General features: G+C 39.1%; 96 protein-coding genes, 1 tRNA gene and 1 pseudogene (1 of these 98 cut by a window edge). 55 read left to right on the top strand and 43 right to left on the bottom strand.

All coding sequences use genetic code 11. The annotated features are described in order from the left end of the window. On the bottom strand, positions 1–1,424 hold the start of the coding sequence (locus FDK13_RS08040; RefSeq protein WP_137339473.1) for a DEAD/DEAH box helicase. The gene continues 1,972 nt to the left of window position 1, outside the view; the window shows 1,424 of its 3,396 coding nt (coding positions 1–1,424); the start codon lies at positions 1,422–1,424; its stop codon lies off the left edge, out of view. 262 nt (positions 1,425–1,686) lie between these two features. On the opposite strand from FDK13_RS08040, the gene FDK13_RS08035 reads away from it, so the two are divergent. The 3 genes from FDK13_RS08035 (at position 1,687) to FDK13_RS08025 (ending at position 4,321) form a co-directional block, all read left to right on the top strand. Beyond that, complete coding sequence (locus FDK13_RS08035; protein WP_229215953.1) at positions 1,687–2,463, top strand: DUF481 domain-containing protein; 777 nt, start codon at positions 1,687–1,689, stop codon at positions 2,461–2,463. 185 nt (positions 2,464–2,648) lie between these two features. Then, entirely contained in the window at positions 2,649–3,419 is a 771-nt protein-coding gene (locus FDK13_RS08030) for a hypothetical protein (RefSeq protein WP_137339471.1), read from the top strand. A gap of 2 nt (positions 3,420–3,421) precedes the next feature. Then, positions 3,422–4,321, top strand: coding sequence for a cyanophycinase (locus FDK13_RS08025; protein ID WP_137339470.1), 900 nt, complete (start codon positions 3,422–3,424; stop codon positions 4,319–4,321). 20 nt (positions 4,322–4,341) lie between these two features. On the opposite strand, the gene FDK13_RS08020 is transcribed toward FDK13_RS08025, so the two are convergent. Then, positions 4,342–4,773: a transposase gene (locus FDK13_RS08020; protein ID WP_137339469.1), complete on the bottom strand. Its 432-nt coding sequence runs from the start codon at positions 4,771–4,773 to the stop codon at positions 4,342–4,344. 175 nt (positions 4,774–4,948) lie between these two features. Here FDK13_RS08020 and FDK13_RS08015 point away from each other — a divergent pair, with 175 nt between their 5' ends. From FDK13_RS08015 to FDK13_RS36390, 5 genes are all read left to right on the top strand, one after another. Beyond that, entirely contained in the window at positions 4,949–5,842 is an 894-nt protein-coding gene (locus FDK13_RS08015) for a DUF1684 domain-containing protein (protein ID WP_137339468.1), read from the top strand. 151 nt (positions 5,843–5,993) lie between these two features. Next, a complete protein-coding gene (locus FDK13_RS08010) occupies positions 5,994–7,157 on the top strand; it encodes a glycoside hydrolase family 18 protein (protein WP_229215952.1) in 1,164 nt (387 codons plus the stop codon). 17 nt (positions 7,158–7,174) lie between these two features. Next, the gene (locus tag FDK13_RS08005) at positions 7,175–7,957 is read left to right on the top strand and encodes a ThuA domain-containing protein (protein ID WP_137339467.1); all 783 of its coding nucleotides are present in this window, start codon (positions 7,175–7,177) and stop codon (positions 7,955–7,957) included. A gap of 125 nt (positions 7,958–8,082) precedes the next feature. Next, positions 8,083–11,073: a glycosyl hydrolase family 28-related protein gene (locus FDK13_RS08000; protein ID WP_220417337.1), complete on the top strand. Its 2,991-nt coding sequence runs from the start codon at positions 8,083–8,085 to the stop codon at positions 11,071–11,073. A gap of 80 nt (positions 11,074–11,153) precedes the next feature. Continuing rightward, positions 11,154–11,444 (top strand): hypothetical protein, encoded by a 291-nt coding sequence (locus FDK13_RS36390; RefSeq protein WP_262711810.1) that lies wholly within the window; start codon positions 11,154–11,156, stop codon positions 11,442–11,444. Positions 11,445–11,500: 56 nt separating this feature from the next. Here FDK13_RS36390 and FDK13_RS07990 read toward each other — a convergent pair whose 3' ends face one another. Further along, on the bottom strand, positions 11,501–11,770 hold the full coding sequence (locus tag FDK13_RS07990) for a hypothetical protein (RefSeq protein ID WP_137339466.1): 270 nt from the start codon (positions 11,768–11,770) through the stop codon (positions 11,501–11,503). Positions 11,771–12,186: 416 nt separating this feature from the next. Between FDK13_RS07990 and FDK13_RS07985 the strand changes: the two genes are divergently transcribed. Next, positions 12,187–12,696 (top strand): DUF892 family protein, encoded by a 510-nt coding sequence (locus tag FDK13_RS07985; RefSeq protein WP_170982744.1) that lies wholly within the window; start codon positions 12,187–12,189, stop codon positions 12,694–12,696. A gap of 36 nt (positions 12,697–12,732) precedes the next feature. On the opposite strand, the gene FDK13_RS07980 is transcribed toward FDK13_RS07985, so the two are convergent. The 4 genes from FDK13_RS07980 to FDK13_RS07965 form a co-directional block, all read right to left on the bottom strand. Beyond that, positions 12,733–14,004 (bottom strand): replication-associated recombination protein A, encoded by a 1,272-nt coding sequence (locus FDK13_RS07980; RefSeq protein ID WP_137339693.1) that lies wholly within the window; start codon positions 14,002–14,004, stop codon positions 12,733–12,735. Between the two features lie 191 nt (positions 14,005–14,195). Continuing rightward, positions 14,196–14,777 (bottom strand): RNA polymerase sigma factor, encoded by a 582-nt coding sequence (locus FDK13_RS07975; protein WP_137339464.1) that lies wholly within the window; start codon positions 14,775–14,777, stop codon positions 14,196–14,198. A 156-nt stretch (positions 14,778–14,933) separates the two neighbouring features. Next, positions 14,934–16,568: an adenine deaminase gene (gene ade, locus FDK13_RS07970; RefSeq protein ID WP_137339463.1), complete on the bottom strand. Its 1,635-nt coding sequence runs from the start codon at positions 16,566–16,568 to the stop codon at positions 14,934–14,936. A 328-nt stretch (positions 16,569–16,896) separates the two neighbouring features. After that, positions 16,897–17,778, bottom strand: a complete 882-nt coding sequence (locus tag FDK13_RS07965; protein WP_137339462.1) for an AraC family transcriptional regulator — start codon at positions 17,776–17,778, stop codon at positions 16,897–16,899. Between the two features lie 329 nt (positions 17,779–18,107). Between FDK13_RS07965 and FDK13_RS07960 the strand changes: the two genes are divergently transcribed. The 7 genes from FDK13_RS07960 (at position 18,108) to FDK13_RS07930 (ending at position 24,782) form a co-directional block, all read left to right on the top strand. Next, entirely contained in the window at positions 18,108–19,760 is a 1,653-nt protein-coding gene (locus tag FDK13_RS07960; protein ID WP_137339461.1) for a UxaA family hydrolase, read from the top strand. Positions 19,761–20,009: 249 nt separating this feature from the next. Continuing rightward, the gene (locus FDK13_RS07955; RefSeq protein ID WP_137339460.1) at positions 20,010–20,783 is read left to right on the top strand and encodes an SDR family NAD(P)-dependent oxidoreductase; all 774 of its coding nucleotides are present in this window, start codon (positions 20,010–20,012) and stop codon (positions 20,781–20,783) included. Positions 20,784–20,924: 141 nt separating this feature from the next. Continuing rightward, positions 20,925–21,788 carry a fumarylacetoacetate hydrolase family protein gene (locus FDK13_RS07950; RefSeq protein ID WP_137339459.1) on the top strand — a complete coding sequence of 288 codons (864 nt, stop codon included), beginning with the start codon at positions 20,925–20,927 and terminating at the stop codon, positions 21,786–21,788. Positions 21,789–21,854: 66 nt separating this feature from the next. Further along, a complete protein-coding gene (locus tag FDK13_RS07945) occupies positions 21,855–22,682 on the top strand; it encodes an amidohydrolase family protein (protein ID WP_137339458.1) in 828 nt (275 codons plus the stop codon). Between the two features lie 15 nt (positions 22,683–22,697). Then, positions 22,698–23,030: an L-rhamnose mutarotase gene (locus tag FDK13_RS07940; RefSeq protein WP_137339457.1), complete on the top strand. Its 333-nt coding sequence runs from the start codon at positions 22,698–22,700 to the stop codon at positions 23,028–23,030. Positions 23,031–23,215: 185 nt separating this feature from the next. After that, on the top strand, positions 23,216–23,998 hold the full coding sequence (locus FDK13_RS07935; protein ID WP_229215951.1) for an endonuclease/exonuclease/phosphatase family protein: 783 nt from the start codon (positions 23,216–23,218) through the stop codon (positions 23,996–23,998). A gap of 4 nt (positions 23,999–24,002) precedes the next feature. Next, the gene (locus tag FDK13_RS07930) at positions 24,003–24,782 is read left to right on the top strand and encodes a (Fe-S)-binding protein (protein ID WP_137339456.1); all 780 of its coding nucleotides are present in this window, start codon (positions 24,003–24,005) and stop codon (positions 24,780–24,782) included. 55 nt (positions 24,783–24,837) lie between these two features. Here the strand turns inward: FDK13_RS07930 and FDK13_RS07925 are convergent, their stop codons facing one another. Beyond that, on the bottom strand, positions 24,838–25,233 hold the full coding sequence (locus FDK13_RS07925) for a hypothetical protein (RefSeq protein ID WP_137339455.1): 396 nt from the start codon (positions 25,231–25,233) through the stop codon (positions 24,838–24,840). Between the two features lie 243 nt (positions 25,234–25,476). Here FDK13_RS07925 and FDK13_RS07920 point away from each other — a divergent pair, with 243 nt between their 5' ends. From FDK13_RS07920 to odhB, 8 genes are all read left to right on the top strand, one after another. Then, positions 25,477–26,850 (top strand): lactate utilization protein B, encoded by a 1,374-nt coding sequence (locus FDK13_RS07920; RefSeq protein ID WP_137339454.1) that lies wholly within the window; start codon positions 25,477–25,479, stop codon positions 26,848–26,850. 18 nt (positions 26,851–26,868) lie between these two features. Then, a complete protein-coding gene (locus FDK13_RS07915) occupies positions 26,869–27,453 on the top strand; it encodes a LutC/YkgG family protein (RefSeq protein ID WP_137339453.1) in 585 nt (194 codons plus the stop codon). A gap of 143 nt (positions 27,454–27,596) precedes the next feature. Then, on the top strand, positions 27,597–28,301 hold the full coding sequence (gene cmk / locus FDK13_RS07910) for a (d)CMP kinase (RefSeq protein ID WP_137339452.1): 705 nt from the start codon (positions 27,597–27,599) through the stop codon (positions 28,299–28,301). Between the two features lie 6 nt (positions 28,302–28,307). Further along, positions 28,308–29,384: an NAD(P)/FAD-dependent oxidoreductase gene (locus FDK13_RS07905; protein ID WP_137339451.1), complete on the top strand. Its 1,077-nt coding sequence runs from the start codon at positions 28,308–28,310 to the stop codon at positions 29,382–29,384. Between the two features lie 16 nt (positions 29,385–29,400). Continuing rightward, a complete protein-coding gene (locus FDK13_RS07900) occupies positions 29,401–32,616 on the top strand; it encodes a hypothetical protein (RefSeq protein WP_137339450.1) in 3,216 nt (1,071 codons plus the stop codon). Positions 32,617–32,722: 106 nt separating this feature from the next. Further along, positions 32,723–33,655, top strand: a complete 933-nt coding sequence (locus FDK13_RS07895) for a PorP/SprF family type IX secretion system membrane protein (protein ID WP_137339449.1) — start codon at positions 32,723–32,725, stop codon at positions 33,653–33,655. A gap of 112 nt (positions 33,656–33,767) precedes the next feature. Beyond that, positions 33,768–36,530 carry a 2-oxoglutarate dehydrogenase E1 component gene (locus FDK13_RS07890; protein WP_137339448.1) on the top strand — a complete coding sequence of 921 codons (2,763 nt, stop codon included), beginning with the start codon at positions 33,768–33,770 and terminating at the stop codon, positions 36,528–36,530. A 51-nt stretch (positions 36,531–36,581) separates the two neighbouring features. Then, entirely contained in the window at positions 36,582–38,150 is a 1,569-nt protein-coding gene (gene odhB / locus FDK13_RS07885; protein WP_137339447.1) for a 2-oxoglutarate dehydrogenase complex dihydrolipoyllysine-residue succinyltransferase, read from the top strand. An 81-nt stretch (positions 38,151–38,231) separates the two neighbouring features. On the opposite strand, the gene FDK13_RS07880 is transcribed toward odhB, so the two are convergent. Together FDK13_RS07880 and dtd are read right to left on the bottom strand one after the other, a co-directional pair. Further along, positions 38,232–38,558, bottom strand: coding sequence for a nucleotide pyrophosphohydrolase (locus FDK13_RS07880; protein ID WP_137339446.1), 327 nt, complete (start codon positions 38,556–38,558; stop codon positions 38,232–38,234). A gap of 12 nt (positions 38,559–38,570) precedes the next feature. Beyond that, positions 38,571–39,023, bottom strand: coding sequence for a D-aminoacyl-tRNA deacylase (gene dtd, locus FDK13_RS07875; RefSeq protein WP_137339445.1), 453 nt, complete (start codon positions 39,021–39,023; stop codon positions 38,571–38,573). Between the two features lie 220 nt (positions 39,024–39,243). Here dtd and FDK13_RS07870 point away from each other — a divergent pair, with 220 nt between their 5' ends. Continuing rightward, on the top strand, positions 39,244–40,710 hold the full coding sequence (locus FDK13_RS07870) for an L-serine ammonia-lyase (protein WP_229215950.1): 1,467 nt from the start codon (positions 39,244–39,246) through the stop codon (positions 40,708–40,710). Positions 40,711–40,723: 13 nt separating this feature from the next. Here the strand turns inward: FDK13_RS07870 and mgtE are convergent, their stop codons facing one another. Beyond that, on the bottom strand, positions 40,724–42,076 hold the full coding sequence (gene mgtE / locus FDK13_RS07865; RefSeq protein WP_137339444.1) for a magnesium transporter: 1,353 nt from the start codon (positions 42,074–42,076) through the stop codon (positions 40,724–40,726). Positions 42,077–42,160: 84 nt separating this feature from the next. Continuing rightward, positions 42,161–42,976 (bottom strand): 16S rRNA (adenine(1518)-N(6)/adenine(1519)-N(6))-dimethyltransferase RsmA, encoded by an 816-nt coding sequence (gene rsmA, locus FDK13_RS07860; RefSeq protein WP_137339690.1) that lies wholly within the window; start codon positions 42,974–42,976, stop codon positions 42,161–42,163. Positions 42,977–43,063: 87 nt separating this feature from the next. On the opposite strand from rsmA, the gene FDK13_RS07855 reads away from it, so the two are divergent. Continuing rightward, positions 43,064–46,678 carry a PAS domain S-box protein gene (locus FDK13_RS07855; RefSeq protein ID WP_137339443.1) on the top strand — a complete coding sequence of 1,205 codons (3,615 nt, stop codon included), beginning with the start codon at positions 43,064–43,066 and terminating at the stop codon, positions 46,676–46,678. A gap of 91 nt (positions 46,679–46,769) precedes the next feature. On the opposite strand, the gene FDK13_RS07850 is transcribed toward FDK13_RS07855, so the two are convergent. Continuing rightward, a complete protein-coding gene (locus FDK13_RS07850) occupies positions 46,770–47,291 on the bottom strand; it encodes a DinB family protein (protein ID WP_137339442.1) in 522 nt (173 codons plus the stop codon). Positions 47,292–47,551: 260 nt separating this feature from the next. On the opposite strand from FDK13_RS07850, the gene FDK13_RS07845 reads away from it, so the two are divergent. Further along, entirely contained in the window at positions 47,552–50,440 is a 2,889-nt protein-coding gene (locus tag FDK13_RS07845; RefSeq protein ID WP_137339441.1) for an outer membrane beta-barrel protein, read from the top strand. A 99-nt stretch (positions 50,441–50,539) separates the two neighbouring features. Here the strand turns inward: FDK13_RS07845 and FDK13_RS07840 are convergent, their stop codons facing one another. From FDK13_RS07840 to FDK13_RS07825, 4 genes are all read right to left on the bottom strand, one after another. After that, entirely contained in the window at positions 50,540–51,196 is a 657-nt protein-coding gene (locus tag FDK13_RS07840; RefSeq protein ID WP_137339440.1) for a LysM peptidoglycan-binding domain-containing protein, read from the bottom strand. 61 nt (positions 51,197–51,257) lie between these two features. Further along, positions 51,258–51,749: a 5-(carboxyamino)imidazole ribonucleotide mutase gene (purE, locus tag FDK13_RS07835; protein WP_137339439.1), complete on the bottom strand. Its 492-nt coding sequence runs from the start codon at positions 51,747–51,749 to the stop codon at positions 51,258–51,260. 40 nt (positions 51,750–51,789) lie between these two features. Further along, the gene (locus FDK13_RS07830) at positions 51,790–52,938 is read right to left on the bottom strand and encodes a 5-(carboxyamino)imidazole ribonucleotide synthase (protein WP_137339438.1); all 1,149 of its coding nucleotides are present in this window, start codon (positions 52,936–52,938) and stop codon (positions 51,790–51,792) included. 104 nt (positions 52,939–53,042) lie between these two features. Further along, on the bottom strand, positions 53,043–55,103 hold the full coding sequence (locus FDK13_RS07825; RefSeq protein WP_137339437.1) for a BatA domain-containing protein: 2,061 nt from the start codon (positions 55,101–55,103) through the stop codon (positions 53,043–53,045). A gap of 307 nt (positions 55,104–55,410) precedes the next feature. Between FDK13_RS07825 and FDK13_RS07820 the strand changes: the two genes are divergently transcribed. From FDK13_RS07820 to FDK13_RS07795, 6 genes are all read left to right on the top strand, one after another. Next, complete coding sequence (locus FDK13_RS07820; RefSeq protein ID WP_137339436.1) at positions 55,411–55,965, top strand: YcxB family protein; 555 nt, start codon at positions 55,411–55,413, stop codon at positions 55,963–55,965. A 629-nt stretch (positions 55,966–56,594) separates the two neighbouring features. Then, on the top strand, positions 56,595–58,007 hold the full coding sequence (gene gnd / locus FDK13_RS07815) for an NADP-dependent phosphogluconate dehydrogenase (RefSeq protein WP_137339435.1): 1,413 nt from the start codon (positions 56,595–56,597) through the stop codon (positions 58,005–58,007). A gap of 12 nt (positions 58,008–58,019) precedes the next feature. Further along, entirely contained in the window at positions 58,020–59,525 is a 1,506-nt protein-coding gene (zwf, locus tag FDK13_RS07810; protein ID WP_137339434.1) for a glucose-6-phosphate dehydrogenase, read from the top strand. 11 nt (positions 59,526–59,536) lie between these two features. Further along, positions 59,537–60,265, top strand: a complete 729-nt coding sequence (gene pgl / locus FDK13_RS07805) for a 6-phosphogluconolactonase (RefSeq protein ID WP_137339433.1) — start codon at positions 59,537–59,539, stop codon at positions 60,263–60,265. A gap of 162 nt (positions 60,266–60,427) precedes the next feature. After that, positions 60,428–61,768 carry a sigma-54-dependent transcriptional regulator gene (locus tag FDK13_RS07800; protein WP_137339432.1) on the top strand — a complete coding sequence of 447 codons (1,341 nt, stop codon included), beginning with the start codon at positions 60,428–60,430 and terminating at the stop codon, positions 61,766–61,768. A 427-nt stretch (positions 61,769–62,195) separates the two neighbouring features. Beyond that, a complete protein-coding gene (locus FDK13_RS07795) occupies positions 62,196–62,831 on the top strand; it encodes a peroxiredoxin (RefSeq protein ID WP_137339431.1) in 636 nt (211 codons plus the stop codon). 85 nt (positions 62,832–62,916) lie between these two features. Here the strand turns inward: FDK13_RS07795 and FDK13_RS07790 are convergent, their stop codons facing one another. Then, positions 62,917–63,651, bottom strand: a complete 735-nt coding sequence (locus tag FDK13_RS07790; protein ID WP_137339430.1) for a DUF6962 family protein — start codon at positions 63,649–63,651, stop codon at positions 62,917–62,919. A gap of 331 nt (positions 63,652–63,982) precedes the next feature. On the opposite strand from FDK13_RS07790, the gene FDK13_RS07785 reads away from it, so the two are divergent. Beyond that, a complete protein-coding gene (locus FDK13_RS07785; protein ID WP_137339429.1) occupies positions 63,983–66,496 on the top strand; it encodes a TonB-dependent receptor in 2,514 nt (837 codons plus the stop codon). Between the two features lie 158 nt (positions 66,497–66,654). After that, a complete protein-coding gene (locus FDK13_RS07780; protein ID WP_137339428.1) occupies positions 66,655–67,356 on the top strand; it encodes an MCP four helix bundle domain-containing protein in 702 nt (233 codons plus the stop codon). A 76-nt stretch (positions 67,357–67,432) separates the two neighbouring features. Here the strand turns inward: FDK13_RS07780 and FDK13_RS07775 are convergent, their stop codons facing one another. Further along, positions 67,433–67,984, bottom strand: a complete 552-nt coding sequence (locus FDK13_RS07775; protein WP_137339427.1) for a hypothetical protein — start codon at positions 67,982–67,984, stop codon at positions 67,433–67,435. Positions 67,985–68,232: 248 nt separating this feature from the next. Between FDK13_RS07775 and htpG the strand changes: the two genes are divergently transcribed. Next, positions 68,233–70,071, top strand: coding sequence for a molecular chaperone HtpG (htpG, locus tag FDK13_RS07770; RefSeq protein ID WP_137339426.1), 1,839 nt, complete (start codon positions 68,233–68,235; stop codon positions 70,069–70,071). Between the two features lie 76 nt (positions 70,072–70,147). Here the strand turns inward: htpG and FDK13_RS07765 are convergent, their stop codons facing one another. From FDK13_RS07765 to rho, 4 genes are all read right to left on the bottom strand, one after another. Then, entirely contained in the window at positions 70,148–70,672 is a 525-nt protein-coding gene (locus FDK13_RS07765) for a helix-hairpin-helix domain-containing protein (RefSeq protein WP_137339425.1), read from the bottom strand. A 40-nt stretch (positions 70,673–70,712) separates the two neighbouring features. Continuing rightward, positions 70,713–71,222 (bottom strand): helix-hairpin-helix domain-containing protein, encoded by a 510-nt coding sequence (locus tag FDK13_RS07760; RefSeq protein ID WP_137339424.1) that lies wholly within the window; start codon positions 71,220–71,222, stop codon positions 70,713–70,715. A 28-nt stretch (positions 71,223–71,250) separates the two neighbouring features. Beyond that, positions 71,251–72,144 (bottom strand): OmpA family protein, encoded by an 894-nt coding sequence (locus FDK13_RS07755; RefSeq protein ID WP_137339423.1) that lies wholly within the window; start codon positions 72,142–72,144, stop codon positions 71,251–71,253. Between the two features lie 132 nt (positions 72,145–72,276). Continuing rightward, entirely contained in the window at positions 72,277–74,139 is a 1,863-nt protein-coding gene (gene rho / locus FDK13_RS07750) for a transcription termination factor Rho (protein ID WP_137339422.1), read from the bottom strand. A 419-nt stretch (positions 74,140–74,558) separates the two neighbouring features. Between rho and FDK13_RS07745 the strand changes: the two genes are divergently transcribed. The 3 genes from FDK13_RS07745 to lptC are packed head-to-tail and all read left to right on the top strand — an operon-like array spanning position 74,559 to position 77,203. Further along, entirely contained in the window at positions 74,559–75,323 is a 765-nt protein-coding gene (locus tag FDK13_RS07745) for a type III pantothenate kinase (protein WP_310588064.1), read from the top strand. Continuing rightward, a complete protein-coding gene (gene bamG / locus FDK13_RS07740; protein WP_229215949.1) occupies positions 75,307–76,602 on the top strand; it encodes a BamG family beta-barrel-assembly machinery protein in 1,296 nt (431 codons plus the stop codon). The genes FDK13_RS07745 and bamG overlap by 17 nt, the downstream gene beginning before the upstream one ends. A gap of 16 nt (positions 76,603–76,618) precedes the next feature. Continuing rightward, a complete protein-coding gene (lptC, locus tag FDK13_RS07735) occupies positions 76,619–77,203 on the top strand; it encodes an LPS export ABC transporter periplasmic protein LptC (protein ID WP_137339421.1) in 585 nt (194 codons plus the stop codon). Here the strand turns inward: lptC and FDK13_RS07730 are convergent. The 11 genes from FDK13_RS07730 to FDK13_RS07680 all read right to left on the bottom strand — a co-directional run bounded on the left by FDK13_RS07730 (position 77,200) and on the right by FDK13_RS07680 (position 86,913). Then, positions 77,200–77,613 (bottom strand): c-type cytochrome, encoded by a 414-nt coding sequence (locus FDK13_RS07730; RefSeq protein ID WP_137339420.1) that lies wholly within the window; start codon positions 77,611–77,613, stop codon positions 77,200–77,202. The genes lptC and FDK13_RS07730 overlap by 4 nt on opposite strands. A gap of 25 nt (positions 77,614–77,638) precedes the next feature. Further along, entirely contained in the window at positions 77,639–78,298 is a 660-nt protein-coding gene (locus FDK13_RS07725; RefSeq protein WP_137339419.1) for an SCO family protein, read from the bottom strand. A gap of 5 nt (positions 78,299–78,303) precedes the next feature. Continuing rightward, positions 78,304–78,735 (bottom strand): viral A-type inclusion protein, encoded by a 432-nt coding sequence (locus tag FDK13_RS07720; protein WP_137339418.1) that lies wholly within the window; start codon positions 78,733–78,735, stop codon positions 78,304–78,306. A gap of 34 nt (positions 78,736–78,769) precedes the next feature. Continuing rightward, positions 78,770–80,425 carry a DNA repair protein RecN gene (recN, locus tag FDK13_RS07715; RefSeq protein WP_137339417.1) on the bottom strand — a complete coding sequence of 552 codons (1,656 nt, stop codon included), beginning with the start codon at positions 80,423–80,425 and terminating at the stop codon, positions 78,770–78,772. A 178-nt stretch (positions 80,426–80,603) separates the two neighbouring features. Beyond that, positions 80,604–80,831 (bottom strand): hypothetical protein, encoded by a 228-nt coding sequence (locus FDK13_RS07710; RefSeq protein WP_137339416.1) that lies wholly within the window; start codon positions 80,829–80,831, stop codon positions 80,604–80,606. Between the two features lie 45 nt (positions 80,832–80,876). Then, complete coding sequence (porD, locus tag FDK13_RS07705; protein WP_229215948.1) at positions 80,877–81,797, bottom strand: type IX secretion system protein PorD; 921 nt, start codon at positions 81,795–81,797, stop codon at positions 80,877–80,879. Further along, a complete protein-coding gene (coaBC, locus tag FDK13_RS07700) occupies positions 81,794–82,999 on the bottom strand; it encodes a bifunctional phosphopantothenoylcysteine decarboxylase/phosphopantothenate--cysteine ligase CoaBC (RefSeq protein ID WP_137339687.1) in 1,206 nt (401 codons plus the stop codon). The genes porD and coaBC overlap by 4 nt, the downstream gene beginning before the upstream one ends. A 158-nt stretch (positions 83,000–83,157) precedes the next feature. Beyond that, the gene (locus tag FDK13_RS07695; RefSeq protein ID WP_137339414.1) at positions 83,158–83,469 is read right to left on the bottom strand and encodes a DNA-directed RNA polymerase subunit omega; all 312 of its coding nucleotides are present in this window, start codon (positions 83,467–83,469) and stop codon (positions 83,158–83,160) included. 56 nt (positions 83,470–83,525) lie between these two features. Beyond that, a complete protein-coding gene (locus FDK13_RS07690; RefSeq protein ID WP_137339413.1) occupies positions 83,526–84,449 on the bottom strand; it encodes an outer membrane protein assembly factor BamD in 924 nt (307 codons plus the stop codon). Positions 84,450–84,522: 73 nt separating this feature from the next. Then, positions 84,523–85,137, bottom strand: coding sequence for a T9SS type A sorting domain-containing protein (locus FDK13_RS07685; protein ID WP_137339412.1), 615 nt, complete (start codon positions 85,135–85,137; stop codon positions 84,523–84,525). 168 nt (positions 85,138–85,305) lie between these two features. Continuing rightward, a complete protein-coding gene (locus FDK13_RS07680) occupies positions 85,306–86,913 on the bottom strand; it encodes an OstA-like protein (RefSeq protein ID WP_137339411.1) in 1,608 nt (535 codons plus the stop codon). Between the two features lie 117 nt (positions 86,914–87,030). Here FDK13_RS07680 and tilS point away from each other — a divergent pair, with 117 nt between their 5' ends. The 6 genes from tilS (at position 87,031) to FDK13_RS07650 (ending at position 92,803) form a co-directional block, all read left to right on the top strand. After that, positions 87,031–88,374, top strand: coding sequence for a tRNA lysidine(34) synthetase TilS (gene tilS / locus FDK13_RS07675; RefSeq protein ID WP_137339410.1), 1,344 nt, complete (start codon positions 87,031–87,033; stop codon positions 88,372–88,374). 215 nt (positions 88,375–88,589) lie between these two features. Then, positions 88,590–88,677 (top strand) — tRNA-Ser (locus FDK13_RS07670). 248 nt (positions 88,678–88,925) lie between these two features. Next, complete coding sequence (locus FDK13_RS07665; protein ID WP_137339409.1) at positions 88,926–90,140, top strand: site-specific integrase; 1,215 nt, start codon at positions 88,926–88,928, stop codon at positions 90,138–90,140. A gap of 156 nt (positions 90,141–90,296) precedes the next feature. Beyond that, positions 90,297–90,755 carry a hypothetical protein gene (locus tag FDK13_RS07660; RefSeq protein WP_137339408.1) on the top strand — a complete coding sequence of 153 codons (459 nt, stop codon included), beginning with the start codon at positions 90,297–90,299 and terminating at the stop codon, positions 90,753–90,755. Continuing rightward, positions 90,745–91,263 (top strand): hypothetical protein, encoded by a 519-nt coding sequence (locus FDK13_RS07655; RefSeq protein WP_137339407.1) that lies wholly within the window; start codon positions 90,745–90,747, stop codon positions 91,261–91,263. Before FDK13_RS07660 ends, FDK13_RS07655 begins: the two co-directional genes overlap by 11 nt. A gap of 319 nt (positions 91,264–91,582) precedes the next feature. After that, positions 91,583–92,803, top strand: coding sequence for a site-specific integrase (locus FDK13_RS07650; RefSeq protein ID WP_137339406.1), 1,221 nt, complete (start codon positions 91,583–91,585; stop codon positions 92,801–92,803). Positions 92,804–93,011: 208 nt separating this feature from the next. Here the strand turns inward: FDK13_RS07650 and FDK13_RS07645 are convergent. Then, positions 93,012–94,125 (bottom strand): annotated as a pseudogene (locus FDK13_RS07645) (IS3 family transposase). 242 nt (positions 94,126–94,367) lie between these two features. On the opposite strand from FDK13_RS07645, the gene FDK13_RS07640 reads away from it, so the two are divergent. The 7 genes from FDK13_RS07640 (at position 94,368) to FDK13_RS07610 (ending at position 102,092) form a co-directional block, all read left to right on the top strand. After that, positions 94,368–94,754: a hypothetical protein gene (locus FDK13_RS07640; RefSeq protein WP_137339405.1), complete on the top strand. Its 387-nt coding sequence runs from the start codon at positions 94,368–94,370 to the stop codon at positions 94,752–94,754. Positions 94,755–94,893: 139 nt separating this feature from the next. Continuing rightward, the gene (locus FDK13_RS07635) at positions 94,894–95,928 is read left to right on the top strand and encodes a hypothetical protein (protein ID WP_137339404.1); all 1,035 of its coding nucleotides are present in this window, start codon (positions 94,894–94,896) and stop codon (positions 95,926–95,928) included. Between the two features lie 55 nt (positions 95,929–95,983). Beyond that, positions 95,984–96,325: a hypothetical protein gene (locus tag FDK13_RS07630; RefSeq protein WP_137339403.1), complete on the top strand. Its 342-nt coding sequence runs from the start codon at positions 95,984–95,986 to the stop codon at positions 96,323–96,325. After that, a complete protein-coding gene (locus tag FDK13_RS07625; RefSeq protein ID WP_137339402.1) occupies positions 96,318–97,184 on the top strand; it encodes a hypothetical protein in 867 nt (288 codons plus the stop codon). The genes FDK13_RS07630 and FDK13_RS07625 overlap by 8 nt, the downstream gene beginning before the upstream one ends. Before the next feature lie 284 nt (positions 97,185–97,468). Continuing rightward, complete coding sequence (locus tag FDK13_RS07620; protein WP_137339401.1) at positions 97,469–98,257, top strand: sensor histidine kinase; 789 nt, start codon at positions 97,469–97,471, stop codon at positions 98,255–98,257. Between the two features lie 239 nt (positions 98,258–98,496). Further along, on the top strand, positions 98,497–99,834 hold the full coding sequence (locus FDK13_RS07615) for an IS5 family transposase (RefSeq protein ID WP_229215946.1): 1,338 nt from the start codon (positions 98,497–98,499) through the stop codon (positions 99,832–99,834). A 359-nt stretch (positions 99,835–100,193) separates the two neighbouring features. Continuing rightward, positions 100,194–102,092: a tetratricopeptide repeat-containing sensor histidine kinase gene (locus tag FDK13_RS07610; protein WP_170982742.1), complete on the top strand. Its 1,899-nt coding sequence runs from the start codon at positions 100,194–100,196 to the stop codon at positions 102,090–102,092. Here the strand turns inward: FDK13_RS07610 and FDK13_RS07605 are convergent. The 6 genes from FDK13_RS07605 to FDK13_RS07580 all read right to left on the bottom strand — a co-directional run bounded on the left by FDK13_RS07605 (position 102,067) and on the right by FDK13_RS07580 (position 108,489). Next, the gene (locus FDK13_RS07605) at positions 102,067–103,707 is read right to left on the bottom strand and encodes a T3SS effector HopA1 family protein (RefSeq protein ID WP_137339399.1); all 1,641 of its coding nucleotides are present in this window, start codon (positions 103,705–103,707) and stop codon (positions 102,067–102,069) included. The genes FDK13_RS07610 and FDK13_RS07605 overlap by 26 nt on opposite strands. Further along, a complete protein-coding gene (locus tag FDK13_RS07600; RefSeq protein WP_137339398.1) occupies positions 103,691–104,749 on the bottom strand; it encodes a phosphotransferase in 1,059 nt (352 codons plus the stop codon). Before FDK13_RS07600 ends, FDK13_RS07605 begins: the two co-directional genes overlap by 17 nt. Continuing rightward, positions 104,746–105,288, bottom strand: coding sequence for a hypothetical protein (locus tag FDK13_RS07595; protein WP_137339397.1), 543 nt, complete (start codon positions 105,286–105,288; stop codon positions 104,746–104,748). Before FDK13_RS07595 ends, FDK13_RS07600 begins: the two co-directional genes overlap by 4 nt. 543 nt (positions 105,289–105,831) lie before the next feature. Continuing rightward, positions 105,832–106,080 carry a CARDB domain-containing protein gene (locus FDK13_RS36570; RefSeq protein ID WP_137339686.1) on the bottom strand — a complete coding sequence of 83 codons (249 nt, stop codon included), beginning with the start codon at positions 106,078–106,080 and terminating at the stop codon, positions 105,832–105,834. A gap of 1,025 nt (positions 106,081–107,105) precedes the next feature. Continuing rightward, the gene (locus tag FDK13_RS07585; RefSeq protein ID WP_137339396.1) at positions 107,106–108,185 is read right to left on the bottom strand and encodes a hypothetical protein; all 1,080 of its coding nucleotides are present in this window, start codon (positions 108,183–108,185) and stop codon (positions 107,106–107,108) included. Continuing rightward, positions 108,178–108,489 carry a hypothetical protein gene (locus tag FDK13_RS07580; protein ID WP_137339395.1) on the bottom strand — a complete coding sequence of 104 codons (312 nt, stop codon included), beginning with the start codon at positions 108,487–108,489 and terminating at the stop codon, positions 108,178–108,180. The genes FDK13_RS07585 and FDK13_RS07580 overlap by 8 nt, the downstream gene beginning before the upstream one ends. Before the next feature lie 707 nt (positions 108,490–109,196). On the opposite strand from FDK13_RS07580, the gene FDK13_RS07575 reads away from it, so the two are divergent. The 3 genes from FDK13_RS07575 to FDK13_RS07565 are packed head-to-tail and all read left to right on the top strand — an operon-like array spanning position 109,197 to position 113,001. Next, positions 109,197–110,240, top strand: a complete 1,044-nt coding sequence (locus tag FDK13_RS07575) for a hypothetical protein (RefSeq protein WP_137339394.1) — start codon at positions 109,197–109,199, stop codon at positions 110,238–110,240. Continuing rightward, positions 110,237–111,232: a hypothetical protein gene (locus tag FDK13_RS07570; RefSeq protein WP_137339393.1), complete on the top strand. Its 996-nt coding sequence runs from the start codon at positions 110,237–110,239 to the stop codon at positions 111,230–111,232. The genes FDK13_RS07575 and FDK13_RS07570 overlap by 4 nt, the downstream gene beginning before the upstream one ends. After that, positions 111,232–113,001 (top strand): metallophosphoesterase family protein, encoded by a 1,770-nt coding sequence (locus FDK13_RS07565; RefSeq protein ID WP_137339392.1) that lies wholly within the window; start codon positions 111,232–111,234, stop codon positions 112,999–113,001. The genes FDK13_RS07570 and FDK13_RS07565 overlap by 1 nt, the downstream gene beginning before the upstream one ends. Before the next feature lie 277 nt (positions 113,002–113,278). On the opposite strand, the gene FDK13_RS07560 is transcribed toward FDK13_RS07565, so the two are convergent. After that, a complete protein-coding gene (locus FDK13_RS07560) occupies positions 113,279–114,148 on the bottom strand; it encodes a hypothetical protein (RefSeq protein ID WP_137339391.1) in 870 nt (289 codons plus the stop codon). Positions 114,149–114,237: 89 nt separating this feature from the next. Next, a complete protein-coding gene (locus FDK13_RS07555) occupies positions 114,238–114,876 on the bottom strand; it encodes a hypothetical protein (RefSeq protein WP_137339390.1) in 639 nt (212 codons plus the stop codon). Between the last annotated feature and the right edge of the window lie 467 nt (positions 114,877–115,343).

The following is a 115,343-nucleotide window of genomic DNA, read 5'->3' as shown; positions in this document are numbered from 1 at the left end:
TCAACGGTGAACGGTTTTCCTTTGCTATCGGTAGAATAAATTTGCTTTTTGGAAAGAACAGGAATTTCAATATTTCCGTAACGCATCACGGGTGTAATCAAAACGTAATTGTCCAGATCAGACAAATAAATCAGTTGTTGATTTTCTCTTTCAAAACCATTTTCCCGGAGCTGTGTTTGCGTGGCGGATTTCAGGTAAGCATAGGTAACGCGAATTTTGTCCTCTACTTTGGAAAGAATTGTATTTTGGAATTCGTCAAATTTGCTTTCATGAACCAGGATTTTATTATTGTTTTGCTTGAAAAAATCAATCACACGAAGCACGTCAGGGTTATCTACCAAATGCATCGTGTCATTGATCATGACGAAATAATTGTATCTGATTTTTAAAATCTCTAACGCAAACGGTCTTCCGTCCACAATAAGCTGTCCGGAAACTTCATGGAATTTATCCTTAACATCAACCAGTAAAGTGAGATCAACCGGCAAAGTGCGGATTTGAATGGGTATTAATGAAGCGGCAGAAATACTTTCTGACACTTTGGTATCGTGGTAAAATACATCCAGTTTGAGGGGATTTTTCACAAGTGATTTCAATCCGTCCATGTCCGAATCCGATTTTCCGGACCGGTACTGATTGTGAAATTTGGAAATTCCTGTATAAAACTTTAATTCCTCGGGATTTTCAAGTTTCCAGATCAGGTCAAGCGGATTAACCGGAGTCAGCGGATTTTTTAGTTTTCCTTCCTTCGTGGTTAAAGCTTCAAAAAGCTCTACATAAAAATGATCGTAATATTTATGCTGACCGAAAACAATTATCCGTTTTGAAACGTCTTTCGAATTCGCTTTTTTGGGTAAGACCGGATTTTGTTTTGGTATTAAATTGTCTTTTAAATACGCCTTAGTACTTTCATTAACAGCAAAAAGATGTTTTAATTTTGGTTTGATATCAACCGTTTTATTGGCGTATTCAAGTTGGAAATAGTCGTCAGGATTAGTTTCATTCTCTAATCCGTAATCTCTTGCTACCAGTTTTATTTGGGTGTATCTGAGGTAACTATCGAAGAAAATTCGTAAATCCCTGCGGTCCATTAAATTGTACAAAACCTGAACCATATGTTCACAAGGCGCTTTTTTTTCGGCACTGCATGGACAGGAAAGTTGAAGTGTTTTTTCTGTTTGTTTGACTGTAACAATCAATTGATCTGAAACACCGGAAGCGATCAGAAAGGTGGCAAAATCTACTTCAATAACTTTCGGCTGAATATCAAAAAAACCTCTTCTGCTGGTTTCAGTGAGGGAAGAACTGTACTTTAAAATGAAATTATGATCCAGTTCTGATACATTGAAATCTTCAAAAATGTAGTCATTTTTATGATGTTTTAATGCACTGATCCGCTCGCTTATGCCTGGTTTTTTCAGCATTCTGTTCTGAATTCTTGGGATTAATTAACTCCGGAAGTTTGATTCCGGACGGTGAAAATAACTTTATTTTAGAGAAATATGCTCACATTTCTGATTGTGATTGAATGGATATTTTCAATTCAAAAGAAGATTATCTACTAAATTATTAACGTCCGCTGTTGTCAGGGAACAATTTTTTTGAACTTTTGGCAATTGAATTTAGTGAAAATGACTTATGAAAAAAATAATTTTCCGCCTGTTTTCCAGCTTAACATTTTGTTTTTTGACTCTTTTTAGTACTTACACATTTGCTCAGCAAGCAATCCGGGATAGTTCGTCGGTTGTAGATTCTATAAAAACCATTTTACCTGATTCTCTGAAAAAAATGGAATTTTTAAAACTGGATACATTGACTTATCGGTTCATCGGCGATGGAAATTTTACACGAGGTAATGTAAACCGAAGCCTGATGGTTTTACGTGCAGAAATAATTGCAACCGGTCCGGTTATTTCCATTGCATCAAATCCACGATTTACTTATGGTAAACAAAATGGAATTCTGGCAGAAAGAGATTCTTATGTAGATTTATTTTTAGATGTTTTCAAGAAAAGAAAAACCTATGTTTTTGCTTTGGGTAACCTGGAAACCAGTAATTTGCGTGGAATTACACTTCGGGTATTGGCCGGTGCCGGGATTGGTTATCGCGTACTTAATTCAAGTAAAAACAGGTTGGTATTAACAAATGCCATTGTGCATGAATCTACCAATTTCAGAGAATTGCCAACAATCGGAATCCAGCGAAATTCTTTCCGGGTCAAGGGGAGACATTCGTTTGCAAAAGACCGTTTCAGGATTAATCATATCACTTATGTTCAGCCTGCCATCACAGATATTTCTAATTTAAGATGGAATACGGTTGTTTCCTTGGAATTTCCGGTTAATAAATGGGTAGTGCTCAGGACCAGCTTTGAGAATTCCTACGAAAGTGTTGTCGAGGCAGCGCGGAAGCGGGATGATTCACGCATTACCTTCGGTATTTCTATTGGAAACAAGCAGTAAAATCCTTCATTTTGGATTAAATAATTTGAATAGAATTCGACAAAATTCTATTCAGTATTTCAGTAAAAAGGGAAAGAATATGATATAAGACAGAAAGCGTTGCTGTAATGAGTAAACAAAAATGAAATGTGTATTTTTATCAGGACGCCACCTCAAAATACATCTTTTATCTACCTTACAGTAAAATGAAATCCAGTCGAATTTTTCTTTTTATCAGTCTGTCTCTGTTGTCTTTTTGTGGAATTGCTCAACCAACTAAATTGGTAATACGTGCCAAAGCGAAAGATGCCAAGTTTATTGGTACCGGCATTGGCGGTGCCTACGTTATCGTAAAAAATGAATTGACCGGAGAAATTCTCGCAAAAGGCCTGACAACAGGTGCTTCGGGAAACACGGATTTAATTCTAAAAACACCGCATAAAAGAAATGACCGTTTGACGGATGATAAGACTGCAAAGTTTGAAGCCTCGGTTAATATTCAGGAACCGACTTTTGTATCGGTTGAAGTGATAGCACCTGTCAATAGAAAAAGTTCTGCTATAAAAGCCAGCACGCAACTCTGGTTGATTCCCGGTAAAGATATTGATGAGGAAGGAATTGTGCTGGACATACCCGGTTTTATTCTGGATATTCTGGAACCGCAAACGCATAGAATTATGCTGTTGGAAAAGATGGCGGACAAAAAGGTGAAAATAAAAATTAATCTGACTATGCTTTGCGGCTGCGCTATAACCAAAGGCGGTGTCTGGGATTCTGAGCAGATTGAGGTGAAAGCGATAGTGAAAAAAGATGGCGTTAAATACAAAGACGTAGCGCTTGGAATAACTTCTGTTGATAATATTTTTGAAGGAATACTGGATATGAACGCGATCGGGATGTACGAAATCCAGGTTTATGGTTACGATAAGATTACAAAAAATACGGGCGTTGATAAAATTAATTTTGTAATTCAATAAGGATGAAAAACTACATTTACTTGTTCAGCTTTCTGCTGATTTTCTCAACGCAGTCTTTTTCTCAGTCGCCAATAACGATTAAGGAAACGCCTACAAGGCATGGCCCTGAAAAAGGATCTTTAATCATTATTGGGGGCGGCGGAGCAACACCGGAGATATGGAACAAATTCACAGAACTTGCCGGAGGAAAAGACAATGCCAGAATTGTGGTGATTACGGCTGCGGCCGGCGATTCAGGTTTCTATAAAACGGATGCAGTTGAACTTGTTAAAAAGGAAACCGGTATCAAAAATGTTACACTACTGCATACCAGCAGCCTAACAGAAGCAAACAGCGAAAAATTTATTGCACCGATCAAAGCGGCAACAGGCATTTATTTCGTTGGCGGCAGACAATGGAGAATCGCAGATTCTTATTTGAACACGCTTACTCATAAAGCCTTTCAGGAAGTTTTGGAACGTGGTGGTGTTATTTCCGGGACTTCTGCCGGAGCCAGTATTCAGGGATCCTTTCTGTGGAGAGGTGATACAAAAGGTGCTCATATTCTCATTGGCGATCATACGCAAGGACTTGGATTTTTGAAAAATTCAGCGATTGACCAGCACCTGATGCGCAGAAACCGGCAGTTCGATTTAATAGAATTTATTCGCCAGTCGCCGGAAATTATTGGTATTGGTTTGGACGAGGCAACGGCCATCGTAGTGCAAAAAGATATCTTTGAAGTTGTTGGAAGATCCTATGTTGCCGTTTATGATTACAATACGATCGTAACCAAAAGAGAAAGGAAATTCTCGGACGGGAACGGCCCGGAAACAAACTATCAGGGCCCCTTTTTTCTATTGAAACAAGGGCAAAAATATGATTTAAAGGAACGGAAAGTAATTCAGGAACCGGGGAAATAAGATCATTTCCCCCAAACCTTTTACTCTGCCTTTTGTAAAATAAAATTTTCATTTACTACCTCGATGAAATCGATCAAAATAGAATTTTGTTCGTTTGTTTTCAGGTAAAGCTTTATTTTTTTAAGGAAATCGTATAAAGGTTCGCTGTACTTGTGTCCTGTTTGCTGCTGAAATTCTTCGATTTTAAGGTCATTGCCTTTTTTGATCAATAAATGCAAAGCAATGAAAAAGTAGGAAACGGGCAATTTGCTTCCTTCCAGCAAAGTTCCACTCTGTAATGTGGTTCGAAACCTGCATTTTTTGCATTGAAATTGATGTTTAGAGGAAAGCCAATAGTGATCTTTACAGCCACATTTTTTGCAGACAACACCTTTTCTTAATCTATATTCTTTAAATGCCTCCGTGGCGAGGTCTTCACTTTTATATGCATCGATGAGATCTTTTGACAGCATAATTATTTTTAATCCGGTTATCACTATAATCCAAAAATACACACTTATTTCAAATAAAATATAAAGTCTATATAATTAATATACTATTAGAGTTTTTTCTGAAAATAAAAATCTTTTTACTTGCTCATTTCTAGTTTTTTATGTTCTTATATTTGAAAATAATACTCCTGATTATATGAATAATAAAGTAAAATTTCGGATTCCAAAAGTCCTTTCAATCCTCATTATTGTCTCTGGTTTATTTAGTTTCATAAGCGATACTGGTTATGAAAATGAAATAAAGGAATGGAGAAAACAGAGAATTAAAGAACTTAAATCGGAGCAAGGTTATCTTAACCTCGCCGGCCTGTTCTGGCTGGAAGAAGGTAGAAATACTTTTGGTAGTGATGGTATCAATAAATTTATTTTCCCTTCGGATAGGAGTCCGGCAAATTTGGGAGAATTTATTTTGGAAAATGGGGAGGTAACACTGATTGCAAAACCGGAAGCTGAGATTTACGCCAATAATCAGTTAGTTACCAAATTGATTATTTTTCCTTCAGATGAAGAAATTGTGCTTAAATATAAAACTTTAAGATGGTTTGTTATCAAACGCGGTGAAAAATATGCAATCCGTTTAAAAGATCTGGACAGTCCGTATCTCAAATATTTTAAAGGAATCGAAAGTTTCCCAATAACGGAACAATGGAAAGTAAAGGCAAAATTTGAACCGACAGTTGGTAGAAAAATTTCGATAATGGATGTTACCGGAAGACTTAGTGAGCAGGAATCTCCCGGCGTATTAGTTTTCAATATAAAAGGAAAAGAATATCGCCTGGATGCTTTGAGTGAAGGTGAGAGTTTTTTTATTCTTTTTGGTGATAAGACAAACAAGAACGAAACATACGGTGGCGGACGATTTGTTTATACCAATAAACCAGATGCAGATGGTTATGTTTCATTGGATTTCAACAAGGCGTATAATCCGCCTTGTGCCTTCACACCTTACGCCACTTGTCCTTTGCCTCCTAAACAAAACATGCTCGCTCTGACAGTTACTGCCGGGGAAAAGAATTATGGTCACCATTGAATTTGGATAACACTGGGCAAATACTGATTTGATATGTAAAACAACGGCAGATATTGTCGTTGTTTTTTCTTTAATTTAGGGTCTTCTTTTTTAGTTTCAATAAAACTAAAATCATTATTTTCTTTAAGTAATACATTCTAAACCCGTACAAATGAATTCTTTTTCTAAAAAATTTAACATCAAAAATGCTATGCTTTTTCTGGTGGCCGGTGCTTTTTTAAGTTTTGCAATCATTTCCTGCGATTCTAAAAAGAAAGAGGAAACAAAAGACTCCAGGCCCGTTGTTATCGGATACGTTGGTGGTTTCCACGGTCTGGTTGATACCGATAAAATTGATGTTAAAAAGCTGACGCATATCAATTATGCTTTTGTAAATATTGAAAACGGCCTGGCATTTCTTACCAATGAAAAAACAGATTCAACCAATTTCAGAAAGCTGAATTTGCTCAAAAAGATCAATCCGGATCTGAAAATATTGATTTCTATCGGTGGCTGGGCATGGAGCGGACGTTTTTCAGATGCGGTTCTGACGGATAGTTCAAGGGCTAAATTTGCCAAAAGTTCGGTTGATATCATCAAAAAATACAAACTGGATGGCGTTGATATTGACTGGGAATATCCAGCCATGCCGGGTGATTCAGGAAATGTTTATCGTCCTGAAGACAAGCAGAATTTTACTTTAATGTTTGAAGCGATCAGAAAAGAACTGGATATTTTTGAAAAGGAAGATGGACAGAAAAAACTTTTAACAACGGCAGTTGCCGGTTGGGAAGAATTTATTCCGCATTCGGAAATGGGCAAAGCGCAGGAATATCTGGATTATGTGAACCTTATGACCTATGATCTTTTTTCGGGGGATACGGTTGTCCATCATGCCGGTTTGTACCCGACAGATCGCTTCAAAGCAAACCGCTCCACAGATAATGGCGTCAAAGCATACCTGAAAGCAGGTGTTCCGGCAAGCAAAATTGTGGTTGGACTTCCGTTTTATGGCCGTGCATTTACTTTGGGGAAAGATTCCAAAACGGTACTGGGTGAGACCTCTGTTGCGAAGGAATACATTGACGGTTATACTTATATTAAGGACAGTCTGGTCAATAAAAAAGGTTATAAAGAATATCGCGATACTGTTGCCCATGCACCTTATCTGTACAATGAAAAGACCAGGGTTTTTATCGGATATGATGATGAGAAATCAGTGGCTGAGAAATGCAAGTACGTGCTTGACAATAAATTGGGAGGTGTAATGTTTTGGGAATACAATTCCGATCCCAAGGGTTATTTGCTAAATGAAATTGATAAATCTTTGAAATAAGTCTTATCGATTTTGTTATGAAAATTTCTTTAAAAATCGGGGTAACTATTTTCTTTTACATTCTAACAGTTTGTTTTGGTCTGAGTTCTAGTGCCCAATCAAAACCTGCCGTTTTCAAAGTGTTGGCTATTGCAGAAAATGGTGGTCATCATATTGACTATTCAAAAGCTGCGAAAATCTGGCTTGATAAGTTGGCAGCTGAGAACAATTTTGCAGTTGACTATATCCAGAATACAGAAAAAATCAATGATGAATTTCTTGCTGATTATCAGCTTTTTATCCAGTTGGACTTTCCGCCCTATGCCTGGACACCAACTGCTGCCGCTGCTTTTGAAAAATATATTAAAGAAGGAAAAGGTGGCTGGATTGGTTTTCATCACGCGACCTTACTGGGCGAATTTGACGGCTATCCGATGTGGAACTGGTTTCATGATTTTATAGGCGGTATCAGGTTTAAGAATTACATTTCCACTTTTGCTTCCGGCAAAGTAAATGTTGAAGACAGGAAACATCCGGTCATGAAAGGTGTCCCGACTTCCTTTATAGTCAAAACGGAAGAGTGGTATACCTACGATAAAAGTCCGAGGCCAAACGTCCATGTTATTGCGAGCGTGGACGAATCAACGTACATACCTGATTCAACGAAAGTCAAAATGGGGGATCACCCTGTGGTATGGACAAATCCGAAAATTGCAGCGAAAAACGTATATATCTTTATGGGACATTCGCCTGATTTATTTGAAAATGAAGCTTATACAAGGCTTTTCAAAAACGCAATTTTCTGGGCTGTCAAGAAATAAATATTCCTAATATTATTCAATCATTCACCCTTTTGTAAGCTGTTTTTATTGACAATGAAAACGTTTAAAAAGGGTGAATTTTTAGTTTCCAGTGATCTGGATTTTCCTAAATACCTTATCCAACCGTGAAGAATTTCATCCTAATCTGTATTTTGCTATCAGTACAAATTTCCGTTTACAGCCAATCGGCAGATAAGTTGAAGGCAAAAGCGACAGAAAATATTTCTTTCTATAAAATAAAACCTGAAGATCCTGAGGCGGTCTATTTCACTCCCGATCAATATAAAATCACGGCTGATGGAAAAACGGATGTTTCATATGCTTTGCAGGAAGCGATTAACATTCTTAAAACCATTCATAGTTTCGGTATTATTTTTATTCCCGAAGGCACCTATTTAATTAGTAAAACTATTTATGTTCCCACAGCTATAAAACTGATCGGTTATGGAAATAAACGTCCTTTGTTTGTTTTAGGCAAAAATACACCTGGATTTCAAACTGAAAATCCGGATGATAAAGGGAAAGCAAATTATATGTTCTGGTTTACTTCATCTATTAAAAAAGAAGGTGAACCGGTTCGCGACGCAGGCGCAAGTACTTTTTATAGCTCCATTTCGAATATTGATTTCAGGATTGAAGATGGAAATCCGTTTGCCGTTGCTTTAAGAACGCACTTTGCACAGCACAGTTTTATTGAACATGTTGATATTCAGATTGGTAATGGAAAAGCGGGGATTTTTGATGTGGGTAATGAAATGGAAGATGTCAGATTCTTTGGTGGAGAATATGGGATTTACACAACCAAACCATCTCCGGGCTGGCAGTTTATGATGGTTGATACTTATTTTGAGGGCCAGCGAAAAGCAGCCATTAAATCCAGGGAAGGCGGATTGACTATTGTCAGAATGACGGTAAAAAATGTTCCGACTGTGATTGAGGTCTATGAGAATTTTTATGAAAAGCTATTTATAGAAGACAGCCGGTTTGAAAACATTTCTGGTCCCGCACTGGTCATCAGCGATGAAAATAATGCTTACACGCAAATCAGTTTGCGCAATGTCCATTGTAGTAAAGTACCCGTGCTGGTTAGTCATTTGCATAGCAAAAATCAGGTTTCGGGAGAAGGAAATATATACAGAATTAAAAATTTTAATCATGGGTTACAAATTTCTGATTTGGGGAAAAAGCCTGAATTTGGAACCATACATGAATTTGAAATCTTAAAATCACTTCCAAATCTAACAAAAAAAGATATCCCTGATTTTCCTGATATGAAAAGTTGGGTGAACCTGAAATCACTTGGTGCAAAAGGAGATGGAATCACAGATGATACCAAAGCGATTCAGTCAGCGATTGACAAAAATCCAAATATTTATGTGCCCCAAGGTTGGTATAGGGTTACTGAAACGATTAAATTAAAACCTAATTCTGTTTTAATCGGATTAAGTCCAATTGCTACACAATTTATTTTGCGGGATAACACGGAAGCTTTTGGAAGCTTCGGCGGACCAAAAGCTTTGATTGAATCTTCCGAAGGCGGGTTTAATATTTTAACTGGAATTGGACTTTCTACCGGCGCTTTGAACCCCCGGGCCGTTGCGTGTAAATGGATGGCCAATGCAGATTCATATGTAAATGATGTAAAATTCCTGGGAGGACACGGTTCCATTGAGCGTCCCAATTCGATCTGGAATAAATCTTCTGCTTATAGCGACGAGCAGTCCGCGTGGGATAGCCAATACTGGAGTTTATGGATTACAAAAGGGGGAGGAGGGACTTTTAAGAATATCTGGTCGGCCGGCACCTTTGCTACATCCGGGGCTTATATTTCTAATACGTCGACGCCGGGCAGAATTTATGCGATGTCCGTTGAGCATCACGTTCGGAATGAAGTCAGGTTTAAAAATGTATCAAACTGGAAAGTTTATGCTTTGCAGCTTGAAGAAGAAAGTAAGGAAAGCTCAGATTGTCAGCCACTTGAAATCGAAAACTGCAAAAATCTGGTTTTTGCTAATTTGTACATGTTTCGAGTGATACGGGTTAATACACCGGCTGCTTATTCAATCAGAAGTTGGGGAAACAAAAACGTTGAATTTTTAAATGTCCATAATTACAGCCAGACAAAATATTCCAGCACGATTCCTTTGTATGATATTAATTCTAATTTGGAAGTGCGGCCGTGGGAGTTTAACCGGCTTTTTATAAGTGGTAATTTACCAAAGAAGAAGGTTGTTGCTGATTCAGTCGGGCAGGTGCGTCAGTTGGTAAATGGCTTCGAATTTGCTGACGGCATTTGCCATGATAGTAAGGGTAATGTTTATTTTAGTGAATCACGTATGCGGCGGATTTACAAATGGTCTGTGGAGTCAAAATCTCTTAGTCTTGTTGCAGATTTTCCCTGGGAACCACTTTCGCTAGCTTGTGATACGAAAGATAATTTGCTTGTCGTTTTCAAATATATACCGCGGCCAGGTTATCTGATTGATGGGAAACCGGAAGTTTTTCCGGTCATGCCGGATGCTGCCGGGACTTCATATAGCGGCTGGGGGAATTCAGGTTTTGGTACTTTGGTTTATTCCATGGATGCATTAAATCCAGAGGAAACAATTCAATTGTTGAAAAAAACGCCAATCGAGAATATTAAAAACATTCAGAAAACACTTAATCCATCAAATAGAAGAAGAGATTCTGGTGATTTTAACAAAGTCAGTACAAATCATTTCAAAGAAGCTTTTGTGGCCCCGGACGGTGTTACCATTATTCCGGTTGTTTACGATCTGGCAAGGTCTAATTCTTTGGTTGAAGGTTTTCCGGGGAAAGAAATTTATGCAACAGATGAATATATTAAGCGGACAGTAAAACTTCGTGTTGGTTCAGAAGGCTATTTGTCTGAGCCCGAAACCTTTACGGAAAAAGGTGAATTCTGCTCAGCGGTTGACAGCGATGGAAATGTGTATATAGCTGATGGTCAGATTTATATTTACAATAAAGATGGAAAACAAATTGGCGGAATAGAAGTGCCTGAAAGACCGGCGACTATGACTTTTGGCGGAGAAAAAATGAACACACTTTTCATCACGGGTCGGAACGCATTATATCAGGTCCGGATTAAATAATATGTGAAAAATGTAAAAGGGCATGGTTATTTTAAGGATTGCAATGAAGATATATCAGTGCATTCTTAAATTGAAATACCATGAAAAAGACATATAATCCGGCAGATGATTCAGCGGAAGAATCTGTTGTAAGTCAGGGACATCAATATCCTGATCCGTTAAGTCCGCCGGAAGCACCACCACTGGAACCACGACCGGAATATCCTGATCCGGAAATTCCCCAGGAAGCTCCGCCTTGGGAGAAAGAGCCCGAAACACCACCTGTTGTGCCAGAACCGGAGTTGCCTCCATATACGCCTGATGCGCCGGAAATCAGCCCGGAACCACTACCAGGACAAGAAGCAGATGAGCCTTTATTAGGATTTTCATAATAAAAAAATGGAGTGAAGCAATCCGCCTCACTCCATTTTTTATGAAGGAACTCAAATTAAAAAACAGGTACTTGTCCTTTGAAAATATGAGGATCTTTTGTAGCAGATGATTGGAATTTTTTTGTAACCAGATTTAAAAATTGATTGTCTCTGGCTTCTGCAGAATCATATTCCCAAATTCCTACTTTAATTTCATTGGAATAAAAAGTGATCAGGTATTTGATCAATCCTTCTTCTTTTGGCTCTTCCTGAGATCTTATAAAATAATCAACACGGTCAATATTGAAGGCGAAATTCTGGCCTTCGAGATGAAAAAAATTAGGCATAGCTATAAACTTTAAAATAAAATTGTAAAACGCGTAATTACTATATGCTATACCAATATTGTTCCTGAGAAATTAAAGAGAATTCCATAGGCGGTAATTTTATTATCATCTTCCCAAACGAATGTTTTGCAGGAAGTAATACACTAAAAGTACAGTGTTTTTTACTGGTATTTTTTATTAAATTTTATTCCTGACAGGACGTTGCAATGCGGGAGAAGGGTATTTTGGAACCTGTGGATATAATTTCCCTGGTGGGAAAATGTTTTTTTCTAAATAAGGAAGAATAAATAATGACTTTTTGCACTATTCTTCGTCAATATAAGTGAACAATATAAACGTCCAACCTCTGTTATTGAATAGTATTTTTTTTGTAGAATTGTAGTATTTATTGGATTGCATATTTTGTCATGTACTTTATGGACAAGAACTTAAAGAAAATAAAATATCAGGAACTGTTTCTATCTGAACTTAGAAATAGTTATTTTGGTGAAAAGAAACTGGAAGAATCCCTCCGGGAAATGGAAACCAAAGAGAATATGAAAAAGCTCGCCAAAGCACTCAAAAATATTTGGAAACAAACCGATGCGGATGTCAAAAGTCTGGAAAAGGCTTTTCCAAAACCAGAAGTTGCAGATAAACCACTTGAATCTAATAAAATTGATAGTGGGAAAATTGAGAGCAGTATAGTGGAACAGACTGAAAATGAGTCAGATGTTGTAAGGATTAAGAATCAGGTTTCCAAGCCACAGGATTTGGCAAGTTATCAGATTTTGACTTATGAAAATCTTATTGAACTGGTTGATGATCTGAATACGGAGCAAATTACCGAGATTTTAAAATCTGCATCGGGGCAGGAAACAAATAATCATCAATACTTAACCAGGCTTGCAGAAAAGCTTGTCAGAGAACGTGATTCGAGAGCTTAGGTTTTGATAATCAAGCCCTACCATCCACAATTTTTATCAATACTCATACCAGTCGGGCCACCATTGTTGTAATTTCCGGCGTATCTCCTCTTCGCGGGCATTAACACCAGGTTCGAAAAATTTCTTCCCTTTAAGATCATCCGGTAAAAAATTCTGTTTCGCGAAATTCCCCGGGAAGTCGTGCGAATATTTATATTCCTTTCCATAGCCAATTTGTTTCATCAGCTTGGTAGGAGCGTTGCGTAAATGAAGCGGAACGGGCAAGTGAGCTGTGTTTTTTGCCGCCTCGATGGCATCAGCAATAGCAAGATAACTTGCATTACTTTTCGGGGACGTGGCGAGATAAATCGCTACCTGCGACAAAATAATTCTACATTCCGGATATCCGATTACATTCACAGCCTGCATACAGGCATTTGCCATAATCATCGCAGTTGGATTGGCATTTCCAATATCTTCTGAAGCCATGATCAGCATTCTCCTGGCGATAAAGGAAGGATCTTCACCAGCCACAATCATTCGCGCCATCCAGTACACGGCGCCATTAGGGTCACTTCCGCGTAAAGATTTTATAAATGCCGAAATAATATCATAATGCTGTTCTCCGGACTTATCATAACGCGCAATATTTTGCTGGGCGACTTCGGTAACCCAGTCATCCGAAATTTCCATTTCTTCAACATCACCTTTCCCCAAAACGACCAGTTCCAAAAGATTAAGCAGTTTTCTGCCGTCGCCGCCAGAAAGTCTTAGTAAAGCATCATAAGATGTAAAAGTGATTTTCTTCTGTTTCAGCCATTCATCCTTTGTCAAAGCGCGCTCGATTAACGCTTTCAGCTCATCTTCTCCAAAGGCTTCAAGAATATAAACCTGGCAGCGGGAGAGTAGAGCGGAATTAATTTCAAAAGAGGGGTTTTCGGTAGTAGCGCCAATAAGCGTTACCTGGCCTTTTTCAACGGCACCAAGTAAGGCGTCCTGTTGATTTTTATTATACCGATGAATTTCGTCAATGAAAAGAATAGGAGGGAAAAGGCCCGAAGGTCGGGCCAAAACTTCTCTTAACTCTTTAACCCCCGAATTAATTGCGCTGAGATTATAAAATTGTCTTTTGGTAGCATCCGCAAGCATGAGTGCAAGCGTAGTTTTCCCCACACCGGGAGGTCCCCATAAAATCATCGATGGAATTGTATTTTGTAAAATAGCTCTTCGCAGAGATCCGTTTTTGCCCAGTAATTTTTCTTGTCCGATATAATCATCCAGTATACGAGGTCTTAATCTTTCGGCAAGCGGTGTGGCAATCGGTGATATCATGATTGAGAATAAAGTTTTTCAGTTTGTTGTATCAAGATAACAAATCTTGGCAATGAAGCATTCAATAATGTATTTGAAGTGTTTGTAAAATATTGATAATCAAAATTTTGTATTTATTGTTGAATTTAAAAAAGAAAAAAGCGTAACAAATGCTACGCTTTTTTCAACCAGGTATTAATATTTTCAGATCAGAAAGTAAGGCGATCCAATGTCATTTGTTTTTTAAGATTCCCCAACGCACCAAAAACCAGGTTATAAACGGATTGGATGTTAATTTTCATCAAATCTGCAATTTCGTGGTTATTCAGGTTCATGTAAAATTTCAAAAATATAGCTTCACGCTGGCGGCGGGGAAGTCCGTTGATCGCTACATTTAAATGTTGGTTGGTAGAATCAAATTCCTCCTCAGAAATCATATGGTTCTCATGAGACGGCGTGTGGATATGCCAGTATTCAACCGGGATATCTTCGTTGCTCGTATGCTTTTGCTGGGCGTTCAAATGGCGTACCAGTTTTCTCTTAATAGAGGCCATAAGATAAAACCGAACAGAAGTGGTATCACCCAATGTTGCCCGGTTCTTCCATAATTCCACAAACAAATCGTGAATGCAATCTTTAATCAGCGGCTTATCAATCGTAAACTGTGAGCAGTACTGATAAAGGATGTGAACGTACGAGCGATAAAGGCAGGCATAAGCGTTCTCGTCTCCTTTTCTGAACTGGTCCCAAAAACAAAGTTCTTCTTCTTGTTTGTAGCGTAAGTGAGCCATTGTAAGGTTAGGAATTTAATTGGGGTTAGGAATATAATTTAATAAGGGTCATTTTTACACTTGTAAATATATTTATAAAAAAACGTATTAAAAAAATATTTTCCAGAAAAAATTACATCTGATAGGTTTATCTTGCTATAATCCCCAATTAGTAACCTATTGTATAGATAAAGGTACAAATTCAAACTTTTCACCATCGAAAAGTCCGCGGTCGCTTAGTTTAATATAAGGAATTACTAATAAAGCCATAAAAGATAAAGTCATGTAAGGTGACATCAAAGTCGATTTCAACTGCGTTTTTACGAATTGATCCAGTTGCGTGTAAGAAGCTGCAACTTCGTATCCGTCCACATCAGACATAAGTCCTGCTATGGGTAATGCCAGCATATGTTTTTCTCCAAACCCAACTGCCGAAACTCCGCCTCTTGCTTCAACTAATAAATTGACTGCGTCACAAATGCTTTGATCATCACAGCCAACAACAATTATATTATGTGAATCGTGTGCTACGGTTGAAGCAATGGCTCCTTCTTTAATCCCAAAGTTCTTAATAAAGGCAACGGCTGGTACTGTATTTTGGTAACGGTTAACAACGGCGATTTTTAAAATATCATGATCAATATCCGATAGAATAAATTCGCCATCGGTTTTATAATTTTCAATCAACAATTGTGTAATCAATTGTCCCTCCAATGCTTCAATTACCCGGATTTTTGGACCTTCAGCAGAGGAAGCCGGAACAGCAAAATCAGCTGCTTCTTTAACAGTACAGTTGAATTGATTAATATGACTACTGCGTAAATCAGGAAGTAAGGATTTCCCATTTTCTGCAACCAGTTCTCCATTCAGATAGGTTTGAAGGATATTAAAATCAGTCATATTATCAATGACGATAAAATCGGCTGCGTCCTGTACACGGAGTAACCCGACTGGCAAATTATAATGAAGTACAGGATTAAGACAGGCAGCGGAAAGTATATTCCAGATATCGTGACCGAGCGCCAACGCGCGTTTTACCAATACATTGATATGTCCTTCTACCAGATTATCAGGATGTTTGTCGTCCGAACAGAACATGATCTTTTCCGGAAATTCTGCCAGTAATGGAATTAGTGCGTCAAAATTCCTCGCAGCACTTCCTTCTCGGATCAGGATTTTTACACCATATCCAATTTTCTCTTTTGCTTCGTCATAAGTGAAACATTCGTGATCAGTAGTCATGCCGGCTTCTGCATATTTTTTTGCGGCTTCACCACGAAGCCCGGGTGCGTGTCCGTCGATAGGCTTATTAAAATGTTTCGCCCAGTTTATTTTGGCAATCATGTCCGGATCGCCATTTAAAACACCAGGGAAATTCATGACTTCTGCCAGATAACCGATGTCGTCACTTGCTAGTAATTTTTTGACATCATCCGGATCGACAACAGCTCCTGCTGTTTCAAAAATCGTAGCAGGAACGCATGAAGGAGCACCGAAACAAAACTTAAACGGAACTCTTTTTCCATCTTCAATCATATATTCTACTCCCTGCACGCCCATTACATTGGCGATTTCATGCGGATCAGAAACGGTAGCCACGGTTCCATGTACTACCGAAAGTTTTGCAAATTGTGAAGGTGTTAACATAGAGCTTTCAACATGCACGTGCGCATCCACAAAGCCTGGCAGAATATATGGTAATGATGGGTTTTCTTTTCCTATTATATAGATCTTGGAAATGATTTTGTTTTCAATTGTAATCTCAGCTTCCTTAACTGATTTTTCAAATATATTGATAAGATTGGCTTTCATTGGTTGGTTTTAGCTGTTAGGCGATAGCGTTTGACTTTGGTTGCACAAGGTAGATATTATATTTAAAAGGAGATTTTAAGATGGAGGTTTTTGCTGATTGGGTTTATGAATCTTTATGGTTTTTAGAAACGTTTCTTACCCGTCGGACGGCGGAAAAAGCCGTCCGACGGGTGGCTCGAACCAGATTCTTCGAAACTTGACATCTTTTCAGATAGGTTGGTCAAGCCAGATTTTGTGAACGGGCGACCCGTCCGACGGTTTTTTCTACCGTCGGACGGGTAGGCAAACTATCAAGCTTCTTAAATTTTTTTTAGATAAAATCCATTAATCACAAAAGCACCGGACTCGCCCGATACCCCTTTTGATACTGCAACGGACTTTTCCCTGTATGGATTTTGAAGTATTTATTGAAATTGGCGAAGTTATTAAACCCGCTTTCATAGCAGATCTGGGCTACACTCAGTTTTCCGTCAATCAATAATTTACAGGTATGACCAATCCGCAGTTCAAGCAAAAACTGAGAATAAGTTTTACGGCTCCGACTCTTAAAATACCGGCAAAAGGAATGTGGACTGATACTGGCAACTTCTGCAATTTCTTCAATCGTTATTTTTCGCTGAAAATTATCAAGAGAATATTTATAAATCTGATTAATCCTGTCCGTATCATATTGATCATATTCTTCCTGATAATGACTGTTGGAAAGTAGTTTGATATCCTTGCTTTGCGCCAGTGTTTCCAGGATTTGGAGCAGAGAAATAACAGGATTTCCCTCTTTTTGATCAAGCAGATTTTGTAATAATGATTTTACCAGATGATTTTCAGGCCCGGATAATTTCATTCCATATTTTGCCTTATCCAGCAATTCGTTGATGGATTTATTTTCAGGCAGGTTTCTGAAAACTTCCCCAAACAATTCAGCAGAAAAATGTAAAACCGTTGCCTGGGCATATAATTTTGAATCTCCCTGGAAATATTTTTCATCACAACGCCAGTAATGCGGCAGATTTGAACCTATTAAAAGAAGATCCCCGCTTTGAAAATGCTGAATATTATCGCCTACAAACTGAGTTCCCGAGCCTTGTTCAATATGGACCAGTTCCATTTCAGGATGATAATGCCAGCGGTTATAGAAATATAGAACAACGTCTCTTCTAATGCTGAAAGATTGCTGCAAACCTTTGGGGACTTTCAGTAATTGTGGTTTCACAGTTATAATGTCATGATTTATACACTTATCATATACTTTATGCCAAAATTATTGAAAAATATGCTATAATAGTGAAACATGACCTTTTAATATTTCTATTCATTTGTATAAAAATTCAATAGAAAATATTGGTATTTTTATTTTAGATAACTTGATGTACTATTTCGGTCCTTTTGCAGTATATAATAATGATCGCTGCTTTTGGTAAACCGGGTAAAAGCTGATTATTTCGTCTGTGTAATTGTAGTCTGAAATATTCTTTTACATCATGTTATTTCAAATTCACCAATCATGAACTTTATTAATACATATTTTCTCTTGAGAGTACTATGGCGTCCAATCTTTTAAAAATTCACCCCTCTGATAATGTTATTGTAGCGTTGAGGGATTTACCAACCGGGGCAGAGGCAGAATGGAACGGGGTAAGTTATCGGCTGCCTTACGGCGTTTCTTCTAAACATAAATTTGTAACAGAAGATATAGAAACCGGCGGAGCAATTATTATGTACGGCGTTTTGGTAGGTCGCGCGAAGCAGCCGATCAAACGTGGCGAACCGATCACAACTTTTAATTTAAAACACGATTCTCAGGATTACAGCACTGCAAATCGTCAACCATATTTATATACCCAGCCAGATGTAAGCCGCTGGGAAGGTCGGACTTTTAAAGGTTATCATCGTGCAGATGGTCGTGTAGGGACATACAACTACTGGCTGGTGCTGCCGCTTGTTTTTTGTGAAAACAGAAACGTGCTGATCATGAAAGATGCTTTCGAGCGTGAACTTGGTTATGCACAGACCGATATGTACCGCGGACAGGTTGCAGAATTTTTAAAAGCGTATCAGTCTGGTGATATGTCAAAGATGCAAAATCTTGGAGGGTTTTCGGAGCCAACAAGAGAGCAGCAAACTAAAAATCGCCCTTTCCCGAATGTGGACGGAATTAAATTCCTGACACATGAAGGTGGCTGCGGCGGAACACGTACGGATGCGAACACACTTTGTGCGCTTTTTGCGGCTTATGCGGTCCATCCAAACGTAGCAGGAATTACGGTTTTAAGTTTAGGGTGCCAAAATTCCGAGTTGCAGACTTTGGAGGACGAGATCAAAAAACGGGACCCGAATTTTAACAAACCGTTTTATGCTTTTGAACACCAAAAAGGAACGGAATATTCGCTGGTTTCCGGGGCTATCAAGTCTACTTTTTTAGGTTTAACAGAAATGAACAAACAGGAACGTGAAGACGCTCCGTTGTCGAAACTTGCCGTTGGATTGAAATGCGGAGGTTCTGATGGCTTTTCAGGAATTTCGGCAAATCCGGTTTTAGGTCATTTATCTGATATTATTGTTGGGTTAGGCGGACAAACGCTTTTGGCCGAATTTCCTGAACTTAATGGCGTTGAGCAGGAATTGCTGAACCGTTGTGTAACCGAAGAAAAGGCAGCGAAATTTGAAAAATTAATGCGTGAATACGCAGGAAAAGCCGAAGCCGTAGGTTCAGCTTTCGCCTTCAATCCTTCGCCGGGAAATATTAAAGACGGCTTGATCACCGATGCGATTAAATCGGCCGGAGCTGCCAAAAAAGGTGGAAACGCTTATATTTCTGATGTTTTAAATTATACAGAAAGAGCAACTGTTCCAGGTCTGGCGTTGGTTTGTACACCAGGAAATGATGTGGAAGCGACTACTGGACAAACGGCTGCGGGAGCAAATATTATTTTATTTACAACCGGATTAGGAACGCCAACAGGTAACCCGATTTGCCCGGTTGCGAAAGTTGCAACCAATACAATTCTGGCTAACCGTATGCCTGATGTAATCGATTTTGATTGCGGACCGGTTGTTGACGGATCTCAGTCATTGGAAGAAAATGCGGATCATTTGCTGGAATATGTGATAAAAGTAGCCAGCGGGGAACTTACAAAAGCACAGCAATTGGGTCAGGATGACTTTATTCCTTGGAAAAGAGGTGTTTCCCTTTAATTGAGAAATTCTAACTTAGTGACAAATATTAACCCAAGGATTTATCCTTGGGATGGTGGACAGGGCAACCAATTCCTCGGGATTTATCCCGAAGTGTTTATATTAACTCAGGGATTTATCCTTGGGCAGTGAGATACTTCCTCCGCGGATCGGGATTTATCCCGGCGACAAGGATTAGTTTTCGAGTAAAGTTATTCATCAAAAGTCTTTTCAAACAGACTCTTGATCTTATATTAAATTGTAAAATACATGTTTGATTTAACTGGTAAAGTGGCATTGGTAACCGGTGGCGCAAGCGGAATCGGATTGGCAATATCCAAAACCTTTGCAAAACAGGGCGCACATGTCCATATTCTTGAACTAAATATTGATCTTGCCAATCAGGTTGTAGCGGATATTAAAAGCGAAGGAGGAAGCGCAGAAGCACATGCTATTGATATATCACAGCAGGCCGATGTTGTAAAAGTTATTGATGGAATTGCTGAAAAAGCGACAATCAATATTCTGGTAAACAACGCCGGAATAGCTCATGTTGGCAAGGCAGACAATACAGCCGAAACAGATTTTGACCGCGTTATCAATGTGAATGTAAAGGGCGTTTATAATTGCCTTTTCGCAACGATTCCACATTTGAAAAAAGCAGGTGGCGGAGTTATTTTGAACATGGCATCTATTGCAGCAACAGTAGGTATTCCTGATCGTTTTGCTTATTCAACTGCAAAAGGAGCTGTTTTTTCTATGACATTATCTGTTGCACGTGATTATCTGGCCGATGGAATTCGTTGCAACAGCGTTTCCCCGGCTCGTGTTCATACGCCTTTTGTGGATGGTTTTATTTCGAAAAATTACCCGGGACAAGAAGCTGAAATGTTTGAGAAACTGTCAAAAACCCAACCCATCGGACGTATGGCAAAACCTTCGGAAATAGGTGCACTGGCACTATACCTCTGCTCAGACGAAGCCTCATTCATCACAGGCTGTGATTACCTGATCGATGGAGGATTCGAAAAACTAAATAACTAATTATTTATAGGTTACACAGAGTGCCACAGAGTTAAAAAGAGGTACACAGAGTTTTATTTTATTGAGTAAATTTTTTTATAAAAACTCTGTGTACCTCCTTTTAAACTCCTATTTCCTCTGTGTAACAACAAAAAACACAATATGAAATTTTTCCGCTTTGGCGCATACGAACAAGAAAAACCTGGTGTAGCATTAACAAATGGCGAACTGCTTGATGTTTCTGCTTTTGGTGAAGATTATAATGAGAAATTTTTTGCGACGGATGGTTTGAACCGTCTTGCGGACTGGCTGACTACAAATTCAGAATCAGCGCCTCGCGTTGAAAAAGGGTTTCGCTTCGGTTCATGCATAGCGCGTCCTTCCAAAATTGTTTGTATTGGAATGAATTATGCAAAACATGCATATGAATCCGGTGCAACCGAGCTTCCAAAAGAGCCGATTGTATTTTTTAAATCTACTTCTGCTTTGGTTGGTCCAAATGATCAGGTCATTATTCCTCGTAATTCTGTGAAAACGGACTGGGAAGTTGAACTTGCAGTGATCATTGGTAAGAAAACGAGTTATGTTGAAGAAGCGGATGCTTTGAATTATGTAGCCGGATATGCTGTTCACAATGATTATTCAGAACGTGAATTTCAGTTAGAGCGCGGCGGACAATGGGTAAAAGGAAAAAGTAATGACACTTTCGCTCCAATCGGACCCTATTTTGTTCCATCTTCGGAAGTTGCCAATGCGAATGATCTTAATCTCTGGTTGTCATTAAACGGTAAGAAAATTCAGGATAGCACGACTTCCGATATGATTTTTCATGTACCGTTTTTAGTAAGTTATCTGAGCCAGTTTATGACTTTGCTTCCAGGTGATGTTATTTCAACAGGAACGCCGGCAGGTGTTGGTTTGGGTATGAAACCACCATTTTATTTGAAACCAGGTGACGTTGTAGAACTTGGAATTGAAGGTTTGGGCGAACAAAGACAAGAAGCAATTGCCTGGAAATCATTATAATTCAGCATTTTGAAATGAAGTTTTTATAAAAATTTCATTTCAAAATCTATCATCAAAATATAAAAAATGGTAATCGATTCGCATCAGCATTTTTGGGTTTATGACGAGGAAAGAGATTCCTGGATCACACCGGAAATGGAAAAAATACGCAAAAATTTCCTCCCGGCAGATTTGGAGCCTGTTTTAAAAACCAATGGCGTGGATGGCTGTGTGGTGGTTCAGGCGGATCAGTCTAATCAGGAAACAGAGTTTTTGCTGCAAATGGCTGAATCGAATGATTTTATCAAAGGAGTTGTAGGCTGGATTGATTTGCGTGCTGATAATTTATATGACCGTCTGGAAGTTTGTTCACAATTTGAAAAATTAAAAGGTTTTCGTCACGTGGTACAAGGCGAACGCGATGGTTTTTTGGAACAACCGGATTTTATTAAAGGTGTAAGACAGCTTACTGCTTTTAATTTTACTTACGATATTCTGGTTTATCCGACGCAACTGGAAGCCAGTTATATTTTCGCAAAAGAATTGCCAAATGTTCGTTTTGTATTGGATCACATTGCAAAACCTTATATCAAAAAAGGTGAAATCGAAGGTTGGGCAAAAGACATTAAGAAACTTGCTGAATTGCCAAACGTTTCCTGCAAAGTTTCCGGAATGGTAACGGAAGCGGACTGGTACAATTGGAAAAACGAAGATTTTACGCCTTATCTGGATATTGTTTTCGAAGCTTTTGGTGCAAATCGTATACTTTTTGGATCGGATTGGCCGGTTTGTCTGGTAGCAGCAGAATATGGAGCGATGAAAGATATTCTTGCGACTTACGTAGCAAAGTTGTCAAAAGACGAACAGAAGAAAATCTGGGGCGATAACGCAGTGAAATTTTATTCTCTTGATTAAAGAAATATAGTCGTAATGAAAAGATATTGTCTGGCGCTGGATTTGGTAAACGATGCTGAAATGATAGCGGAATACGAAGCACTTCATAAAGCAATCCGTCCTGAAATTGCCAAGAGCATTCTTGATTCCGGTATTACACAAATGGAAATTTTTCGGATTGAAAACCGTCTTTTCATGATCATGGAAACGGAAGATCATTTCAGTTTTGAGAGGAAAGATGCCATGGACGCTGCCAATCCGAAAGTACAGGAATGGGAGAAGTTTGTCTGGAAATATCAGCAGGCACTTCCCTCAGTAAAAGAGGGCGAAAAATGGATGTTGATGAATCAGATTTTTGCCTTGGTTTAAAATAAAAGCTTGAAAAATAGATTTAGCCGATTGAAAAGTAACTTTTAAAACTAGCAAACCACCAGCATACTCAGCAAAAGTCAGGGAAAACTTCTTACAAATTAACAAACGCAGATTATAATTTTTGACCTAATGGTTTTAAATTATGATTTGACAGGAGTCGTTTTACTTAGCTATTTGATAGATTGAAAAAGTTAGTACTGATTATCAGCTTAATATGTTTAACCATTACTTTGATTTCCTCACAGCCGCGTCGGCCGATCGAGATAAAAGTAATGAGTTTCAATGTTCGCCACGGTCTGGATTTGAACGACGAGTCAAATTTGATGGGGATATTGAAAATAATAAAGGAAAACTCACCTCAGTTAGTTGCCTTGCAGGCAGTAGATAGTTTAAAACATAACGGGAAAGTACAGTTTCAGTTGCGACAGCTGGCCATTCAGACTGGCATGTATTATGCCTATGGCGTTGCAGACAGTACGGAAAGTGGTTCTCAGGGAGTTGGATTGTTGTCAAAATGGCCTTTTGAAAAAACGCAGAAATTCATTTTGCCAATGACAAAAGGTTCGGATGCAAGGGTTTTGCAGTGCGGACTTATTCATCCGTCCAAAAATCTGACTTTCCGTTTTTGCAATGCACGTCTGGAGTATGCTTCGGTTGTCGACAGAGCCTTGCAGGCTGCTTTTGTAAATCAGATGCTGCAAGGTAGTATTCAGCCGGTTGTGATCGGGATGGATATGGGGGCGAGGCCAAACGAGCAGTCTTATTTTTCTTTCCGTAAAAAATGGCAGGATGCAGCGCGTGGATCGCAAATGGAAACCTGGAATGAAGGACTTCCCGGCGACAGGATGGATTATATTTTTGTATTAATGAATAATAAGGTAAGGGTGAAAAGATATAAGGTGATCAAAAATCACCCGGAAGTTTCGGATCACTACCCAATAATGGCCACCATTGAATTTTGGTAAACACATGGATTATTCTCATTTAAAAATCGGGCTTTTTATTCCCTGTTATGTCGATCAGTTTTATCCGCAGGTCGGAATTGCGACTTTGGAATTACTTGAAAAGTTGGGCTGCACGGTTGGTTTTCCAACAAACCAGACATGCTGCGGCCAGCCCATGGCAAACTCCGGATTTGAACATCTGACAAAAGATTGCAATCATCTTTTTTATGATTCATTCTCGGCCTTTGATTACGTCGTTGCACCTTCCGGAAGTTGTGTTTTGCATATCAAAGAGCATTTGAAGCTGGAAAATCGTGAGAATGATTCAAAGGTTATGCGTAAAAAGGTATATGAATTGGTTGAGTTTATAACTGACGTACTTAAAATTGATGAAATCGAAGCTGAGTTTCCACATCGTGTAGGTTTGCATCAGGGTTGTCACGGACAGCGCGGTTTGCATCTTTCACAAATGTCAGAATTGAATGCTGCACCTTATAATAAACCGGAAACACTTTTAAAAAAAGTAAATGGTTTAGAGCTCGTTGATTTGGATAGAAAAGACGAATGCTGCGGATTTGGCGGAACTTTCTGTGTGAGCGAGGAAGCAGTTTCTGTGAAAATGGGCAAGGATCGGGTTTCTGACCACATTCGTCATCATGCAGAATATATCACCGGATCTGATATGAGTTGCCTTTTACATCTGGAAGGGATTTTGAAAAGAAGAAATTCTCCGGTCCTGGTAAAACATATTGCCGAGATTTTGAACAGTACTGTAAAAAAACAAATACCGGTACCCAATCATTGAGCACCGGCATTTTACAAAGTTTTACGGAAATTAGAATCTGAGAAGAGTCAGTCGTTTAGTTTATTGAAGAAACGACGCGGCTCGTTTTAGTCAAGATATCAAACGTCTGTGAAGCCTTCTCTTTTCCGTCCGTAATTTCGAATGTATAAGTACCATCCAAAAGAGTCGAAAGGTCGAAATATTTCACATAGCTTGATTCAGGACGGTGACTTTCTGAAAAAAGAACATTTTTATCAGTATCAAGAATGCGTACGCTAACAAGATTTGATACCGGATTTATATAAGCTACTCTGAATTGCATTGGTTTAACTTGCAGAACTGTCAGTTTGGTTGAAGCTGACTCCGTTTTGTCTGAAGTTGCGATGGCGGTTTGAGCATTAGCTGTAAATGCTGAACCTGATATAAGCATACCAATCAAGGCAGCTGTGAAAAGAGTGTTTTTGGCTTTCATAAGGAGTGAAAATTAAATTGTGTCTAAAAAAAGTTAAATAAAACTTTGATCAGACTCTGTTGCCCCGATCAAAAAACTTTGTGATTCAAATGTATAACATATTGCAATACAATAAAATAGCTTTTTTGAGATTTTGTAAAAGTTGTTTATTAAATAATTTGCAAACTTGAAATAATACAATGAATGTGAAAAGTGCAATTCTTATTCTTTAGAAAATACTATTATCTAATTGTTAACAAAACCATGTCAAAAGCTGTAATTGAACATGCCGACGCGGCGGAGACCTTTAATAAGGATGAATCGTATGTCGATTGGCATGACGAAACCCTTTGGTTTGTCCGGACAAAACGTGATAAATCTTCGAAATTATTGCCTGAATGGGAGAATTTGCGGGAAACTGCATCTCAGATAAAAAACTATGTGCTCTCTCATATGGACGATTTGCTGGAAACATTTGAAAAAAATGCGAAAGCTAACGGAGTTCATGTGCATTGGGCTGCGGATGCGGCTGAGCATAACGAGATTGTTCTGGGTATTTTGAAACAACATAACGTTGACAGGATGATCAAAAGCAAATCCATGCTCACCGAGGAATGCCATATGAATGATTTTCTGACCCAAAACGGAATTGAAGTTATTGACACAGATTTGGGTGAGCGGATTGTGCAATTGCGGAATGAGCCGCCAAGTCATATTGTTTTGCCAGCTATACATTTAAAGAAGAAAGATATTGGTGATCTTTTCCACGAGCATTTGGGGACAGACGCCGGAGCGACAGATCCTCAATATCTGACAGAAGCAGCAAGACAGCATTTACGGGATAAATTTCTAACTCGAAAAGCTGCGCTTACCGGCGTCAATTTTGCAGTTGCGGAAACGGGAGCTTTTGTAGTTTGCACCAATGAAGGAAATGCGGACATGGGCGCGCATCTTGCTGATGTACATATTGCATGTATGGGTTTTGAAAAATTAATTCCGTTGCAGGCACATCTTGGTGTTTTTCTGAGACTTTTGGCAAGAAGTGCTACCGGACAACCTGTTACCACTTACAGCAGTCATTTCAAAACACCAAGAGAAGGTCAGGAAATGCATTTGGTTATTGTGGATAATGGAAGAAGCGCCCAGCTTGGTCGTGCGGATTTCCGTAGTTCTTTAAAATGTATCCGTTGCGGGGCTTGTATGAATACCTGTCCGGTATATAGAAGAAGCGGTGGCCATAGCTATCATAATGCCGTTGCTGGCCCGATTGGTTCTATTTTGGCGCCAAATCTGGACATGACCAAAAATGCCGATCTTCCTTTTGCGAGTACTTTATGCGGAAGCTGTTCCAATGTTTGCCCCGTTAAAATTGACATTCACGACCAGCTTTATAAATGGAGACAGGTTCTGGTTCAGGGCGGGCATGTTCCGCAGGCAAAGGAAATTGGCGTGAAAGCGATGTCTATGGTTTTGTCTCAGCCGAGATTTTACCAATGGTCGGGGAGATTAGGGCGTTCAGTGATGCGGACTTTACCTTTTATGGTAAACAATTCTTTGAACCCCTGGTTTAAACAAAGAGAAATGCCGGAGCCTCCTAAGGAAAGTTTTAGAGACTGGTATGTGCGGAATCGCCAATAATTAAAGCATTGTAATAACATGAGCTCACGTGAAAAAATACTTCAGCAAATCAAGCTGAACAAACCTTCGGGAACAATACTTCCGCTTAATTATACATATGAAAGCAATTATGAAAATACGGAAGCGAAGTTTAAAGAAATACTGGAAGCGATTTATACAGAAGTAATTGTTGTTGACTCACTTTTGGATCTAAAAAATAAAGTCGATGAAATGTATGCTGGCGTAGTAAATAAGGCCACAACAATTCCTGAACTTGCGGACTGGGCAGATTTCAGCTTGCAAATGTCGGATCCGCATGAGCTGGAAATGATCGAAGTGGCGATTTTGCAAGCGGAATTCGGTGTGGCTGAAAATGGGGCCGTCTGGATTTCTGACAATCATTTACAGCACCGTGTTTTGCCGTTTATTACGCAAAATCTGGCATTTGTAATTCCAAGAAGTGCGTTGGTCAATAACATGCATGATGCCTACAAGCGCCTTACCGAAACTACCGGTTGGGGATGTTTTATTGCCGGTCCTTCCAAGACTGCCGACATTGAACAATCTTTGGTGATCGGAGCCCACGGTGCAAGGAGCATGGTTATCTTTTTAGTGGAGAATTAGTTATCAATTATAATAAGGATAGTTTTCAAGTTAGCCTATAAAAAAGTTCGTCTCCCGCTTACTTTCTTATATTTTTGCAGATATTACCAGTTGCATTTTGACTTTGGCTGCGTAATCAGGCCAAATAATAAACTTTGAAAAGTATGCCAAAAATAATTGTTGCGATTGACGGCTATTCAAGCTGCGGCAAAAGCACGACCGCCAAGCAAGTTGCAAAGCAGCTGAATTACGCCTATATAGACACGGGAGCAATGTACCGTGCCGTAACATTGTTTTTTATCCAGAATCACATTTCTGTTTCGAATCCAAAAGAAATCCAAAAAGTGCTCAGTGATATTCACATCACTTTTCGCAGACATAAAGTAAAGGGAACGAACGATACCTATCTCAATGGATTAAATGTTGAGGATGAAATCAGGAAAATGTATGTTTCCGAGCAGGTTAGTACGGTCAGTGCTGTTGCAGAAGTGCGTCACGCGTTGGTTGCCCAGCAGCAAAGAATGGGGAAAACGAGAGGGATTGTTATGGATGGCCGTGATATTGGAACTGTCGTTTTTCCGCAGGCTGAACTGAAAATTTTCATGACCGCTGATCCAATGATCCGTGCCCAGCGCCGCCAGGCAGAATTGCTGGAAAAAGGAGAGCTGATCGGGTTACAGGAAATTGCTGAAAACCTTAAAATGCGGGATCATATTGATACAACGCGCACTGAAAGTCCCCTTCGTCAGGCAGAAGATGCGATTTATATTGATAATTCATTGATGACGCTTGATGAACAAGTGGAAATGGTGGTTCGTCTTGCTGATGAGCAGATAGGTCTGGTACTTCGTGGTCGTGAAACAAAGTAAAATTTCATGACAGCAAATCTCGATTCGTTTTATGACTATTTAATTGTAGGACAAGGAATTGCAGGGACGTCGCTAGCATGGCATCTGCATAATTCAGGAAAAAAAGTATTATTGGTCAATGATTCATCATTACCATCTTCTTCAAAAGTTGCCGCTGGCATTTTCAATCCGCTTACTGGAAAAAAGCTTGTAAAAACCTGGCTTGCGGGCGATATTTTCCCTTACGCGCAAAATTTTTATTCAGGACTGGAAAAAAAGCTTGATGCGGAGATTCTTCATGAGGCGTCCATTTTCAGACCTTTCCGATCTATTGAGGAGCAAAATTCGTATTTATCCCGTACTTCAGATCCCGGGATTTCTACCTATATTCAGGATACCAAACTGGAAATAATACCTGAACATGTTCATACGCCTTATGGTGGAATGGAGGTGATTCAATCAGGTTGGGTTGACTTGCCTGTTTTGCTTGACAAAAGCAGAGAATATTTTTTGGAAAATAATCAATACCTGGATTCCCCTTTTGCCGCAGATGATTTAATTTTTTCAGGCGAACATGTCATTTGGAAAAATATTACGTTTGATAAAGTAATTCTTTGTCAGGGTTATCTGGCAAAAGACAATAAATACTTCCGCTGGCTGCCTTTTACACCAGTTAAAGGTGAAATTCTGGAAGTGCAAATTGAAAAAATAACGGGCAGTCAGATAGTAAATCAGGGTATTTTTATCCTTCCGGTTACGGGTTCAACGTGTAGGATAGGAGCGACTTATTCCTGGGAAAACCTCAATTGGGATGTTACCGAAAGTGCCAGGGAAGAGCTCGAAGAAAAGTTGAAACCTATATTAAAAGTACCGTATTCAATCACGGGTCAGTCTGCCGGAATCCGGCCTTCTTCGCATGACAGAAGACCGCTGTTAGGCATTCATCCGGATCATCCGCAGCTCGGAATATTCAACGGATTGGGTACAAAGGGTGTCACACTAGCACCTTTTTTTGCGAATCAGTTTTCAGAATATCTTGTGGAGCATAAAGAATTGAGTGATGCAGTGAATATTAAGAGGTATTTTTCGTTATATTTCCGTTGAAGTAAGCAGGAGAAAAATGAGCATAAAATTTATACACAAGCTAGCTATATCGGGTTCTATTTTCGCGTTACTTTTGGTAAGCGTTGAAAGTATTGCACAACGTTATCCCTCTCAGGAAGTCTTCGGGAAAAACCGGGTACAGAATAAAACCTTCACCTGGAAGATTTTCAGGACTACAAATTTCGAAATTTATCACTATCAGGGTGGTACAGCATTAGCTAAACTTACGGCTCAATATGCTGAAAATGAATTTGATAGAATTACTGATGTTTTAGGCTGGACACCATATACCCGTGTGAAAATTTTCCTGTATAACTCACCTCAGGAACTTGAACAAAGTAACATGGGATTGTCAAAACTTGATAATCTTGATGATAAAAAACTGGATCTCGGACAGTCGCGGGTGGAGGTTGCGTACACAGGTGACCAGATAGGATTTAAGAAAAAACTGGTAAAAGATATCAGTCTTCTTTTTGTTTACGACATGCTTTATGGCGGAAATATGAAGGAAGCTCTTCAAAGTTCTTTGCTTCTTACACTTCCGGAATGGTTCATGTCTGGTGCTGCTGCTTATATTTCAGAGGGCTGGTCGCCGGAATTAAATGATTACATGCGTGATTTTTTGAAAAATCGTAATGTTAAAAAACCGACGTTACTTACCGGAAATGACGCAACGCTGATTGGACATTCGATCTGGAATTATATTGCTGAAAAATATGGACGCGATAAAATTTCCGATATCCTGAACCTTACCCGTATCATTCGTACGGAACAGACCAGTATCACAAGTACATTAGGCGTGCCATCGTACAATCGTTTTTTGAGAGACTGGCGTGCGTATTATATGAACATCAACAAAAAGGCGGAACAGTATTATACGGATCCGGCTCCTGTTTGGAAATATAAACTGAATGAATTAAGCGCTTCTGACGCGAATGCGGTTATTAAAGTTTCACCGGATAAAAAATGGACTGCGGTAAGTGAAATGAAAAATGGCCGTTATCGTGTGTATTTATTTGATAGCGAATCGGGCTCTAAAAAAATGATCCGTCAGGGGAAACTGGATATTATCGGAGGAAGGTTAAAAACCCAGCCACCACTTTTAGGCTGGTCAAGAAATAATACGCTTTCCATACTTGCTTCTGAAAATGGTCATCAAAACTTTTATCAATATGAAAATCTTGATACCAAAAAGATAAGAATAAAACTGAGAAGAGTTCTTCGCAGCCTTGACCAGGTCAGCGATATGGATGTTTCAAATGATGGAACGATGCTTGCCGTCAGCGCTGATAAAAATGGACAAAATGATTTATTTCTTGTAAGTGTTTCCCGTACTTCGATTACTGGTCTTACCAACGATTTATACGATGATGTTTCTCCAAGATTTGTTCAGGGATCATCGAGAAAAGTAGTATTTGCTTCAAACCGCCCGACGGATTCTCTTGGAACAGATAAAGGGAATTTCAAAACGATGTCTTCCGGTTTATCACTTTTTGAACATGACGGAGCGCCAAGAGCGGAAGTTGTGACAAGATTAACGCCACTGGACCCGAAAGTTAAAGTTGCTCCGATTTATGCAGATGACAATGATGTTTATTATTTGTCAAATGTAAAAGGCGTAAACAATGTTTTTAAATATAATAAGGCTTCCAATACAAGTTCGCAGCTAACCAATTATATCTACAATATCAGAAATGCGGATATTTCATTAAAATCCGGTGGAGCTATTGCTTACACTTATCTTAATGATGGTTATTACACGGCTGCATTTAAAAATGGATTTGACCCGAACGTTTCGCTTCAGACTCCTTCTTTGGTTAAGGGAGATGTTATAGGTGGTAGTGAAACAAAACCTGTGGTTTCGACGGCTGTTGCCAAGCCGGATTCATCAGCTAGTCCTGTTAAAGCGGAACCTTCTAAATTGGCTTTGAAAGATGGAGAAGTTGATACAGATAACTATGAATTTGACGAAGAAATTCTAAAAACATTCGAATCACGTCAGAGAAGAGGAAGCTTCCCTACAACACCGGCGCTGACAAGAACAAAATCAACTCGTGAGAATATCGCAATAAAAGGTCCATATAATTACAAAGGATTGTTTATTACAAATGACGCAAATTCAGACTGGCGTATTGATCCGATCCGTGGGTTTGGATATGCACAGTCAATTTCTATGAATGATCTGCTCGAAAATCACGTTATTAAAGCAGGGGTGTTTATTTCTTCCAATTTCCGTAACAGCAATCTTTTTGCAGAATATAATTACAATGCGCGCCGTGTTGATTTTGGTATAAGAATTGACAGGCAAGCCTTATATATCGATTCGGAAGTTGCACCGCAGAAATATCGCTTTAATAAGGTAACACTTTCTGCCTCTTATCCATTCTCAACAACGAGTCGTTTTACACTTGCTCCAATGTTCGCGTCGACAAGAAATATTGATTTAATCCTGACGAATCCTGATTTGAAATCAAATTACGGAGCACTCAGAATGGAATATGTATTTGATAATACACGTACAAACGGACTTAACATGATGCAGGGAACCCGGTTTAAAGTTCGTTATGATACTTATATGGGGTTGTCAAACAGCAATGAAAGTTTCAACCGCGTAAGTCTGGATTTCAGACATTATCAAAAAATTCACCGCGATCTTATTCTTGCAGTCAGAGTTGCAGCAAGTCATTCAGGAGGTAAAGCTGCCAAACAAAGTGTTCTGGGCGGTATGGAAAACTGGATTGGGAATAAAAAGGATTCTCGTACAACGGGTGTCAATGCGCTGGATTTCACAAAAGACAACAGAGATATTTTCTTCACTGATTTTGCGACAAATTTGAGAGGGTTTAATTTGAACCGTTTGTCGGGTACGAGTTATATGCTGGCAAATGCAGAATTGAGAATTCCTTTGATCAAATATTTATACCGTGGCGCAATCACTTCAAGCACCCTGAGAAATTTCCAGATTGTCGGATTCGGAGATATCGGTACGGCATGGACAGGAAAAGGGCCATTTAGTGAAAAAAATAGTTTGAACACAGAAATAATCGGAAGCGTGGAAGATCCTTTCAAAGCAACGGTTACCAATTATAGAAATCCATATTTGATGGGTTACGGAATTGGAGCCCGCACGACGGTTTTCGGGATTTATGTTAAATTTGATTATGCATGGGGCGTTGATAACGGCTCCACAAACAAGGCCATTCCTTATGTTACATTGGGATATGATTTTTAAACTTTGTTAAGTAAATATAGAATTTGAAAGAAATTGAAATGGCAGGAGATAGATTCTCGTGCCATTTTTTATTACAAAACCCCAACCTTTTATTTAAGTACTAAAAATGATAATAAATTTTCGAAAAAGTATTTTTTCATGCCTGCTGATTGTTTCTTTTCTTTTTTTAGAAGATCAAAATGTTTTTGCTCAAAGAGAAGTTTTGTATGAGCAGTACCTGCAAAATCCGATGGCGATAAATCCCGCTTTTACGGGCGTCCGGGAAACATTTAATATGACAGCGATGTTTCGTCGGAAGTGGTTTACAATTCCCAATTCGCCCTCCAGCCAGACTTTCGCAGGTGACGGTACAATTTCAAACGGAAAATTTGGAATAGGTTTTCAGGCTCTGAATGATCAAACCAGTTATTTTACAACGACCGCTTTTTCCGCCTCTTTTGCCTATCACCTGGGGATAAATGATAATTGGAAACTGGCTTTGGGCGGGCAAGGCGGTATAAATGTTTTGCCGGTTTTTGATACACAGTCGTCTCTTAATAGTACAAACAGAGCACTTGGCAGTTTTGGATTAGGTGCGTGGCTTCATTCGGATGATTTTTTTCTTGGGGTTTCAAAACCTGAAATTTTATCTCAGAAATTTGGTCAGCAGTCCATCGCATCTTTTTACAGGCGGCCGCTTTATATTATGCTGGGTGGGAGTTATGCGCTGGCGGAAGATGTGAAGTTATTGCCAAATTTACTTGTTGTGCAGGAAAAGGATTATAAACTCAGGGTAGATTTTGGCGGACGCGTCTGGTTTAGTGAGAAAGTAGGCGTAGGAGCTACTTATCATGCGGGAGGAGCTTATTCTTATGGCGGTTCAAATATTAATTATTTACAATTATCTGCCGAAGCTCAGGTAGGTAAGAATATAAGGCTTGGATATTTTTACAGTACACGACAAATTGAACAAATTAACATAGTTTCCAATGCGCCCAAAGGAATTCACGAGTTAATGCTGAAGTTTGTTCCTAACCCGAATGGCTTCCAGAAGTATTGAAGTAAACTTAAGGTGAATATCTCTTAACATGTTTAGTAAAAAGGAGATTTTTTGCGTTTTGTTTACATAAGTCTCGTAACTTTGTGCGGTAAATGAAATAATCACATTTGTGATGGATAAATACACATATATAGCAAATTCCGACGCCGCTTACATAGAGGAATTATACAATTCCTATAAGCAAGATTCAACCTCCGTAGACGAAGGTTGGCAAAAGTTTTTTGAAGGGTTCGATTTCTATCAGAAGTTCCCTGCTAATGGCAATGGACATGCCAATGGCGCCACCAATGGAAAAGTAGTTGCAACACCTGGAAAGGTAGATGCAGCTCAGATCCGAAAGGAAATGGAGGTGGTTCATTTGATCCGTGGTTATCGTTCAAGAGGTCACTTATTGGCCACTACTAACCCGATACAGAAGAGAAAAGATCGCAAGCCACAACTGGAATTAAGTGATTTTAGTCTTGGACCTGAGGATCTTGATTCTGTTTTTGAAGCTGGAACCGAAGTTTTTGGACGTCCTGCAACCCTGCGTGAAATCGTCGATTCTCTGAAAACAATTTATTCAGGAAATATCGGATTTGAGTATCTCTACATTCGTGACCGGGAACAAAAAAACTGGTTGCGCAAGAAAATTGAAAAAGAAGCATTGAACATGACTTTTTCAATTGATGAGAAAAAACATATTCTTTCGAAATTGAATGAGGCGGTAGTTTTTGAAAATTTCCTTCACACAAAATACCTTGGTCAGAAACGTTTTTCACTGGAAGGTGGAGAAACAACGATTCCTGCTCTTGACGCGATGATCAACAAAGCTGCAGAAATGGGCGTGGTTGAAGTGATGATCGGTATGGCGCACAGAGGTCGTTTGAATGTGCTTGCTAACGTGATGCAGAAAACCTACGGACAGATCTTCAACGAATTTGAAGGTAATTTGCCTGATCAGGTTTGGGGTGATGGTGATGTAAAATACCATATGGGTTACGCAAGCCAGATCACTGCTGAAAACGGAAGCCAGGTCCATTTGAAACTTGCTCCGAACCCATCACATCTTGAAGCGGTAAATCCGGTAGTTGAAGGATATATCCGAGCAAGAGCTGATGGTATGTATGAGTCTGATTATGACCGCGTACTTCCTGTGATTATTCACGGAGATGCAGCGGTTGCCGGTCAGGGAATTGTTTATGAAGTTACACAAATGTCTGGCCTTAATGGCTATTACACCGGTGGAACAATCCATTTTGTAATCAATAATCAGGTTGGTTTTACAACGGATTTTGTTGATGCGCGTACAAGTATTTACTGTACTGATGTTGCCAAAGTTGTTGATGCACCTGTTCTTCACGTAAATGGTGATGATCCTGAGGCCGTTGTATTCTGTATGAGACTGGCTGTTGAATATCGTCAGAAATTCAATAAGGATATTTTTATTGATATGGTTTGTTATCGTCGTCATGGCCATAACGAAGCGGATGAGCCTAAATTTACACAGCCGACACTTTACAAATCCATAGAAAACCATCAAAATCCACGCGAAATCTATCAAAAGATTTTAGCGGATCGCGGAGATGTGGATGCGCAGCTGGCGGCTAATATGGATAAAGAATTCAAGACTTTGCTTCAGGAACGTCTTGACATGGTGAAACAAAAGGCCTTGCCTTATATTTTGCCAAAACTGGAACAGGAATGGCATAGTCTGAGAAAATCAACGCCTACGGATTTTGAGAAATCACCTGAAACGGGTGTTCCTCTTGAAGTTCTTGAAAAAATAGGAAAGGCTATCATCAATACGCCGGAAGGTTTCCAGCGATTAAAACAAATTGATAAACTTCTTAAAGATCGTGAGCAAATGATTTTTGAGAAGAAGGAAGTAAACTGGGCCACTGCTGAGTTGCTTGCTTACGGATCAATTCTTGTTGATGGAAATATTGTTCGTTTAAGCGGACAGGATGTTCAGCGTGGTACTTTCTCTCACCGTCATGCAGTATTGCATGATGTTGAAACTAATTTTTCATATAGTAATTTAGAGCATATTCAGGAAGACCAGGGGCCTTTCATGATTTATAATTCTTTGTTGTCGGAATATGCGGTGCTAGGTTTTGAATTCGGTTATTCAATGGCAAATCCTAACGCTTTGGTAATCTGGGAAGCGCAATTTGGAGATTTTGCCAATGGAGCACAAGTAATTATTGATCAGTTTGTTACTGCAAGTGAAACAAAATGGGATCGTTGGACTGGCCTGGTGATGCTTCTTCCTCACGGATATGAGGGTCAGGGACCAGAGCACTCAAATGCACGTCCGGAACGTTATTTGCAATTATCTGCTGATTACAATATCATCGTCGCGAACGTGACAACACCGGCTAACTTTTTCCACATGATGCGCCGTCAGTTGAAATTCCCGTTCCGTAAGCCTTTGATCGTGATGTCACCTAAATCGATGTTGAGACATCCGCTTTGCGTTTCTCCACTCGAAGATCTTACTAAAGGTTCGTTCCAGGAAACGATCGGTGATAGTTTTGTGGACCCTAAAAAGGTAACAAAAGTCTTGTTGTGTACAGGGAAATTGTACTACGAATTGTACGAAAGACAGCAAAAAGACAAACGTGATGATGTTGCCATCATTCGTTTGGAACAAATGCATCCTTTCCCTCAAAAACAAATCGACGAACATCTTGCACTTTATGAAAATGCGAAAGTATTTTGGGTACAGGAAGAGCCTTTTAACATGGGTGGATGGACTTTCATGCTTCGCATGTATGCCGGTGCTAAACCATTGGAGGTAATTGCCCGTCGTTCAAGTGCGTCGCCATCAACAGGATTCTCGAAAATCCATGCCCAGGAACAGGCTGAGATTATTCGCAGAGCATTTGAATAGGTATTCAACTAGTTATAAAAGACATAATTCGTTCATCATATTGCTGTAAAAATGGCTGAAATTGAAATAAAAGTACCGCCGGTTGGCGAGTCAATTACTGAGGTTACGATTGGAAACTGGTTCAAAAATGACGGTGATTTTGTGAAGTTGGACGAGGTAATTTGCGGACTGGATTCAGATAAAGCAACGTTTGAACTTACTGCGGAATCGGAAGGTGTTTTGCATATTAAAGCACAGGAAGGCGATACCCTGAATATCGGTGAATTAATCGCAACGATCGATCCTGCCGGTAGTGGCGGTTCTGTTGCAGCGCCTGCCGCATCGGCGGCCCCGGCATCAGCTCCTGCTCCTGAAAAAGCAGAAGAAAAAGCACCGGTTGCAGCGGCAGCACTTGCTGAACCAGCAGGTACCACTGTGGCAAAAATTTATGAAATGAAAGTTCCGGCAGTAGGAGAGTCTATTACAGAGGTTACCATTGCTTCCTGGAGCAAAAAGGATGGCGACCACGTAGAAATGGACGAAATTATCTGCGAACTTGAATCTGATAAAGCAACTTTTGAATTGCCATCAGAAGCAATTGGTACATTAAGAATTGTTGGAAAAGAAGGTGATACTTTACCGATCGGCGCAGTAATTTGTACGATTGAAGTAGGCGCCGGAAGTTCTGCATCTGCTCCGGCTTCTGCGCCGGCAGCTCCTTCAAGCAACGGTGCCGAGGCTGATAAAGGATATACAGAAAAACATACTTCTCCTGTTGCTGCCAAGATTTTGGCAGAAAAAGGAATCGATCCTAAGGATGTGAACGGTTCTGGTTCAGGTGGAAGAATAATGAAAGATGATGCTTTAAAAGCGGGTGCTAAACCTGCAGCAGCGAAATCTGCGGCACCGTCTGCTCCTGCAAAAGTAGCAATTCCTGGTGAGCGCGGTCAGCGTCGTGAAAAGATGTCGTCGCTTCGTAAAACAATCGCAAGACGCCTTGTGGCTGTGAAAAACGAAACTGCAATGCTTACAACTTTCAATGAAGTTGATATGAAACCGGTAATGGATCTTCGTAACAAATTCAAAGACAAGTTCAAAGAGAAACATGAAGTTGGTTTAGGCTTTATGTCATTCTTTGTGAAAGCGGTAACGGTTGCTTTGAAAGATTTCCCGGTAGTAAACGCATATATTGACGGCGAAGAATTGGTTTACAATGACTACGCTGATATTTCAATCGCAGTTTCTACACCACGTGGTTTGGTTGTTCCGGTTATCAGAAATGCAGAAGATCTTTCTTTCTCAGCTATTGAAAAAGAAATCGTTCGTCTGGCAGTACGTGCCCGTGACGGAAAGTTAGGTTTGGATGAAATGTCCGGCGGAACTTTCACAATCACTAACGGTGGAACTTTCGGATCAATGCTTTCAACACCGATTATCAATGCACCACAATCTGCGATTATGGGAATGCATAATATCGTTGAACGTGCTGTGGTGGTAAACGGAGAAATCGTTATCCGTCCGATTATGTATCTGGCACTTTCTTATGATCACCGCATCATTGATGGAAAAGATTCAGTAAGCTTCCTGGTTCGGGTAAAACAATTACTTGAAGATCCAATGAGATTATTACTTGATATGTAATTCTGAATAGATTTAACAAAAAAGACTTCGGAGGGATAATCTTCGAAGTCTTTTTTGTTTTGTCAAGGTTAATGAAATTGATTAGCCTAACTTAGGATTTTCCTTATGCCGGTCTTTATCCCGTTCTGTTTTCTTTGCCAGATTTTTTTCAAATGCCTCAGTCAGATTAATCCCAGTTTGATTCGCCAGACAGATCAAAACCCAAAGCACATCGGCCATTTCGTCTCCCAGATCTTTATCCATATCAGACTTTTTGAAAGACTGATCTCCATAAGTTCTGGCCATAATCCGGGCTACTTCACCCACTTCCTCGGTCAAAATTGTCATGTTGGTAAGCTCTGAAAAATAGCGAACGCCATAGGTTTTTATCCAGTTATCGACTTGTTCTTGTGCTTCGTCAAGGGTCATAATTTATTAGTATTAAATTCTGTTTTTAGAATCAATCACAATGGTAACCGGGCCATCATTTAGTAAAGCCACCTTCATATCTGCTCCAAAAATTCCTGTTTGAATTGGATTTTCCAGCTCTTTGTTGAGAAACTCAATCATTTGCTCATACAATGGAATGGCAACTTCCGGTCGTGCCGCATCTATAAATGAAGGTCTGTTTCCTTTTTTTGTACTGGCGTGTAAAGTAAACTGACTTATCAAAAGAATATTTCCGGTCACAGATTTCAAATCGAGATTCATCTTTCCTTCCTCATTACCAAATATTCGCATCCCGATTATTTTCTTGCCAAGCCACTCAATATCTTCTTTGGTATCTTCATGTGTTATACCAAGTAAAACTAAAAATCCGGCGTCAATTTTGCCTTCAACTTTTCCTTCAATCGTTACGGATGCTTCGCTGACACGTTGAATTACTGCGATCATAAATGAATTATTAAATGAAGTGCCAAACCGAAGTTTTTCCTTTTGACAAACAAAATCTTACATCGGCAAAATAACAATAAATAAAAATAGGAATACATTTCAGTAAATTTTATTTCAATATCAAAATTAGCAGGAAATAATACTGAACATCTTGAAACACGGCGTTAAGGGTCGTATATTGTAAAAAGGAAGTATTTGAACAGAAGCAAATTATTTTCAGATGATCGTAACAGATAAATCAAATGCTGGAAAATCGACCGTGAAGGAAGAGCGAATATCGGTTTTTGATATTTTCAAGATCGGTGTTGGGCCGTCCAGTTCTCATACATTAGGACCTTGGCGGGCAGGGCAGTTATTTGTAAAGTTATTAGAAAGTATAACGAGTCTGGATGAGGTAATTTCTGTCAAAATCAATTTATATGGCTCATTGGCAAAAACCGGAAAAGGCCACGGAACAGACCTGGCTGTTCAATTGGGACTTAGCGGTTATGATCCTGTTACGATGGACACCAAACAGATCGACAATATCAAATCCCAAATTGCCGATAACAATAAACTGATTTTAAGCGGTAGTAATGAAATTGATTTTAATCCCAAAGTGGATATTATATTTCAAATGAGGGAATCACTGCCTTTTCATCCTAATGCTTTAACCTTTACAGCAGATACACATGGAAGCGGAACGATAAGTGAAACTTATTATTCTGTAGGTGGTGGTTTTGTTATCAAAGGAGAAAACAAGGAAGAAATGGCAACCCCTTGCGTAAAATTACCTTTTCCTGTTGATCACGCTTCTGATCTTTTAAACTGGCATCAGAAAACCGGAATGGTCATTTCTGATATTATTTATGAGAATGAAAAAGTATGGAGAAGTGAGGATGAAATAAAGACAGAGTTGCTGAATATCTGGAGAGTGATGAAAGAGAGCATTTATGAAGGCTGTCATAATGAGGGGATTTTGTCAGGGGGATTACATGTAAAGCGCAGGGCAGCAACTTTAAATAAGAAACTTTTGAATGGAAAAGAATACAGGAACTATGACGAATGGATTGATGCCATTCGAACCAGTGGCAATGGATTCAAATATACGCTCGATTGGTTAAGCTGTTTCGCTTTGGCAGTTAATGAAGAAAATGCTTCTTTCAGCCGTGTTGTCACAGCTCCAACTAATGGATCGGCTGGTGTAATTCCTGCGGTTTTACAATATTATCTTATTTTTTGCAACGGCACAGATGAAGACATTATCCGGTTTCTGTTAACTGCGAGTGAAATCGGCTGTATTTTCAAAAAAGGAGCAACCATTTCTGCGGCGATGGGCGGGTGTCAGGCTGAGATCGGGGTTTCTTCTGCTATGGCTGCCGCCGGACTGACGGAAGTTTCTGGTGGTACTGTTGAGCAATGTATGATGGCGGCGGAAATTGCTATGGAGCATCATTTGGGTATGACCTGCGATCCTGTCGGTGGATTGGTACAGATTCCTTGTATTGAAAGAAATACCATGGGCGCAATTAAAGCGATTACAGCGTCTCAGCTTGCTATGCAAAGTAATCCTGAAAATGCAAAAGTTTCATTGGACAACGTCGTGAAAACGATGTGGGAAACGGCTCTTGATATGAATTTTCGCTATAAAGAAACTTCCGAAGGCGGCTTGGCCATTAATATTCCAATCAGTTTGAGCGAGTGTTAATTCAGATTTGTTTTTATAAATGCAATAGCAAATGTGCCAGTCCAAAATACACACCATAACCGATCAAATCATTGGCCGTAGTAATAAATGGCCCCGAAGCAACAGCAGGATTTATGCCAATTCTATCCAAAACAATAGGTGTGACTGTTCCGGTAAAAGATGCCAGGAATACAACTGATAATAAGGCCGACGAAACAACGAGTGCAAGTTGTAATTCGTTGCCAATCAGTAAATTAAATCCGAATACAATTCCGCTGATAATCAAGCCATTAATGGATGCTACGGCAAACATACGGATGAGGCGATTCCAGACACTGATATCCAAACCCGTTTTATCGGCAATACTTTGAAGAATAATCGATGATGTCTGGATACCAACATTTCCCCCGGTTGAACCAATAATAGGAATGAAGGCAGCCATCGCCGGAATTATTTTGAGATCCCCTTCGAAGAAACTGATAAATTTTGCTGCCAGAATTCCTCCCATCATCCCAACCAAAAGCCAGGGTAGACGTGCGCGGGTTTGCTGGAAAATTGTATCGTCCTCTTCAACATCTCCGGTAATACCGGCCATGGCCAACGTATCAGAATTAGCTTGCTCGGTAATCACATCGATAACGTCATCAATTGTAATTCGTCCTAAAAGTTTTCCCTGAACATTTACAACGGGTAGAGCATCAAGGTCATAACGCTGCATAAGTTCCGAAACTTCCTCCGCCGGACGATAAGTTTCAACAAAAATAACATCTTTGTCGTACAGACTTTCAATTCTGGTATCCTTATTTGCCAGTACGATTTTTTTTAGAGAAAGTATTCCCAGCAAAATCCCATTGTCATCAATAACGTAAACAGCGTATACTTTTTCAACATCTTCTGCCTGTTTTCTTAGTTCTTCAATACATTGATTTACATTCCAGTTGACATTGGCTTTTACCAACTCTTTCTGCATCAAACCACCCGCTACATCTTCATCATAATGTAGCAGATCGAGAATGAAACGCGCTTGTTCGCGGTCTTCCAGTAAGGCAATAACTTCTTCCCGAACTCTAATTGGTTGCTCATTCAGCAAATCCACTGCATCATCCGAATCAAAAAGATTGACATAACGGGAGATTTCTTCTGAAGTAAATGCTTCCAGAAATTCTCGTCTTTCATTCGGATCCAGCGCTGCCAGAATTTCCGCGCCAAGTTCAGTATCCAGTTGATTGATCAGATATCTGGCTTCGGTAGTTTCCAATTCATACAGCAAGCCAGTTATGTCGGCCGGAAAAAGCTCAGCCATTTTGGTACGAATGGCTTCGGGATTTTCAGTGACGATCAGTTCCTGAACTTGTTCAACGTATTCTTTGGTTAACTCAAAATTCATAAATCTTTACTGGCAAAGGGGTAATGGAAAAGTGATGAGATTAAATTGGTCGGGCTAAAAAGCGTATCTAAAACGATTCTCTTGTCAGGATATTTCTTGCTGATTCGCTTTTATTACACCTTCTGCGAGGATGGTTAATTCCACAAAATCAGCAACACTAAGCTGTTCAGCACGTTTTGTCAAAAGCGGATGTTCGGGCATTTCACCAATCGGTTTAAGCGCATTCCGAAGCGTTTTTCTGCGTTGATTGAAAGCAGTTTTTACAACCCGGAAAAATAATTTCTGATCACATGCAAGTGACTTTGTTGCATTTCTGGCCAGACGAATCACACCGGATTGTACTTTTGGAGGTGGATCAAAAGCGCCGGGAGGAACCGATACCAGATACGTTATATCGTAAAACGCTTGCAAAAGAACACTCAAAATCCCATAATCCTTATTCCCGGGAGGAGATGCAATGCGCTGCGCCACTTCCTTTTGCAGCATACATACCACTTCCTGAACCTGATCAGGCATTTGTAAAACCTTGAAAAAGATCTGGGAAGAAATATTGTAAGGGAAATTCCCAATAATTGCAAAAGGTTCAGGAAATACTTCCGAAGTATCGTATTTAAGAAAATCACCTTCAATAATCCGAGGGGTTAATTCCTCATAATGTTTTTTCAAATAGACAACGGATTCTGTATCAATCTCAATTACATAAGTTGAATAGTTAGTTTTTTGAAGCAAAAATTGCGTCAATACACCCATCCCCGGGCCTATTTCCAATACTTTACTATATCCTCCATGTCCACTCAAACCGTCAACAATCTTGTTGGCGATATTCATGTCTTTAAGGAAATGTTGTCCCAAATGTTTCTTGGCACGAACTTTCGAGTCGTTCTGTTTTTTATAATTTATTTTCACGAGCCAAAATTACGTCTTAATTCGTAGATTTATCGAATAAAGAATAGGAAGTAATCTTAAAAATACGGTTTCCGGCAAATTATGGAAATGATATCATCACTGACTGACTGGCAGTCAATACACACCACGCTGCAACATTTGAATTTGATCGGGGTAACTTTTACGCCCGATTTTATTATTCGGGCGATTAGTCCCTATGCTATAAAGAAAACCGGCTGGCTTGAATCGGATTTAATCGGGGAAAGTATTTTCGATAAACTTGTCCCGAAAGATGAGGAAGACGAGATCAGCCAGATGCTTGAAGAAGGAATTCAGGGAAAGCGAAAACTGGAACAGCGTGAAGTCCCGTTTCTGGCGCAAAAGGGAACGCTGCGTACTTTTTCGATCAATTCCGTATTGATCCAAAACGAGGATGACAAGATTTTGTACATCACATTAGTTGGTGACGATATCACCAGAAAACGCCGGATGGAATCTTCTATCACCAAATCGAATGCACAGCTTCAGGATCTGGTTGATAACACAAGTGATTTAATTCAACTTGTTGCAATTGATGGAAAATTCATCTTTGTAAATAAAGCCTGGCGTGAAGTTTTGGGTTACCGGCTGGATGAAACCGCTTCCATGCGTATGCAGGATATTCTGCATCCACAATACAAAGACGCGGCCATAGCGCAGCTTGATTTGATTCGTGAAGGGAAAGCCAACGCCAATTTTGAAACGGTCTTTTTAAGTAAGGAAGGGAAAAAAGTTTTTGTAGGAGGAAGTGTCAATTGTCGTTTTGATAACGGAAAACCGACCGCTTTTCGTTGTATTTTAAATGATTATACGGAAAAGATAAGGGCAGAAAAAGCACAAAGCCTTTATTATAGTATTGCCAACTGGACGGTCAATACCCAAAATCTGGATGATTTTTATCATACGATTCATCAGGAATTGGGCAAGATCATTGACGTCCAGAATTTCTTTATTGCACTTTATGATCAAAGCAAAAGTTATCTGTATTTTCCGTATTATGTTGATCAGTATTTCAAAGGAAACGTACGTTTTACAAGGCGGAGATTGGGAAATGGGGTCACTGAATATGCGATTGCATCAAATAAACCACTTTTTCTTTCCGATTCAGATATTGAAAATCTGGCGAAAACGAATAGTCTTCACCTGTATGGCGTAACGCCGAAATTACTTTTATGCGTACCGCTTCGCATTGGCGACAGAGTTACGGGAATTATCGGTGTCAAATCATATGACGACCCGAATATGTTCGATGCGCGTGATCTGGAATTACTGGAATTTATTTCCGGTCAGGTTGCTTTGGCGATTGCGCGTAAACAGAGTGAAGAGGAATTGAGTAAATATGCGGCTCGGTTGAACGCTATTTTTGATAGCAGTTCGCACCTGATCTGGTCGGTTAACAAAAGTTTGCAGCTTACTTCGTTCAACCTGAATTATGCGGATCTGGTTGAAGGCCAGGTTGGCGTTCGTCCTTCGTTGAATATTAATGCTGAAAAATTTGGCTGGCGGATTGTTGGGCAGAAAAACAGAAGAGCGCTTGAAACAAAATACCGTCAGGCACTTCGCGGCGAACCTCAGTATTTTGAGTTCAAGATTGACAGGACGAATGGCGGGGAAATGTGGCTGGAATTTTACCTTAACCCGATTCAGTATTCGAACGGTGTTATTGAAGAAGTTTCCGGTATAGCACGTGATATTACAAGGCGTAAGGAAGCGGAATTATCGCTGCGTCATAGTGAAGAATTGTTCCGTGGGATTTTTGAAAACTTACAGGATATTTATTGTCGTATTGACCGTCAGGGACGGATTTCGATGATCAGTCAGTCTGTTTTCAAAAGAATGGGTTACACGCCTGATGAGGTGATTGGGCATGAAATTACCGAATTCTTTAAAGACCGGAAGAAGATTTATTCTGCCTTGATAAGACTTCGGAAAACAAAAAGTTTGCGAAATTTTGAAATAAGCATAAATCGTAAAGACGGTACAGAACGCCAGTTTATGGTGAATATGCTGATGTTTACAAATGATAAAGGTAAGGCGATTGAAGTGGCGGTTTTGGCCAGGGATATCACGGAATTGAAACGAAATGAGCTGGAATTGTTAAAAGCAAAAGAACATGCAGAGCATTCGTTAAAGGTAAAAGAAGGCTTCCTGGCTAATATGAGCCACGAAATCCGGACGCCAATGAATGGCGTAATCGGGATGATCGATTTGTTAGGTGAGTCAAAGTTGAATCCTGAGCAACGGGATTATGTGATGACGATCAAGCGTTCTTCCGAAACTTTGCTGGATATTCTGAATGATATTCTCGATTTGTCAAAAATTGAAGCAGGGAAAATGGTGTTGCATGAAACGCCGGTTGCAGTGGAGGAATTATTGGTCAAGCTGGTTTCATTATTTGGGCAAACAGCTAAAAATAAAGGGGACGAATTAACTTATCACATAGCGGCGGATTTACCTCAATTTATCATCGCGGACCAAACCCGACTATTACAAATTCTTTCCAATCTGACTTCTAATGCGATAAAATTTACTGAAAAGGGAGCGGTTAAAATTCTCCTTTCTCTGGTGAAAAACGAAGGTAAGATTTATAAGATCAAAGTGGAGGTACAAGATTCGGGAATCGGTATCAGCGCAATTGACAAGCAGATTCTGTTTACTTCATTTACACAGTTGGATAATTCTTCCCGCAAATCTTTTGGCGGGACGGGTCTTGGATTAGCTATTTCCAAACAGCTTTGTGAGCTGATGAATGGGGAAATCGGTGTGGAATCTACGGTAGGAGAGGGTAGCACATTCTGGTTTACTTTTGAAACAAAAAGCACTTCCATTGCTCAGGTTAGTTCCGGCGCACAAATGGAAGAAGTACCTATTGAAAATGTTTTCTCTGAATTTCACCCGGTTATTTTGCTGGTTGATGATAACGCCGTTAACAGGAAAGTTGCCAATGAAATTTTGAAGAAATCAGGTTGTATTGTGGATCTGGCGGAAAGCGGTTTTCAGGCTATTGAAAAGGTTGAAAATAAACTGACACTTTCCGGCGAAAGTTATGATATCATTTTCATGGATATCCAAATGCCTGATATGGATGGTGTTGAGACAACGCAGGAATTGAAAAAGCGTTTTCCGAAACTTACATCGCCGATTGTGGCCATGACGGCCTATTCAATGAAGGAAGATCGCGACCGGTTTATGAGTCAGGGAATGGACGATTATATTGCGAAACCGATCCGTGCCCAACATTTGATATGGAAAGTAAAAGAATTACTTGGTAATGTTGAAGGCCGAAAACTGGAATCAAGACAAAAGGAAATTGCTCAGGAAGTTTCACTGCCGATTCTGGATAGAGAAATTATTGATCAGTTGAAAGCCATTGGCGGAGCAGATCTTGTTTTCTCAGTTTTTGAAGATTTTGTCATGGAATCTGATGAGCTGGTTGAAGGGGCGGTGATGGCTTTTGCTACCGGAGATATCCCGACAGTGAAAAGTAATTTGCACACCTTAAAAGGAAGTGCCGGAACGGTCGGTGTTTCTCAGGTTGCTGAAATAGCAAAAGATGCAGAATGGCGGTTAAAATCCGATGATACAAGTACACTGGCAGAAGTTTTACCGCAACTGCAAAAAGCATATCGTAGATTCCTGGATAATTATGAAGCGTTATTAAAAGACTGGCTGAAATAAAAAAAACATTGCTTTGCACATTCCTTATTTGTTCAATTGGTAGGAACAGCTTACTGTAAAGTGCCTTTTTGAAAACCAGGGAATGTGCTTTTTATATCAAATATTTTTCACGCACAAGAGTGCAGTGATGAATAGCATGGCCAACGGTCATCCATCCTAAACTTCTTGCGGAATATTCTTCTGTTTGGTTTGGGAACTTATAATCCAGCATATCATTTGTCATATGACTGAAAAGCGTAATTGTGGCATCCCTTACGCTTATGAGTTCTTCTGATATATCTTCCAAGGTTCGCCCGTTTACGTTAAAATCTTTGTTGTAATCATTTCCCTGAGGAACTTCCAGAAATACATCGATCTGCCGGGAGTAGCAATATGCCTTGTAGGCATAATACCGTTCATCGTCGGTAAGATGAATAAAAACCTGCCGGATTGTCCATTTATTTTCAGCATATTTGAAATCTTCTCGCTCAGCAGGAATCGAGTTAATCAATTCTATTACATCCGCTTTATTTTGTTGTAATGCTGAAATTAAATCATCTCCGATGGTCAGATTGAAAAAATATGGATACCACGGCGGTGCGTCTTCTAATTTTGGACGGTCAATTTTTGTCATTTGGTTTGAGAAGTTAATCGCCGGAGGTATTGTGTTTTCGTTTTGAGGTATCTTAAAATTAAATAAAAATTCGGGACTAAGTATTTGATTATGCTTTTTCCCAAAAAAAATCTCATTCTCTCAAATTATTCCGTCGATAAAATCGCCCAGATCATCGGTTGAAATTGCCTTTTTGCAGATTGATTCAGGTTTATCTGTCGGACGGTTAAACTTTTTAAATAAATGTGGCTCTAACCTTCCGGAAACCTTTACTAGAAATCATGAAAATATTATTTTCCTCCGCATTACTGATACTGTGCATGGCACTGCCAGGCTTTGTTCAGGCGCAAACCGCTCAAATTACAGGAACAGTACTTGACAGTACCAGCCGTTCGCCGGTCGTTGGAGCCTATGTGGCTGTCAGCCGCAATACTCCGGATGCGAAGCCGGAATATGTAACTACGGATGTAAACGGGAAATTTCTTGTGACCGGGCTTAGTAAAGAATCCTATCGTGTCAAAGTTTCTTATTTGAGCTATAAGGATTCTGAAAGGGTAATCAAAATTTTAGATGATGTTCAAAATACCGGTACATTTCTGCTTTCTGAAGCGATATCGAATTTGAAAGAAGTGAAAGTAATTGGTCAGGTTGCGGCAACGGAACAGAAAGGTGATACCACACAATTCAATGCCGCTGCATATAAAACAAATCCGGATGCAACAACGGAAGATTTAATCCAGAAAATGCCCGGCATAACGGTGATAAACGGAACGGTTACTGCACACGGTGAAACGGTTAACAAAGTACTGGTTGATGGGAAGCCGTTTTTTGGAGACGATGCAGCGCTAACCTTAAAATCATTACCGGCAGAAATTGTTGATAAAATTGAAGTTTTTGATAAGTTAAGCGATCAGTCCGCATTTACAGGCTTTGATGATGGAACGGGTCAGAAAACGATCAATATTGTTACAAAAGCAAACCGCAGAGTTGGACAGTTTGGAAAAGTTTATGCAGGATATGGTCTGGACGACCGGTATCAGGCGGGAGGAAATATGAGCTTTTTTAATAAAAACCAAAGAATCTCCATAATAGGCCTTACGAACAATATTAACGTTCAAAACTTTTCAAACCAGGATTTACTTGGTGTGTCAGGGAGTAGTGGAGGTGGTGGTGGCGCAAGAGGAGGAGCCGGAGGAGCAGGTGGTGCTTCCAGCAATTTTCTGGTCGGAAACCAAAGCGGATTAACTGGTACCAATTCTTTTGGGTTAAATTATGCAAACAAATTTGGCGAAAAAGTTGATGTGACTGGAAGTTATTTCTTCAACAGAACCAGCAATAATAATTTCCAGAATACGAATCAGGATTACTATGGCAAACAGCTTTATAAAGAATCAAATACATCAGGAAGCACTAATACTAATCACCGTCTTAACTTCCGTGTTGAGTATGCGATTGACAAAAAGAATATGTTGATTTTTACGCCGCGATTAAGTTTTCAGAACAATCAGTCGGGAACGGTAAAAGATGGATTTACTTCGCTGAGTAACGGCTCGGCGGTCAATAGCACGGCTACGGATCAATCCAATAAAAATCACGGTTATAACTTTACAAATGATCTTTTGTTCCGTCACTCGTTTGACAAAAAAGGCAGAACGCTTTCGTTTAACCTTAATACGCAGATCAACGATAAGAGTGGAAACGGACAGTTATATTCTAAAAACCAGTATTTTACCAATTTGGAAATGCCTGGTGATACGATTGATCAGCGTAATTATACTTCTTCAAATGCACTGAGTTTGGGTGGAAATCTGGTTTATACCGAACCGATCAGTAGCACCGGACAGTTGCAATTTAATTATGGTTTGACAGTAAGCAATAGCAATTCAGATAAGGAAACTTATAATAATGTTTTGCCGGATGGAAGTTCTTATACGCAACTTGATTCCTTGTTGTCAAATAGTTTTGACAATCGTTATACAACAAACCGTGCAGGAATTGGCTATCGTTACAGAAAAAACAACTGGTCGGGAAATGTAGGTATCGATTTTCAGAATACCGGATTATATAGTCAGCAATTGTCTCCGATCAATGAAAAGGTGGATCACACTTTTACTAATTTTCTGCCAAACTTAATGCTTACTTACCGGTCGAAATCAGGAACACAATTCCGTACTTTCTTCCGTAGTTCCACCAATCAGCCTTCCATTTCCCAGCTGCAAAATGTGGTAGACAATAGCAATCCGCTTTCATTGACTGCCGGTAATCCAAACCTGAAACAGGAATATCGCAATACCATGAATATGCGTTATTCGATAGCAGGTGCGAATCATCCGTATAGTTTGAACGCTATGATTTTTGTTACCCAAACAAATAACGCCATTGTAAATTCAACCTTAATAGCACAGCAACCGACAACTTTGCCCAGCGGAATTGTTTTGGAACAAGGAGCCAAACTTACCGCACCAATAAACATGGACGGAAGCTGGAATGCAAGAACTTTAATTGCTTACGGGAAACCGATTTCTAAAATTAAACTGAATGTAAACCTTACTTCCGGTTTCAATTATGTGCGTGCTCCGGGTATGATCAACAATGTTTCAAATTTTTCTAACACGTATGCTTACAGCCAGGGATTGGTTTTGAGTAGTAATATAAGCGAGAAACTGGATTTTACGGCTTCTTATTCAGGTAATTACAATGTGGTTCGTAATTCGATTCAGCCAACGCTTAACAATAATTATTTTACTTCGAGTATTACTGGTCGGGTTAACTGGATTTTTGGAAAAGGTTTTCTTTTTCAAAGCGATGTTAATAACCAGTCTTACCGCGGTTTGGGTGCGGGTTACAATCAAAACTTTACTTTATGGAATGCCAGTTTTGGTAAGAAATTCCTGAAAAATAATGCCGGAGAATTGAAACTGACTGTATTTGATATTTTAAAACAAAACAACAGTATCGCACGTAACGTAACTGAAACATATGTACAGGATGTAACAAGCCGGGTTTTGACACAATATGCGATGCTTACTTTCACTTACACATTGAGAAATTTCGGAAAAATGCCAACCAATAATAATTCAGAAAGACGTCGTGATTTTGACGGAATGGGTGGTGGATTTCCAGGCGGTGGTGGTGGAAGACCAGGAGGTGGCGGACCAGGAAGTTTTTAATGGAGTTTTGCGTTTGCAACGCAAAACGGATTATTTGAGCGTTTGTAATACGATTAACATAAATTGTTTTCGGATTACAAACGCTTCATTTTTTTTACATTATCTCTTCGTAGGAAAAGGAATAACAAGCTCCTCACCACGGCTGGCCAGATCTTTCGTTTTTCCATTAGCTTTCATAATAGCTTCCTTACTTACATCATATTTCCCGGAAACAACTTTTAAAATATCGCCAGGTCCGACGGTATGAACTGCTTTTACACGGATTTTAAGTTTATCTCCTGACTTTAATTCTGTTATTGACGGATTTAAAGCTTTCAGAGTTTCTGTTGTAAGATTATATCGACTAGCCACAGAAGAGAAAGTTTCACCGCCTTTTACAGTTCGTATAATTTCCCGGCCGCCAATCCTTGAAGCCACAACTTTGGCATCTTCTGTTTTCTTAGGCTCCTCTTTCTTTTCTTTTTCCTTGGTTTTCTCTTTATCCTTTTCTTCTGTTGCCTTTGGTTTTGCCTTAATCACAGGATCTTCGGATTCAGGTTCTTCTGCAACAGGTTCTTCAGTAACTGTTTTATCCTCAGTGGTATCCTTTACGGTTGAAGTCAGCTCTTCGGAGTTCGTGGAATCATCAGAAACGTATTCATAGCCTACATAAAGCATTGCTAAAACCAACAATACCAACACAAATAAGGTAATAATCGGGAGGTTGGATTTTTCGGTAGGGCGTATGTTTCGTTTTTTAGGGCTTTCGTCTTCCATAGTTTAGTGGTGATTCAATTGACAGGTGACTTTACTTTGATACGAAAATAATAAACCAACGTTACTTTACAACTTCATTTTTTAATTCCTTATTCATAGCAGCGACTTTATCTTTCAACCCTTCTTTAAAGATATCCAGTCTGTTAGCAACATCACTATCACTTGCTCCGATAATTTGTGCTGCAAGAATTCCTGCATTTCTGGCACCGTTCAATGCAACCGTGGCAACCGGAACACCGGAAGGCATTTGTAAAATTGATAAAACAGAATCCCAGCCATCAATCGAATTACTTGACAAAACCGGAACTCCAATGACCGGCAAAGAAGTTAGTGACGCTACCATTCCTGGTAAATGTGCCGCTCCGCCTGCACCGGCAATAATTACTTTCAATCCGCGTTGACGAGCGCTTGATGCATATTCCAGCATTCTTTCCGGCGTACGATGTGCGGATACAATTTCCATTTCAAACGTTATTCCAAGCTCATTTAGTGCGTCAGCTGCTTCCTGCATTACCTTCCTGTCCGACAGGCTTCCCATGATTATTCCTACCATTGTATTTTATATTTTATTAATTACCTTTTCGAAATGGTAATTATTTTTTTTCAAACTGAGAACTGCTTATAACTCTGATATTCTTTTTCACAAAATCAACCTTTGCTTTTAATAAAGCCAAATCATGATCCATAATCGTTATGTGGCCCATTTTTCGGAAAGGTTTTGTGATCGCTTTCCAATATAAAAACGGGAAAACCTGATCCGTTGCCAGAAGCTTTTCCATTCCTTCATATACAGCAGGTCCTTCAAAACCATCTTCTCCCAATAAATTGACCATGGCAGAAGGAGCGTACGTTTCTGTACTCCCCAAAGGCAGATCCAGGATCGCTCGCCAATGTTGTTCGTATTGAGACGTTGCATTTGCGCGGATCGTGTGGTGACCGCTGTTATGCGGGCGGGGAGCTACTTCATTAATAAGCACTTCACCATCGGCTGTCAGGAATAATTCAACGGCCAGTAAGCCCACAATCCCAAAAGATTCTGCCGTTTTTTTAGCAATTTCCTGTGCCTTCAAATCCGTTTCGACGCTGATCTCGGCAGGTGCAAAAAGATATTCAACCAGATTAAGTTCAGGATGAAAAACCATTTCCACCGTAGGGAAACATTTAACTTCCCCTGACGGATTTCTGGCAACAATTACGGCCAGTTCCTTTTCAAAAGGCACCGTTTTTTCCAATAATCCGGGCTGGTCAAAAGCCTTTTCAATATCTGCCTGGGATGTAAGACGTTGCACACCGCGACCGTCATATCCGTCACGTCCAAGTTTATGAAACGCCGGAAGGAAATCTATAAAATTTCGGACATCTTCACGGCTTTCAGTCAGGATAAATTCTGCTGTGGGAAGTCCTTTTTCAAGGTAAAATTGTTTCTGGATTCTTTTATCCTGGATTTGCCGGATTACCGAAGGCTGCGGATAAATCCTCTTTCCTTCCTTCTCCAAAGCTTCCAGCGCTTCAACATTTACCTTTTCTATTTCAATGGTAATAACGTCAAGATCCTTACCAAACTGGTAAACAGTATCATAATCCTGCAAAGAACCTTGGGTGAATTTCGGGGCAATTTTGCGGCAGGGCGCTTCTGCGTCGGGATCTAAAATGTGAATATCAAGGTTCCAGTCTATGGCGGCCTGCAAAAGCATAAGTCCTAATTGACCACCGCCAAGAATACCTATTCGGGATGAAAGCATTTAGTAGTTCGATTGTATTTGTGCAAAATTGGTGGAAAAACTGCGAACTTAAAACTGTTTGCACCAATAATCACGATTGGATAAGCCACTTAGCTTACATTAAATCATTTCATAAACCTGATTAAGCCGATTTCGACTAGCAAAAAGAAAAGCGCGGCGTATAAAAAATATTTCCAAAGGCTGGTTCCAAAGTTCTGCTGCTGGAATTCTTTGGCAAAAGCGTCATCATCGATTTTATCAAAAACCTGAATGTTTTTTTGTCCTGAAAATATATTCCTCAGCTCCGCAGGTGAATAATAGTCAAGCCGGGATTCTGCATTACTATGATTTAAGGCGATTAATTGCTCCGTTTTATTATCCTTTATCAATTCGAAATAACCCGCATCCAATCCGTTTCCAAGCTGGTCGCCTTGCGGAATTTCAAGTAAAAGCTGGTTGCCAACTATTTTTTGTGAAGGAATTAATTCCGTTTTGTTTCGTCTCAACTTATAAACCGTATTCTGGCTTTCATTGGCAACGGTTAGCGCAATTGGATTTTCATCAAATGTAAAAGCCGTGCGTTGTGCTCTCACACTTAATGCGGCCATTTTATACATGATCGGAACAAAAATGGCATGTTGGGCTATTGATCCAAATTCAGGATTTAACGGAGCTGCAAACAAATATATTTTTCCCTTACCACCAGAAATCTGGTTGAGATAAGGCTGACCGCTGCGTAACGACAAAAGTGTTTGTCCGGCATTAGTCCAGTTCCATGCCGGCGACGCAGAAGGCAAATTTAAATTTATTTCCTGACGGATCGATTCTTCAAAAACATCACTGAAAAACGGATTATTCCGGTCAGGCGCAGCTATTGCAATAAGATCGCGGGAAGTATTTTTTTCAGAAGTCAAGCCATTGATGCCAAAACTCTGAAGCAATGATATATAACTTGTTGCATTGGGCAGCGATGGAGGAATGACGGTAAGACTACCACCTTTTCTTACAAAATCCTGGATCTCCTGAGCCAAAGTACCGCCAGGCTGTTCAACACCTTCGAGCACTACCATATCTGAATTTTTAATCAAACCCGGATCAACATTTTGAGCGGCATAACTTTGAAGTGCAAATAAACTGTCGTTTGCATAAACGTTATCAATATAGTTGCCATCCTGTTTTTGTCCATAAATATGCAGAATACGAATCAGCGGAGAGGCGTTTAAAACAAAATAATAGTCATTGTCAAAAGTTACCGGGAAATCATCAAATGTGATTCTCCCTTTTTTATAACCTTTTCCTTTCAGGTTGAAATTGAATTTTGCAATTGCACTTCCGTTTGCGGGAACATTCACCGATGCGGTTGAAGACTGTGTATTGTCAAGACTTAGCTTCAAAACAATCTTTTTAGCCGCCTCACTGCCTGAATTGCTCACTTTTACAAAAAGAATATTGTTCTGCAATTCACGGATAAAAGGTGTATTCAGCCAAACCGAATCTACAAAAACATTTTTCTCCGCAACTGCCTGAACCGGCACAAGAAAAAGCCGGTTAACAGTATCTGTTTTTAATTTTGACAAATCGCCGGCAGTACTTTTTTGGAAATCAGAGAACCAGAAAAACTGGTTTTTTGCTGTGCTTTGATGTTTTGTCACCAGATTTTCCTGGCGTTTGTAAACCTGTTCCAGTGTACGCGGCGTATGTGAAAGTCCGATTGTGGTAAACCTGTCCCGGATTTTATCCGCCGGATAAAGTCCTTGTTCCTGAGATGAAAAATCGTTTGTAACGAGTTGCAGTGATGAGGCATTTTTAAATAATCCCAGCAAATCATTCAGCCTTGTGGTTGCAATATCAAGATAACGTTTGCTGTTCGATTCGTTTTGCATACTGAACGAATTGTCGAGATACAAACTGGTAATCCCTTTTCTGTCAACAGAAGTATCATTTTTACCAGGTAAAAACGGTTGCGCAAATGCAATTACCAGACAAATAATGGCCAGTGAACGAGCCGCTAAAATGAGCCAGTGTTTTATTTTTCGGATTGAGCGGGTTTGTGTTTCTACCGCTTTAAGAAAAGCGACATTGGTAAAATAAACACGTTTTGTACGTCGGAAATTAAATATATGAATGGCTATCGGAACCGATACTGCCAGTAAACCCCACAAGAATGACGGAAAAAGAAAACTCATTTATGATTGAATGTTTGTTTAGCAGTCGGCTTTCGGCTGTCAGTTTTTGGGCTCATAGGAATTTGATATCTTAAAGAACGTAAATTTTTCAATTATCGGATGATAAACTTTTGCTTTTTATTACTTCGTGCCACACCTAAAAGCTAATCGCTAATATCTAAAAGCTCTCAAAGCTATTTATTTTGTCCGCTTTCTGATAAGTCGACTGCTTTTTTCTAACTTTGTAATTCATTTAGTGGTTGCTAAATAGCCGCGGCGTTCAGCAATCTTTTGTAAATAAAGAAATTGATTAATTTTTAAAGGAATTATGGCCAAAGTATCGGTGAACAAACACCAGCCTGTTTATCAAATGCCTACGAATCCGGCAGCGGTTCGCACGAAAAGGTATGCGTTGCCAACGAAGAAATACATTACGCTTGCCATGAAGCATTTTTTTAAGTCGCAAATTAAATGGGTGTTACTGCCTGTAGCCTTGCTTCTTATCAATGCAATTGTAAGTTTTACAGGTGTTTATCCTAATTATTGGATCTATATTGTAATCGTTGTTGCTGTAATTTTATATCTTTTGTTCTGGGTAGTACAATTTACCGGAATTACGCAGTTGGCCCAATACAAGCCGATGTTCGAAAAATTTTCATATGAAATCGACAACCGTCAGATTTTGATGAAAATGAATGCAAAAGAAGGCAGTATCATGAAATGGGAGCAAATTCAGGAAGTTTATAAGGATGAGGAATCTTACATAATGATCATTTCGAGAGGTCAGTTTGTACAGCTTCCGTTCTCGATTTTTACTTCGGAACATGATATCAAAGTTTTTGAAAGAATATTGAAACAAAAAGAATTGCTGAAAGAAAAGTAATATTTTGTTTTAAATAATTTAAAAGCGGAAATCGGGGAGTACCCGGTTTCCGCTTTTTTGTTTTTGATGGATTGATTGGGATTAAGAAATATCAGGAAATTAATATGTCACCCTGCGCGGGCGTCCCCGTCGGGGTTTGCTCCCGGGTATTTAGGTTTTTCTCCAATAATGCCATCCCGTTGGTATTGATAATTGGTTGTTGTAACCATATTATCCCTTTTGAGATTTGATTCGGCTTGTTGATCAATAGTTACTTTATTAGCTTAAAAGTAACAATCCTGAAAGGATGATATTATTATAGAAATGTCGAATTAGATATAGCCTAAACCCTGAAAGGGTGACATAATTCTGTTAACTAAACCCTTCATTTGAAATAAAAAGGATTCGCAGCTAGTCCATTTTAACTAAAAATAGTATTGCCATATTGATAGATTGCAAATATTTGTGTATCAATATTTTAAATCTATTTTTTTAATTCAATATTGTAATTATTCTGAAAAAATCTCTTCCATTGCCAGCATTAAAAATAAACGTTTTTATTGATCATGAACCAAAGAAGCTCTAAAATCGTAAAACCAGTATGAAAAAAGCCTATTTTTACGGCTTCTTGTTTCAACAGATCTTAATTTATGTCAAATAACCTCTTCGATTTTGGAATGATTGGGTTGGGAGTAATGGGTAGAAACCTCTTGCTTAACACAGCTGATCACGGTTTTTCTGTTATTGGTTTTGATAAAGACGAAACCAAAACTGCCGCCCTGGAAGCCGCAGCAACAGAAGGTACTACCGTAAAAGGAGTTCCGGATCTTGCACATATGGTGCAGCAATTACAACGTCCTCGTAAGCTAATGATGCTTGTTCCAGCCGGAAAGCCGGTTGACGATGTGATAGAATCTTTATTGCCTTTGGTTGAAAAAGGTGATGTCATTATTGATGGCGGAAATTCGCATTATACTGATACTTTACGCCGGGTTAAATATCTGCGTGAAAAAGACATTCATTTCATGGGTGTAGGCGTATCCGGCGGAGAGCAGGGTGCACGTACAGGCCCAAGTATAATGCCTGGCGGTGATGTTGAGGCATATGGCCATGTAAAACCTTTGCTTGAAGCAATTTCGGCAAAAGTAAACGGCGAACCATGTGTGGCATATCTTGGAAAAGAAGGTGCCGGACATTATGTGAAAATGGTTCATAATGGTATTGAATACGCTATTATGCAGCTAATCAGTGAAGCATATACTTTACTGAAACACGCTGGGTTGAACAATGACGAACTTCATGAAACATTCAAAAGATGGAATGAAGGTGCACTTCAATCATTTCTGGTGGAAATCACGGCTGATATTTTCCTACAAAACGACGACAAAACCAGCGCTCGTTTATTGGATGTAATTTCTGATAAAGCAGGTTCAAAAGGAACTGGAAAATGGACTTCACAGGATTCTATGGAATTACCTGTTGCAGTTCCGGTGATCGATACGGCGGTTGCAATGCGTACTATTTCCGGTTATAAGGATGAAAGAGTAAAAGCTTCTGCTTTATATAACGAATCTGGTGCGGCACTGAATGTGTCTACTGAGGAATGGGTTAAGCAAGTTCACGACGCATTATATTTTGCTACTATATTAAGTTACGCGCAGGGCTTGGCAATGCTTTATCAGGCATCAAAAGAACTTGCGATGGATATTCCTTTGCCGGAAGTTGTAAGTGTTTGGCGCGGTGGTTGTATCATCCGTTCAACCTTGTTGGAAACTTTTACACTGGCTTACAAACAATCGCCGGATCTGTCGAATATTTTATTGGATGCAGGCGTTGCGTCGCTTGTGAAATCTGCTGAAAGTAATACACGTGCAGTAGTCGCACAGGCAGCGCTAAGTGGTATTCCGGCAGCAGCATTTATGTCGTCACTTGCTTATTTTGATGCTTATCGCACCGAAAGAATGGCGACAAATTTAATTCAGGCACAACGTGATTATTTTGGCGCACACACGTATCAGCGCACTGATATTTCAGGCTCGTTCCACACGGAATGGAATCATTAAAAAGTAACTTTTATGAAAACAAATAAGAGGCCGCCCGCTTCCATATTATTTATTTTTGGAGGCAGCGGTGATTTAAATTACAGAAAATTAACACCAGCACTTTATAATCTTTTCCTTGACGAATGGATGCCCGAAAAATTCGCCATTGCAGGTATCGGGAGAAGTGCATATAGTAATGAAGAATATCACGGCCACTTGCTGGATGGAATTACGAAATTTTCCAGACGTAAAGATGACCAAAATGAGCATTGGGGAGATTTCAGTCAGCATGTTTCGTATCTTCAAATGGACGGAGATGACGCGGCTGCTTATCACAAAATAACGGATCTGGTAAAGGAAAAAGAAGCAGAATGGGGGCAGCATCCTAATGTGATTTTTTATCTGGCCGTTGCTCCGCAGCTTGTGCCTTCTATTGCGACCAAACTTGGCGCGCTTAATCTTTGCAGTGATATTCATTGTACAAGAATTGTGGTTGAAAAACCTTTTGGACACGATTTGAAAAGTGCACATGAGTTGAATGCGCTGCTTTCCGGAATGTTCAAGGAAGAGCAGATTTTCAGGATTGATCATTATTTAGGAAAAGAAACGGTACAGAATATCCTTGCTTTGCGCTTTGCAAATGCTTTGTTTGAGCCGCTTTGGAACAGGAATTATATTGATCACATTCAGATCACAGCCGCTGAAAGCGTTGGTCTGGAAGGTCGTGGAGGCTATTTTGAAAATTCAGGTGCTTTGCGGGATATGGTTCAAAATCATATTTTGCAAATACTTTGTATGGTGGCCATGGAAGCTCCGGTTTCTTTTGATGCCAATGAAATCAGAAATAAGAAGGTGGATGTGCTCCACGCAATCCGCCGGATTTCACCTGATAAGGTACATGAGCACGCTGTACGCGGACAATATTCAAGCGGTACAAAAAAAGGAGAAGAGGTTGTTGGATACCGTGAGGAAAAAGGAGTTAATCCTGAATCTGCCATTGATACTTTTGCAGCAGCGAAATTTTATATTGACAACTGGCGCTGGCACGGCGTTCCGATTTATGTCCGTACCGGAAAATACTTAAATCAGAAAGCTACGCACATTACCTTGCAGTTTAAATCTGCACCGCATAATGCGTTCCCATCAGAATCTGAGGATACCTGGCATTCCAATAAACTTACGATAAGCATTCAGCCTGAAATGGATATAAGCCTTAGTTTTCAGGTAAAACGTCCAGGCCAGACAATGACGCTTGATCCGGTTAATATGACTTTTAGTTATGATGATGCTTCGAAAGATCATGCGCCGGAAGCTTATGAAACTTTGCTTCTGGATGTAATGGAAGGTGATGCGACCTTGTTTATGCGGGGCGATCAGGTGGAAGCGGCCTGGAAAGTAATTATGCCAATTCTGGAAAACTGGGAAAGTAACAAACCTGTTGATTTTCCAAACTATGCTCCCGATTCATGGGGGCCGGATGCGGCTGATCAGTTAATTGCCCGCGAAGGACATGCATGGATTAATACACCGTCAGCTTAAATAATAAACTATTGGGACAACTTCATATTGCAAAGGATGCTGTTCAGCTTAGCGCAGACCTGGCTGAATGGATCAGTAATTACATAAAGGAAGTATTGACAAAAAAGGACCGGTTTACATTTGTTCTTTCAGGAGGCAGCACGCCAAAGCTTCTTTATACTTTGCTCTCTGCTAAACCATACAGCGAAAGTATTCCCTGGGAAAAAATACATTTTTTCTGGGGTGATGAAAGAGCTGTGCCATTTGAAGATTCGCGTAATAATGCTAAAATGGCATATGAAGAACTTCTGGATAAAGTAGGTGCAAAAGCTGAAAATATTCATGTTATGCGTACCGATATCGGACCGGAAGAGTCTGCTGCTGAATATGAAAAAATATTGAAGCAGTATTTTGATGGCGAGGAAACTACCTTCGATTTTGTATTATTGGGTATGGGAGACGACGGACATACTTTATCTTTGTTTCCGGGAACGTCCGTTATTCATGAAAAAGATGCATGGGTAACTTCTTTCTTCCTGGCAGCTCAGGATATGTATCGCATCACGCTGACAGCTCCGGTTGTTAACCATGCGGCTGCTGTTGTGTTTTTGGCCGTGGGTACCGGAAAATCGGAAACTTTAAAACACGTGTTGGAAGGAGAATTTGAACCGGATACTTATCCTTCGCAGGTTATCAAGCCGGCAAAGGGTAAACTGCTATGGTTTATTGACGAAGCCGCCGCAGCTGCCCTGAAAGCATAACTGACGAATTGAAATATAGAAAGGGGAGGACGCTCAGTTAGGTGTCTTTCCCTTTTTTGTTTTAAATAATTGAGAACCCAATGACACCAAACCTGAAATTTAATAGGCACACTCCCGAATTCCTCTTACATTTGATCCATTACTCAATCCCGCAAAAACGCCTTGAAAACTGTATTAATTATTGACGACGAAGAAAAGCTTCGTGCGCTTTTGGCAAGAATCCTGAAATCTGAGGGCTTTGATGTGCTTGAAGCCGGAGATTGTAAATCAGGCCTGAAAAGTGTTGAAATAAATGATATTGATGTTGTTTTATGTGACGTAAAACTTCCCGATGGAAGTGGTGTGGATATGGTTTCCAAAATCAAACAGAAGAAATCTCAGGTTGAGGTTATTTTACTGACTGCCTATGGGAATATTGCGGATGGTGTCCAGGCAATGAAAAATGGTGCTTTTGATTATATTGTTAAGGGTGACGATAACGATAAAATTATTCCGCTACTACATCGCGCTATTGAAAAAGTACAATTGCAAAAGCGTGTTAAAGAGCTGGAAAAAAGGGTTGAGGATAAATTTTCTTTTCAATCTGTTATTGGCAAATCAAAAGCTATTCAACAGGCCATTGAACTGGCTCAAAGAGTTGCGCCAAACGATACCAATGTATTACTAACCGGAGAAACGGGAACGGGAAAAGAAGTTTTTGCGCAGGGAATTCATCAGGCAAGTCAGCGGGCCGGAAAAACATTTGTGGCTCTGAACTGCGGTGCTTTTGGAAAAGATATTCTGGAAAGTGAATTGTTTGGATATAAACAAGGCGCTTTTACCGGTGCCAATAAAGATAAGAAAGGGTTAATCGAAGAGGCTAATAATGGTACTTTATTTCTGGATGAGATAGGTGAAATGCCGCTTGAATTACAGGCAAAACTTCTCCGGGTTTTAGAAACAAATGAATTCATTAAACTGGGAGATACGAAAACATCAAAATCTAATTTTCGGTTGATAGCTGCTACTAACCGGGATTTAAAGATAGAAAGTGAGGAGAAGCGTTTCAGGTCAGATTTGTATTTCAGATTAAATGTTTTTCAAATTCAGCTTCCGCCGCTTCGGGAAAGAGTTAAGGATATAGAAGCATTACTTCAATTTTTTGTCACTCAGTTTTCAGCAAAAATGAATAAAAAGATGCTTATTTATTCAGACGAATTCCTTAAAAAACTGGAAACATATAAATGGGTTGGCAATATTCGGGAATTGAGAAATGTGATTGAACGGGCCGTGATTTTAAGTGATGATCAGCTTGATATTGAAAGTCTGCCATTCGAAATTCAGCAATCTGAACCGGCTGCTAAAAACGGTCAGCTTTCTGCTTTTTCTATGGAAAGTATTGAAAAACTGCATATCCAGAAAGTCCTGAATTATGCCAAAGGAAACAAGGCAGAAACGGCCAGGTTGCTTGAAATTGGTATCGCTACGCTTTACCGGAAATTGGAAGAGTACAATATTCATTAAATTTTCTAGTTAGTATAAAAAAAACGGCCTCTAATTAGTGGCCGTTTTTAATTACAACTTGTTGCATTTTAATATTGACAAATTAGTATAAACAATGCTATGTTGATTAGCCTAAATATTCTTTTCTATACTTCTGTTGAACCGGATTTCCAGATCAGATATTTTTACTTACAGTTACATCGCAGACTTTTGATATTTCCTTATCAAAGGAGGCTTCATTCAATTAAAACACAATTAAACCTAGCTTAAAATGAGGTTAAAATTGGATCTTTTAAGGATTACACTAATTTTTTGTAATTGGTTTCAGCGGAATCTTCTACTTTACGCACGATAAGAATATGTATTTAATTTGAAACTTATTATCTATTTTTGTGTTCAAGTCTATAATATTAGTAGATTATCTGTTCAATTTTAAACCGATTTAGTTATGTCACTTCGATTAGGAGATATTGCCCCGGATTTTGAGGCAAATACTACACAAGGACCAATAAAATTTCATGAATGGTTGGGAACAAGCTGGGGATTGCTTTTTTCCCATCCAGCAGATTTTACGCCGGTATGTACTACGGAACTTGGTAAAACCGCTCTTTTAAGCGGAGAATTTGAAAAACGTAATGTGAAGGTTTTAGCAGTTAGTGTTGATGACGTAGATTCTCACAACCGCTGGATTCCGGATATTAATGAAGTAAATGATACCGTTGTTAATTTTCCGATCATCGCTGATGAGGGACGTAAAGTCGCTGAATTGTATGATATGATTCACCCGAATGCAAGTGAAAAAGCAACAGTTCGTTCTGTATTTATTATCGGCCCGGATAAAAAAATTAAACTTACGCTTACTTATCCGGCGTCAACCGGGCGTAATTTTAATGAAATTATTCGCGTTATTGATTCGCTGCAATTGACTGCAAACTATTCTGTTGCCACGCCGGCGGATTGGAAAGATGGAGAGGACGTTATCGTTGTTCCCGCTATAAGTACTGAGGATGCAGAAAAGAAATTCACTAAGGGTTTACGAATCGTAAAACCTTATCTTCGCTATACGCCACAGCCTAATAAGTAATTTTTGCAGGTTGTTAAATAAAAAGTCCTCAAATTTTATCATTCCTATGAAGGATAAAATTTGAGGACTTTTTATTGTTGCACTTTTAGTTTTCCACTTCCGACTTTTCAATTTCTTCTGGCTCAATAACCGGATCTCCGTAAAAAGTCATATGCCTCGCTCCCTGATAATAATACCAAATCGAAGCGGCCATAGGAATGTGGCTGATGTCGTTATAATTAAACCACGGCCCAAAACTGAATTTCAGCGCATGAAAACCGGCGGCAACTGCACCTAAACCCGTTGCTATAAAAATGTTCACGCTTCCAGGATCTTTTTTACGTTTATATACAAAAATTTCGATCATAAACAGCATCAGAAAAAGTCCGTAAAATGCATGGATTTCAACAACTACGAAATTCAGCGTGATTAACGTCAAAACAAAAAACAGCGTTAATTCTATATAATTCAGATAGCCTAGCCAGGAACCAAATTTTGGTTTTAAAAGCGGTTTTATATGCCAGATTGCTGCTCTTTCGAATAATGCGACAGCTATCATACTGGAAAACCATCCCGGGATTTTCCCCGGCTGCCCCGTCACATATAAAAAGCCGTGACCCAAAACACCACCAATTACCGTGGCAATTCCCATAAACAGAAAGAAATATCGTATCTGGCTATACATCCGGTGCACACGTGCAAGCCTGCCTAAATGCACAAATGCGTAAAAGCAGACAATAGCCATCAGCAGGCTGGAAATAACGGTAGATGGTTCCAGAATGGTAATCCCAAACAGTTTGATTTGATGAACTTTGCTAAAATCTATGATAACCTCATTCATTGAAAGAACGTCTTAATAGGAGTAAAAAGAACCTGGGTTGAAAATTTATTTTGTCAAAAGTAAGAACAAATGTGTTATCGTCTGCAACATTCGTCGGCATACACCACTCTTTATTAATATTGTGCCAGTAACGGTAAAATCATATTTGCAGACTTTCCTGACTATTAAGTTTTTTTGAGTAGTATAATTAGTCAGGCTAAAAGTACTACTGGTAGACAAAATCGAGTTGCTGGTCTATTTCCCGAATGGAAGTGAATTACATAGTATTTCTTTGTATCGGGAAATGTGTTTGAGAATAAGACTGACCCTCCTGACAATTAATTATCATACCATGAAAAGATTTTTTTTAGCGAGTTTTAAAGTATCAGCACTTGCCTTTATTTTATTTTTACAGGCACATGTAAGCACGGCGCAAGGTCCGTTGGCACCGTCAAATAATTCACAAACTTCGGTTACACCCAAGGGGAATTCCAAAATTTCAGGATTTGTATCCGATTCAGTCGCTGCAAAACCGGTTGAGTTTGTAAGTGTTGCTTTGGTTAACTTTTCGGATAACAAAGTAATTGACGGAGCCGTAGGAGATGAAAAAGGTAAATTTGAAATAACAGGCGTTGCCGCGGGAAAATACAAATTGTTGTTTTCATTCATTGGATTTAAGGATAAATCTGTAAACCTGGTGGTAGAGAATGGTAGAAACGTTGATCTGGGAACGATCAAAATGTCGGCCAATACCAAAACACTTGATGAAGTAACCATCACCGGTGAGAAATCAATGGTTGAAGAAAAGGTGGACAGACTGGTTTATAACGCGGAAAAAGATATTACTTCCAAAGGCGGCGATGCTTCCGACCTTTTAAGAAAAGTACCGATGTTATCAGTGGATTTGGATGGAAATGTCTCCTTACGTGGAAGTTCCAATATTCGCGTTTTGATTAATAACAAACCTTCCACAATCATAGCGAGCAACGTCGCGGATGCACTGAAACAGATCCCGGCCGACATGATCAAATCTGTTGAAGTAATTACTTCGCCTTCCGCAAAGTATGATGCAGAAGGTTCTGGCGGGATTATTAATATCATTACCAAGAAAAATAATTTACAGGGACTGACGCTGAATGTTGACTCTGGTGTAGGTAACCGCGGTACTAATCTGGGCCTTAACGGTAGTTATCGCAAAGGGAAAATGGGTTTTACTTTGGGTGGATTTGGCCGTGCATTTTATAATAAAGCTACGTCGGTACTTGACCAGGATACAAAGTCAGGCAGTGATATTTTTTCGACCAAACAAAATTCCAACGCGAAGGACAGGGGATTATTTGGACAATATTCTTTGGGTTTTGATTATGACTTAGGAAAAAATCAGGCACTTTCCGCCGGTGTACGTTATGGTACCCGTAACTTTATTCAGAAACAAAATCTGTTTATTGATCAGTTTACAAATTCGGTAGCGACCGCAAATTCCCAGCGTAAAGTTGATCGTAAAGATCTTTCCGGAACTATCGATATGAACATTGACTATGTACGTACGTTCAAACCGCAGCAGGAATGGAGTTTTTCAACACTTTACAGCCGGACCAATCTGACGAATAATTTCGATACAGATATTTTAAATACGGATGGAAATGTGGGTAGCAGACTGAAAAACGTTAACGGTAATTCTAACAACGAATTTACCCTTCAAACAGATTACCAAACGCCAATCAAGAAAAACCAGTTACTTGAATTCGGGGCAAAGGGAATTTTTCGTAAAGTAAACAGTGATTACAAATACCTGATGGCCGGTGAATCGGGCGATTTTACAATCAATCCTGATAACCCTTCCGGTACTTTGAATTATAATCAGAATGTTGCTGCCGGTTATGTTTCTTACTCTTTGACCACAAAAAACAAATATACGATCAAGGCCGGAACGCGTTATGAATATACCGGTATTAGTGCTGATATGGGTGATAAAGGGAAAATATCGATTCCAAGTTACGGAAACCTTGTCCCGAGTATAAACCTTTCAAAAAATATTACTGACGCTACTACAATTAAAATTGCGTATAACAGAAGATTGCAGCGCCCGGGTATTCAGCAGCTCAACCCAAACGTAAATATTGCAAATCCGCAAAGTATCAGTATGGGGAATCCGTCACTGAGCCCTGAGCTAACCAATAACTTTGAAGCGGGTTTGAGCACTAACATTAAGAAGACTTATCTGAACGTTTCAGTTTTTGCGCGTAATACAAATAATTCTATCACGCAGGTACGTACTACCATTGATACACTTGCCGGTGCTATTGTTACCACATATGAAAATATCGGAAAGCAGCGCGCTTATGGTGCCAACCTTTTTGCCAACGTTTATCTTACTTCAAAATGGACCGTGAACGGAAGTGTCGATTTGTTGCAGTCACACATGGAAGGACAGACTACCAATGAAGAAGGAGTTTCGGTTCCGGTCAGTAACTCTGGATTTAATTATGGCGGAAGGATCATGTCTCAAATTTCTCTGAAAAAAGGATGGGGATTACAGGCCTTCGCGTTCTATCGCGGTAAAGAAGTACAGTTACAAGGTTCAAGAACCGGATTTTATATGTACTCGCTTGGCTTTAAAAGAGATTTCAACAATAAAAAAGGAAGCATTGGTTTTGGTGCTGAAAACTTCATGACTAAAGGTGTAAGATTCACTTCTGATCTTCAATCGCCGATTTTTGCCCAGACCAGCCAAACGCAATTATACAACAGGAATTTTAAGGTAACCTTTAACTATACAATTGGAAAAATGAGTTTTGACGCTCCTAAACGTAAAACGCGTTCTGTTTCGAATTCAGATGTGAAAGGCGGAGGAGAAAATAACTAGGATTTCCATCGGGCATTTTATCAAAGGCTAACTTTCGGGTTAGTCTTTTTTTGTTTATGATTTTTCTTTCTTTAATATAACGGTTTAAATCTCCGGGAGCTTGAATAATTTTGTAGATTTAAGTAAATAAGGTTATTACTCATCTGAATTTCTCAGCCATGAAATGGTCATTTATTATTCAGCAAAAACTCAAAGCCAGTTTGCTTCTGGGAGGAATTATGGTTGCTATTATTCTGGGAACTGTTTTATCCAGGAATAATATTAGTGGAATTGATAAATCTTTTTCTTCAATTTATAAAGACAGGCTGATTCCAGCCACGACGATCATTTATCTAACTGAAAATTTATACAATAAGCGCCTTTCACTGGAAAGATATCTTTTTTCAGAAGAGCACATAGAGCATGGAGATATTCTGTTACAATTAAATCAGTATAATGAAAATCTGGATTCCTTGATCAAAGCTTTTGAAAAAACGTATCTGGTTGAAGAGGAAGCCAGAATTCTTTCAGATTTCAGGGGTAGGGTAGAAGCCTATATTTTGCTGGAAAAGCAAATAATTGACAATCAAAGATCAGGTAATCATGTTTTGGCCAAAGAAATGTTTGAAGGAAAAGGAGCAATTACTTTTCAAAATTCACTTGTCCTTCTTAACGAACTTGCCAAAATTCAGTCTGAGGTAGGAAATAAGTTAATGCTGGAATCAAAAACTGATTTTGCAGGTTTTGCGATGCTTTCCTTTTTACAAATTGGTCTTTCAGTGGTTTTGGGATTGGTTATTTTGGTTCTGATCAAAAATTCACGAATTATTAATAACCCTGATGTTTTGAAAACGAAGGGGCAAAACTTTCATATGAATTGATATTATGAACAAAAGAAAAGGCGGATCTCAAAGCTGTTAAGCTCGGTGATCCGTCTTTTTACTTTTAGCTTATGTCTTATTGACCTACTTTACGGCCTTTCAAAGTTTCACGCTGATTATTTACCTGTTTCAATAAATCTTTGCTAACAAACAGACGAGCTCCGTTTCCTGACTGAATATCAAAAGAACGGTCTTTGTAAGTAAACTTATTATTTGGCAAAACATCCAGAAAATAATTCTGTCCGCTCAGATTAAATTTCATGCCCTTAGTGTCAGTTTGAGTATCGTCCCACGAAACAGAAATGGTTCCGTTGCTTGATCCGAGCGCAACACCCGGCGTGAAAAGACGCACATTAATAGTTTGGATGCTTTTACCATTATTAATGCTGATTTTTCCCTCAGGATTTACTTTGATGTCGTTTGGATCACTCACTTCCCTGCGGATTGTGATCGCCTTGTCATTGAAAAACTGAACTTTACTTAATGGAATTCCCGCATTTTCCAGATCCTTGCGCAGGTCTTCAGTAAAAACAGTATAGTTTGTAAATGGGATTGAATTCGTGGTGGTACAGGCCGATACTGCTGCGATAAGTGCCAGGCCTAGAAATAGTTTTTTAATTAGATTCATGGTTTTTAATTCGTGTTTCAGTAATAACTGATTGTCAAAATGTTTTATTTTTTCAAAAATGTAGAGAACGCAATATTACTAAAAAGCCTTGCAGTAACCAACTTCAAACTGATATCAATATAAGTGTTTCCGTGCTGACAATCTGTCAGACAGGTTTCGTCATAATTCCTATTGGAACGCAAATTTTTGTACCGTATTGCAAAGCAGAAAATAATTCTAAAATATAATATTCAATAAATAGAAAAATTATGGAATCAGTGATTCAGGAAAAAGGAAATCTTAGCATTCATACCGAAAATATATTTCCGATAATTAAAAAATTCCTTTATTCGGACCACGAAATATTTTTACGCGAATTAGTTTCAAACGCTGTTGATGCAAGTCAGAAAGTTAAAAAACTTGCTTCTTATGGTGAGTTTAATGGTGAGCTGGGTGATTTGAAAGTGGTGATTAAACTGGATAAAGAAGCTAAAACCATTACAATCAGCGACAACGGTATCGGTATGACTGCCGATGAAATTAAAAAGTATATCAACCAGATCGCTTTTTCCGGAGCTACTGAATTTGTTGAAAAGTATAAGGATAAAGGTGAGGACGGAAAAGGGGATAAAGGAATTATCGGTCACTTTGGTCTTGGATTTTATTCTGCATATATGGTTGCAGAAAATGTTGAAATCATTACAAAATCCTACAAAGATGGTTCAGAAGCTGTTCGTTGGATATGTGACGGATCGACCGAATATGAGTTAACATCAGCCGAAAAGGCGGATCGCGGATCAGACGTTATTCTGCACATCGCTGCGGATTCGGAAGAGTTTTTGGAAGAGGACCGTTTGAGAGGAATTCTGGAAAAATATGGTAAATTTTTACCAATCCAGATTGAATTTGAAGACAAAATCATCAATAACCCAAATCCGATCTGGACAAAAAATCCGTCGGATTTAAAGGATGAGGATTATATTGCTTTTTATAAAGAACTTTATCCTTTCAGTGAGGATCCGTTATTCTGGATCCATTTGAATGTTGATTATCCTTTCAATCTGACCGGGGTTTTATATTTCCCAAAATTGAAAAACGATTTCCAGGGACAACGTGAAAAAATCCAGCTTTACAGTCGCCAGGTATTTATTACTGACGAGGTAAAGGATATCGTTCCTGATTTCCTTCAATTATTGCACGGTGTAATTGATTCTCCGGATATTCCTTTGAATGTATCGAGAAGTTATCTTCAGGCTGACGGGAATGTGAAGAAAATCAACGGATACATCACGCGTAAAGTAGCGGATAAACTATCAGAGATTTTCAAAAATGACCGTGCCGGATTTGAAGGTAAATTTGATGATATCGGATTGTTCGTGAAATACGGAATTATCAGTGATGAGAAATTTTATGAAAAAGCGAAAGATTTCTGTTTGTTGAAAAATGTTGATGGCAAATTCTTCACTTTTGAAGAATACAAAGAAGCTGTTAAAGAAAATCAGACAGACAAAAATGAAATGCAGGTTTGGTTATATACAACCGATGAAAAGAAACAAGATGCTTTCATTCAATCTGCAAAAAAACGTAGTTATGACGTTCTTTTGTTAACAAGCGTAATTGATTCTCATTTTATCAATGCTTTGGAACAGAAGGTTGAAAAAATCCAGGTAAAACGCGTGGATGCAGATACGCTTGACAAGTTGATCGAAAAAGATGTGACTTTGGAAAGCATTCTTTCAACCGAAGAATCTGATAAGGCTAAAAAGCTTTTTGAAGAAGTTGTAAACAGCAAAGCCGGTAACGTTCAGATTGAAGCAATGCCGGTGGATGAATTGCCGGTAGTGATCACTTTTCCTGAATTTATGCGCCGTATGACGGATATGCAGGCTTCTTCGGGACAGCCTTCGATGTTTGGAAATATGCCTTTAATGTATACAATTTCAGTAAATGCGAATCATCCGATAATCGGGCGTATTTTGAATACTGAAAGCGAAGAAGAACAAAAAACGTTAGCCAAACAGGTTTATGATCTTGCACTTTTGTCACAAGGACTTTTGATTGGAAGCGAGTTGACACAATTTATCCAACGTACCGTAGCTGGTTTGTAATTCAAATTATCTAAAACTGAAAAAATCCGCTTTCATTACGAGAGCGGATTTTTTCAGTTTTAGATAAGACACTTCATTATTGTCTTCCTGCAATTAATTTGTCTTTCAGAATTTGTAATTCCTGCCATCTTTTTTCATTGGCAAGTTTAGCCTGCTGAGGCCAGCTGCTTGGATCATGCATTTGAAAACGCGGGCCTGCATTTTTCAGGATATTGGATATTCTTATCGGGTTTGTATTTGACAGCTGTTCGTAAGTGTAAATACCTTCCTTGTTGATAAGCTCCTCAATTTTAGGCCCAATTCCTTCAATTATTTTAAAGTCATCGGCTTTTGCGGGATCTAAGGGTATAGCAGTCGGATATACTGTTTTGGATGCTTTACCAACAAGCGGCTGTTGAGCCGTTGTAAATTCCCGATGTTGTGATCGGCAGTTCGCAAGTTCAATTTTCCTTTCAGAAATAGATTCACGGAGTACTCGTATACGTCCGTTTGTGATAAGCCGGGCGATGAGCCAGCCAACAAAAGCTGCAATAATCAGCAAGATTAATATTTCAGATATAGCGACAGGCTTACTGAATGGATTGAGTTGTAAAAGCATCATGATTTCTTATATCGTTATCTTAAAAGATTGATCAATTTAACTATTCTTCGCGGCCACCGTTAAGTATGTCCTGCCATACTTTCAGCTCGTCCCAGCTGCCTTTTGATGCCATTTCTGCCTGGCGTGGCCATGTTGCCGGATCATGCACCTGAAAACGGGAATCTGAATTAGAAAGAATTGCTGAAATCTGGTCGGGAGTTTTTTGACTTAACTGATAAAAGGAATGTATACCGGCCGTATTCAGGATACTTTCAATTTTAGGTCCTATCCCTTCGATGATCTTTAAGTCGTCATACTGCACTTTTTCTGATTCAACTGCGATGCCTGAGAAGCTTTCACGCGATGCATTTGATACAATCTTGGTAGCAGGTTTTTGTCTGTTACAAAAATCCAGATCATTATCCAGCCGGCTAAGTTCGTCTTCCAGTTCAGTGATAACAGAATTGCCTGTTATGTAGCCAATAATATATCCGAGAATTGCTGCTACAACGAGCATCAAAATATGCTGCCACAAAGCGTCGGGGTTTGCAAGAGGATTTAATTCAAACATGTTATAATGTGTTTTGAGTAATAAATAGCTATTGAACAACAATTGTTACACGACGATTGGCACGTTTTCCTTCCGGTGTATCGTTTGACGCTTTTGGATCAGCCTCGCCTTTACCATCCGTTGAAATCCTGTCGGCAGGGACACCCAGTGCAACAAATTTCGCCTTGATGATTTCCGCTCTTTTTTTAGAAAGTTTCAAATTCCATTCGGCACTGTCGTCGCTGTCCGTATAGCCGGTCAAAAGTAATTTTTTATCTTTATTTTCAGATAAAAACTTTTTGGCTTCAACGAGGAATTTCTGGTTTTCTCCTGTCTTAATATATTCTGCGCTTGCGGTTGGGAAATACAGATCCAGTGGTTTGAAAATACTTTCATATTTCTGTTCATTGGCAAGATCGTTTTCTGTAACCGCAACTCTTTTGGCAAAAGCGAAATCGATGCCGCCATGAAGAGAATCAGGGCTAAAAACAATTGCATCGTTCAATTGTCCATTTAAAACAAAGACAGAGTCAGATAAACCTTTACTCGTCAAATAGCTTTTGATAGCTGCTGCGCGGGCAATTCCGAGATTCGGGAAAGGTGTTGAATTGGTTTCCTGAGAAGAATAGGAGCCGGTAATCGTAATAATTTTACCAGGATTGGCGGCTGCAAATGAAGCCAGTGAATCAATTTCTGCCTGCACGCCGCTAAAATTGGCATCCGCACCAGATTTGGCAAAGCCGAAATTTCCGGAAGACGTTAAATTTAGCTCGGATCCATCAACGATTGTTAACGGTGAAATCACAGGGGCTGTTTTTGAAATAACAGTTGAGCTTGTAAGTGGTGCGTCGCATAGGAGCTTAATTTTACAAACGTGCCAGTAAGCCGAGCCAGCCATCCAGCCAATAAGTAATAACCACCAAATTGTTTTGTTGTTTGACATATGTGTTGTAGGGATTTAATTTACTTTTTGACTGAAAAAATCTATTCGGTCACAATATAATTCCTCTATAACTGTATGCAACAAACGATTAATAAAAAAAATAGCCCGGATGCAAACGCATCCGGGCTATTTTTATCTGTTCATTGATATTAAAAACTCTTCGTTGTTCCTGGTTCCCTTCATATGGTCGAGCAGGAAATCCATGGATTCCATGGCATTCATGTCGGACATGTGTTTTCGTAAAATCCAGACCTTTTTGAGTGTTTCTTTGTCAAGTAATAAGTCTTCACGACGTGTTCCGGATGCCATAACGTCAATCGCAGGGAATACACGTTTGTTTGAAAGTTTACGATCCAGTTGCAATTCCATGTTACCCGTTCCTTTGAATTCTTCAAAGATAACTTCGTCCATTTTTGAACCTGTATCGATCAATGCTGTTGCGATAATCGTAAGCGATCCGCCATTTTCAACATTTCTGGCTGCACCGAAGAAACGTTTTGGTTTATGCAAAGCGTTGGCATCAACACCACCGGAAAGAATTTTTCCAGAAGAAGGCACTACGGTATTATATGCACGGGCGAGACGTGTAATCGAATCCAGAAGAATAACTACATCATGTCCGCATTCAACCATTCTTTTTGCTTTTTCAAGCACGATGCTTGCTACTTTCACGTGACGGTCAGCCTGTTCATCAAAAGTGGATGCAATTACTTCTGCACGTACACTGCGCTGCATATCCGTAACTTCTTCCGGACGTTCGTCAATCAAAAGGATAAGTAAAAATACTTCCGGGTGATTACGTGTAATAGCGTTGGCAATTTCTTTCAAAAGAACAGTTTTACCCGTTTTGGGCTGAGCTACGATCATTCCGCGCTGCCCTTTTCCAATTGGAGCAAAAAGATCAAGAATACGGGTTGAATACTGATCCGGACGGCTGCTCAATCTTAAACATTCTTCCGGAAAAAGAGGCGTAAGGTATTCAAAAGGAATACGGTCTCTGATTTCTTCCGTCGTTTTACCGTTAACGGTTTCAACACGAAGCAAAGCGAAATATTTTTCTCCTTCTTTCGGAGGGCGAATCTGACCTTTTACAGTATCACCGGTTTTTAATCCGAATAATTTTATCTGCGAAGGCGAAACATATATATCATCCGGACTTGCCAGATAGTTGTAATCAGCTGATCTAAGGAAGCCATAACCGCCATCCTGCATAATCTCCAAAACGCCCTCATTAATAATCAGACCGTCAAATTCACGGACATAATTGTTATAATTGCGTTTGATTTTATTAGAAGGATCTTCTCTTGGGGCAGAATTCTGTTGTGGTTGTCTCTCGTTATTCTCTCCGGCCTGCTGCGTTGATCTTTCTTCAGTTGCAGTGGTATTTACCGGAGCACTTTGGGCAGTTTCAGTATTGTCGGCCTGAGACGAATTTTCAGTTTGTGAAGTACTTTCAGCTACCGGAGCTGTTTCTTCACGTCCCAAATCATCAAGTGTGTCTTCAACAGAATCAAGTTCACGTCCTGAATCCTTGTTTTTAGAAACGTCAGGTTTCCTTGAATTATCAAATTTCCTCGCAGGTGCTTCATACCTTTTAATCGGCTCGGCAACAGCAGCAGGAACTTCTTCCGCTATGGTTGGTTCGCTTACGACCGGCGTTTCGGTAATTCTTGGTGTTGTGTCAAAAAGAGGAGCGGATGCAGGACTGCTTATTTCTTTTCTAGGCTTGTTGGTGCGAACGTTAATTACTTTGGCAGAAACGGGAGTTTCAGTACGTCGGGCTCTTTTTTTCTTAGGCTCATCACCAACAGCAGAATCGTCAGCCTGGTCTGCTTCAATTGCCTGTTCAGGCTCCGGAGCAACATTTTGCTGTGCAATAATTCTTGACACTAATTCTTTTTTAGGAAGTTTGGCATAATCTTGAATGCCGCTTTGTCCCGCTATTTCTTTCAGCTCCGATAAAAGCTTAAGGTTCAATTCATCAATTGTAAGCATACAGAAAATATACAGTAAAGATAAACTTTACCAGATGATTAATGGGATAGTGAATATAGATGGAAAATTGATTGGAGAACGCAGGTCTCGGGTCACGTGATGGTCATTGATGCGTGGATATATTTCTTTGTCAAGTCTTAATAAAAGACGAGTCAAACAGGATAAAATTAAGATGGATCAACCAGGAAATTTTGCAATTTAATAGAAAATGTAGTGTGTAATAATTTCTTAGAGTATTTTTTCTCGCTAGTTTTGATAGCTAACGGGCGCCAGACATAACGGAATAATACAGGGGTGTTTTTTTACTTAAAACGAAGGTACAAAGTGTTTTTATTAAATCCAAATCATTTACGGGTGTATTTGTGAAAAAAATATAATGATATTGTAACTTTTGTTAATACATACCTGTCTTTTGCAGAATGTTAGTATTTCTGCAAAGAAAAGGAGACTTTTGTGGGAATATGAATGTCGTAGTCGATTCGGGCAATACTTATTCCAAGATTGGGTGGTTTTCGGGAGATCATTTAATCCGTTATGAAACACGGCTGGGTTTTACAGAACTCATTGAATTGATTCGATCAGAATTACCTGAACGTATCATGTATTCGTCCGTAAATAGATCGGTAAGTGAGTTTTTGGAGGCTTTGGATCGGGATGTGCCGGTTTTAAATTTGACAGGTAATACGCCTGTTCCCATAAAAAAGGATTACGAAACGCCGCATACGCTGGGAGCGGACAGAGTTGCAGGAGCCTGTGGTGCCAACTGGATGTTTCCCGAGAAAGATGTGCTGGTTGTTGATATGGGGACCAGTATCACCTATGATCTTGTCGATCGTGAGGGAATATTCAGGGGAGGATTAATTTCTCCGGGCGTTCGGATGCGATTTAACGCACTTCATACGTTTACAAAAAGACTTCCATTGTTTGATCCGGAAAAAGATCCTGAATTCATTGGAAAAAGTACAAAAAATGCTATTCAAAGTGGCGTTATGAATGGTACTCTGGCAGAGATTGAAGGAATAATTAACAGGTACCGACACGAAATACCATCTTTATGCGTAGTAATATGTGGTGGAGATGTAGCTTTTTTTGAAAGTAACCTGAAACCGCCCATATTTGCAGTGCCGGAACTGGTATTAATAGGACTGAACAGAATTTTAACATATAATGTCGCTCTACAATAGAATAGGATTACTCACGATAGCAATTACGCTCGGATGCAATTGTTCGGCCTTAATATCAAAAGTTAATGCACAGGGATTAGGAAATTCGCCATATTCATCTCTTGGTATGGGCGAACTTTATACGGATGCATTTGCATCTTCCTCCGGAATGGGGCAGGCAAATGTAAGTTCTGCCAGCAGTTTCGAAATTAACAATCTTAACCCTGCCTTGTGGGTAAGAAATAAATATACTACTCTTGATTTTGGTGGAATCGGACAATACAAAAAGATTGTTTCCGGTGCTAATAATCAACGTAACGCGGGGGGTAACCTTGCCTATGTCGCATTGGCTTTCCCTGTCGCGCCTCGCTGGACTTTGGGTATAAGTATTAAGCCGTACAGTTTTGTTGATTTCAAAAATACAGATGTAAGAAATGTTGCAGGTACACCTTATTCTGCCGATTATACAACGAGTGGAAAAGGTGGTGTAAATAAAGCTTCGTTCACAAATTCAGTCCAAATTGGTCGTTATTTGAGCCTTGGATTAGAAGCATCCTACTTTTTTGGTAACGTCAGAACAGCGTCGGAAGCGAGTATAGGTGACGGGTCCGGGTATCTGGTAAGTGTAAGTGATCGAACGGTTTATAAAGATATCGCTTTCCGAGGTGGTGCCGCTTTGAGACTTCCGCTTAAAAAGAATAATAAACTTAACCTGAATCTTGGTGGGGTTTATGGAGTTGGAACAAAGCTGAATGCAGAAAGAACCACAGCATTTGAATTACTCCAAAGCTCTTTTCCTGTAATTGCTCCGGATACGCTTGTAAAAAACAGAAAGGGAACTGTAACACTTCCTGCAACATATCAGGTAGGGTTTAGCTTCGAATGGCCCTACAAACTTACGCTGGCAGCTGATTACAGCCATGAATCATGGACAGGTTATAGAAATTATGACAAATCTCTTGGCAACGACGGCCTGAAAGATGTTGACCGGGTTCATGTCGGCGTTGAATATACACCTCGTTTCGGTTCTTTGAGCTATTTGGATAATGTTAGGTACCGCGCCGGTTTTAGTCACGGAAATACTCCTTATTCAATCAGTGAAAAAAATATAAAAGATACAAATGTGAGTCTTGGTCTTACGTTACCAATGGGACGTGGATATCAGAATTTTATTACGCTTTCTTTTATCGGCGGCCAACGCGGAGTGCTTGGGACTGGTATGGTTCGTGAACGTTACGGAAAGGTTGTGCTCGGCCTGACGCTCAGAGAAAGATGGTTTGAAAAACAAAAACTTGATTAACAATTAGCCTAAACGTATGTTGGGTAATAGCAAAATATTAAAGTATTTTCAAAAAGGAGATAGATTTATATCTCCTTTTTGTATTCTGGCGCTTGCCGGATTTTTTTTTCTTGCCTGTGAACCCAGTGATAAGAAGAAAGGGAAACCCTACACCGGGCCTATTGAAATAACGAATGGTGTAGAACTAAAATATAGTGAACAGGGTCGGATGAAGGTTTTACTGAAAACACCTAAGCAGCTTCGCTACCAGAATGAAGACAAAGTTTTTCCGGATACGATCAATATCAATTTTTATGATCCTTTGGGTGTAACGGTCGTTACACGATTACGGGCTGATTCTGGCCGCTTTGATCAACGGAAAAACGTTTATATTGTCAAAGGGAATGTAAGAGTAGTAAAATCTCTGACAAAAGAATTGCTGACTACAACCGAATTAACGTGGAGCCCTGATACTAAAAAGGTGTTTACTGATAAGTTTGTATCCGTGAAAAACGTCGTTACGAAAGATATAATCAACGGAAACGGAATGGATGCCGACCAGGATTTTTCTCACATAAAATTCAGGAAAGGCACATTCAAGATGAAATTCAACGAAATTTAACGTTTCACGCAGTCTATGAGTGCTTTTGTTACAGTAGCAATAGGCGTGTAAACGCTGTCTTTACCCCACTTCATATTTACATAAGTTATCACTTCTGCAATTTCAAGTTCCTGTAATTTTGGATTTGCGGGCATCGGCCGGTTAAACGGTTTTCCATTAACTGTAATCGTTCCTTTCATGCCGTATTTCATAATGCAGGCCATAGCAGCCTTATCCTGAATTATTTTGGATCCATCCAAAGGCGGATACAAATTTGCCATTCCCTTTCCGTCGGCCTGGTGGCAATTGGCGCAGTTCATTGTATAAATTTGGTAGCCTTCCGCAAAGTATTGCTCTGTTTTCAGCTCTTGTTCACTTTGGCATGAAAATACAGTGAAGGCCGACAAGACAAATATTACTTTTTTTATCATGAAATTTACTGTGTCGCAGAGCGCACTATTTTTTATATTCTTCTAATAATGATTTTATTCCCTGGATCAGTTTTTGAGTTCCTTCCTCAGTTGTTCCATCATACATTCCACGAATATGTTTTTCCTTGTCAATTAAAATAAAAGCTCCGCTGTGCAGAAATCCTCCTTCGGCAGTTTTATCTTCCTGAGCAGCTGATAAATAACTTTTTTGTCCGATTTCATAAATTTTTTCCTTTGGGCCGGTCAGAAATTGCCATTGTTTTCCTTCAATACCCAAATCTTTCGCAAATTTATTCAGTACCTGAGGCGTATCATGTTCCGGATCGATTGTATGAGAGAGAATCATAACATCCGGATTATCCCTGAATTCTTTATACACTTTCACCATTTGTCTTTTCATAACCGGACAAATGGTAGGGCAGGAGGTGAAGAAAAAATCGGTAACGTAAATTTTATCCTGAACGATTTTTTCTGTCACAGTATCTCCATATTGATTTGTGAAACTAAAAGGAGGTATTACATTATAAATTGTATCAGTGACTTCCTTTCCATCCACTTTTTTGGTTACCCAGTCACGTTCTCCCAAGATCGGTAATTTCTTGCTGCCATTATCACAACTTGAAATTAGAGCCACCACAAGAAGGATAATTAATTTACTGTAACCAATATTTCTTAAGCTACTCATATACTTTAATCTAAAAATGTTTTTGCTTCCTGAATGTTTTTGGAAGTAATTTCTTTTACGTCAATAATTCTTTTCTTCTGTGTTTCGAAATAGAGGATTGCCTCTTCCGGTTTAAGTTTTTTTGCCGAATCTCCGCGATATTCGTGCATCCAATCCATCATCAGCTTATCAGATTCGTTCAGTTTCTGATTAATTTCTGTGGCTTTAATACGCTCTTCTGCGATATTATTGCCTGCAATTCCTTCATTCTGCAAACTATCCATGTGAACAATTTTTTTGGAAAGCTTGGATTTTAGCGTCATGATATCATCCATCCAGGGCATCACTTCATCGTGGATTGTCATCACTTCACCTTCCAGTTCCAACACTTTGTCGGCATCTTTATTGCAGGACGAAAGGGATAAAGCAATCCCGAACGCAAGAACATATTGTTTCATAATATTGAGTTTATGAGGGTTATTCAGTAATATTTTACTCTTTTGAAATCATTTCACGGGCATTATTTATTACCGATTCAGTCGGATTATGCCCGCCAATCATTTGTGCAATCTCCATCACGCGTTCGTCAACAGACAATTTTTTTATTTTACTAACCGTTTTTGCAGATGAATGATCTTTGTAAACAAAATAATGTGCCCTGCCACTGCTCGCTATCTGGTGTAAATGCGTGATGGCAATAATCTGATGGTTATCGGACATTTTGATCATCATTTTTCCCATTTTTTTAGCGATTTCTCCTGAAACACCGGTATCAATTTCGTCAAAGATAATGGTAGGAAGTTTACGTCTGTCTGCCAGAATGTATTTAATTACCATCATCAGACGAGAAAATTCCCCACCCGAAGCAACCTGTCTCAATTCTTGTAATGGCGTCCCTTTATTACCGCTGAAAAGAAAAGCAATGGAATCAATACCATCATTTGTTGGTTGGGTTTCTGTGATTTTTATTGACAAAGCAGCATTCGGAATGCCAAGTTCAATTAATCGTTCGATAATGAGAGTCTCAATGGTTTTGACAACTTTCTGACGTTCTTTGGACAAATTAGCCGCGCTTTTCAGCATGACTTCCTCTGTTTTTACCGCTTCTTTTTTTGCTTTAAGTAAAGCTTCGTCCAGATTTAAAACCGTACCAACTTTTTTTTCCAGATCTTCCTGAATTTTAAGAAGTTCGTCGACAGTAGTGGTATGATGCTTTTTTTGTAACTGGTAGATTAAATCCAGGCGTTCGTGAACAAGCTGGCTTCTGCCTTCATCGATTTCAACGGAAGTACTTACGCCGTCAATCTCATCCGCTAAATCTCGAAGTTCGATCAGGCAACTCTGAGCTCTTTCACGTAAAGAATCATATGCCGGAACGAGGCGGCTTGCCTGGGAAATTGCTGTAACTGTATTTTTGAGATAATCCAGAATTGAACTGTCAGGATTGTCAAGATAGGAATAAGCTAATTGAAGCTTCTCCCGGATTTCTACCGCATTTTCAAGTATTGTAAGTTCTTGTTCAAGCTTAGTTTGCTCATCGCTGCGCAAGTCGGCGTTGGCTAATTCCTGATACAAAAACTGATCATAATCAAAAGCTTTTCGCATTTGAACGGCTTCTTTCTGCAAAGAATCATATGCTTTGGCGGCTTCCCTGTAAGCCTGGAAATGTTTACGGTAAGCATGAAGCAAACCATAATTTTCTGCATAAGTATCTACAACCTGCAATTGAAATTCATTGCTTCCAAGCAAAATCGAATCATGCTGGGAGTGAATGTCAAGAAGCTGGCTGCTTATTCTTTTAAGCGTATCAAGGTTAACCGGCGTATCATTAATGAAAGCGCGTGATTTTCCAGCTACCGAAATTTCTCTGCGTACAATGCATTCCTGAGCAAAATCAAGATTTTCTTCTTCGAAATTGGGAGCAAGATCATAGCCTGATAAATCAAAGCTACCCTCAATGATACACTTTTCAGCCGGATCGTAAAGCGATTTTACGTCAGCCCGGTTGCCAAGCAAAAGGCCAATCGCGCCAAGCATAATGGATTTACCTGCGCCCGTTTCTCCCGTAATAATATTTAATCCCGGATCAGGCGACATTTCCAGTTGCTTGATCAGGGCGTAATTTTTAATAAGTAAATTTGAGAGCATGCCTTTGTAAGCAGATTGTCAACGTTGGTGAGAACAAGTCAGAATAGTATCAGAAAGGTTCGTCTTTGATACGAATATAGCTATGTTATCAACAAATAGGAAACGGAAGTTGTTTCTGAAACGTTTTTTTAACACAACCAGTGAATTAAAACGGGTGGAAGTGGTATCAACTCTATGATTACTTCTTGTCCTTATAATCGTAAACGACTTCAAACAAATCCTGAATGGCCAGTTTATGCGTATGCTGACGTGTATCCTGCAAAGTCAGATGCTCATTTGTAACAGACATTAATTTTCCGAAATAGGTATTTCCGGTCCGTAATATAGCGTTAAGTTCCAGTCCTGACAGGTTAGTTAATTCTGATGCTATATTTTTTGAAGCGATTCGAATCAGGCGTTTGCTCATACTATTAGATTTTGGTGATCGAGTTACAGCGAGAGTAATGCCAGTTTATTGTGACAATTTCTGATAAAGCTGTGTTTTAGAAGGATCCAGGCTTACCAATATGGTTTGTGCTGTTTTGCGTTCTTCCGGATTTGCCTCTTTTAAAATACTATATATTTCGTCAGATTTAGAATCGAAAAATGAATTTACCACAACACTTCCTGGCCGAAGCTGAGCAACGGTTTTAATAGAAGTGAGCAAATCCATGGTTTTTGTTCGTGTCTGCGCAGGATTTTCGGTCGCAACATCAAGTCCCTGACGATAATATGCGTATAATCCTTCACGAAAAGGAATAAATTGCTGGCTCATCAAATTTTCGATTAACCAATATCTGTTTCTTGAATCCGCACTTTTCCGCGTATCCCAGCCTCTTCCAGGCGAAGATGCATTTGAAGCCAAATTGGCCAAATTGAATGCTTTTTGCATATACGGAGAACCTCCCAGTTTGCTAAAAGAATCGAAATCAAAAATCAATGCTGTGTATGCGTAGAAAGCCAGAATGAAAGGCAGCTCATCCGTATAGCTGTTTTCGTTAAAATATAACTGTGCGGTTGGAAGATAGTTGAACGTGAAACTTCTGTCTACATAATTGAAAAGTACCGTTTCATAACTTGAATTAAAAACCGGGCGTGCAATAACCAATTGAGCAGTTCCTTCATAAGCTCCTTGAGTAACGGAGCGCGTCAGATTGATATTCAGCTTACATTTTATTTTTTCATCTTTTGTAAACGTCTCTCTTGTCCAGCTGGTATTATTTAAAAAATCGCTGATATATGCCTGAAGTTTTGTCATAGATGCAGGATCAGTCTTTTGCTGAGCTACCAACTGATCGTAATTCAGACTGACAGTGAATTGGAGTTCCTGGGCATAAGCACTTCCTGAAAAGATGCCAGTTATACAACAAAAAAGAAATATTAACCTTTTCATACTTCGCTCCATTTATTCAGAATAATATTTAAAATGTCTTGTGCTACTTCCTGTTTTGATTTTAATGGAAAACTGTAAACATTTTCCGATTTATCAATAACGGTAATTTTGTTGGTATCGTGTGCAAATCCTGATCCGGCATCGTTTAATGAATTCAGGATGATATAATCAAAATTTTTGCGATGTAATTTGTCAAGTGCATAATCCATTTCGTGCTCGGTTTCAAGAGCAAATCCGACCAGAATCTGTCCGTCTCTTTTCTGCTTTCCAAGAGTTCCGGCGATATCGGTGGTTTTGATTAATTCGAGTTTCATCTCGTCACCCTGCTTTTTTATTTTTTGATCTGCAACCTGAATCGGAGTGTAATCAGCTACTGCCGCAGAAAAAATTACAAGATCAAATTGAGAAAAATATTCCTGCGTGGCTGCAAACATCTGCTTCGCCGTTTCAATTTTTGTAATTGAGACTCCGTCGGGAACGGGTAAATTGGTTGGACCGCTGATCAATCTTACATGTGCTCCGGCACTAGCAAAAGCTTTTGCAATAGCATATCCCATTTTTCCAGAGGATCGGTTGCTGATGTAACGCACCGGATCGATTGGCTCAACTGTCGGGCCGGCTGTGATGAGTACTTTTTTAGTTTTTGCAATCGGGTGTTCGGCAAAATGGGTAACAAGACGGGAAATTATTTTTTCAGGTTCTGCTAATCTCCCTTCACCTATCAAACCACTGGCCAGCTCGCCAAATTCTGCTTCAATTAATTTATTTCCGTAGCTTAAAAGACTTTCAATATTTTTTTGTGTTGAAGGATGACGGTACATATCCACGTCCATGGCAGGTGCGAAAAATACCGGGCAGCGGGCAGAAAGATATACAGCTGTTAACAAATCGTCACAGTTTCCAGCAGCGCATTTTGACATCGTCCTTGCTGTTGCAGGCGCTATAACCATAATATCTGCCCATAATCCTAACTCGACGTGATTATTCCAGGTACCGTTTTCTGATTGGGTAAATGCAGTATAGACCGGGCGTTTTGAAAGAGTACCCAGTGTCAGGGCAGTGATAAACTGATGTGCAGAATCCGTCATAACGACTTGTACTTCTGCCCCTTCTTTTACAAGTAACCTGACCAGTAATGCTGATTTATACGCAGCAATACTGCCTGAAACGCCAAGCAATATTTTTTTGCCTTTTAGATCCAACCTTTTAAATGCAATAGCACGTTTACGTTTATGAGAGTGGTGGAAGCCGGAGAAAACACATCCGGTTAAATAAATAAGCTGTTTCTTGACAAAAACAAAAACCAGCCGTACGAACAAAATTAATGTTTACGGCTGGTTTTATTATCAGAAAAATAATCTTATTCTTCGGTAGTATCTCTGTAACTGTGATAAGTCTTTCCATCAATAAATTCATCGATAGCCATACTGCCAGCTTTTGGCATACGTTCGTAGAATTTAGAGATTTCTATTTGCTCACGGTTTTCAAAAACTTCTTCAAGATTATCAACACCCGAAGCAAACTCAGCAAGCTTGTTATTGAGTTCCTCTTTCATTTTGCTTGATATCTGACGGGCTCTTTTAGAGATTATCGATACCGACTCATATAAATTCCCTGTTACGTCAGCTATTTTGTCCGTATCGCGGGTAATGATGGATGGATTCGTTGCCATGCTTACTTTGATGATATAGTTTAAAAATCTTTATATAAAACCGGAAACCGGTCAGTCTAGTTCTGTTTTTGTTCAGGAGCTGTTGAAGCTGTAACTTTCGTTGGCTTCGAGCCTGAGTCTGGCTGAACTTCCAGTAGTTTCTGGCGTTCTTTTTCTGCTTTTGCTATGATTTCAAGTTCTTTGATACTGGTGTCATACATCTTTTCAGCGTCGCGAAGATATTTGCCGGTTGGATATTTGTCTACAAGTTCTTTGTAATATTTAACAACGTCAGTATATCGGTCTTTTTGTTTCAGATAAAGACTGTTCGAAGCCAGATTGTACTGTGATTCAACTTTCAGGAATGATAATTCTTCATTATACTGAGAATCAGGAAAATCTTTACGAAAGTTATCAATGGAAATAACCGCAGCCTTAAGCGACATCATATTGAATTCACTGATCTTATAATACAATTTTGCCTTGTCATATGCTTTCAGTTCAAGCTTCTGACGAAGTTCAAGGATATAACGAGTGCACTCATCACGGAAAGTACTCTGAGGATAGGCATTTACAAAATCCTGCATCGCTGAGATCGCGGTAAATGTACTGGCCTGGTCCAGATTATGCGGAGCAGAATCTTTATACAATGAAAACGCATGCATATATAATGCCTCCTGAGCGAAATCACTTCTTGCATACGTATCGTAAAACTTTTTGAACAGAAACTGGCTGGTATTATACTGGCCCTGCTGATACTGGGTGTACGCATAATAAAACTGCGCTAATTCAGATTCATTACTCCCTTTAAGCAAAGGAATAAGCTCTTCAAATAGAAGCCCTGCACGGTAGAAGTCGCCCTTCTTATAATAAGTCATGGCGGCGTCATACTTCTGTTGGTCTGTACCTGTCTTCTGTAATCTTGAAAATTTACTACAGGAAGTAATGAAAAGTACGGCAAAAATAAGCAAGAAGTAACTTGCAAAATTGTTTTTTAGCATAATAGCTGCAAAGATAATAAAAAAGCTACAACATCCTTAACGAATGTGTAGCCGAATATAGTATTGTTAATTTCTATTGCTGATGGCGAACGAGCATTTTTTTTGTTGCTACCTTTTTTCCTTCTAATGCCAGCTGATAAAAATATAAGCCTGTTGACATTTCCCGCGTGTTTATACGAAGTTTGTTGTCATTTTTCACCAATGGATATTCCGCCATTTGCGAGCCTAAAACGTTATAAACTATTAATTTTGCGTCTCTTAAATCCGGAGAAATTGTGTAATCAACCTCGGCATATTCACTTGCCGGATTAGGATATATATTAGACACCGTTATTTTATCACTTGTATATAGCTGCTCTTCAGCACGTGTTGTTGATTCAATTCCGGCAGATCGTTTTTCAACATTTTTTTCGACAACTTCGGTAGTCGAAACAGCAGTACTTTCAACAGAAGCTGTATTTGAAAACAAAAGAGTGCGGTAAAAATTATTCAGCGCCATCGGCTTCTGAACAGAAAGTGGTTTATAATTGAGTACTTCCGGAACATGAGAAAATTTCAATTGTCCGCTTGTTAAGGATTTCTTTTTAGGAGATAGGTTTAGCCTGCTACCGTTAACAGTAGATTGGGCTTGGATTCCCGTCCAGGCAAATAAGATACATATAGTAAGACAGAGTATAGTTCTTTTCATAGCTGTAAAACAGAATACTTTTAATAACTTCTTTCACGCTCATTAAAAAGTACGTTACAAAAATATAGAGAAAAAATTGGAACTTCAAAATATATTGTGTGACCGGGCACTTTTATTTTTCAATCTAAAATAATCGTGCCTAAAATAAGCTTGCTGGCTGATTTTTAATTATTCGAGCCATAATGTTTGCGATTTGGTTGGTTTGTCTTTGATTCGCCAGTTAAAACCATCTAATTGCCTTTCTGCGGGTTTAATTTGCCTTGGCGGAATTAACTTTCCATCCGGTTTTGTGATAAAAGCAATTCGATTTACACGATTATCTACAAAAAGAAGGTTCATTTTTCCACACTCTACCCGATTAAGGCCAATCATTTTTTCTTTGTCATCAATCGCGTAATAAGCGCTTTCACCATTTCCATCAACCAAAACCTGCTTTAACTTACTTTCTGCTGCAAAATAAGCGTTGATTGTCCGCCCTTTTACCTGATTAAACTGCGATACAAGCGTGTCTTCGGTAATCACAAATGCTTTACTTCTCAGCAACATCCGGTGTATCGCATTATTGACAAGAAATGCACTGATCGTGTCACCTTCCATTTGGTAATGCTGATTACTCCACAGAATCGGTTTTTTGAAAAACAAAATTGTGGAATCGGCTGTATTATAACTTATTGAATCACATTTTCCCTGAAAATCCGATTTGTAGATATACACATTTTTCTCACCTACAAGTCGCCGCGTGCTGTCTCTTTTATTTTCAAAAGAATACAAAGTATCAGCTCTTATATACAGCGTATCTTTTTGAACTACATTTCGAACATAAGCATGACCGTATATTTTCGAAAAACCTTCTGCCTTCCGGTAAAAACCATGATCTCCATTCAGGATTGTGTTATCCTTTTTGGCTACCATGACAACATTTCCTTTGCCCTGACCATTATTTTTTTGCCCTTCAACAAAAAGCGAATCGGCCGTTAGTGTGTAAGTGTCGTTGTCAACAGTGGTCCTGGTTTGAAAAACAGATTCTCCTGTTAATGAATTATATTGTCCTTTTTTGCTATATAGTGTTCCGTCTTTATTTACAATTTTACTGGGGCCATTAAAATAGGACCACTTTGTGACGGAATTATAGAGTAAAGTATCGGTCGTGAGTGTATATTTTTTATTAACAAGTTTTACCTTCTTATAATATCTGAATTCTTTCGTATTCGTATTATAAGTGCCCTCATTGCTTGTAAGGACATTTTCTATATCAACTGTCCGACCCGGAACTTTATAGTATGCAATGCCATTTGCCATGTCATACTCAATTTTTCGGGTTGTCAGCGTACTTTTTCTATCTTTCAAAACTGCCTTGCGACCGCTTACTATCGCGTACCTTGTGTTACCAAAATAATGAAGTGTATCGCCTGTTACAGTGATCGTGTCACCCTGTACAATCCTGACATTTCCGTAAGCTTCAATGATGTTTGTACTTACATTCTGGATAGCCAGATCACTATACATTAGTGCACCTTTGTGTTTGAAAATTCCGTTTGTTACACGCCGGCTATCTACCCCGTTTTCACTGATCAATTCGAGTTCATCGGATTTTAAAAGTTCCACAATATCAGATTGTTGCCCAGTTTGTGGCGGAGATGTAACCTGCTGCGCCATGATATTCGGCGAGGCAAACAATAAAGTAAAGAACGTCAATCTTATTACCTGATCTTTGATTGATATGACGCGTAAAAGTTTAAAAGGGTTGCAAACTTTTATAAATAATTTTTTCTTCATGTTGCTGTGGTTTCTTTTACCTTTGAAATGGGTAATTGTACCTGATTCATTGTGTTGGCGGTAAAAGATATCTGTTGATATTTTTCCAAAATTACACCAAATACATCTCTTCAGATCATGTTGGAGTCTTTTTTAACTTTTATTAACCAACAAAAGTTGGGCCTTTCTGAGAAATCAACTCTTTTAACAGTAAGTGGGGGAGCAGATTCAATAGTTTTGGCTCATTTATTTTATCGGGCTGGTTTTTCCGCTTCCATTGCCCATTGCAATTTTGGACTGAGGGATAAAGAATCGGATGGGGACGAATTATTTGTAAAGCAACTGGCTGAACAATATGGTTTTCCGTTTTTTGTTACCCGATTTGAAACAAAAAAAATTGCTACTCAGCGAGGAATTTCCACGCAAATGGCAGCCAGAGATTTGCGTTATGAATGGTTTGAAGAAGTAAGAATATCTCAAAATCTGGATTTTATAGCCACGGCGCATCATGCTAACGACACCTTTGAAACTGTATTACTGAATTTGACTAGAGGTACCGGGCTTGCGGGATTACATGGAATTTCGGTAATAAATCAAAGCTTGATACGCCCGCTGTTATTTGCATCAAAGGAACAGATTTTGCAATACATTGTTGATAATCAACTAGTTTTTCGAGAAGACAGTTCTAATTCCAGTAATGCTTACAAACGTAATCTGATCAGGCACGAAGTTGTGCCCGTTTTGAAAAAGATGAATCCGTCTTTGGAAAAAACATTTGGAGTTACGTCGCAGCGGCTTAAATCGGCAGATGTATTGCTGAACAATTTCCTGAAAGACTGGCAAGTGAGCGTTACTGAGAATGTTCAAGGAGATTTGCATATTTCTATTGCTGCAATCTTAAATTCACCAGAACCGGTTTATAGATTATGGTTTATTTTAGAAGAATTCGGTTTTAGTTACTCCCAGGGTCAGGAAATATTTCGAGCAGCAGAAGGAGTGTCGGGAAAGGTATTTTATTCCGGTTTACATCAGATTTTGAAAGACAGAGATTTTTTTATCGTTTCAAAAAGGGAAAATTCTGTGGGAAATGATGAATTAATAATAGATCAGCCTGAGGGAATATTTAAAACGGGCATGTTGATTTTTGAGATAAGAAAATTTTTGAAAACGAATGAATTTAAGATTGATAAGAAAGCAGATTTAGCCTATCTCGATGCCGAAAAACTAGTTTTTCCATTGACAATCAGAAGCTGGGTTAAAGGCGATCATTTCTGTCCATTTGGGATGAAAGGGAAGAGTAAAAAGATCAGTGATTTATTAATTGACCTGAAACTAAACCTTAATCAAAAGCAAAAAGTTAAAATTATAAGTAACGGAAACGGAGATATAATGTGGGTAATTGGTTTGCGAACATGTGAAAAATATAAAGTCACTGACATGACCCGGGAAATTATTGAGGTTAGTGTAAGAGAAGAACACTGATTTATCCGATTTGTAAATACCGAAATAAAAACTTCCAAAAACTGCATTATTTTTTTTACTACTCAGCATCCTTCCAAGAACCTAGTAAAGAAGTGGTTATTTAATTTGTTCGTAATATTGAAAAATAAATTCGAATAATATTTTTAATGAGCTATTGCAGGTGAAATAAATCTGTTTACCTTTGCACCACGTTTCGGATATGCTGAAACACACACAGAGAGATGGCAGAGCGGTCGAATGCGGCGGTCTTGAAAACCGTTGTAGGGTAACCTACCGGGGGTTCGAATCCCTCTCTCTCTGCCAAATACAGTAACAAAAAACATCAAAACCCTGTAAATAAAACATTTACAGGGTTTTTTGTTTTTGAGAATGACCAAAAAATGCATATATTCTCAATGTTGTAGTGAGCTTCTGGTGAGCACTTGTCCTGAAAACCAAAGTGCTCACCAGAATGCTCGTAACTTTTTGAATATAAGCCTGTTCAGAGGATAAACATCTTGATTTTTGAAGGACTGCAGTTGTATTTTTAATCACTTAAAAACGCAAATGTTATGCTTACAAAAAACTTTTCACTGCTTTTCTATCTGAAAAGACGCAGTAACTATGTCAGCGGAAACCTTCCCATCTACATCCGTATCACCATCAATGGCAAGCGCGTGGAGATTACCGCCCAGCGTGAGTGCGAGCCTAAAAAATGGAATATCGCCGCAGGGCGTAAGAATGGCACCAAAGAGGACGTACGAATTCTGAACGCTTATTTGGACACGCTTCAGGCGAAGATCTATGAGATACACCGAAGGCTCGTGGAGGCTGACGAAGAGATCACAGCCGAGATCATTCGCAATCATCTGAATGGGACGGCAGCCAAATCAAGGTTTATTATAGCGCTTTTCCAGGAACACAATGACCGTGTAGCAAACCTTGTCAATAAAGACTTCGCTCCGGGAACATTGACGCGCTACAAGACGACACTTGACCACAGCCGCGATTTTATTCGATGGAAATACAAAGCCGATGATATCGATATTTTCAAGCTCAATCATGAGTTTATAACTGATTTTGAATACTGGCTTAAAAGCGTCAGAAATATCGGACATAACACAGCGATCAAATATCTGGCTACTTTTAAAAAGATCGTGATCATTTGTATCAAAAACGGCTGGCTTCCAAGAGATCCATTCCATGCTTATAAGATGAGCAAGAGAGAGGTAGATAGAGCCGCGCTTACAGCCGAGGAGCTTTCCAAAATTTCAAAAAGAAGATTTGATCATCAAAGGCTTAGTCAGGTACGCGATATTTTTCTGTTCTGCTGCTACACCGGCCTTGCCTACATTGATGTGTACAAAATGAGCCGGACTGAAATTATAACCGGAATTGATGGAGAAAAATGGCTTGTGATTAAAAGGCAGAAAACGGACACGCCTTCGCGTATCCCACTGCTTCCACAGGCGCTTTTTATTCTTAAAAAATATGATAAGGATCCTCAGTGCGAAATCAAAGGGCAGCTTCTACCAGTTCTCTCTAATCAGAAAATGAATTCTTACTTAAAGGAGATCGCGGTGCTCTGTCGGATAAATAAGGTGATCACTTTTCATTTAGCTCGACACACTTTTGCAACGACAGTCACACTGACCAATGGGGTTCCGATGGAAAGTGTTTCTAAAATGCTTGGCCACCGGAATTTGAAAACCACTCAGCAGTATGCGAAGATCGTTGATGTGAAGGTAAGTGAGGATATGAAAAAGCTGAAGCAGATATTGAAATAGTTTCATTGAGACAGCACCGGAGTTCAGCTCTGGTGTTGCTCATGACTTTGGTAGAGTAAAGGTTGGGCTTCTTTCGAAGAAGCTTCCAGGCTATATGCCTTAAATATCTGAGAAGTAAAAGTTGACATATTTTGTGAATTTTTCGTATCTTTATATATGTCTGTGCAGGACAATAAAAAAAATGCAAAACAGATTGTAGCCGTTCGAGGTGTAAATAAGATTGAGCTTATTCTGCATAAGGGATTTAATTTCAAGTGGGAAATTATTGATCCTGAAAAAGTTTTTAAACTGGCATTGGCAGAAAATGATGAAACCATCGGCCTGATGGCACTCGCGTTATTTGATTCGGAACAAAGAGTCGAAATAAAGCTCATAGAATCGTCAGCTGGGAATATCGGCAAGAATAAATTCTATAGTAGAATCGCAGGTTGTCTTTTAGCGCACGCAGCGAGAATGGCAGTTACTAGGTATGGTGCCACAGCAGCAATTTCACTTGTTCCCAAAACGCAACTCATCAACCATTATATAAGAGAGTACGGATTTCAAATTGCAGGTAAAAGTCTTTTTATGGAAGGTAAGTCGTTGATTAAACTAATAGATGAGTATGGCAGATGATAAATTGTTTGATGATCTTTTGAAACAGCATGGCGCAAAAGAGCTTGCTCAAAGCCATGTTTTTCCAGTAATTCTTGATGCCAAGGAGGAGCAGGAAACAAATGCATCTTTACAGGAAACACTAAGTCTAAAAAGATCCTTGATTACTTTAGAAGATGAACTTAGGTTGAGTTTGATGCAATTACGTTTTCAGATTGAAGACTATTTAAATGAAGATTACTTTGATCCGAAAAAGACAGTGGGGTTTTTCTTAACAGAGTATATCCGAAATTTAGGTAAGAAGCAAAAAAGTCTGGCTTCGGAAATCAATGTTAGTGCGACGGAAATAAATCAATACGTCAAAAACTCAAGAGCCCTACCCATAGAAATAATGGTTAGGCTGGAGTTGCATAGCCATGGTGTCATACCAGCAGAAGATTGGCTGGCACTTATTTCGAAGGAAAAATTTCATTTATTAAAAGCAAACGAATCGCTTAGACAGCAGCAGAAGCAGTTTGTTATTATTTAAGCTGCACTTGCTAAGTTTAATGATGCGTTAAGCCAGTATCTGGAGGTTGAGGGTTCGAAGTCGTCTCCCTCCCATTTAGAAGTTTTTAAAATCAACAAAATGCCTGTAAATCAATGATTTACAGGCATTTTTGCTTTTGGCGTATATGCCAAAATATGCAAAAATTCCCATTATTTCCAGCGTCATTCTTGGAGTTCGATGAAAAACGCAAAAAAGACGCTGGGAAGTGTTAATTCATTGATTTGCAAGATGTTTATGTAATGTACATCTTGATTTGCAAGCGCAGCGGCTCGATATTTATCACTTAAACGCTAGCGTCATGTTGGAAAACAGTTTCGGTTTGTTGTTTTATTTAAAACACGCCAAGAATCAAAAAGATGGTTTACGTTATGTTTACCTTAGAATCACAGTCGACGGAAAATCGGCAGAATTATCTACAAAGCAGCTTTGGAGCTCTTCAAGCTGGAGTATTGACGCCGGACGTGCGACCGGCAACAAAGAGGATTCAAGAACCCTCAACGCGTATTTGGACACACTAAGCTCCAAAGTTTTTCAGGCTAAGAAAATGCTTATCGAAGATGACAGAGAATTATCTGCTGAGGCTTTGAAAAATATTTTGCTTGGAAAAAGCAATGAAACAAGAACGATCCTGGAGGTTTTCCAATACCACAATGAACAGATGGCAGCACTGGTAGGAAAAGAGTTTGCTCCACTTACTCTAAGCAGGTACAAAACTGCCCTAGAGCATACGCGCTCATTTATTCAATGGAAGTATAAAATGGACGACCGACGGATCAGCGACCTTGATTTTGAATTCATCTCAGAGTTTTCCTTCTGGCTTCGGAGCGCACGCGGCTGCAATCATAACTCGGCTATCAAGTATATGTCTAACCTGAAAAAGATTGTGCTGATCTGTGTTAATAATAAATGGTTAAAAAATGACCCGTTCCAGGGATTCAAACTGACTAAAAAGGAAGTTGTAAAAAATCCGTTGTCACGGGCAGAGCTCAAACGCCTTACAGAAAAGGAATTTGAAATGGATCGCCTTAGCAACGTCCGTGACATCTTTCTTTTTTGCTGTTATACCGGACTTGCCTACGTTGATGTAAAGCAATTGAAACGAACAGATATTGTTACCGGAATGGATGGAGATCTTTGGATCGATACGACTAGACAGAAAACCGATGCGGCCACCAGGATTCCGCTGCTCCCAACGGCTCTGGAAATAATGAAAAAATACGAAGATGATCCTTTGTGCAGTAACCGGGGTGTTGTGCTCCCAGTTTTAAGCAACCAGAAAATGAATGCTTATCTGAAAGAGATTGCAACCTTATGCGGGATTTCCAAGACGCTCACTTTTCATATCGCCCGTCACACTTTTGCGACAACGGTGACGCTCAGTAATAAGGTGCCTATTGAAACGGTCTCAAAAATGCTTGGGCATCGGTCTTTGAAACAGACGATGATTTACGCTAAAATTCTTGATGTGAAGATTAGTGAGGATATGAAAGCGCTGAAGGAGAGGTTGAAAAACGGGTAGAGGCAGTGACTAAGGACGTTATCTCAAAACTGTGTAAATGAGACCAGAATAATTGTTAGCCGATGATTTTTTGAAGTAGTTTAATAGCCCGGGGGCGTTTAATGGCTTTCTAGTGAAGTGTCTCTAAAAATCCAGAAAGTTTTTAGTTGGGGTTTGGAATTTTGTGAGGGCCTCCCAATTCTTGGACAGTCAAAACTGGAAAATCGAGTCAGTATTTTCTTCTTTTTTCATCCGCATCACTACCTCGTTTGGGGCGGTCGGCCGCTGCCGTTAAATTTCCTAATGAGCTATGTGAGCGGAAACTGTTGTATTCCTCTCGCCAACTTTCAATTTTTTTCTGTGCATCTTCTAACGAAGAATCAATAAGCATTTAAACACTCATCCCTGAAGCTACCGTTAAAAGACTCAATAAAAGGGTTGTCCGTTGGTTTTCCAGATCTTGAAAAGTCCAGGGTAACGCTGTTGTCATAACACCATTTGTCCAGTGCTTTGGAAATAAACTCAGCACCATTGTCAACCTGGATCCGTTTAGGTAGGGCTAAATTTACAATTTTCAACTGATTCATCACAGCGACGACATCTTCTCCTTTCAGCGATTGACCGACATGAATAGCCAGACACTGCCGGCTAAAGTTATCGACTACAGTTAAAGCCGTATTTTCCGTCCGTCAAAGAGCTGATCAGCTACAAAATCCATGCTCTAACTCTGGTGAACACTAGAAAGTTGCGGTCGCTCAAGGCGCTGCGAAGCAGGTCTACTTCGTCTTGGATGCTTGCTACGCAAATTTAACCCTTGTTCTCTATATACCCGATACGATATACACGCTTATGGTTGTCTCTCCATTCCTCCCGTCTGAGTAAAACGTGAATTCTCTGATACCCATAGCGGATTCGGACCTGTGCAATTTCCTTAATTCGATGGCGAATAGCCGAATCGTCACGCCGGTGCGATTTATAATACCAACAGGATCTTTGTAGACAAACGACCGAACATGCTCGCAGGACGGCAACCTGATAATTTTTCATTAAGCTGGCGGCCGGCGTCTGTTTCTGGGCTGGTCTTAGAGCTTTTTTTGAGGATATCCTGTAACATTTGTTTGTCCAGGCTCAAATATGCTACAAGCTGCTTCAATTTTTGGTTTTCCTCTTCAAGTTGCCGAAGCTTGCGGAGCTCCGGAACACCAAGACCGGCATACTTCTTTTTCCAGTTGTAATAGGTGGCTTCACTCATACCCATTTTTCGGCAAACTTCTGCAACCGGAACACCGGTGGTCCGTCTGGCGCAGTGCAAAAATGATCTGCGCTTCGCTAAATTTTCTGATGGTTAAATTATCAAAATCGCCCGATTTTCTCTAACTATTAAATGTCCAGTTTTCAGGGGAGAGGTCATATGTTGGACTATATAGATAATCGTTAATTTCTGAATCAACAACCGTATTTTTCTTTTCCAATAACCGTAAAATGACGGTTTGACAGATCTTCAATCGTAGCTAATTTTGATAAGTTTATGAAGGTTAAGCTCTATGAGCCATGTTATGTTCTCTTATTTAAATCATTATCAATCATGAGTAAGTTCAGTCAAATTAAAATCGATCCGAACGGTGGTCCAATCACCGTTGACGTTGTTTTCAATGGAATTATAGTTGCGACGTACGATTACTATTTATGGTCTACAACCAATTCAGCTTATATAGATCATAAGCCAGGTAATAATCTAGACACAAAGTCCGACACCTATACGCTTCCCATGCCTACATCTATAAATGTGGGGAGAATGATTGAAGTAAGATCACATTTTGCTGCGCCAACTCCTCCGGAAACTGCGGAAAAATATAAAGTCAGTGCAGTGCTTAGGCAGGATGGTAAGGTACTGGGTTCTGCAGATGATACAGGGGCTGTTGATTCGAACGGAAATGTTCAGTTTACACAGTTACTAATTAAAATGATCTAATATTATGCTATTATTTCGAAGGGCATTTTACGGAGCTCTGATATCTTTGTCAATCATGCAAGTTAAAGCTCAGACGGACTCAACGTTAGCAAAATACTATCGGACCAATTTTGCAGTTCCAAGTCAACCAGCATTTAGTATGCTGAATTCCCAATCCACTGATATTTTGCGACCAACAGACGTTAAGGAGCTTTCAGTAATTGTGTCTGATTTTTTGAAAGGAAGTCCCTCTGTGATCCCCAAGTCTTACTCTCTTGAAATTGCTCCCTATTTGCTTGCCAGAGCCAATAAGCTTAAACTTTCCGACTTAAACAAAAAAGGTAATCAGCTATTGAGTACTATCAGATTTTCCTTAGGAACGAGTTCAAATAAGGATGGAGATGCCCGGCAGTCTGCATTTGGGTTACGATTCACACCGCTTAACAAGGGGGATGCCAGGTTTGATACAAAATTTAAAAATGATGTTGGGGCTATTCTTGAAGAACGGCAGAACTTGGATAGCAGAGCAGTGGAGATATACATTCGGGAGGGAGGTTTACCTCCTGGTGATTCCGTGACCAATGCAATAAGAGAAAAAAGAATCCAGTCAATTCTTGATAGCTTGTCCTCACAAGCAGGTCTGGTGAATGACAAACTCAACAGCCTTCGCGAGAAGTATAAAAAAGACAACTGGAATTCAAAAAAGATGGATTTTGCAGTAGCCTTAATGCTTTCATCACCGGACAGTCTTGCTAAAAATGCAAAAGTTAACAAGTTTTCGGCTTGGGGAACATATGCTTTTCCGATAAAAAGTTGGGGCCAAGGATTATTAGGGGCAGTTGCGTCGACAAATAAACTTGATAGTCTATTTACAGATCTGGAAGACCCTGTAAATATAAACACAAAGAGTTTTGCACTTTCTGCCAGATTGTATTTTGGAGTAAACCGTCTTAAAGGATTTTTTGAATGCCAGGGCAAAACTTCGACGCAAGTTTATACGCTGAAAGGGGTGAAAAACAAGGAAGATAATTTGTCGGCACTTTTAAATCTGGGGGGAGAATTAAATATTAACAGCAGCATGTGGCTTGAATTTAACACAGGGTTGTCCTTTACAGATCAAAAACATAGTCCGCATTCGAAGCTAGTCGGAGGGTTTAATTTACGCTTCGCAATACCGGAAAAATTTAATTTCTAGGGATTTCTGATTGCTAGTCTGACCATTTTAAGAAGATATATAAATATTAAAAGCCATGGGTATTAAATGTATAACCAAAGATTGTCCATTCGAGGTAGTTTATGACGGGCCTTGGATTGTTACAGGTCATGAAGCTTTCTTTCTTAAACCTATGAAGCCAAGTGAAATAAGTCAGACAAACGAACAGATTACATTAAAAATAGGAGAGAAACGACTAAAAGATTTGAAGGATGATGACTTGTTAACCATTAAATCTCCGGAATCATCGCGAGTTCAGGATGCACCAAATTCGATTCTTCCATTTACACTGAAGGTATCAAAAACAGTCAAAAAGAGTATTTTTCTGACTTGCCAGGCCAAACATACAAATCTTTATTACATTTCGATCGATGAATGAGGAACCTGAATTTACCTCGGTAAATGAGTTTTATTGGGCTTACTGGGCAAAAAAATACATTGATGGCAGCAGTGCTCAGATAGATACAGATCTTACGAAATTGCAAACAGTCATTGATTGGGCGATCGGGCTTGTTACGATAAGTAGTTTTATATCTGCTTCGTTTTCCGGGTTAACGGATAATGCTTATCTATTAATTATTCTATGTGTCCCTTTACCACTACTTATCATTGCGAGATTTTTCTCGACGGTGGGTGTCAAATACGACGTATGCAAGTTTGATCCACGTGTACCATCAAGTATTATGGAGGCGTACAATAAGCTGATGGATACCAAACTGCTAAACTTAACCCGTGCCAAAATGGTTACCGGCCTTGCATTTATCTCGTTGGCCGTAGGCTTGGGAATGTACTACATACTTAAAAATCGGACCAAAAATCCATATGTGAATTCCTTGAAACTGTCAATTCGTTCACAGGATGACAAATTTGATGCCCTGGGAATCTCTGGTTACTTGAAGGATAGCACTTTGATCCATTTGACGGTCAGTGCCTTTGTCAAACCCAATATAGTTGAACGGGTGATTGAAAAACACCTATATTTTTTCAATTCACCAGATAAGCAATTTTTTACCGGAGTGTTGGTAGACTGTACGGCTTACAAATACTCAGTCAATTTAGAATGGCCTGATACATTATCTTCCGGTTTTCTGGCGATGAGAATGGAAATTGATCGTCATGGTAAAATAATTGAATCTACTAAACCCAAAACAAAAATCACTCCTCGCGATACAATTCCCCAAGATCCGGCTGCGGTTGAAAGGGTGAAAGGCCTAATAAATTCTTTAAAACCCAAATAGTTCAGAGTAAATACAACTGAAACAACTTTTTAACAATTCATGAAATAGGCTAGTTATATTGTAAATATCACATTAAACAAGTTGTAGGTAGTATATGAAAATATAATTTTTTGTTATGATTTTTTTTGCATTTACTTATGCTTTTGACATGTTACTATCTGATAAATGGTTTTATCCTTTGTCTTAACTTACTTTCGAAGGGTTTTACGCCAATTCCTGATCGATAGAAATTTATATATTCATAGAATTCCGCTAGGGAGCTTTCGCCTCTTCAACACCTTATCATGAAAAATGGCTATGTCATACCCGTCGTCCTTTCATCGATTGTATTTTTTTTACTTGGAATCGTCGTCGCAACCTGGATTTTAGTTTTGCAAAAAAAACGATTACAAAATTCGCAAGAAGAGGCCCAATCAAAGTTTGCCTTTGAAAATGAGATGTATAGGTCTCAGGCCGAGGTTCAAAATCAAACCATGCAGAGAATTGGTAGGGAACTTCATGATAATATAGGGCAGCTCCTGACGGTAGCCAAGATTCACCTTCATTTAATGGAGGACTTACCTGCTGGTGAAGAGATGAAGAATACAATTTTGGAAATCGCTGAAATCATTTCAAAAACCATCACTGAGGTACGCCAATTATCGCAGATCATTGATGGTGATTTGGGTGAAAATTTTGGACTTGTGAAAAGTCTAAAAAATGAATTGCTGGGCATCAGAAAGCTCAAAGGATATTCAACGGAGCTAATTGTTGCCGATGATCTACCTGCATTAGGATTCCAAAAAGAAATAATCCTCTTTCGTGTCACGCAGGAAGCGCTCAATAATGCTGCCACGCATCATGCCTTCTCTGACCAGTTACGTGTTTTTGTCAGGGGGATTAATAATCAATTTCAATTTGCAATTGAGAGTACCGGTGTTGATTTTGATCAAAATGCTTTAAATTCTATATCAATTCAAATTGATGATGCAGGGAGTAGCGATATGAAATATAGGATTGAATTACTTGGAGGTACTTTGAAAATCAGTTCCGCGGGTAAAATGAGAAGAATTGAAATAAAAATTCCTTTATAGATAACCTTCTAGGCTTCTTCAATCTTGAATTAGCCTGCCAATCTTTAATGTAACAAACAGGTTAGATTTGATAACGACTTTTACGGGTCATCTCTGCATCGGTAGCGCTTTTGTTTTCAGACCTATTTAGTCGCCCCTCAAAAAGTCATTAACTATCTATATTATAGCGAATTAAGTAGTTAATTTCATTGTTTATTTTGCAAGATTTGTTTATTTTAGAATAAAAATCTTGCAGAATAATGCTAGCAAAACCCAAACAAACACCGCAGTTGAATTTCCTTTTGCCTGGTTTAAAAGAGCAATTGTCCAGCAAACATCCTCTGTATATCCGGGCAAATCAGGTTGACTGGTCTTTTTTTGATGAGCACTTTAAGAAGCATTACAGAGAGGAGTTTGGACGGCCAGCTTTGCCGATTCGGTTGATGGTTGCTTTATTAATTTTAAAGCATCTTCGGAACCTGAGCGATGAAAGCATGGTTGAACAGTGGGCCGAAAATGCTTATTATCAATATTTTAGCGGTGCTGAGTTTTTTACCCCCGGACCACCTTGCGAGGCAAGTGAACTTGTCCATTTTCGCAACCGTATTGGAGCCGAAGGCATCGAACTGATTTTGAAGGAAAGTATTCGCAACAACGGTAAGGATGGAAAAGAAGACAAAGCAAGTATAGATACAACGGTTCAGGAGAAAAACATTACATATCCAACCGATAATAAACTGCATCGCAAGATTATCAAAAGATGTGTTGCAATGGCTGAAAAGGAGGGCATTGAACTTCGTCAAAGTTACAAGCGCACACTCAAAAAGCTGGGGAGTGATCAAAGATTCCGCACCCATCCAAAGAATGCTAAAAAAGCAAGAAGAGCCGACCGAAAGGTCAAGACAATTGCCGGACGCCTACTAAGAGAACTGATCAGGAAGTTGCCAGCTTCGATGTTTGCCGAAGATTTGACTCTTTTCCAGCGCATTTTAGAACAAAAACGTAACGACAAAAACAAAGTGTACAGTGTCCATGAGCCGGAGGTTCGGTGCATCAGCAAAGGAAAAGAACATAAAAAATATGAATTTGGAAGTAAAGTTTCTATTGCACTGACCCAGACAACAGGCGTGATTATCGGGGCCTTAAATATTGCAGGCAATCAGTATGACGGGCATACTTTGGAAGCCGTATTAGAACAACAGAAACGGTTGAGTGGGCATGTACTAAGCGAGGTATTTGTAGACAGAGGCTACCGAGGGGTGACCAAAGTTGGTCAAACAACGATACACAGCCCGAAGACTTTCAATAAGAAAATAAGTCGTTACAAGCAAAAAAAACTAAGAAAGGGATTTACCCGAAGAGCAGCTATTGAACCTGTAATAGGCCATTTAAAAGCCAATTACAGGTTGTCAAGAAATTTTTACAAAGGCATTAAAGGAGACTCTATCAATGTAATGCTGGCAGCCGCTGCAATGAATTTTAAAAGAATGATCAACATCTGGAAGGAGTTTTTTCTGGCTATTTTGCTAAATATGAACCAACTCGTTTACCGGGAAAGGCATCAACAACATTTACTAAAATCACTTTTTAAGGCTTGACTATTTATTCTCGCACAGATGGACAATCAATTATCATGATATTTTGAAATCAACCCTTTGCTCCAATGTCTATTAATTTTTGCAATAATCTTCAAAATTACCATTATAAAATCGTTGGAAGAACTTATGGGAGAGGTCGCAAGGTCAGCGATTTAACCGTAAATTTGAATTACGCTACGGCTTAGTAGTACAAGGCCATGGGTGTGTTGTTTCAAATACGAAATATTCGTATTTTCAGAAAATTATCTCGCTTTGTCATGTCACTTGTCGTTTTCCAGTTCTTTAGAGTAATTGGCTTTGTACCTGCGTGCGGCAAAATCTTTTTATTTGGGATCTTTCTTTCCTTCCCAAACATAGGCATGGCTCAGATTTCCCATGGGGACAGTATGCTGACTGCATTAAAAAAGTTACCTCAAACCACGAATACGTTGGCGAACGATACGGTAAGAGTTGAACTTTTATGTCTGCTTGGTAGTGGCAAAGATAAGAATGGGTTGTTCCAGGGAGATTATAAGCAGTGCATTGCCTGGTTAAATGAAGCAGAACGGCTTTCTGCACATCACAAATGGACGAGAGGTCTGCTTGAAGCAAACCTTAATGCTGGTGTTTTACATGCGTGGAACGGAAATAACCTTATTGGCTTGCAAAAAATCCACAAGGCTAAATATTATGCGGAGCAGCTGAACAGACCTGAATATCTTGCCAAGACATATCGCTATCTGGCTGATCTTTATTATTTACTCGGGAATTATGATCAGTCAATTTTCTACTTGGAAAAAGCGCTGAAGCCTGCCAAATTGACAGATAAGGTCTTTTATATTATAGTCATTCAAAATCTTGGCGAATCCTATTTGCGAAAAAGTGAAAATCGAAAAGCAATGTTTTGGTTAAGTCAGGCATACCAGGAATCCAAACGGATTGGTGACAATCAAATGCTGAAATATACCACGCTGAATTGGGCTGACGCATGTCTTGCTGCAGGTAATAAGGAGCAGTTACGTCTGTTGTTGAATGAATACAGAACTAATCCTTTTATAGATAAGGCCTGGGACGTTCATTATTTTTCCTTGAACGCGCAACATTTTCTGCTGCAAAATTTACCTCACAAAGCATTAGTTGAATTGAAAAAGGGTTTATCCAATAGTGAAACCGCCGGAGAAGAACATCGCCGAGAACTATTTCTGACACTTTCACAAGTATATGAAAGACTCCATAAATCGGAATTGTCTTTAATTTATTATAAGAAATATTCGGAATTATGGGAGAAGGGCATAAAATCCTTTCAACAGCGACAAACCGAATATTTGAAATTTGAATATGAGAGTTTGAAGCAGGGGGATGCTATAGATTCACTTAACAAAGACATAGATGGACAAAAAGCTTCAAGGAACCGATTGTGGTTGGCTGTTGCATTAGCTCTTTTGTTCGCGACTTTTCTTGTTGTAAACAATAGGGTATTGAGTAAGAAAAATCGTCTCATTGAAGTTCAGCGCAATCAGATGATGGACTTTCAGGGCCAATTATTTGCATCTAACGACAAACTGACCAGGTTTAATGAAGAGTTGGAGCAGAAGGTATCAGAGCGGACGGAAGAATTATTATTGGCCAATCAAGAGTTGCATGCTAAAAATAGACAAATCCAGGAAGCATTTACGAATGGGAAAAGGCAGGAGAGAAAGCGGGTAGCTTCGGAACTTCACGATAACCTTGGTAGTACACTTTCCGGGCTAATATGGCAGTTACAAAGTATTATGCCCGAAAACCTCGCAGAAAAAGAACAAGACGTTTACACAAGACTTATTACGCAGATGCATAATGCCTATTCTGAAATCCGACACATATCGCATCATCTTCTGCCGCTCGAGCTGGATAATGGTCTTGAAGCAGCATTGAGCAGGCTTTTTGCTGATTTGAACAATAATAGTAAAATACGATTTAACCTGGAAGGCCGCTACCCATCAAACCTTCTTAGCAAGGAGCAGGAGGCAGAACTTTACAGTATTTGCCTGGAACTTATTAACAATACTTTGAAACATTCCGGATCCAGCGAGTGTACCTTGAAATTATCAACAAGTGAAAATACACTGGAATTGAGCCTGTCTGATAATGGCTATGGGTTTGACATGACTCAGGGAACCAAGCGAGGAAAAGGACTGGACAACATTGCTGATCGCGTTGAATCTCTAAATGGAAAATTTACGGTTCATTCGCGAGTGGGTTTAGGTGCACAGTTCAGAGTTGCAATTCTACAATGCTGATTGAGTTATGCAGTCTTAGACATGCATAACCATATGAGGCGTAGCCGTAGCGCATATCGGCACAAAAATGATCGCTTCCATCCAGCATGTTATTTACCGGCCGCTCCATTTCAATATGTTTACTGATCATATCCATAAGGAGGCTGTATTCAGTAAGCGGATGAAGTTGCTTATCTTGGATCGCCGAATGCACAACCGGGATCATTTCAGTTGCAAATACTTCTGGGGGAATTGCAATTCCCCCAGAAGAGCGAGGCACAGTGCGTCTTGAATTATAAAATTGTTTTGCACCATTCAAAACCCGCTTTATTACCGGATCCTTAATTTTTAGTTTCTGAAAAGATTCCAGAAATTTTATCACCCCCTGCAAACCGGAGAGCCCATTATCTACATTCATCAACCGATAACCATATTGTTTCTCATGGAGTAACTCGTAGTTCATCCAATTACACTCATTCTCGGACACCCATATTGCTTCACGACACAATAGTCGGGCAATATACCATGCCGCTGCAAGAGGTTTGTTGGTTATTGTTGCGGAGAACAAATTTTCCGCAGATTTGTCGAAAATGGAGAAGTCACAGACAAAAGGCGAATTCGGGTTCAGGTAGAACTTTTCCAGTCCACCCCACATTTCGTCCAGAAATTCCCTTACTGGTCTTCCATCGTTACCTTCCAATAGAAAAAGTATAGCATCGGCTATTACCTTGGATCGGAAAACTCCGAAACTCGAAGACTGTTGGTGAGGTGTGCTGCCAAAACCGATTCCGGACAATACTTGTTTAACAAAAAATGGAAGTCTGTTATCGAGAAAGGGCTCAATTTCTTGATGAAGCCAGCGAATCAAAATCGCTGCAACATCGAAATGGCGACGTTCGACATACAATACAAAATGATCACTTCTTTTGAACTCATCATTGGTAAAGGAAAATTTGAGTCGAAATGAGATAAGACGATCATTGAACAGGTCCGAAATTTTTAATATAAGTAATGGAATGGAAACTGTCAAAGTATCAATCTTGAGGTGGAAATAAAATCTTACTATTGAAGCGAGTCCTGCATTGTCCAACGGGTATTTCCCATTGACATATTTATATCCATTTTCAAATTGAAATTTAGGAAGCGATATACTTAAAAATGGAATCTCTTCGAATATTAAATTTCCTTTTCTTCCTTTTTTGCATTCAAAAACAATCTCATCTTCGACTGATTGATTAGATTCTGCAATGATTGTTTCGTAGCCCCTGGTAAGTGCCGGCCTTTCTCTTTCCTGGTCGCGTTGATCGTATCGCCAGAACCTGTTGCGCCAATAACCGTCAGTTCCCTGCTTAAAAATTTCGTCGAAAGGGAAATGGCGCTCTTCGGATCTGGGGGTAATTGCTCTTTCACCACTGTTTTGATAGTAATGTGTATAGATCCAGTTGGTTAGCACTATCTTTCTAAAATCCGGATGGGCCGGAGTAAGAGATATTTCGATCCCGTATTTGCTTCGTAGCAGGTTTACTATTTTTTCGCCTGTAAATTTTAAATCTACCAACTCATCATCAACCATGGTGATCATAGAGGTGATATTTTGTATCTGCTTAATAACAGTCTCTTTATAGTCTTCTTTCATATTTTAAGGCGAATATTTCTTGATAGCAACGCTCAGTGTCGTCTACAAGGGTCAAACCATACTTAAAAAAAATTGCTTCTTCCTGCCTTAGTAAAAATTCTTGAAGGAGGTAAATTCCGGACCATTTCAAAATTTCCTGTCGCATTTCTGCAGATTCAATACCGTAACCACGTAGAAAGCTGATAATACAAGGAAAGATGTCAAATGGAGACGCTCTAACAGTTTCTGCAGGGACTCCGGGAAGATCGGTCTTTAAAAGTAAACTTGCGATGAAGACCGCGACATCCCAGAACCAGGCACCATAGGCGACGCATTCAAAATCCAATATGACGATATCATTTCCTTTTTGTATAAAATTTCGGACGTCTGCATCGCCGTGAATCAGACCATTCATTTCTGACTTCCATCGTTGCCTCAATTCCTTGACCTGGCTGCTATGATGTCCAAGAAAACTTAGAAACTGAACCACATATACGTCATCGTTCAGAGATAGTTTTCTTTCTTCGGAATCAGTCAAGCGGAGTATTTTGGGTTCATAAAATCTGAACTCATCAATCCACTTCTTTTTGTCTCCCCAAACTGCCGCAACTGAATCCCTTTTGCAAACTTCATGGAATTGCTTTAGCACCTTTCCTGCCATATTGAAAGTTGCGAAGGTGCCACTTTCACCAATTGGTTTCGCCAACGGAACATACTCTGTTACAATTACGCTGTTGTAATCATCGTAATAAACTAATTTGGGTAAGTGCTCACCTACACTTCCCTTGAACGCTCTCGCTGTCAGTGCGTAAAACTCGGCTTCACTTCGGATGTCCCGAAGATTGGCCTCAGACAAACTTCGGGACTGTTTAAAAAAGAAGTTCAGCTTGTCGTTAGGTTCATCAAAACAGAAGTAGCATTTATTGCGTGATGTTTCGTTAATCTCACCAAAAGCTAACCCGTAAATATTTTCCCAATTAACATCTTCTGAACCTGTTTCGCCCGAAAATTGGACGACATCTGCCAGATAGTTTGCCAATTTATAGGCGGAAAGAGCGATCATCGGGCTAATCTGGTTGTATGTAGTCTTGTGAAATTGAACGGCCGGTTGTCATTGTCTGAAATAAACTGGCCCAACTCTGTTCCTATTGGTCGTACGTTGATGTCAAGGACTGTATCTGGGTTCTCTAACCACTTCTCAAGTTCAATGTAATCATCTGAAATTGTCATAAACTCTCCGTCAGCAAAAAAATGAACGTCGTACTTGGGAGTTTCGCGGGCGTGGGAAAACTCTTGAAGTTCTTCTTGTGATGGTATCCAAAAATTTCGAGTTGCCTCTTTAATGTAGATATTCTTTTCATTGTCATTCCTGAAATAAATATTACGCTGCGCGGACGTTTTGATCCCGGCATCAAGTTTCTCACCCTTGTCAAACATCATGATAGCATATTGCGCTCCAGCAGGTGGCTGTCCGCCGTTGGCTTCTTCTTTTGCTTTCAAAAGAGCATTGATTTTCTCGTTACACTCATAGAAATATCCGGTAGCAAGAACCAGATTTCGTCCGCTGTCACCAAAATTTGCGATATTCTGAACCGAGGCCATAAATTAAAGGGGTTTGATTAATATAGATTTGATAAAAAATGGATTCAAATATTGACGAGCTCAAATAATTACGTTTCTCCAAATACATTAGAAATTAAAATTTAAAGTAAAAGTATTATTTGAGCGATCTCTTCCATCGAGAACTACTTTTCCCATATTCCCAGCTGTTCGAGCGTTATCATAGAAATCAACACTGGGACTGCGTTGAAGCTTTGGATGCACCGGCTTTCCCATTGTTGCCTTTAAATAAATGAGATATCGCCCCAATAGAAAACAATTGTTTGCCTAGTATCTGGAGGATTTCTTATGACGCTGTAAAAAGGATTTAGGTAATTAGTTAAATAATACGGAAGTCCGTTTGGACAATGTAACCTTTTTACCACTGCATAGTTCAGTTCCTCCCCAACAAATATAGCTCCCTCACTAGAGGGGGCGGCTAGATCCGGATCTGTATTGTACTTTCCATTGCAAGAAAGAATTACACATACAAGAGTCAATATCCAAAAATATGTTATAATTACCTTCATTTCGAATGAATATAAGTTAATAGCACCTCCTTACCGGTAACGATTTTCGGTTTTTACGACTCCTTTCCACATGGATATTTACTGAATTGACATTTGTGCGTAGATCATCATCAGACTCGCCACAACAATCGTTGTCTTCATTGCTTTCAAGAACATAGTCCTCTGTATCCATAAATGAGGTAAATCGATAATATCCCTCTTTATTAGTTGCGGCTTGATCACGAAGTGTTGATGATTGGTCTGGATTTAGTTTAGAAACAAGAATGCCGAATACGTATCACAGCTCCCGATTGAATAAAACTATGATCATATTTGTCGAGGCAAATCAAACTAAAAGTTAATGATACTGCAATACTGATTTTTCAGTATTTTCTCCTGTTAATATTTGGCTAGTTACAAAGGTGTCAACTTATTTTTTGCAAAATCTTCAGTAAATCAGATTTTGAACAGGACCTACGTTTATTTAAGAAGCCCTGTAATTTAGAAAAATTTCTCTGTGAGCAGTGGCCCATCATAAGACATTTACCAAACGATACTTGCGTCACTGGAAAATAAGTTGGCATTGTTGAACAGCAATAATTAGTTAAAAAGTTTTCTTTAATATCAAACGGCAAGAGGCTAACTGCTGAACAGGAATCAGTAGGTTTTCTTTTGCTTGATAGGCATGATAAATATTCAAGGTGCCAAATAAGATTGATAATCTTATTTATTAGATAAAACACTTAGCAGAGCGATTCACTTTCTAAAGATATATTGTCGGTATGGACATACCGTGGTATAATCGTACTCTAGCACCCTTCTATTTTTCTTCCCTTTAAGTTCTAAAAACTGTGAACTTCAGAATTATTTTGACCTCAGGTAAATACATCCGGGTTAAAACGACAAGCCAAATCAAAAAGATTATAAATCAGAAGATCGCAAGCTTGATTAAATTTGCACCGGAGAACTTCCTGCTCGGCACAGCCGTAACGGTTAAGACGATGTTTTTCATCTGACCTGTTAGAAACAGCTGTTCAATCCCATGCAACCTGTCTCCCTCTTCATCCAGTGCACTGTTGAGAGTTATGCGACCACTACCGCTCCATAATCAAAGGTGGCATACCCACCAGCCCAACAAGAGTAGAGCAATCTCCCCTCAATTATCCGCAGGTTGGAGTAGATTCTGGAGAAGTTGGATAAGTAGTGGGGAGATTTGTTAGGACATACACATCATCTTTGACTAAGTTACAAGCACAATCTAAGAGTTCACGGTTGGATTCTGCGAAAAAATCAGTGCCGCAAATCAACTCCTTAGAATTTTATTCCTAATCCTAAAACAACATTTTCTACTTTCTCGGAGGTTAAGGGCACGTAACCTTTTTGGTAGTCGAGTTTGATAGCAATATTTTGATTAGCGCCAATCAAATATGACGACGATGCGGTGTAGTACGGACTATGCTCTGGAACACTGCTAAAACCATATAGATAACGGACCGCCGCATTAATTTCTATTTTGCTAAAAAACCTGAAGTCAACTCCCAACTTCCCGCCGGCTCTGAAATAAGTCGAGCTGCTTTTTAAGTTTTCCTTTTCACCCTGATCAAAAATGTGACCAGATTCGGCATGTAGAAATGTCTGTAATCTGTATTCAAACCCTTCCATTATACGATAATAAACACCCAATCCGGGCAGATTTCCTAGAACCGGCTCCCATTCCAGCTCTGCACCTGCCTGAGAGCTTTTGAAATCAAAATCTGTCGCGTAATTAGCTGTCAGGCGTAATAGATGGCGTGAGAATATTCCCTTTCCATCGACATCAAAATAAAGCCCTACTTTGGGGACTAATGAGTTGGCCATTTTTTTTTCGTCTTTTGAAATAACTCTATTGAATGTCACACTAGGTGCAACCACCAGTATTCCTTTGCGACGAAACGGATACATAATGGCGCCTTTGGCTAACCAGGTGTTGGTATGCTCTGAAAAATCGCGTGCATAAGAAAAAATGGCCGGTTTTGCTTTGCTGATGGCCTTCTGTGTCGTAGTCCGCGTAATATCTTCTGCAGATTCCCTTATAAGTATTCCTTTTACACTTAACTTCGGTTTAACGGGATACAGAAAATTAACCTGATTAAACGTATAGCTACTTTGTAATCCAAAGTTTGACGAAAAATCTAATAATGGTGCTGTGCTCGTAAAGTTTAAGTCGCCTATATCAATACTCCCGTTCTTGTTTTTGTCATTAATTAATTCTCCATAATTGTCAATTAAGTAAGTTTTTAACTCACTTGTGGTGTCCAGTGTCATGCTGTTATCAAGATCATATTTATTTTGAGCGGTCGCGCTGGCTGCGAAGCATATTGCGATTGCGGAGATTAGCGCTAATCTATTCATGGTTTTCATTAGTTTTTTTTTGTTGGCGGTGAATCCTCCTTATTTCACTGGTTTTGCTAGCTTCCTCACTAAACATGTCGATTAGTCCTTCATGCGTAAGAAGATGTTCGCTGAATGCTGTATGCTCCTTTGATTCTGTCGGAATTTTTGACCATATTAAAAGTAGCAACCCATTCACTGTCTCAGATTCCAAAACCTCCTCGTCTGATAATTCAATTGAGAATTCAATGAATTCTTCAATCAGCTTTTCTGTTAACCGGGAGATACCGACCTCCGTAAAGCCTAAGTCATCAGTGAGACTCAATCTGGCTAAAATTTCTTCTTGACGCCTTCCGGTAAGGCGGGCGATAGACTTAAAGGGTTGACAAAAAAATCAAAGGAGCTTGCAAGTCTTGCTGCAACACTTTATCTAAGTGAAAAATATACAACCAAGCAGATTTGCGAGCAATTGAAAATTGGAGGTAAGGCAACTTTATATAATTATCTGCGACATGAAGTATAGAAATTGAGGGATGAATCAGGATTGATAAAGTGGAGAAAGCCTCTTGATGTTCTAAAAGTTAAATAATTGGTATTATAGGCAAGCATCTAATTTGTTTTAAACTAATGCAATGAGTAAGAGAGGTAAAATGTTTGCTCAATTTGCCGTCAAAAAATAACTCAGTTCCTCAAAGGGGAACAACTACACAATCTAAGACCTTATCTATGGTTGGGTAGTGAACGTATATAGGCCGAAGACAGGATGAGTAACAGCAAAATGTGGTTAGAAGCCTGAACCTTATGAACAATATTATCGCTACTATTGACAATGTGAAAAGTCACTATATAATTATAAAAATTATTTTATTTCAATTTTAACAGAGTTGATGATATTTAAATAGTAGATTTCAGTGGGCAATAACTTATGTCTCGAAAAGCTTATTAAGTAATTCGTATAAACGGAAATGTATTTTAATAAATATGTCCTTTCCCAGACTAACAATTCATGTAGGAGGTTTGCGTAGCTTTTACATGCTTGCAAAAAATATGGGTCCAGGAATATCTGTTGTCCGAGAAGAATACATAAAACATAAGACAGAATACGACAATGGACTTCTACCAATACCATTTGAAATCGATTTACGTGGATTAAAGCCAGGTTTTATTAGTACGGCAACTCTCACAGCTTTATTATCTGTTTGTTATAATTTGCGTAAAACATTTGGTCAACCGATTCCCGCTTGGCTAGATTGGAATCCAGAAGTACAGAGATTTCTTGCTTCCTTGAGATTTTTTCAACTTGCCAATTCTTTAAAAATATTTAAATGGCTTCCCGGAGAGGAGATTATAGGAGGATATACGGTATCTAAAATCCAAGAATCTTCGACGATTGTTGTTTTCACAAATTCTATGAATTATGATGATATTAAAGATAGATATGCCGAAGTTAGGAGGCAACTTTGGGATCAAATTGCTCCACGCTTGGCATTTAATATTCAAGACTTAGTGTCCAATTTACGAGAAGAATCTGCTGGGATTATCACGAATGCAACTCTGGAGTTAATAATTAATGGCTTAATTCATGGCGAAAGTGAGACATTCGTAGGTATCCAAAGAAGGTCTCGTACACGGCTAACGGTTACCGTATGCGACTCAGGAATAGGGTTTCCCCTTTCCTTAGCAAAAACTACTAACGATATTTTACTTTCACGTAAAGAGAACCTTGAAGGCATACTATATGGTTGTTTGGCTACCGATTCATTTGAAAGTGGATTGACCCGTGCAATTGAATCGGTTTTAAATTATAAGGAAAGCTACAATCAAAATTATGAAAACGAAGGTTATGTTGTTGTGTCTTCATTTGATGCAGAGGTAAGATGGCAAAAGTATAATTGGGAACGTGCAAAACAAATCACACTGGAACCTTCTAACAATTTACAACTAAAAAATAATCTCGCGAAAATAAAACGACTGCGATTTGATCAAAGCGAAGGACATGAAACTGGATATTTTTTAAAATATGCAGATAACGTTAGCATCAAAGGAACAAGGATAACTTTTGAAATTGGAATATGAATGAATTCTATCTTTATACTGAGCATTTCTGTTATACATCGATCGAAGGCATTCTTTGGAGGATTTCGCCGTTTAACTTATCGAACTTTATCCCTGAGAAACCTACCGAAAGTCTAGCTCGAATAGTAGATTCGGCTGGCAGTAAAACGATTGTAATCGATTGGGACGGAATTTCAAATTTACATATCCACTCTCTCAATTCTTTCCTCAAAAAATTGAAATCGTTTGGCAAAACAGCACTTTTTATCAACTATGCCGGGCTTGAAAAGTCGAAATTAACCGATCCTTGTAAAGTTTATGAAATAAATCATGTTTCAATTGGAGATGAAATTTTAATATTATCGCCTAATCCAATTCAAAATTCTAATTACAAAATTGAAGATATCTACCAAGAGATTCAAAAGGCTCGAAACAACAAAGTAACTGATTCTATACTCAATTCAGCTGAATTTCATTATAATGGAGAATTTAAGCCATTAGCATCAACCCCATTATTATCAAATGGAGAATACAATTCTAATAAAATAATTGGTGTTCCCAGCTCATTTTTCTGGGTTACGTTTGCTTTGGCAGAGAAGGTTAAACAAATTGTTGAACAGTATCGAATTGGGAATGCAAAAAGGCCCGCAAAACTGATTAGTGTAAGTCTCAGAGCATCTGCCTTAGGGGCAGCGGTTAGTATGTTAACTGGAATTCCTTTGGAGACCATAAATCATTTTGGCCCAGTTAATAAGCCATTTAATATAGAAGCCGACTTATCATTCACTTGCGACTACATCTATATTGGCGATTATACCATTGGCGGAACAGAAATAAAAATTGCTCAAACATATGCGGCATTGAAGAATTCAATTCTTAATCACGGAGTTGTTTTGGCAAGTTTGTTTACTAGTAGCGATTACGAGCATATAGTAAAAATACATCCGCTTATAGATTCATTAAATAGTAAGATCGGGTCCTACTCTAAAATTGAATTTAAACTTCCCTCCTAATGAATTCCTCGCGGGTATTAAGAATCATTCATATTTCAGATTTCCATATTGGTGATAAAAATAACGCGAATGAATTGCTTTCGTTATCGCATTATGAAGAATTTATCAATTCCTTTGTAAACCAAGTAAGAAAAGTTCTAAAAGATGAGCAGGTTGATTTTCTGTTTATTACTGGCGATTTGGTTGATAAAGGAAATCGAGTTGGAAAATTGGAGGAAAACATGGAACATGCAACCTCGATAACGAATTATATTAAAAAAACTCTGAATCCGAAGCAAATATCTACTTGCATTGGAAACCATGACCTTGACCAAGAACTTACTACAATAAATTATACCAATAGTATCCGCAACTATTTAAATTTTTCTTCAAAATTTTCATTAGAAAATTCGATAGTTTTACCAGGTTCAACAGAATACATAAAGGTAGAGCAAATAGGAGATATTTATGTTGCAACCATCGACATTAATTTCAGATCGGATCAGAATGACAAGAAGCGACTCGAACTCAATCAGGTTGACTATGAAAGAGCAAAGATACTATTGGCGTCAGTTCCATCAAATAAACCCTTGATTGTATGCTCACATTTGCCTTGGGTGGTATTCCGTGGTCCAGAACTTATAGCCGAGGAAAATGGATGGATGGATAAACATCTATGGATAGCTGGATTAAGTATTTATGATAAAGACTTATATGAGAACCGGAATGATGCTTGGACACTATATCTTTATGGAGATGCCCACCATCCCAAATTTTTGCAAGAAGGCAAACATTTTCATGTTTTGACATCCACATTTGGTGGTGGAGATTTCACATCACGGCGATTTAATAATTCTGAATATAATAAAATTATTGAGGGAACAATTATCGAACTTGATGGGGATAAGCTCAATTACACAACGATATTTTATAAGACGACTAGTCAAACATATAACACAAATTTTGGTAGTAATTGGACGATAGAAGAATCTAAAAGTTATTCATTGAATAGCACTTCGAGATCACTTTTATTTTATTCACCACCTGGCGAACAATCCTATTTTAAAGATTATAAGACGGAAAAAATAAGTGATAAGGTAAGTTTGAAGATCAAAGAGCACATTAAAGAATTTAACTTATACAGGTTCGGACGATTCCCTATTTCCAATACTCACGCTTCCTTAGGGTGGATATCTATTCACAAATTATTTGAACAAATGGAGTATGGAGCTAGTGAAAATGGGAGTAAACTATTGCAATATTGCTTGTACGAGGCAAAGGAATGGATTACAGATCCTACAAACCCCGTAATTTCTGATTCTGAGTTGAACGATGAGGAAACCTTATTCCTAGGTATCAACCTATGGGGAGGGATTTTTGCAAGTTTCTTGGGAATGATGTGCACTGTTCCTAGTTTTTCCATATCTATGGAAAAAACAAATAGTGACTTTGTAAATAACGAAGATTGCTCTCCTTTCGAGCGTTTAGATCATTATAAATCATCTATTGTGAGCAAAGGAAAGGTAAAAAATATCATACTCTTTACAGATGTGGTGTCTACCGGAGAAACGGTTTTGAACCTTCTGTTATTTATCAATTCACTTATAAGTTTCAAACCGAGAGTATCAGTAGTGTCAATAATTTCAGATTGTGATACTATTAGAAAAGGAAACTTCGAGGCTTTTCACAGAATTGGTACACTTTGTAAGGATATGAAACTTCCAATTATACACATAGATACTCTGCCTGATGAAGATATTCTACCTTCTAAATTTAGTATCCATAGTTAATGTTCAATTAAACTTAAAGACTTCCTACTTTTCTTTTAAAAATAAATTGTAGAAGACTTCAATGATTTTTAATAAAGAGGCACAAATTGCAAACATTAACTCGGTACTGCTTTTCGGAGTATTGTTTGATTTATTTTTTCTTCTCATATGTCTTGTTATCAGATGTTTAATTTTATCTGATCGCAAATTTCGAATACAATTTAGCAGCTAACAAGCTACAATACTAGATTGTAGAAACACTTGTAGAATATGTTATTCAAATGTAGAACACAAATTATTACTGAAAATTAAACAGTATTACATCGATTAATTCTCTATTTCCCTTTTTCATTTTATTAAGTGCTTGCTTATGGAACCTCCATTTATTCCCTGGTTGTTTACCGTTCTGTTGGATAAAGCACGAGTCCAGCTTTAATGAGTCTAATCGGTCTTCCATTAAAATTAATCCCAATTCCATCATTCTTACTATTAGGTAGGCTAGCTCATTTGCATTTCTCTTCCATATAATTGGTTTGAATTCAGTAGGAAGTTTTCCTTGAAAAACCATTTTAAAATTTTCTGGCGTGCAACTTTCTATATAAGGATTTAATAAAAACTGAAGTTCACTCAGATCTTCTGAATTTCCGGTCCAAGTGTAAGAAATGGATGATTGGAAAGGAGGATAAAATTTTTTACTCCAAATTGATTTTAAATCAGCAGGCATCCCATTAAAGATGTTTTGGATACTGCTTGATGAATCGCTAAGTGATATCTTACTTTGAACATGCTCACTTTGAATTTCATTGATTGCAAATTTAATAAGATCCCAATACTCAGGTTGATTCGGTTCACTTTCTTCAACAGTAAGCGCCGAGATCTCTCTAATAAATTCCAGTAAACACTCGATATATTCAGGACATTTCATTTCGACACCCACATACCATCTTGCAACTGCGCAAAGGACCATTTCTGAGTCCAGGTTCTTATCAGGGCGATAAAACATTCTATTTACATTGTCAAAGTATTCGATGGTTCTCGAATTCACTGCTTCTAATCCCCTTCTAAACATTGGTCGACGCATGTCGAGTAATAAAGGAGCAATCTGATTAAATAAGTCCCAAATAAAGGAATCTTCATATTGAGTGAATTGGCCTACTTTATCTGCCATGAACTATCAATTGTGGGAATTAGCATCGTTTGCAAATTTTATGTATCGTGTTTAATTAAGTTCAACTATCAATTAATGATTGACTTTCTCTATTCTTCGCAGAGGTTATCAAATTTTCGTATAAATGCACTTTTAAGAGTTGCTGACGCTAAAAGTTCCATTTTATAAAGATCTAGGTATGTGAATATAGATTCAAAGAAATTGTCGCGATAAATAATCATTTTTCCATTTTTAGCTTCAACAATCACCGAGTTAGACCTTCCCCATATAGCCCAATTACCTTTTGTACGGGCTTCATGAAGTAGACCGCAGCGTATGTTTTTATAAAAATCTTTAGAAGTTGTATTGTTAAAATCAGTATTAAATGGAGTTCTATTTACCAGGAAAGAGACAAAGATATCTTCACTACTATCATATTGGTAAGCGGTCAACCCCGGATCATTTCTGCGACGAAATTTATAATTTTTCCCTTGATATGTACTTTCTAAGAATTCGATTATTGAACATAAAATAGTCATTATTGAAAATCCTTCACCGCTATAAGATCCATTTTCCTTAATACTGTTTAGCGGTCGAATGTATCTATCATTTAGTCGGGTTAAAAAATATTCTTCATAAGCTTTCTCCCACGATGCATTTTCTTGTAATTCAATTAAAATTAATTTTACTGCTTGCCAGTCTTGAACCGTTTTATTGCCGGCAATCTGGGTCTTTAACGGTAATAACATAGTTTTTCCTTTTTTGCAGACTTATCGAGTTTAGTTTAAGTCGAACTAATATGGTGTTTCGATCAACACCCGACTTCTAGAATTCTGATAATCACGATTCTGTGTCTGAGGTTATAGCTTAAATAAATATAAAGTTAAATTATACTATCTTTTTACTTGGCAATAGTGAAAATTGTTATGGAGATGTTTCGTTAAAAGGTGTGTAGTTTTTGCTGTAATATAATTTTATCTGGTATCACTACTGTTATGTTAAATAGATTTTATAAAGCAACCCAGCCGCACGTTTACCAGTCAGTGCAACCGAAATTTACGAAGTGAAAAATGACGGTTTCAAGCCTTCACTGTGTCAGCCAGCTATTTACCACGTCCTACGGCCGCTCCTTAAACCGCCGTCTGGGCTTGAATCCAAGGGGACAAACCCCGTCATTTTTCATTCGTGAGAGGCAAGCGATTGCCCTTTGGCACAA

The organism is Dyadobacter frigoris, assembly GCF_005280585.1.
Classification (GTDB): domain Bacteria; phylum Bacteroidota; class Bacteroidia; order Cytophagales; family Spirosomataceae; genus Dyadobacter; species Dyadobacter frigoris.
The sequence above is the reverse complement of the archived record's forward strand: the minus strand, read 5'-3'. Positions and strand labels throughout refer to the sequence as shown.

Excerpts from the sequence above, each read along its gene's own strand:
- FDK13_RS08020 (WP_137339469.1), bottom strand. The coding sequence starts at position 4,773 with ATGCTGTCAAAAGATCTCATCGATGCATATAAAAGTGAAGACCTCGCC.
- FDK13_RS07685 (WP_137339412.1), bottom strand. The coding sequence starts at position 85,137 with ATGAAAAGAACTATACTCTGTCTTACTATATGTATCTTATTTGCCTGG.
- FDK13_RS08025 (WP_137339470.1), top strand. The coding sequence starts at position 3,422 with ATGAAAAACTACATTTACTTGTTCAGCTTTCTGCTGATTTTCTCAACG.
- FDK13_RS07660 (WP_137339408.1), top strand. The coding sequence starts at position 90,297 with ATGTCTGTGCAGGACAATAAAAAAAATGCAAAACAGATTGTAGCCGTT.
- FDK13_RS07765 (WP_137339425.1), bottom strand. The coding sequence starts at position 70,672 with ATGATGCTTTTACAACTCAATCCATTCAGTAAGCCTGTCGCTATATCT.
- FDK13_RS07680 (WP_137339411.1), bottom strand. The coding sequence starts at position 86,913 with ATGAAGAAAAAATTATTTATAAAAGTTTGCAACCCTTTTAAACTTTTA.
- FDK13_RS07755 (WP_137339423.1), bottom strand. The coding sequence starts at position 72,144 with ATGTCAAACAACAAAACAATTTGGTGGTTATTACTTATTGGCTGGATG.
- FDK13_RS08010 (WP_229215952.1), top strand. The coding sequence starts at position 5,994 with ATGAATTCTTTTTCTAAAAAATTTAACATCAAAAATGCTATGCTTTTT.
- FDK13_RS07570 (WP_137339393.1), top strand. The coding sequence starts at position 110,237 with ATGAATGAATTCTATCTTTATACTGAGCATTTCTGTTATACATCGATC.
- tilS (WP_137339410.1), top strand. The coding sequence starts at position 87,031 with ATGTTGGAGTCTTTTTTAACTTTTATTAACCAACAAAAGTTGGGCCTT.
- FDK13_RS08005 (WP_137339467.1), top strand. The coding sequence starts at position 7,175 with ATGAAAATTTCTTTAAAAATCGGGGTAACTATTTTCTTTTACATTCTA.
- FDK13_RS07600 (WP_137339398.1), bottom strand. The coding sequence starts at position 104,749 with ATGATCGCTCTTTCCGCCTATAAATTGGCAAACTATCTGGCAGATGTC.
- FDK13_RS07760 (WP_137339424.1), bottom strand. The coding sequence starts at position 71,222 with ATGTTTGAATTAAATCCTCTTGCAAACCCCGACGCTTTGTGGCAGCAT.
- FDK13_RS07605 (WP_137339399.1), bottom strand. The coding sequence starts at position 103,707 with ATGAAAGAAGACTATAAAGAGACTGTTATTAAGCAGATACAAAATATC.
- FDK13_RS07975 (WP_137339464.1), bottom strand. The coding sequence starts at position 14,777 with ATGGCTCACTTACGCTACAAACAAGAAGAAGAACTTTGTTTTTGGGAC.
- htpG (WP_137339426.1), top strand. The coding sequence starts at position 68,233 with ATGGAATCAGTGATTCAGGAAAAAGGAAATCTTAGCATTCATACCGAA.
- FDK13_RS07955 (WP_137339460.1), top strand. The coding sequence starts at position 20,010 with ATGTTTGATTTAACTGGTAAAGTGGCATTGGTAACCGGTGGCGCAAGC.
- FDK13_RS07635 (WP_137339404.1), top strand. The coding sequence starts at position 94,894 with ATGCTGAATTCCCAATCCACTGATATTTTGCGACCAACAGACGTTAAG.
- FDK13_RS07825 (WP_137339437.1), bottom strand. The coding sequence starts at position 55,103 with ATGAGTTTTCTTTTTCCGTCATTCTTGTGGGGTTTACTGGCAGTATCG.
- FDK13_RS07565 (WP_137339392.1), top strand. The coding sequence starts at position 111,232 with ATGAATTCCTCGCGGGTATTAAGAATCATTCATATTTCAGATTTCCAT.
- FDK13_RS07790 (WP_137339430.1), bottom strand. The coding sequence starts at position 63,651 with ATGAATGAGGTTATCATAGATTTTAGCAAAGTTCATCAAATCAAACTG.
- FDK13_RS07915 (WP_137339453.1), top strand. The coding sequence starts at position 26,869 with ATGAGCTCACGTGAAAAAATACTTCAGCAAATCAAGCTGAACAAACCT.
- FDK13_RS07665 (WP_137339409.1), top strand. The coding sequence starts at position 88,926 with ATGCTTACAAAAAACTTTTCACTGCTTTTCTATCTGAAAAGACGCAGT.
- dtd (WP_137339445.1), bottom strand. The coding sequence starts at position 39,023 with ATGATCGCAGTAATTCAACGTGTCAGCGAAGCATCCGTAACGATTGAA.
- FDK13_RS07830 (WP_137339438.1), bottom strand. The coding sequence starts at position 52,938 with ATGCTTTCATCCCGAATAGGTATTCTTGGCGGTGGTCAATTAGGACTT.
- FDK13_RS07555 (WP_137339390.1), bottom strand. The coding sequence starts at position 114,876 with ATGTTATTACCGTTAAAGACCCAGATTGCCGGCAATAAAACGGTTCAA.
- FDK13_RS07745 (WP_310588064.1), top strand. The coding sequence starts at position 74,559 with ATGTTAGTATTTCTGCAAAGAAAAGGAGACTTTTGTGGGAATATGAAT.
- FDK13_RS07690 (WP_137339413.1), bottom strand. The coding sequence starts at position 84,449 with ATGCTAAAAAACAATTTTGCAAGTTACTTCTTGCTTATTTTTGCCGTA.
- FDK13_RS07870 (WP_229215950.1), top strand. The coding sequence starts at position 39,244 with ATGATCGTAACAGATAAATCAAATGCTGGAAAATCGACCGTGAAGGAA.
- FDK13_RS07620 (WP_137339401.1), top strand. The coding sequence starts at position 97,469 with ATGAAAAATGGCTATGTCATACCCGTCGTCCTTTCATCGATTGTATTT.
- FDK13_RS07820 (WP_137339436.1), top strand. The coding sequence starts at position 55,411 with ATGGCCAAAGTATCGGTGAACAAACACCAGCCTGTTTATCAAATGCCT.
- FDK13_RS07930 (WP_137339456.1), top strand. The coding sequence starts at position 24,003 with ATGGATTATTCTCATTTAAAAATCGGGCTTTTTATTCCCTGTTATGTC.
- FDK13_RS07695 (WP_137339414.1), bottom strand. The coding sequence starts at position 83,469 with ATGGCAACGAATCCATCCATCATTACCCGCGATACGGACAAAATAGCT.
- odhB (WP_137339447.1), top strand. The coding sequence starts at position 36,582 with ATGGCTGAAATTGAAATAAAAGTACCGCCGGTTGGCGAGTCAATTACT.
- FDK13_RS07895 (WP_137339449.1), top strand. The coding sequence starts at position 32,723 with ATGATAATAAATTTTCGAAAAAGTATTTTTTCATGCCTGCTGATTGTT.
- mgtE (WP_137339444.1), bottom strand. The coding sequence starts at position 42,076 with ATGAATTTTGAGTTAACCAAAGAATACGTTGAACAAGTTCAGGAACTG.
- FDK13_RS07730 (WP_137339420.1), bottom strand. The coding sequence starts at position 77,613 with ATGATAAAAAAAGTAATATTTGTCTTGTCGGCCTTCACTGTATTTTCA.
- FDK13_RS07650 (WP_137339406.1), top strand. The coding sequence starts at position 91,583 with ATGTTGGAAAACAGTTTCGGTTTGTTGTTTTATTTAAAACACGCCAAG.
- FDK13_RS07845 (WP_137339441.1), top strand. The coding sequence starts at position 47,552 with ATGAAAATATTATTTTCCTCCGCATTACTGATACTGTGCATGGCACTG.
- FDK13_RS07880 (WP_137339446.1), bottom strand. The coding sequence starts at position 38,558 with ATGACCCTTGACGAAGCACAAGAACAAGTCGATAACTGGATAAAAACC.
- porD (WP_229215948.1), bottom strand. The coding sequence starts at position 81,797 with ATGAAAAGGTTAATATTTCTTTTTTGTTGTATAACTGGCATCTTTTCA.
- zwf (WP_137339434.1), top strand. The coding sequence starts at position 58,020 with ATGAAAACAAATAAGAGGCCGCCCGCTTCCATATTATTTATTTTTGGA.
- FDK13_RS07925 (WP_137339455.1), bottom strand. The coding sequence starts at position 25,233 with ATGAAAGCCAAAAACACTCTTTTCACAGCTGCCTTGATTGGTATGCTT.
- FDK13_RS07560 (WP_137339391.1), bottom strand. The coding sequence starts at position 114,148 with ATGGCAGATAAAGTAGGCCAATTCACTCAATATGAAGATTCCTTTATT.
- FDK13_RS07710 (WP_137339416.1), bottom strand. The coding sequence starts at position 80,831 with ATGAGCAAACGCCTGATTCGAATCGCTTCAAAAAATATAGCATCAGAA.
- FDK13_RS07920 (WP_137339454.1), top strand. The coding sequence starts at position 25,477 with ATGTCAAAAGCTGTAATTGAACATGCCGACGCGGCGGAGACCTTTAAT.
- FDK13_RS07850 (WP_137339442.1), bottom strand. The coding sequence starts at position 47,291 with ATGACAAAAATTGACCGTCCAAAATTAGAAGACGCACCGCCGTGGTAT.
- lptC (WP_137339421.1), top strand. The coding sequence starts at position 76,619 with ATGTTGGGTAATAGCAAAATATTAAAGTATTTTCAAAAAGGAGATAGA.
- FDK13_RS07775 (WP_137339427.1), bottom strand. The coding sequence starts at position 67,984 with ATGAATCTAATTAAAAAACTATTTCTAGGCCTGGCACTTATCGCAGCA.
- FDK13_RS07585 (WP_137339396.1), bottom strand. The coding sequence starts at position 108,185 with ATGAATAGATTAGCGCTAATCTCCGCAATCGCAATATGCTTCGCAGCC.
- FDK13_RS07890 (WP_137339448.1), top strand. The coding sequence starts at position 33,768 with ATGGATAAATACACATATATAGCAAATTCCGACGCCGCTTACATAGAG.
- FDK13_RS07900 (WP_137339450.1), top strand. The coding sequence starts at position 29,401 with ATGAGCATAAAATTTATACACAAGCTAGCTATATCGGGTTCTATTTTC.
- FDK13_RS07855 (WP_137339443.1), top strand. The coding sequence starts at position 43,064 with ATGGAAATGATATCATCACTGACTGACTGGCAGTCAATACACACCACG.
- rho (WP_137339422.1), bottom strand. The coding sequence starts at position 74,139 with ATGCTTACAATTGATGAATTGAACCTTAAGCTTTTATCGGAGCTGAAA.
- FDK13_RS08015 (WP_137339468.1), top strand. The coding sequence starts at position 4,949 with ATGAATAATAAAGTAAAATTTCGGATTCCAAAAGTCCTTTCAATCCTC.
- FDK13_RS07960 (WP_137339461.1), top strand. The coding sequence starts at position 18,108 with ATGGCGTCCAATCTTTTAAAAATTCACCCCTCTGATAATGTTATTGTA.
- FDK13_RS07610 (WP_170982742.1), top strand. The coding sequence starts at position 100,194 with ATGGCTCAGATTTCCCATGGGGACAGTATGCTGACTGCATTAAAAAAG.
- FDK13_RS07595 (WP_137339397.1), bottom strand. The coding sequence starts at position 105,288 with ATGGCCTCGGTTCAGAATATCGCAAATTTTGGTGACAGCGGACGAAAT.
- FDK13_RS07940 (WP_137339457.1), top strand. The coding sequence starts at position 22,698 with ATGAAAAGATATTGTCTGGCGCTGGATTTGGTAAACGATGCTGAAATG.
- FDK13_RS07840 (WP_137339440.1), bottom strand. The coding sequence starts at position 51,196 with ATGGAAGACGAAAGCCCTAAAAAACGAAACATACGCCCTACCGAAAAA.
- FDK13_RS07795 (WP_137339431.1), top strand. The coding sequence starts at position 62,196 with ATGTCACTTCGATTAGGAGATATTGCCCCGGATTTTGAGGCAAATACT.
- cmk (WP_137339452.1), top strand. The coding sequence starts at position 27,597 with ATGCCAAAAATAATTGTTGCGATTGACGGCTATTCAAGCTGCGGCAAA.
- FDK13_RS07985 (WP_170982744.1), top strand. The coding sequence starts at position 12,187 with ATGGACAAGAACTTAAAGAAAATAAAATATCAGGAACTGTTTCTATCT.
- purE (WP_137339439.1), bottom strand. The coding sequence starts at position 51,749 with ATGGTAGGAATAATCATGGGAAGCCTGTCGGACAGGAAGGTAATGCAG.
- FDK13_RS07615 (WP_229215946.1), top strand. The coding sequence starts at position 98,497 with ATGCTAGCAAAACCCAAACAAACACCGCAGTTGAATTTCCTTTTGCCT.
- recN (WP_137339417.1), bottom strand. The coding sequence starts at position 80,425 with ATGCTCTCAAATTTACTTATTAAAAATTACGCCCTGATCAAGCAACTG.
- ade (WP_137339463.1), bottom strand. The coding sequence starts at position 16,568 with ATGAAAGCCAATCTTATCAATATATTTGAAAAATCAGTTAAGGAAGCT.
- FDK13_RS07720 (WP_137339418.1), bottom strand. The coding sequence starts at position 78,735 with ATGAAACAATATGTTCTTGCGTTCGGGATTGCTTTATCCCTTTCGTCC.
- FDK13_RS07725 (WP_137339419.1), bottom strand. The coding sequence starts at position 78,298 with ATGAGTAGCTTAAGAAATATTGGTTACAGTAAATTAATTATCCTTCTT.
- FDK13_RS07630 (WP_137339403.1), top strand. The coding sequence starts at position 95,984 with ATGGGTATTAAATGTATAACCAAAGATTGTCCATTCGAGGTAGTTTAT.
- FDK13_RS07625 (WP_137339402.1), top strand. The coding sequence starts at position 96,318 with ATGAATGAGGAACCTGAATTTACCTCGGTAAATGAGTTTTATTGGGCT.
- FDK13_RS07780 (WP_137339428.1), top strand. The coding sequence starts at position 66,655 with ATGAAATGGTCATTTATTATTCAGCAAAAACTCAAAGCCAGTTTGCTT.
- FDK13_RS07950 (WP_137339459.1), top strand. The coding sequence starts at position 20,925 with ATGAAATTTTTCCGCTTTGGCGCATACGAACAAGAAAAACCTGGTGTA.
- FDK13_RS07990 (WP_137339466.1), bottom strand. The coding sequence starts at position 11,770 with ATGCCTAATTTTTTTCATCTCGAAGGCCAGAATTTCGCCTTCAATATT.
- FDK13_RS07655 (WP_137339407.1), top strand. The coding sequence starts at position 90,745 with ATGGCAGATGATAAATTGTTTGATGATCTTTTGAAACAGCATGGCGCA.
- FDK13_RS07905 (WP_137339451.1), top strand. The coding sequence starts at position 28,308 with ATGACAGCAAATCTCGATTCGTTTTATGACTATTTAATTGTAGGACAA.
- FDK13_RS08030 (WP_137339471.1), top strand. The coding sequence starts at position 2,649 with ATGAAATCCAGTCGAATTTTTCTTTTTATCAGTCTGTCTCTGTTGTCT.
- FDK13_RS07640 (WP_137339405.1), top strand. The coding sequence starts at position 94,368 with ATGAGTAAGTTCAGTCAAATTAAAATCGATCCGAACGGTGGTCCAATC.
- bamG (WP_229215949.1), top strand. The coding sequence starts at position 75,307 with ATGTCGCTCTACAATAGAATAGGATTACTCACGATAGCAATTACGCTC.
- FDK13_RS07575 (WP_137339394.1), top strand. The coding sequence starts at position 109,197 with ATGCTTGCAAAAAATATGGGTCCAGGAATATCTGTTGTCCGAGAAGAA.
- FDK13_RS07945 (WP_137339458.1), top strand. The coding sequence starts at position 21,855 with ATGGTAATCGATTCGCATCAGCATTTTTGGGTTTATGACGAGGAAAGA.
- FDK13_RS07785 (WP_137339429.1), top strand. The coding sequence starts at position 63,983 with ATGAAAAGATTTTTTTTAGCGAGTTTTAAAGTATCAGCACTTGCCTTT.
- gnd (WP_137339435.1), top strand. The coding sequence starts at position 56,595 with ATGTCAAATAACCTCTTCGATTTTGGAATGATTGGGTTGGGAGTAATG.
- FDK13_RS36390 (WP_262711810.1), top strand. The coding sequence starts at position 11,154 with ATGAAAAAGACATATAATCCGGCAGATGATTCAGCGGAAGAATCTGTT.